109 protein-coding genes, 2 tRNA genes, 2 pseudogenes, 1 riboswitch and 1 other annotated feature (1 of these 115 running past the window's edge) are annotated in these 115,343 nt (G+C 46.5%); of the genes and pseudogenes, 43 read left to right on the plus strand and 70 right to left on the minus strand.

Annotated features, from left to right (window positions below):
* Positions 1-146 precede the first annotated feature (146 nt).
* From ABIC15_RS09405 to ABIC15_RS09420, 4 genes are all read right to left on the minus strand, one after another.
* Positions 147-1,055: a YihY/virulence factor BrkB family protein gene (locus ABIC15_RS09405; protein ID WP_354020559.1), complete on the minus strand. Its 909-nt coding sequence runs from the start codon at positions 1,053-1,055 to the stop codon at positions 147-149.
* An 87-nt stretch (positions 1,056-1,142) separates the two neighbouring features.
* Complete coding sequence (locus ABIC15_RS09410; protein ID WP_012369536.1) at positions 1,143-1,568, minus strand: NUDIX hydrolase; 426 nt, start codon at positions 1,566-1,568, stop codon at positions 1,143-1,145.
* 27 nt (positions 1,569-1,595) lie between these two features.
* Complete coding sequence (locus ABIC15_RS09415) at positions 1,596-2,507, minus strand: guanosine-inosine kinase (protein WP_354020560.1); 912 nt, start codon at positions 2,505-2,507, stop codon at positions 1,596-1,598.
* Between the two features lie 196 nt (positions 2,508-2,703).
* The gene (locus ABIC15_RS09420; RefSeq protein WP_012369534.1) at positions 2,704-3,597 is read right to left on the minus strand and encodes a 1,4-dihydroxy-2-naphthoate polyprenyltransferase; all 894 of its coding nucleotides are present in this window, start codon (positions 3,595-3,597) and stop codon (positions 2,704-2,706) included.
* A gap of 160 nt (positions 3,598-3,757) precedes the next feature.
* Between ABIC15_RS09420 and ABIC15_RS09425 the strand changes: the two genes are divergently transcribed.
* The 6 genes from ABIC15_RS09425 to menC all read left to right on the plus strand — a co-directional run bounded on the left by ABIC15_RS09425 (position 3,758) and on the right by menC (position 10,911).
* Positions 3,758-5,137, plus strand: coding sequence for an isochorismate synthase (locus tag ABIC15_RS09425; RefSeq protein ID WP_354020561.1), 1,380 nt, complete (start codon positions 3,758-3,760; stop codon positions 5,135-5,137).
* The gene (gene menD / locus ABIC15_RS09430) at positions 5,127-6,773 is read left to right on the plus strand and encodes a 2-succinyl-5-enolpyruvyl-6-hydroxy-3-cyclohexene-1-carboxylic-acid synthase (protein ID WP_354020562.1); all 1,647 of its coding nucleotides are present in this window, start codon (positions 5,127-5,129) and stop codon (positions 6,771-6,773) included. The genes ABIC15_RS09425 and menD overlap by 11 nt, the downstream gene beginning before the upstream one ends.
* Complete coding sequence (gene menH / locus ABIC15_RS09435; protein ID WP_012369531.1) at positions 6,770-7,567, plus strand: 2-succinyl-6-hydroxy-2,4-cyclohexadiene-1-carboxylate synthase; 798 nt, start codon at positions 6,770-6,772, stop codon at positions 7,565-7,567. The genes menD and menH overlap by 4 nt, the downstream gene beginning before the upstream one ends.
* On the plus strand, positions 7,564-8,388 hold the full coding sequence (gene menB, locus ABIC15_RS09440) for a 1,4-dihydroxy-2-naphthoyl-CoA synthase (RefSeq protein ID WP_012369530.1): 825 nt from the start codon (positions 7,564-7,566) through the stop codon (positions 8,386-8,388). The genes menH and menB overlap by 4 nt, the downstream gene beginning before the upstream one ends.
* Positions 8,389-8,461: 73 nt before the next feature.
* Complete coding sequence (menE, locus tag ABIC15_RS09445) at positions 8,462-9,835, plus strand: o-succinylbenzoate--CoA ligase (protein ID WP_354020563.1); 1,374 nt, start codon at positions 8,462-8,464, stop codon at positions 9,833-9,835.
* Complete coding sequence (gene menC / locus ABIC15_RS09450; RefSeq protein ID WP_354020564.1) at positions 9,832-10,911, plus strand: o-succinylbenzoate synthase; 1,080 nt, start codon at positions 9,832-9,834, stop codon at positions 10,909-10,911. Before menE ends, menC begins: the two co-directional genes overlap by 4 nt.
* A 77-nt stretch (positions 10,912-10,988) precedes the next feature.
* Here the strand turns inward: menC and map are convergent, their stop codons facing one another.
* The 6 genes from map to ABIC15_RS09480 all read right to left on the minus strand — a co-directional run bounded on the left by map (position 10,989) and on the right by ABIC15_RS09480 (position 17,469).
* On the minus strand, positions 10,989-11,735 hold the full coding sequence (gene map, locus ABIC15_RS09455; protein ID WP_290829809.1) for a type I methionyl aminopeptidase: 747 nt from the start codon (positions 11,733-11,735) through the stop codon (positions 10,989-10,991).
* 14 nt (positions 11,736-11,749) lie between these two features.
* Entirely contained in the window at positions 11,750-12,940 is a 1,191-nt protein-coding gene (locus ABIC15_RS09460; RefSeq protein WP_012369525.1) for an EAL-associated domain-containing protein, read from the minus strand.
* Positions 12,941-13,013: 73 nt separating this feature from the next.
* Positions 13,014-13,280 (minus strand): hypothetical protein, encoded by a 267-nt coding sequence (locus tag ABIC15_RS09465; RefSeq protein ID WP_012369524.1) that lies wholly within the window; start codon positions 13,278-13,280, stop codon positions 13,014-13,016.
* A 126-nt stretch (positions 13,281-13,406) separates the two neighbouring features.
* The gene (gene tnpB / locus ABIC15_RS09470) at positions 13,407-14,579 is read right to left on the minus strand and encodes an IS200/IS605 family element RNA-guided endonuclease TnpB (protein WP_354020637.1); all 1,173 of its coding nucleotides are present in this window, start codon (positions 14,577-14,579) and stop codon (positions 13,407-13,409) included.
* A gap of 104 nt (positions 14,580-14,683) precedes the next feature.
* Positions 14,684-16,276, minus strand: a complete 1,593-nt coding sequence (gene cshA, locus ABIC15_RS09475; RefSeq protein WP_012369523.1) for a degradosome RNA helicase CshA — start codon at positions 16,274-16,276, stop codon at positions 14,684-14,686.
* A 338-nt stretch (positions 16,277-16,614) separates the two neighbouring features.
* Positions 16,615-17,469 carry a S1-like domain-containing RNA-binding protein gene (locus tag ABIC15_RS09480; protein ID WP_214766405.1) on the minus strand — a complete coding sequence of 285 codons (855 nt, stop codon included), beginning with the start codon at positions 17,467-17,469 and terminating at the stop codon, positions 16,615-16,617.
* 213 nt (positions 17,470-17,682) lie between these two features.
* Between ABIC15_RS09480 and ABIC15_RS09485 the strand changes: the two genes are divergently transcribed.
* The 6 genes from ABIC15_RS09485 (at position 17,683) to ABIC15_RS09510 (ending at position 23,180) form a co-directional block, all read left to right on the plus strand.
* A complete protein-coding gene (locus ABIC15_RS09485; protein ID WP_012369521.1) occupies positions 17,683-17,850 on the plus strand; it encodes a hypothetical protein in 168 nt (55 codons plus the stop codon).
* 123 nt (positions 17,851-17,973) lie between these two features.
* Positions 17,974-18,279 (plus strand): hypothetical protein, encoded by a 306-nt coding sequence (locus ABIC15_RS09490; protein WP_012369520.1) that lies wholly within the window; start codon positions 17,974-17,976, stop codon positions 18,277-18,279.
* A gap of 43 nt (positions 18,280-18,322) precedes the next feature.
* Positions 18,323-18,580: a hypothetical protein gene (locus ABIC15_RS09495; protein WP_012369519.1), complete on the plus strand. Its 258-nt coding sequence runs from the start codon at positions 18,323-18,325 to the stop codon at positions 18,578-18,580.
* 77 nt (positions 18,581-18,657) lie between these two features.
* Positions 18,658-19,356 (plus strand): lysophospholipid acyltransferase family protein, encoded by a 699-nt coding sequence (locus ABIC15_RS09500; RefSeq protein ID WP_012369518.1) that lies wholly within the window; start codon positions 18,658-18,660, stop codon positions 19,354-19,356.
* Position 19,357: 1 nt separating this feature from the next.
* Complete coding sequence (locus ABIC15_RS09505) at positions 19,358-21,253, plus strand: ABC-F family ATP-binding cassette domain-containing protein (protein WP_354020565.1); 1,896 nt, start codon at positions 19,358-19,360, stop codon at positions 21,251-21,253.
* Between the two features lie 133 nt (positions 21,254-21,386).
* Positions 21,387-23,180, plus strand: coding sequence for a diguanylate cyclase domain-containing protein (locus ABIC15_RS09510; protein WP_354020566.1), 1,794 nt, complete (start codon positions 21,387-21,389; stop codon positions 23,178-23,180).
* Between the two features lie 60 nt (positions 23,181-23,240).
* Here the strand turns inward: ABIC15_RS09510 and ABIC15_RS09515 are convergent, their stop codons facing one another.
* The 3 genes from ABIC15_RS09515 to ABIC15_RS09525 are packed head-to-tail and all read right to left on the minus strand — an operon-like array spanning position 23,241 to position 25,514.
* Positions 23,241-23,882, minus strand: a complete 642-nt coding sequence (locus ABIC15_RS09515) for a hypothetical protein (protein WP_012369515.1) — start codon at positions 23,880-23,882, stop codon at positions 23,241-23,243.
* On the minus strand, positions 23,879-25,054 hold the full coding sequence (locus ABIC15_RS09520; protein WP_012369514.1) for a DEAD/DEAH box helicase: 1,176 nt from the start codon (positions 25,052-25,054) through the stop codon (positions 23,879-23,881). The genes ABIC15_RS09515 and ABIC15_RS09520 overlap by 4 nt, the downstream gene beginning before the upstream one ends.
* 28 nt (positions 25,055-25,082) lie before the next feature.
* Entirely contained in the window at positions 25,083-25,514 is a 432-nt protein-coding gene (locus tag ABIC15_RS09525) for a hypothetical protein (RefSeq protein WP_214766409.1), read from the minus strand.
* 347 nt (positions 25,515-25,861) lie between these two features.
* Here ABIC15_RS09525 and pflB point away from each other — a divergent pair, with 347 nt between their 5' ends.
* From pflB to abc-f, 3 genes are all read left to right on the plus strand, one after another.
* Positions 25,862-28,111, plus strand: a complete 2,250-nt coding sequence (gene pflB, locus ABIC15_RS09530) for a formate C-acetyltransferase (protein ID WP_041261474.1) — start codon at positions 25,862-25,864, stop codon at positions 28,109-28,111.
* Positions 28,112-28,135: 24 nt separating this feature from the next.
* On the plus strand, positions 28,136-28,858 hold the full coding sequence (gene pflA, locus ABIC15_RS09535) for a pyruvate formate-lyase-activating protein (RefSeq protein WP_354020567.1): 723 nt from the start codon (positions 28,136-28,138) through the stop codon (positions 28,856-28,858).
* A 271-nt stretch (positions 28,859-29,129) separates the two neighbouring features.
* The gene (gene abc-f, locus ABIC15_RS09540) at positions 29,130-30,800 is read left to right on the plus strand and encodes a ribosomal protection-like ABC-F family protein (protein WP_354020568.1); all 1,671 of its coding nucleotides are present in this window, start codon (positions 29,130-29,132) and stop codon (positions 30,798-30,800) included.
* 75 nt (positions 30,801-30,875) lie between these two features.
* Here the strand turns inward: abc-f and rsgA are convergent, their stop codons facing one another.
* On the minus strand, positions 30,876-31,925 hold the full coding sequence (gene rsgA / locus ABIC15_RS09545; protein ID WP_214766415.1) for a ribosome small subunit-dependent GTPase A: 1,050 nt from the start codon (positions 31,923-31,925) through the stop codon (positions 30,876-30,878).
* A gap of 271 nt (positions 31,926-32,196) precedes the next feature.
* Here rsgA and ABIC15_RS09550 point away from each other — a divergent pair, with 271 nt between their 5' ends.
* Genes ABIC15_RS09550 through ABIC15_RS09570 form a run of 5 tightly spaced genes read left to right on the plus strand, consistent with a single transcriptional unit; the run spans position 32,197 to position 35,686 of the window.
* Positions 32,197-32,577 carry a lmo0954 family membrane protein gene (locus ABIC15_RS09550; RefSeq protein WP_012369508.1) on the plus strand — a complete coding sequence of 127 codons (381 nt, stop codon included), beginning with the start codon at positions 32,197-32,199 and terminating at the stop codon, positions 32,575-32,577.
* 58 nt (positions 32,578-32,635) lie between these two features.
* Entirely contained in the window at positions 32,636-33,259 is a 624-nt protein-coding gene (locus tag ABIC15_RS09555) for a PspA/IM30 family protein (protein ID WP_354020569.1), read from the plus strand.
* A 59-nt stretch (positions 33,260-33,318) separates the two neighbouring features.
* On the plus strand, positions 33,319-34,038 hold the full coding sequence (gene liaF / locus ABIC15_RS09560) for a cell wall-active antibiotics response protein LiaF (protein WP_012369506.1): 720 nt from the start codon (positions 33,319-33,321) through the stop codon (positions 34,036-34,038).
* Positions 34,035-35,060 (plus strand): sensor histidine kinase, encoded by a 1,026-nt coding sequence (locus ABIC15_RS09565; RefSeq protein ID WP_214766421.1) that lies wholly within the window; start codon positions 34,035-34,037, stop codon positions 35,058-35,060. Before liaF ends, ABIC15_RS09565 begins: the two co-directional genes overlap by 4 nt.
* Positions 35,057-35,686, plus strand: a complete 630-nt coding sequence (locus tag ABIC15_RS09570) for a response regulator transcription factor (protein ID WP_012369504.1) — start codon at positions 35,057-35,059, stop codon at positions 35,684-35,686. Before ABIC15_RS09565 ends, ABIC15_RS09570 begins: the two co-directional genes overlap by 4 nt.
* 105 nt (positions 35,687-35,791) lie before the next feature.
* Here ABIC15_RS09570 and ABIC15_RS09575 read toward each other — a convergent pair whose 3' ends face one another.
* The 10 genes from ABIC15_RS09575 to ABIC15_RS09625 all read right to left on the minus strand — a co-directional run bounded on the left by ABIC15_RS09575 (position 35,792) and on the right by ABIC15_RS09625 (position 46,818).
* Positions 35,792-37,483 (minus strand): b(o/a)3-type cytochrome-c oxidase subunit 1, encoded by a 1,692-nt coding sequence (locus ABIC15_RS09575; RefSeq protein WP_376778097.1) that lies wholly within the window; start codon positions 37,481-37,483, stop codon positions 35,792-35,794.
* Positions 37,484-37,954, minus strand: coding sequence for a cytochrome c oxidase subunit II (locus tag ABIC15_RS09580; protein ID WP_012369502.1), 471 nt, complete (start codon positions 37,952-37,954; stop codon positions 37,484-37,486).
* A gap of 443 nt (positions 37,955-38,397) precedes the next feature.
* A complete protein-coding gene (locus ABIC15_RS09590) occupies positions 38,398-39,105 on the minus strand; it encodes a Crp/Fnr family transcriptional regulator (protein WP_012369500.1) in 708 nt (235 codons plus the stop codon).
* A gap of 163 nt (positions 39,106-39,268) precedes the next feature.
* Positions 39,269-40,411 carry a CDP-glycerol glycerophosphotransferase family protein gene (locus ABIC15_RS09595; protein WP_354020570.1) on the minus strand — a complete coding sequence of 381 codons (1,143 nt, stop codon included), beginning with the start codon at positions 40,409-40,411 and terminating at the stop codon, positions 39,269-39,271.
* 55 nt (positions 40,412-40,466) lie between these two features.
* Positions 40,467-40,856, minus strand: a complete 390-nt coding sequence (gene tagD, locus ABIC15_RS09600; protein WP_012369498.1) for a glycerol-3-phosphate cytidylyltransferase — start codon at positions 40,854-40,856, stop codon at positions 40,467-40,469.
* Positions 40,853-42,070 carry a CDP-glycerol glycerophosphotransferase family protein gene (locus ABIC15_RS09605; protein ID WP_214850390.1) on the minus strand — a complete coding sequence of 406 codons (1,218 nt, stop codon included), beginning with the start codon at positions 42,068-42,070 and terminating at the stop codon, positions 40,853-40,855. Before ABIC15_RS09605 ends, tagD begins: the two co-directional genes overlap by 4 nt.
* A gap of 68 nt (positions 42,071-42,138) precedes the next feature.
* Entirely contained in the window at positions 42,139-43,521 is a 1,383-nt protein-coding gene (locus ABIC15_RS09610) for an aldehyde dehydrogenase (RefSeq protein WP_012369496.1), read from the minus strand.
* A gap of 102 nt (positions 43,522-43,623) precedes the next feature.
* Positions 43,624-44,331 carry a purine-nucleoside phosphorylase gene (gene deoD, locus ABIC15_RS09615; protein WP_012369495.1) on the minus strand — a complete coding sequence of 236 codons (708 nt, stop codon included), beginning with the start codon at positions 44,329-44,331 and terminating at the stop codon, positions 43,624-43,626.
* A gap of 25 nt (positions 44,332-44,356) precedes the next feature.
* Positions 44,357-45,061 (minus strand): response regulator transcription factor, encoded by a 705-nt coding sequence (locus ABIC15_RS09620; RefSeq protein WP_012369494.1) that lies wholly within the window; start codon positions 45,059-45,061, stop codon positions 44,357-44,359.
* A complete protein-coding gene (locus tag ABIC15_RS09625) occupies positions 45,061-46,818 on the minus strand; it encodes a sensor histidine kinase (RefSeq protein ID WP_012369493.1) in 1,758 nt (585 codons plus the stop codon). Before ABIC15_RS09625 ends, ABIC15_RS09620 begins: the two co-directional genes overlap by 1 nt.
* A gap of 208 nt (positions 46,819-47,026) precedes the next feature.
* Here ABIC15_RS09625 and ABIC15_RS09630 point away from each other — a divergent pair, with 208 nt between their 5' ends.
* Entirely contained in the window at positions 47,027-48,319 is a 1,293-nt protein-coding gene (locus tag ABIC15_RS09630) for an NCS2 family permease (RefSeq protein WP_354020571.1), read from the plus strand.
* A gap of 50 nt (positions 48,320-48,369) precedes the next feature.
* Here ABIC15_RS09630 and ABIC15_RS09635 read toward each other — a convergent pair whose 3' ends face one another.
* A complete protein-coding gene (locus ABIC15_RS09635) occupies positions 48,370-49,656 on the minus strand; it encodes an ABC transporter substrate-binding protein (protein ID WP_354020572.1) in 1,287 nt (428 codons plus the stop codon).
* Positions 49,657-49,846: 190 nt separating this feature from the next.
* Here ABIC15_RS09635 and ABIC15_RS09640 point away from each other — a divergent pair, with 190 nt between their 5' ends.
* Positions 49,847-51,310, plus strand: a complete 1,464-nt coding sequence (locus ABIC15_RS09640) for a potassium/proton antiporter (RefSeq protein WP_012369490.1) — start codon at positions 49,847-49,849, stop codon at positions 51,308-51,310.
* A 40-nt stretch (positions 51,311-51,350) separates the two neighbouring features.
* Here ABIC15_RS09640 and ABIC15_RS09645 read toward each other — a convergent pair whose 3' ends face one another.
* The 5 genes from ABIC15_RS09645 to ABIC15_RS09665 form a co-directional block, all read right to left on the minus strand.
* Positions 51,351-51,944 (minus strand): DedA family protein, encoded by a 594-nt coding sequence (locus ABIC15_RS09645; RefSeq protein WP_012369489.1) that lies wholly within the window; start codon positions 51,942-51,944, stop codon positions 51,351-51,353.
* 17 nt (positions 51,945-51,961) lie between these two features.
* On the minus strand, positions 51,962-52,183 hold the full coding sequence (locus ABIC15_RS09650; RefSeq protein ID WP_012369488.1) for a hypothetical protein: 222 nt from the start codon (positions 52,181-52,183) through the stop codon (positions 51,962-51,964).
* A 175-nt stretch (positions 52,184-52,358) separates the two neighbouring features.
* Positions 52,359-53,333: an aspartate--ammonia ligase gene (gene asnA / locus ABIC15_RS09655; RefSeq protein ID WP_012369487.1), complete on the minus strand. Its 975-nt coding sequence runs from the start codon at positions 53,331-53,333 to the stop codon at positions 52,359-52,361.
* Positions 53,334-53,400: 67 nt separating this feature from the next.
* Positions 53,401-53,660 (minus strand) — a binding site (T-box leader).
* A gap of 142 nt (positions 53,661-53,802) precedes the next feature.
* The gene (locus tag ABIC15_RS09660) at positions 53,803-54,690 is read right to left on the minus strand and encodes a carbohydrate ABC transporter permease (RefSeq protein WP_012369486.1); all 888 of its coding nucleotides are present in this window, start codon (positions 54,688-54,690) and stop codon (positions 53,803-53,805) included.
* A complete protein-coding gene (locus ABIC15_RS09665; RefSeq protein WP_012369485.1) occupies positions 54,687-55,577 on the minus strand; it encodes a carbohydrate ABC transporter permease in 891 nt (296 codons plus the stop codon). Before ABIC15_RS09665 ends, ABIC15_RS09660 begins: the two co-directional genes overlap by 4 nt.
* Positions 55,578-55,744: 167 nt before the next feature.
* Between ABIC15_RS09665 and ABIC15_RS09670 the strand changes: the two genes are divergently transcribed.
* Together ABIC15_RS09670 and ABIC15_RS09675 are read left to right on the plus strand one after the other, a co-directional pair.
* Entirely contained in the window at positions 55,745-57,424 is a 1,680-nt protein-coding gene (locus ABIC15_RS09670; RefSeq protein WP_354020573.1) for a formate--tetrahydrofolate ligase, read from the plus strand.
* A 10-nt stretch (positions 57,425-57,434) separates the two neighbouring features.
* Positions 57,435-58,406 (plus strand): alpha/beta fold hydrolase, encoded by a 972-nt coding sequence (locus ABIC15_RS09675; protein ID WP_114596857.1) that lies wholly within the window; start codon positions 57,435-57,437, stop codon positions 58,404-58,406.
* A gap of 46 nt (positions 58,407-58,452) precedes the next feature.
* Here ABIC15_RS09675 and ABIC15_RS09680 read toward each other — a convergent pair whose 3' ends face one another.
* Together ABIC15_RS09680 and ABIC15_RS09685 are read right to left on the minus strand one after the other, a co-directional pair.
* Positions 58,453-58,872 (minus strand): hypothetical protein, encoded by a 420-nt coding sequence (locus tag ABIC15_RS09680; protein ID WP_012369482.1) that lies wholly within the window; start codon positions 58,870-58,872, stop codon positions 58,453-58,455.
* Complete coding sequence (locus ABIC15_RS09685; protein ID WP_233494594.1) at positions 58,869-59,414, minus strand: imm11 family protein; 546 nt, start codon at positions 59,412-59,414, stop codon at positions 58,869-58,871. The genes ABIC15_RS09680 and ABIC15_RS09685 overlap by 4 nt, the downstream gene beginning before the upstream one ends.
* Before the next feature lie 172 nt (positions 59,415-59,586).
* Here ABIC15_RS09685 and ABIC15_RS09690 point away from each other — a divergent pair.
* Both ABIC15_RS09690 and ABIC15_RS09695 read left to right on the plus strand, forming a co-directional pair.
* A tRNA-Gly gene (locus tag ABIC15_RS09690) sits at positions 59,587-59,660 on the plus strand.
* Positions 59,661-59,830: 170 nt separating this feature from the next.
* Positions 59,831-60,640, plus strand: a complete 810-nt coding sequence (locus ABIC15_RS09695; RefSeq protein WP_012369480.1) for an MBL fold metallo-hydrolase — start codon at positions 59,831-59,833, stop codon at positions 60,638-60,640.
* Between the two features lie 52 nt (positions 60,641-60,692).
* Here ABIC15_RS09695 and argF read toward each other — a convergent pair whose 3' ends face one another.
* From argF to argC, 7 genes are read right to left on the minus strand one after another with little or no spacing between them, the layout of a single operon-like run.
* Complete coding sequence (gene argF, locus ABIC15_RS09700) at positions 60,693-61,631, minus strand: ornithine carbamoyltransferase (RefSeq protein WP_012369479.1); 939 nt, start codon at positions 61,629-61,631, stop codon at positions 60,693-60,695.
* Positions 61,628-64,660: a carbamoyl-phosphate synthase (glutamine-hydrolyzing) large subunit gene (gene carB / locus ABIC15_RS09705; RefSeq protein WP_354020574.1), complete on the minus strand. Its 3,033-nt coding sequence runs from the start codon at positions 64,658-64,660 to the stop codon at positions 61,628-61,630. Before carB ends, argF begins: the two co-directional genes overlap by 4 nt.
* Positions 64,647-65,702, minus strand: coding sequence for a carbamoyl phosphate synthase small subunit (locus ABIC15_RS09710; RefSeq protein WP_354020575.1), 1,056 nt, complete (start codon positions 65,700-65,702; stop codon positions 64,647-64,649). The genes carB and ABIC15_RS09710 overlap by 14 nt, the downstream gene beginning before the upstream one ends.
* Positions 65,699-66,841: an acetylornithine transaminase gene (locus ABIC15_RS09715; protein ID WP_012369476.1), complete on the minus strand. Its 1,143-nt coding sequence runs from the start codon at positions 66,839-66,841 to the stop codon at positions 65,699-65,701. Before ABIC15_RS09715 ends, ABIC15_RS09710 begins: the two co-directional genes overlap by 4 nt.
* The gene (gene argB, locus ABIC15_RS09720; RefSeq protein WP_354020576.1) at positions 66,807-67,580 is read right to left on the minus strand and encodes an acetylglutamate kinase; all 774 of its coding nucleotides are present in this window, start codon (positions 67,578-67,580) and stop codon (positions 66,807-66,809) included. Before argB ends, ABIC15_RS09715 begins: the two co-directional genes overlap by 35 nt.
* On the minus strand, positions 67,577-68,794 hold the full coding sequence (gene argJ / locus ABIC15_RS09725; RefSeq protein WP_354020577.1) for a bifunctional glutamate N-acetyltransferase/amino-acid acetyltransferase ArgJ: 1,218 nt from the start codon (positions 68,792-68,794) through the stop codon (positions 67,577-67,579). The genes argB and argJ overlap by 4 nt, the downstream gene beginning before the upstream one ends.
* Before the next feature lie 14 nt (positions 68,795-68,808).
* On the minus strand, positions 68,809-69,840 hold the full coding sequence (gene argC, locus ABIC15_RS09730; RefSeq protein WP_354020578.1) for an N-acetyl-gamma-glutamyl-phosphate reductase: 1,032 nt from the start codon (positions 69,838-69,840) through the stop codon (positions 68,809-68,811).
* A gap of 502 nt (positions 69,841-70,342) precedes the next feature.
* Between argC and nhaC the strand changes: the two genes are divergently transcribed.
* Together nhaC and ABIC15_RS09740 are read left to right on the plus strand one after the other, a co-directional pair.
* On the plus strand, positions 70,343-71,716 hold the full coding sequence (nhaC, locus tag ABIC15_RS09735) for a Na+/H+ antiporter NhaC (RefSeq protein WP_354020579.1): 1,374 nt from the start codon (positions 70,343-70,345) through the stop codon (positions 71,714-71,716).
* Between the two features lie 257 nt (positions 71,717-71,973).
* The gene (locus tag ABIC15_RS09740; RefSeq protein ID WP_012369470.1) at positions 71,974-72,183 is read left to right on the plus strand and encodes a DUF3006 domain-containing protein; all 210 of its coding nucleotides are present in this window, start codon (positions 71,974-71,976) and stop codon (positions 72,181-72,183) included.
* Between the two features lie 87 nt (positions 72,184-72,270).
* Here the strand turns inward: ABIC15_RS09740 and ABIC15_RS09745 are convergent, their stop codons facing one another.
* From ABIC15_RS09745 to nfsA, 5 genes are all read right to left on the minus strand, one after another.
* Complete coding sequence (locus ABIC15_RS09745; protein ID WP_012369469.1) at positions 72,271-72,720, minus strand: hypothetical protein; 450 nt, start codon at positions 72,718-72,720, stop codon at positions 72,271-72,273.
* A gap of 4 nt (positions 72,721-72,724) precedes the next feature.
* A complete protein-coding gene (locus ABIC15_RS09750) occupies positions 72,725-73,270 on the minus strand; it encodes a TlpA family protein disulfide reductase (protein ID WP_012369468.1) in 546 nt (181 codons plus the stop codon).
* Between the two features lie 177 nt (positions 73,271-73,447).
* The gene (locus ABIC15_RS09755) at positions 73,448-74,158 is read right to left on the minus strand and encodes an SDR family oxidoreductase (protein WP_012369467.1); all 711 of its coding nucleotides are present in this window, start codon (positions 74,156-74,158) and stop codon (positions 73,448-73,450) included.
* Positions 74,159-74,237: 79 nt separating this feature from the next.
* Positions 74,238-75,455 (minus strand): LCP family protein, encoded by a 1,218-nt coding sequence (locus ABIC15_RS09760; RefSeq protein WP_354020580.1) that lies wholly within the window; start codon positions 75,453-75,455, stop codon positions 74,238-74,240.
* Between the two features lie 14 nt (positions 75,456-75,469).
* Positions 75,470-76,216: an oxygen-insensitive NADPH nitroreductase gene (gene nfsA, locus ABIC15_RS09765; protein WP_354020581.1), complete on the minus strand. Its 747-nt coding sequence runs from the start codon at positions 76,214-76,216 to the stop codon at positions 75,470-75,472.
* A gap of 187 nt (positions 76,217-76,403) precedes the next feature.
* Here nfsA and ABIC15_RS09770 point away from each other — a divergent pair, with 187 nt between their 5' ends.
* On the plus strand, positions 76,404-77,315 hold the full coding sequence (locus ABIC15_RS09770) for a hypothetical protein (RefSeq protein WP_318929863.1): 912 nt from the start codon (positions 76,404-76,406) through the stop codon (positions 77,313-77,315).
* Positions 77,316-77,382: 67 nt separating this feature from the next.
* On the opposite strand, the gene ABIC15_RS09775 is transcribed toward ABIC15_RS09770, so the two are convergent.
* Complete coding sequence (locus ABIC15_RS09775; protein WP_012369463.1) at positions 77,383-77,646, minus strand: hypothetical protein; 264 nt, start codon at positions 77,644-77,646, stop codon at positions 77,383-77,385.
* A gap of 110 nt (positions 77,647-77,756) precedes the next feature.
* Here ABIC15_RS09775 and ABIC15_RS09780 point away from each other — a divergent pair, with 110 nt between their 5' ends.
* Positions 77,757-78,599 (plus strand): GNAT family N-acetyltransferase, encoded by an 843-nt coding sequence (locus ABIC15_RS09780; protein ID WP_012369462.1) that lies wholly within the window; start codon positions 77,757-77,759, stop codon positions 78,597-78,599.
* Here ABIC15_RS09780 and ABIC15_RS09785 read toward each other — a convergent pair.
* The 4 genes from ABIC15_RS09785 to ABIC15_RS09800 form a co-directional block, all read right to left on the minus strand.
* Positions 78,588-79,520, minus strand: a complete 933-nt coding sequence (locus ABIC15_RS09785) for a hypothetical protein (RefSeq protein ID WP_354020582.1) — start codon at positions 79,518-79,520, stop codon at positions 78,588-78,590. The genes ABIC15_RS09780 and ABIC15_RS09785 overlap by 12 nt on opposite strands.
* 117 nt (positions 79,521-79,637) lie before the next feature.
* A complete protein-coding gene (locus tag ABIC15_RS09790) occupies positions 79,638-79,997 on the minus strand; it encodes a hypothetical protein (protein WP_290829731.1) in 360 nt (119 codons plus the stop codon).
* A 56-nt stretch (positions 79,998-80,053) separates the two neighbouring features.
* Positions 80,054-80,521, minus strand: a complete 468-nt coding sequence (locus tag ABIC15_RS09795; protein ID WP_354020583.1) for a GNAT family N-acetyltransferase — start codon at positions 80,519-80,521, stop codon at positions 80,054-80,056.
* A 29-nt stretch (positions 80,522-80,550) separates the two neighbouring features.
* Positions 80,551-81,066: a GNAT family N-acetyltransferase gene (locus ABIC15_RS09800; RefSeq protein WP_290829727.1), complete on the minus strand. Its 516-nt coding sequence runs from the start codon at positions 81,064-81,066 to the stop codon at positions 80,551-80,553.
* Positions 81,067-81,326: 260 nt separating this feature from the next.
* On the opposite strand from ABIC15_RS09800, the gene murB reads away from it, so the two are divergent.
* Entirely contained in the window at positions 81,327-82,241 is a 915-nt protein-coding gene (murB, locus tag ABIC15_RS09805) for a UDP-N-acetylmuramate dehydrogenase (protein WP_012369457.1), read from the plus strand.
* A 96-nt stretch (positions 82,242-82,337) separates the two neighbouring features.
* On the opposite strand, the gene ABIC15_RS09810 is transcribed toward murB, so the two are convergent.
* Positions 82,338-83,561, minus strand: a complete 1,224-nt coding sequence (locus ABIC15_RS09810) for an aminopeptidase (RefSeq protein WP_214767320.1) — start codon at positions 83,559-83,561, stop codon at positions 82,338-82,340.
* A gap of 98 nt (positions 83,562-83,659) precedes the next feature.
* Here ABIC15_RS09810 and ABIC15_RS09815 point away from each other — a divergent pair, with 98 nt between their 5' ends.
* Positions 83,660-84,079 carry a DUF1232 domain-containing protein gene (locus tag ABIC15_RS09815; protein WP_148206662.1) on the plus strand — a complete coding sequence of 140 codons (420 nt, stop codon included), beginning with the start codon at positions 83,660-83,662 and terminating at the stop codon, positions 84,077-84,079.
* 78 nt (positions 84,080-84,157) lie between these two features.
* Here ABIC15_RS09815 and ABIC15_RS09820 read toward each other — a convergent pair.
* The 3 genes and pseudogenes from ABIC15_RS09820 to ABIC15_RS09830 form a co-directional block, all read right to left on the minus strand.
* Positions 84,158-85,719: pseudogene (locus ABIC15_RS09820) on the minus strand (IS3 family transposase).
* 118 nt (positions 85,720-85,837) lie between these two features.
* Positions 85,838-86,674 carry a formate/nitrite transporter family protein gene (locus ABIC15_RS09825; RefSeq protein WP_354020584.1) on the minus strand — a complete coding sequence of 279 codons (837 nt, stop codon included), beginning with the start codon at positions 86,672-86,674 and terminating at the stop codon, positions 85,838-85,840.
* A 183-nt stretch (positions 86,675-86,857) separates the two neighbouring features.
* On the minus strand, positions 86,858-87,466 hold the full coding sequence (locus ABIC15_RS09830; protein WP_012369452.1) for a hypothetical protein: 609 nt from the start codon (positions 87,464-87,466) through the stop codon (positions 86,858-86,860).
* Positions 87,467-87,605: 139 nt separating this feature from the next.
* Here ABIC15_RS09830 and ABIC15_RS09835 point away from each other — a divergent pair, with 139 nt between their 5' ends.
* Both ABIC15_RS09835 and ABIC15_RS09840 read left to right on the plus strand, forming a co-directional pair.
* Positions 87,606-88,475, plus strand: coding sequence for a YitT family protein (locus ABIC15_RS09835; protein ID WP_012369451.1), 870 nt, complete (start codon positions 87,606-87,608; stop codon positions 88,473-88,475).
* 163 nt (positions 88,476-88,638) lie between these two features.
* Positions 88,639-89,292 carry a CHASE3 domain-containing protein gene (locus ABIC15_RS09840; RefSeq protein ID WP_354020585.1) on the plus strand — a complete coding sequence of 218 codons (654 nt, stop codon included), beginning with the start codon at positions 88,639-88,641 and terminating at the stop codon, positions 89,290-89,292.
* A 35-nt stretch (positions 89,293-89,327) separates the two neighbouring features.
* Here ABIC15_RS09840 and ABIC15_RS09845 read toward each other — a convergent pair whose 3' ends face one another.
* The 7 genes from ABIC15_RS09845 to ABIC15_RS09875 form a co-directional block, all read right to left on the minus strand.
* Positions 89,328-89,693, minus strand: a complete 366-nt coding sequence (locus ABIC15_RS09845; RefSeq protein WP_214767312.1) for an ArsR/SmtB family transcription factor — start codon at positions 89,691-89,693, stop codon at positions 89,328-89,330.
* Between the two features lie 160 nt (positions 89,694-89,853).
* Positions 89,854-90,297: a hypothetical protein gene (locus tag ABIC15_RS09850; RefSeq protein ID WP_251136039.1), complete on the minus strand. Its 444-nt coding sequence runs from the start codon at positions 90,295-90,297 to the stop codon at positions 89,854-89,856.
* Between the two features lie 14 nt (positions 90,298-90,311).
* Positions 90,312-90,950, minus strand: coding sequence for a thiamine phosphate synthase (thiE, locus tag ABIC15_RS09855; protein ID WP_012369447.1), 639 nt, complete (start codon positions 90,948-90,950; stop codon positions 90,312-90,314).
* Positions 90,940-91,710: a hydroxyethylthiazole kinase gene (thiM, locus tag ABIC15_RS09860; protein WP_012369446.1), complete on the minus strand. Its 771-nt coding sequence runs from the start codon at positions 91,708-91,710 to the stop codon at positions 90,940-90,942. The genes thiE and thiM overlap by 11 nt, the downstream gene beginning before the upstream one ends.
* Positions 91,691-92,500 (minus strand): bifunctional hydroxymethylpyrimidine kinase/phosphomethylpyrimidine kinase, encoded by an 810-nt coding sequence (gene thiD, locus ABIC15_RS09865; protein WP_012369445.1) that lies wholly within the window; start codon positions 92,498-92,500, stop codon positions 91,691-91,693. The genes thiM and thiD overlap by 20 nt, the downstream gene beginning before the upstream one ends.
* Before the next feature lie 117 nt (positions 92,501-92,617).
* Positions 92,618-92,728, minus strand: a riboswitch (TPP riboswitch).
* A gap of 60 nt (positions 92,729-92,788) precedes the next feature.
* Positions 92,789-94,075: a murein hydrolase activator EnvC family protein gene (locus tag ABIC15_RS09870; protein ID WP_354020586.1), complete on the minus strand. Its 1,287-nt coding sequence runs from the start codon at positions 94,073-94,075 to the stop codon at positions 92,789-92,791.
* Positions 94,076-94,283: 208 nt separating this feature from the next.
* The gene (locus ABIC15_RS09875; protein ID WP_354020587.1) at positions 94,284-95,708 is read right to left on the minus strand and encodes a murein hydrolase activator EnvC family protein; all 1,425 of its coding nucleotides are present in this window, start codon (positions 95,706-95,708) and stop codon (positions 94,284-94,286) included.
* A 255-nt stretch (positions 95,709-95,963) separates the two neighbouring features.
* Between ABIC15_RS09875 and ABIC15_RS09880 the strand changes: the two genes are divergently transcribed.
* Complete coding sequence (locus ABIC15_RS09880) at positions 95,964-96,371, plus strand: VOC family protein (RefSeq protein ID WP_012369442.1); 408 nt, start codon at positions 95,964-95,966, stop codon at positions 96,369-96,371.
* A gap of 129 nt (positions 96,372-96,500) precedes the next feature.
* Here the strand turns inward: ABIC15_RS09880 and ABIC15_RS09885 are convergent.
* From ABIC15_RS09885 to ABIC15_RS09915, 7 genes and pseudogenes are all read right to left on the minus strand, one after another.
* Positions 96,501-98,051: pseudogene (locus tag ABIC15_RS09885) on the minus strand (IS1182 family transposase); the annotation flags it as partial.
* Positions 98,052-98,229: 178 nt separating this feature from the next.
* Complete coding sequence (locus ABIC15_RS09890) at positions 98,230-98,742, minus strand: type 1 glutamine amidotransferase domain-containing protein (RefSeq protein ID WP_012369441.1); 513 nt, start codon at positions 98,740-98,742, stop codon at positions 98,230-98,232.
* A 30-nt stretch (positions 98,743-98,772) separates the two neighbouring features.
* Positions 98,773-98,943, minus strand: coding sequence for a hypothetical protein (locus tag ABIC15_RS09895; RefSeq protein ID WP_012369440.1), 171 nt, complete (start codon positions 98,941-98,943; stop codon positions 98,773-98,775).
* A 31-nt stretch (positions 98,944-98,974) separates the two neighbouring features.
* Complete coding sequence (locus ABIC15_RS09900; protein ID WP_012369439.1) at positions 98,975-99,415, minus strand: Ohr family peroxiredoxin; 441 nt, start codon at positions 99,413-99,415, stop codon at positions 98,975-98,977.
* 146 nt (positions 99,416-99,561) lie between these two features.
* A complete protein-coding gene (locus tag ABIC15_RS09905) occupies positions 99,562-100,926 on the minus strand; it encodes a hemolysin family protein (RefSeq protein WP_081432735.1) in 1,365 nt (454 codons plus the stop codon).
* Positions 100,927-101,091: 165 nt separating this feature from the next.
* Positions 101,092-101,574, minus strand: coding sequence for a DUF456 domain-containing protein (locus tag ABIC15_RS09910; protein WP_214767302.1), 483 nt, complete (start codon positions 101,572-101,574; stop codon positions 101,092-101,094).
* A 63-nt stretch (positions 101,575-101,637) separates the two neighbouring features.
* The gene (locus ABIC15_RS09915; RefSeq protein ID WP_354020589.1) at positions 101,638-102,843 is read right to left on the minus strand and encodes a DUF2254 domain-containing protein; all 1,206 of its coding nucleotides are present in this window, start codon (positions 102,841-102,843) and stop codon (positions 101,638-101,640) included.
* A 192-nt stretch (positions 102,844-103,035) separates the two neighbouring features.
* Here ABIC15_RS09915 and ABIC15_RS09920 point away from each other — a divergent pair, with 192 nt between their 5' ends.
* Positions 103,036-104,520 carry an aldehyde dehydrogenase family protein gene (locus tag ABIC15_RS09920; protein ID WP_354020590.1) on the plus strand — a complete coding sequence of 495 codons (1,485 nt, stop codon included), beginning with the start codon at positions 103,036-103,038 and terminating at the stop codon, positions 104,518-104,520.
* A gap of 66 nt (positions 104,521-104,586) precedes the next feature.
* Entirely contained in the window at positions 104,587-104,976 is a 390-nt protein-coding gene (locus tag ABIC15_RS09925; protein ID WP_354020591.1) for a tautomerase family protein, read from the plus strand.
* A 51-nt stretch (positions 104,977-105,027) separates the two neighbouring features.
* Here ABIC15_RS09925 and yidD read toward each other — a convergent pair whose 3' ends face one another.
* Positions 105,028-105,294 carry a membrane protein insertion efficiency factor YidD gene (gene yidD / locus ABIC15_RS09930; protein WP_214767295.1) on the minus strand — a complete coding sequence of 89 codons (267 nt, stop codon included), beginning with the start codon at positions 105,292-105,294 and terminating at the stop codon, positions 105,028-105,030.
* Positions 105,295-105,399: 105 nt separating this feature from the next.
* On the opposite strand from yidD, the gene ABIC15_RS09935 reads away from it, so the two are divergent.
* From ABIC15_RS09935 to ABIC15_RS09950, 4 genes are all read left to right on the plus strand, one after another.
* Complete coding sequence (locus ABIC15_RS09935; RefSeq protein ID WP_354020592.1) at positions 105,400-106,365, plus strand: quinone oxidoreductase family protein; 966 nt, start codon at positions 105,400-105,402, stop codon at positions 106,363-106,365.
* A gap of 191 nt (positions 106,366-106,556) precedes the next feature.
* A complete protein-coding gene (locus ABIC15_RS09940) occupies positions 106,557-108,998 on the plus strand; it encodes a YhgE/Pip family protein (protein WP_354020593.1) in 2,442 nt (813 codons plus the stop codon).
* Complete coding sequence (locus ABIC15_RS09945) at positions 108,985-109,545, plus strand: TetR/AcrR family transcriptional regulator (protein ID WP_354020594.1); 561 nt, start codon at positions 108,985-108,987, stop codon at positions 109,543-109,545. The genes ABIC15_RS09940 and ABIC15_RS09945 overlap by 14 nt, the downstream gene beginning before the upstream one ends.
* Before the next feature lie 78 nt (positions 109,546-109,623).
* The gene (locus tag ABIC15_RS09950; RefSeq protein WP_354020595.1) at positions 109,624-109,902 is read left to right on the plus strand and encodes a hypothetical protein; all 279 of its coding nucleotides are present in this window, start codon (positions 109,624-109,626) and stop codon (positions 109,900-109,902) included.
* Positions 109,903-109,954: 52 nt separating this feature from the next.
* Here the strand turns inward: ABIC15_RS09950 and ABIC15_RS09955 are convergent, their stop codons facing one another.
* Positions 109,955-110,689, minus strand: a complete 735-nt coding sequence (locus ABIC15_RS09955; RefSeq protein ID WP_012369428.1) for a metallophosphoesterase family protein — start codon at positions 110,687-110,689, stop codon at positions 109,955-109,957.
* 338 nt (positions 110,690-111,027) lie between these two features.
* Between ABIC15_RS09955 and ABIC15_RS09960 the strand changes: the two genes are divergently transcribed.
* Positions 111,028-112,050, plus strand: a complete 1,023-nt coding sequence (locus tag ABIC15_RS09960; RefSeq protein ID WP_041261459.1) for a PTS sugar transporter subunit IIC — start codon at positions 111,028-111,030, stop codon at positions 112,048-112,050.
* Positions 112,051-112,142: 92 nt separating this feature from the next.
* Here ABIC15_RS09960 and ABIC15_RS09965 read toward each other — a convergent pair.
* A tRNA-Val gene (locus ABIC15_RS09965) sits at positions 112,143-112,215 on the minus strand.
* Between the two features lie 176 nt (positions 112,216-112,391).
* Here ABIC15_RS09965 and ABIC15_RS09970 point away from each other — a divergent pair.
* Positions 112,392-115,343, plus strand: partial view of an efflux RND transporter permease subunit gene (locus ABIC15_RS09970; protein WP_354020596.1) — the 5' portion only. 153 nt of this gene lie beyond the right edge of the window; only the first 2,952 of its 3,105 coding nucleotides appear in the window; its start codon is at positions 112,392-112,394; its stop codon lies beyond the right edge, outside the window.

Consider the following 115,343-nt stretch of genomic DNA (forward strand, 5'->3'; position numbering starts at 1 on the left):
AAGAAAAATTAGGCTACCTGACACCGAAAAAATACGGTGTACTGGCAGCCTAATCAAGGTGTTTTATATGTGTCTCATATTGCTAGGTCAGTCTAGACAGTAGATGCTTTTTTGGTACGGTCGCTCAAAATACGGGACGATTAAAATCAGCCAAACGTATTGGTCGGAATCGAGTCCAGATCCGCCTGTTCTTTTAATCGTTTTTCTTCCATTTTTTGCGGATCTGCTTTTTTCATGAACCGTTCCCACGAGGCGTTCAGTTCAGATCCGAGTAAAATGATGAGTCCTGTAAAATACAACCACAACAGTACAATGACGACACTTCCGAGTGAACCGTACGTTTGGTTATAGTTCGAAAAATTCGAGACATAAAATCCGAATCCAACCGATAACAGTTGCCACACGATGACACCAAAGACAGCTCCCGGAATGGCTTCCTTAAATGTAATGGGACGTTTCGGCGCAACACGGTAGAAAATCGACAAAATCAGAATCAACAGTACAGTGGAAATGGCATACCGCAATACCGTCAGCAGAATTTTTTGTCCCATATCAATCGGAATGACAAAGTTGGCTAAGTAGCTGATAATCGGACCGCCCAAAACGTTCAAGACGATCAACAGCAACATGCCGATACCGAGAACAATCGTTAAAATCAAGGCGATTCCACGGGCTGCGACGAATCCGCGCGGCGAGAAATCTCCGTACGCATGGTTCGCGGTCGTAATCAGACGATCGACACCTTTTGACGCCGACCAGATGGCAAGAATCGCACCGACGGACAGGAGACCGCCCTGTGGTTCTTTAATGGCCTGGAAAATGACATCAGTAAACGTATTCACCGACCCACCCGGCGCTAAATCACGAATTTGGGATTCAAGCGTCTGTTGATCAATGTCAAAGAATGATAATACTGAAATAACAAAAATGATACCTGGAAAAATGGATAAAAACCAATAATATGCAAGTGTTCCTGCATAATCCGTAATGTTGTGATCGGACATCCGTTGCTTTAGATTCAAGGCTAATCCTTTAGGATCACGTGTATGCGTCATCGTCATCTCTCCTTCATAAAAAAGAGGCAGTCTAGGACCACCTCATTGTCTTACTATACTTTTTCCCTGTTTATTTCAACTAAAACCTCAATTATCCTTGAGCTCGATATTATAGAAACGATCCGTCATCTTAGTCAATTCCTGCACAAGCGATGTCGGACGAATCGGTAAATCGGTTAACGCTTCGCGTTTGATCCACAACGGTGTATACCCGGACGACTCATCTTCGAATTCTTCTCCGGTTCCCGTCCCGAATACACCACCCGTTATTTTTGCCCAGTAATACGGATTTTCCAAGCCGTTAAAGTGAACGTTCGCAGCAACACCTTCAAGTTCTACGTCCACACCAAGCTCTTCATGGGCTTCCCGAATCGCCGTTTCTTCCAGTGTCGCTCCGGCTTCCCGTCCACCGCCGGGGAATACATAATACGTCTCACCCGGTTTATCCCGACGAATCAAGGCAACTTCATCTGCTTCATTAATTAAAATAATCGCACTTCTTTGAATCGGCATTGATTCTCCTCCTCACAAGCTGAGGACTCAACGAAGGGTCTCAAGCATTTCCGGAATCAGTCCGTTTTCCGTCGATGCAATGACTTGTGCGGCAACTTTCATTCCAAGCTGTAGTGCCTCTTCTGCCCGCTTCGATTCCGTCAATTCGGAAAGAACAGCGGAAAAGAATGAATCTCCTGCACCTGTTGAGTCGACTACTTTCACTTTTTTTGTTCCGACATGACCGGAAGTAGCCGTCCGGCGATCGACATAAACAGCACCTAACTCACTCATCGTGACCACGGTGAAAGGGGCTCCTTTTTTCGCCAGTTCGTTCGCTACATGGATTGCGTCTTCTACCGTCACAATCGATAAATCCGATAAAATTTCAGCTTCTTCACGGCTGCAGATGAATCCTGTGAATCCTTGCAACAGATGACGGTTGCGTTCAATGACACTCAAATGTCCACAGACACCATAAAGCGGCAACTCCATTTTGCGGCAGATGTGAATCAATCGTTCAAGCACTGTAACCGATAAATCCAAATCGATTGCGACTGCGTCCACTCCGTCCAGCGCATAGACAGATTGGCGAAGAATGGCTTCTTCAAGGAGTTTGGCGTCCGGTTGTTTGGAAATCGACGTCTGCAAATCTCCTTCATTGTCCATCACTGCAAGCCACATTCCCATTCCATGATCTTCGAGCATCTCTACATGATCGACGTTGGCGCCGTAAGATTTTAACTCTTCAAGTACCCCGACACCAATTTGATCGTTCGTAACCGTCGAGATAAAACGAACATCATTTCCGAGAACAGCTAGATTTTGTGCTACGTTTCGTCCTGTACCACCGTTCGAGAAGGTGATATCCCCGACGTTTTTGGCATCCTTATGCAAAGGCGCAAACGAAGTTCCTTTTATGTCGACGAATACTTTTCCGATTACCACAATTTTATTCATTCCTGTTCCACCTCTAAAAAAATTTCATGAACCCGAAGGATTTTATACGCGTTCTAGGCACATTGCTTCCATTATAGTAAAATTTCAAAACTGTTACAACCAATCAAACCATTGACTATACCAACAAAAAAATCCCGACGAAGGCAGTTTTATCCGTCCATCATTCGGGATTCCGTTCATAAAAACAGTTTTCCGGTCACAAGTTGGCAATCGTCAAACTGATCGCAAGCAATAATCCGAAAATCGTATTGACCTTTCCGGTCTGAGCCATACCCGGCATCAATTCCTGCGGTGGCAGATCACGCCAGAATAATTTTACGGCTTTGATCATCAGCGGAATGCTCAAAAGAGCAAGCAATGCCCACCAGGTGACGTTAAAGGCCAGTACGGCAATCAAAAGTGAGATGATTGCAGCGGCAAAAAAGGCAATCAGGACATAAACGGCTTTTTGATGCCCGACTAAACAGGCGATTGTCTTTCGGCCGTTGACTTTATCATTGTCGAGATCCCGTATGTTATTTGCGAGCAAAATCGAGCCGATTAAAATCGATACCGGAATCGAAATGGCGATCGCTTCCGTCGGAACATACCCGATCTGCAAATAAGCTGAAATCGCGATGATGACATAGCCCATGAAGAAACCGGCGACGATTTCCCCGAATGGTGTGTAGGCGATCGGTAACGGTCCACCCGTATAGATGTAACCAACGAACATCGACACGATGCCGATTAGTAGTAACCACCATGTTGTTTCAAGGCACAAATAGATACCAAGCAAGGCCGAAATACCATACAACGAGAAGGCAAACGCCAAAATCGTTCCCGGTTTAAAACCGTCACGGACAATCGATCCGCCGATGCCCACCGAGTCTTCCGTATCAAGCCCGCGCTTGTAGTCGTAATATTCATTAAATAAGTTCGTCGCAATCTGAATCAGCATCGATGCGATCAACATGGCAAAAAACAGATCCATCCGTAACGATTCGATCCGCGGTGCCACAATGGCCGTTCCTACGACGACAGGTACAAAACTTGCCGTCAGCGTATGTGGTCTTGTCATTCGCCAGTATACAGCGATTGATTTATTCATATAATAAACCCCTTTCCTGTCTAAGTGTATCGGGTTTCGTTTTTTACTGTCAATGCTCAATCCAAGATAGCTTATTCCTTCTTTTTTTCACATAAAAAGTTTACACTGAGAATAAGTGAAACGTATCACAGTATCTTTAGACTAGGGGGCAATGAGCGGTATGGCCTACGCTCAACATGAGCTTAAACAATGTATTGAACGTGCTGTTGGTCATGCGAATGCATATCAACGGTCTATCATCGCCGCGTATTCTTGGAATGTCGAGGCGCAGGATGTTAGCGCGCTGTCATTCGGGACGGAAGAACGCTTTTATTTTACGACACCTGATCGATCGATGCGCGCCATCGGTTTTGGTATTACGCAACAATTAAAAACAGCAGGACAGGACCGGTTTTTACAGATGCAGTCCATGTGGTCAAATTTGAATCGGGATCATGTCGGCACCGATTTATTTGCCTTTTGCGGCTTCTCTTTTTCGGAACTGAAACACACTGAATTTCGTTGGTCTTCTTTTGGGGAAGCTTCAATGACCATTCCGAAGTATCTTTATCTGGAACAAGATGGTCGTACGACGGTAACGGTTTTTGCGTTCGTTGAACCGCAATCTAACGCAGAAAAAATCCTCAATCAGTTGGCTGTCGAATATGCAGAACTGCATACTCCAAAATCCGACCGGTTCGTGACCCGGATTCGACTGACGCGTGACGGAAATGATGCTTTCGAAGCTTCTTTCCATCAAGCGACACAACTCTTAAAAACATCACTCAAAAAAATCGTCTTGGCCCGTGAAGTCGTCTACGAGCTTGATCAACCGATCGACTTGGCCGGACTTGTTCAGGAACTCGAATCATCGCAGCCAGGCAGCTATATCTTCTTCTTTCAACCGACGGCAGACGAAGCTTTCCTTGGTGCGACACCGGAACGATTGATTTTAAAATCCGGTCTTGAACTTAAGACAGCTGCCGTCGCCGGATCTGCTCCTCGACATGCCATCGAGACGACAGATACCGCACTCGGACAGTCGCTGTTACAGGACGACAAAAACCGTCATGAACATGCGATTGTCGTTGATTCAATCGAACAGACACTCCAAGGACTCTCGACGACGATCGACAAACCGGATGAACCGATGTTGCTGAAGAATCGTCACATCCAGCATCTGTACACTCCGATCAACGCTACGCTGTCACCTGAAGTCAGTCTCTTTCAGCTGATTGAAAAACTTCACCCTACACCTGCTCTCGGTGGAGAACCAAAAGAGGAAGCCGTCGCCGCCATCCGCGAAATTGAAACGTTCGAGCGTGGCTGGTACGGTTCTCCCGTCGGTTGGATGGACGGACAGGAAAACGGTGAGTTCATCGTCGCCATCCGCTCCGGTCTGTTTACCGATCGCTCGGCTGTTCTTTATGCCGGTTGTGGACTCGTCGAAGGATCCGTTCTTCACAGTGAACTCGAAGAAACCGAAACGAAACTATCACCGATGCTGCAGGCTCTGTCGCATCTCTGTACGATAGAAAAGGATGATATTTATGTTGAGTAAATGGATGCACGCATTAATCGATAATTTAGTGAAAAGCGGTGTCCGGGATTTCGTCATCAGTCCCGGATCCCGTTCGACACCACTTGCCATCGCTGCCTTTCTTCACCCTTTTAGCCGTACCCACGTCCTCATCGACGAACGGTCGGCTAGTTTTTTTGCCCTTGGTTTGACACGGACGGAGGATGTCTTGCGTCCGGTCGCCCTGATTTGTACGAGTGGAACAGCAGCTACGAATTATTATTCGGCCGTGACGGAAGCCAATATTTTCGAGCTGCCTTTGATCGTATTGACGGCGGATCGCCCCCACGAGTTGCGTGGTGTCGGCGCACCCCAAGCAATCGATCAAGTCGCTCTCTACGGAAAACAGGTCCGCCATGCCTTTGATTTGCCGTTACCGGAAGAGACTGCTCTTCCTTACGTCCAGCACGCGGCGGAACGAGCCGTTCTTCTCGCGCTTTCAGAGCCCGCCGGTCCGGTTCATATCAATATTCCGCTTCGGGAACCATTAATTCCCGAACTGGATCTCTTACAAACGGGTCAGCCTGTCGGACAACTGAATCAACCACAGGCGGAAAATCCTACCGAAAAACTCATTGAAATTTTATCAATCTCGCGTCTTTTGATTGTCATCGGACCTCAAATTTCTCTTGCCGATACACAAATCATTCTGGACTATGCAAACCGTGCACGAATTCCTGTTTTGGCCGATCCGTTGAGTCAAGGCCGCCGTTCTTCCAACGATACGGTTTTCGGCTATTACGATACGTGGTTAAAGGCAACAGCGATTCACGATAAAATCCGCCCGGAACACATTTTACGATTCGGTGCGATGCCGATCTCAAAACCGTATCTGCTTTGGTCAAAAGGAATTCCGACGACAGTTCTCGGCCATCCCGGAAACTGGCGCGATCCCCAGTTGCAGGCTCATTTTTTAAGCGGTCATCCGAGCCAACTGAAAACCGCTCCTGTGACCGTGCATGAAACCTCTTATCTCGAGACCCTGCAACGGGCAGAGAACACCGTACAGACTGTTTTTTCTTCTCTGGATGCCAATCAGCTGACGGAATATAATGTCGTCCGGGCATTAAATGATTTAACAGACGGCAGTCTGTTTGTTTCGAACAGTATGCCGATTCGGGACTTGGATACCTTTTTACCGATGGGGACACCGCTTCGTATTCTTGCCAACCGGGGTGCCAATGGCATTGACGGCATTCTTTCAAGTGCTCTCGGCGCGACCTATGAAGCCGAAAACCGTTATCTGCTTGTCGGTGACCTGGCGTTCTTGCATGATATCAACGGATTGCTGATGGCGCAGACCGTTCCGATTACGATTCTGTTAGTGAATAACACGGGTGGCGGGATTTTCAGTTTTCTGCCGCAACAAAATCTCGATCCGGCGTTGTTCGAACCTTTATTCGGAACAGCACAAGACGTTGATTTCAGTCATCTTGCTGCCGGTTACGGTGTCGAGTATGAACGGATTTCCTCGATTACGCATCTTCATTCGACCCTGCAACAACAAGCGACTGCGACACGGGTCTTGGAAATCGTCACCGATCGTCCGGAGAATGTCCGCCTGCACCGTTTGATTTGGGAGCAGACAAACGAGGCACTGCAGGAGACGTTCCGATGAAACTGCGGCATCAGGAATACCATGTCGAGATCAGCGGAAGCGGTCCGCCGCTTTTGCTGTTGCACGGTTTCACCGGTAGCAGTGCCACATGGGATCTGTTCGGAAGCCGGTTGCAGTCAGACTATACCGTTTACCGGATTGATTTGCTCGGCCACGGCCGTACCGCATCCGCATCTTATCAACGTATGCGCTTGACGGAACAAGTAAAAGATTTAAAAAGTTTGCTTGCGACCCGTGAGGAAGACTGGTCCGTTCTCGGTTATTCGATGGGCGGACGAATCGCGCTTCTGCTTGCTGCGACATCGAAACAGGTAAAGCAGACGATTGCTGTCAGCACGACTCCCGGTCTCCGGTCGGCACATGAGCGACGATTACGCCGTCAAGCCGACCGTCGTCTCGCTGATCGTTTACTGACAGATGGTTTAGCCGATTTCATCGATTATTGGGAGTCGCTCCCGCTGTTTGCAAGCCAACGTCATCTGCCGGTTGAAGTACAAGAATCGATTCGCCGTGGACGCCTTGCCCAATCACCGGAGGGGCTGGCCGCTTCTTTGATCGCTCAAGGAACCGGCAATATGGCTCCGGTCTGGCATTTACTTGACACCTCCTCGATTGATTGGATTGTCGGAAACGACGATGATAAATTTAAAAAAATTGCCATCGAAGCCGCTCCATCGGAAAAAATTCATTTAATTGAAGGTGCATCACATGCCCCACATATCGACCAACCGGAAAAGTTTGTTACAATAGTAGAGAAACTACTCTTAATTAATCAAATGGGGGAATTGAAATGAGATACGTTCCAGAATGGGCAGCTGCCCGTAGCTACGAAGACATCAAGTATGAAAAATGGAATGGGATTGCTAAAATTACAATCAACCGTCCAGAAGTACGGAATGCTTTCCGTCCGAAGACGGTTCACGAATTGATCGATGCTTTTTCACGTGCACGTGACGATCAAAACGTCGGTGTCATCGTCTTAACCGGTGAAGGCGATCTTGCTTTCTGTTCAGGCGGCGACCAAAAAGTTCGCGGACATGGTGGTTATGTCGGTGAGGATGAAATCCCGCGTTTAAATGTCCTTGATTTACAACGTCTGATCCGTGTTATTCCGAAACCGGTCATCGCTATGGTAGCAGGCTATGCAATCGGTGGCGGACATGTTCTTCACCTCGTCTGTGATTTGACGATCGCAGCAGACAATGCCAAATTTGGACAAACTGGTCCTAAAGTTGGTTCGTTTGATGCTGGTTATGGTTCTGGTTACCTCGCTCGCGTCGTTGGTCATAAGAAAGCACGTGAGATCTGGTACCTTTGCCGTCAATACGATGCCCAACAAGCACTTGATATGGGTCTCGTCAATACGGTCGTTCCACTGGCTGATTTGGAGCAAGAAACAATCCAATGGTGTTCTGAAATCCTTCAGCATTCACCAACAGCACTTCGTTTCTTAAAAGCTGCGTTTAATGCCGATTCAGACGGCCTTGCAGGTATTCAACAACTTGCAGGTGACGCCACGTTACTGTATTACACGACAGAGGAAGCAAAAGAAGGCCGTGACGCGTTTAAAGAAAAACGTGATCCTGATTTCGGACAGTTCCCACGATTCCCATAATACAAAAAAGGTTCAATGTCGAAAGACGTTTGAACCTTTTTCTTATCATCATTCAGAAAGGAAGTGACAATCCGTGTATCCTTGGATTTACACGCGTGCCAAAGAACAGCCGGACGATCTTGCCCTCATCACGGACAACGAGCGTCTGACCTGGTCTGCCCTTTATACAAAAGCGCATGAACTCGCCAGTTCCTGGGCTCCCCTGCTGTCACGCGGTGACCGCATCGCTTTATACGGTCCTTCAAGCAGCAGCTACATCATTGCTGTCCATGCGGCTCAATTGCTTGAATTGACGATTGTTCCGATCAATATTCGTCTGAGCCAAGCGGAAGTCCATATGCAACTCCAACAAGCCGATGTCCGATTCGTCATCTCAGATCGTCCGATCGATGCGCCGGTTAAACGGCTGCCGTTTCATGTCGTGAAGCCGGCACCTGATGTTCTCGTCCGGCATATGCCAAAACATTATATTCAGTCGATGTTATTTACAAGCGGTACGACCGGGCGGCCAAAAGCAGTCGAACAGACAATGCTCAATCATTTTTCAAGTGCCATGAATGCGGCCCGCCATACCGGTTCCTATCCGGATGACCGGTTCCTAGTCGTCACGCCGTTATTTCATATGAGCGGTCTCGCCGTCGTTTACCGCTCCGTCATCTATGGTGTTCCGCTTATTCTTGAGCCTCATTTTTCACCGAACAAGACCATTACATGGATCCAGACAGAACACATCACACATATTTCTCTCGTTTCCGTCATGTTGGATCGGTTGCTCGAAGCCGGATTACGACGGTTTGATTTACGCGTTGTTTTGACGGGCGGAGGGCCTGTCCCGTTACCGATTCTGACACGGGCGTTAGACCGCGGCATTCCCGTCATGCAAACATACGGTATGACCGAAACCGCTTCACAAGTGGCGACACTCCTGCCGGAAGAAGCGATCCGGAAAATCGGTTCTGCCGGTAAAGCCATCGCTCCGACGGAAATCCGGATCAATCGGTATCAGGAAATTGAAGTCAAGGGACCGACTGTCATGAACGGATATTTCGCTAATCCGGAAGCGACAGCCGCCGCTTTTACTGCTGACGGTTATTTGAAGACCGGTGATCTCGGACGGATCGATGCCGACGGTTACCTGTATGTATTAGATCGAAGAAGCGACTTGATCATTTCCGGTGGTGAAAATATTTATCCGGCAGAAGTCGAAGCCGCCTTATTATCAATCTCCGGCATCACGGAAGCCGGTGTCGTTGGACGGTTTGATCCGGTCTGGGGGCAGGTACCGGTTGCCTTCATCGTCAGTACACTGTCAGAAACTGATGTCCGGCAAGAAATGGAACGCTTACTGGCCAAATATAAATGTCCCGTCAGCTACTTTTACCGTGATACATTACCGCGCAATGCAAACGGTAAACTGATTCGGCGCCAGCTCAAGGAGTCGCTATGACGACCATTACCCTGCGCAGTGCGGAGCTGTTTGATGTCTATCTGACGTTTCGCCAGCCGATGCAGACCGCCATCTCTATCTTGTCGAAACGACGGACGACCATTTTACGGCTGACCGATCAGGAAGGACGCATCGGCTACGGGGAAGGCGTCGCTTTCGAGACACCTTGGTACACGGCGGAAACGCAGGATTCTCTTCGTGCCTTGTCCCCGCTCCTGTACCGTTTGCTTGCTGCAGCACCTTTATCCTCACCCGCTGCCGTTGCTGCACGCTTTCAGCCGATTAAAGGAAATCAGATGGCAAAAGCCATGTTCGACGGGGCTGTTCATGAATTATTTGCCCAAGCGGAGCAGACCTCTCTTGCCGCTTACCTCGGTGGTGACGAAAACCGGTCGATTCCGTGCGGAAAAGCACTCGGTCGCTCCTCAGCCGAGCAAACGGTGGAAGCAGTAGGTCAAGCATTAAACGATGGATTCGAACGGATTAAGTTGAAACTCGCTCCGACGGATACTGCGGTTTTGGAACAGGTTCGCAAATCTTTTCCGGATGCTCCGTTAATGTTTGATGCCAACGGAAGTTTTCAGGTAGCTGATTTACCGCTCCTTCAAGAGTGGGATACATTTTCGATGCTGATGATGGAACAGCCGTTTCCCGCTGACGACTGGTTAAGTCATCAGCATGCCGCCTCCTTACTGAAGACACCGCTTTGTCTCGATGAATCCATCCAGACGACACAGGATGCTTTACTGATGCGAACATTGCAGGCGGGTCAAATCATCAATATCAAGCCGGCTCGTCTCGGCGGTCTGACAGCAGCGCTCGATGTGCGAAGCATTTCGCCATCGTACTGGTTAGGCGGCATGTTCGAGAGCGGGATTGGACGGCGCCAAACGTTGGCATTCGCCACCTTACCGGGACTTGCTTATCCGATTGATATGTCTGGAACCGATCAGTATTTCATTGAAGATTTACTCGAACAGGACTATATCGTCGAAAACGGGTCTATCCGATATGCTGAACATCCGGTTTCCCGGGAACGGCTCGAACGATTGGCCGTTTCAACAAAAAAACTTTAAAAATAGGAGTATCAAATCCCGTTTTAATCAAGGGACTTGATACTCCTGTTTATTTTCAGCGGTTCATAAATTTAGACTCAATCAACTTTCGTTAAAATCTCATATCCGTCTTTTAAGACGATGACGCTATGTTCAAATTGCGAAACGAGACTTTTATTTGGTGTATATAAGGTCCAGCCGTCTTTCTCGTCTTCCATACAGAACTCGTCGCCGGTCGAGATAAATGTTTCGACGGCAATGACTTGTCCTTCTTTCAACAAATCATTTTCCTCGCGGCTGAAGTAGTTCGAAATCGATTCCGGCTCGCCGTGTAATGTCTTTCCGAGACCATGTCCCGCCAAGTTCCGAATGACGGTAAAGCCGCTTTTCCGTGTCTCGGCATAAATCGCTTTCCCAATCTGATTGACCTTCGTTCCGGCTTTTACTTTCTCCAATCCTTTTTCAAGGGCGGACAACGAAACTTCGACCAACCGGACATCTTCCGGACGACGGGCTTGTCCTGCGATAACCGTTTTGCCGGTATCGGAGTAATAACCATTCTTTACGGCTGAGACGTCAACATTAACAATGTCTCCCTCTTTGATGACGTACGCTCCCGGAATACCATGTGCGGCCACTTCATTTACACTGATACAAGTTGCTCCCGGAAAGTCATACATGACGATCGGTGCCGATTCCGCCCCGTGTTCTTTCAGGATCCGTGCCCCGATCTCGTCTAATTCCTTCGTCGTAATCCCCGGTTTGACGGCATCTGCCATCTCATCGCGTGCAATGGCGACAATCCGTCCGATTTCACGTAATGCATCGTAATCATAATCCAACATTATTCATTTCCTCCTCATTCACTCAATCGTTCTTGATATAAATAGTCTGCTGAAATATCAGCAAATAAGAACATCCCATTATTCAGCGGCATACTGAAAGTCCGTGTCTGCTCCCCGGAACTGAAGTCGACGTACCGGTCCGATAAATAGCCGGTATGCCGTCGTTCCATCGCTACTGTCGTACGGATGAAATACGGCCGGAAACTCCAATTGTATCCTTGATAAAACGAATAACGTTTCCATTCGCCGCTTTTTTTACTGATATTTGATGACTGCTGGAACCCATTGGCATCCGTAATATAGAATCGAATGAACTCCGGCTCCATCTTTTTCGCTAACATTAACAACCAACTGTCGAGGTCTTCCTCCGGCCTGACGGACTGGCAATATTCGTTGAATCGAACGGTCCAGTCCTGTTCGAGTTGAAACAGCCGGTTCATCTGTTCCCGGTCATATTTATAAAACATCGGAACCTCATGCAGCAAAATGTCCATTCCCGGGCACGTCGTCACCCAATCCGGTGTCGTTTCGCCGAGTAGGTTCCCCATGTAATATCGTCCGCCGTGCTGCCAGGCATAGCGCAACTGACCGAGGTGGCTGATGTTTTTGTACAACAGCGGAGCACCCAGCTGATCGCAGAGATGTTCCATCGTCTGCAATAAATGCGGATAACTGGCCGAGACAGTTTTTTTCTCAATCATCGATGCCAAATCGACAATCAGCATGTCCGGTGACATCGAAAATACCCGTTCGAGACTCGTTGCTTCCGCCCGGTCGAGCGCTACCTTCAAACCGGAATTTTGATAATAGGCGACAATCCGGCCGAGGCGGTCAAAATCATCGACCTGAACATCTGTTAATGTCACGTATAACCGGTCTTCCGGGAAATCAATCTGCGCATCACGCAGAATACTTAAAAAATCTTCGCCGCCGTTCTCAAATAACCAGGCCGGGCGACAGCGGACCAGAACAAACGAATGGGCATCCGTCGGTACTTTTTGAAAGGCATGTCGAATGACATGACTCATCACTTCGAGTTGGTATTCGATTGGTACATCATCTTCTTGAAAAAACGGTTTTAACGGTTCTCCCCGGAAATGGGATTGAATTTCATACCCTTCTACTTTAAAAGGCGCCGCTCCGACAATCGGCTGAAACCAAGCTTCAATTTGTTCGGGATGAACAATGACATCTAAGGCATCCATTCTTCTGCCCCCCTTTTCTCTTGTTCCATCTTATCAAAAAAAGAACCCCTCTGTAATCAGAGAGGTCCTGTCTTTAAAATAAGGTCGTATCTTTTCTGACTGCGATGTACAAATAGACACCAAATGTCGCCGTTAAATAGATGATACTCAGCACGCCGTATTGAATACCGGTTGCCCCACCTTTTCCAATCGCCAAGACAAGAAAGATAATCCCGCCAAACAGAAGGGTTGCTAAAGGAATATAACGGAAGTGCCCTTTCGTCGTCCGCTCACTGATCTGTTTTGTCGCGACGACTAGCACAATGAGACAAATAAATGCCAAAGCGTAGATAATATACACAAAATTCCGCCCTCTCTATATCGTTCATTGCTCATTTTAGCACGAGATTTCTTGAACTACCTCCACCTACGCTACGCTAAGAGGTGGAGGATTCCTGAGTTATCCGACCTATCGGTCGAAAAATGATCAGGCTAACCCCGTCGTCCCGACGGTTGAAGAAGCGAAGATACGTTCCGCTTCTCGTTTGAGATTCAGTCCTGCGTTCACGTCCCGGTCGTGGTGGATCCCGCAATTCGGGCATGTCCATTCTCGCAAGCCGAGATGTTTCACGTCTTTGTGTTGATGGCCGCAACTCGAGCAGAGTTGGCTCGATGCGAAGGTCTTTCCGACCTTCACGACGGTTTTGCCATACCAGTCCGCCTTGTATTCCAGCATGCGGAAGAATTCTGACCAGCTGACGTCCGAGATGGCCTTACTCCACTTACGGTTCTTCTGCATGTTCTTCACCTGCAAAGTCTCGATCCCGATGATGTCGTGGTTTTGGACGATCTCGGTCGATACCTTGTGCAGGAAGTCAGTGCGCTTGTTGGTAATCTTCTCGTGGATATGCGCGACCTTCCGCTTCTGCTTCTGATAGTTCTTCGCCTCGGAAAGCTTGACTTTCTTGATCAGGGCGATGCGTTGACGGCGGGAGAGCTTACGCTGTTCGCGCGCCAGTTTCTTCTCAAGCGAACGGAAGTAACGGTCGTTCTGGTAGACCGTGCCGTCCGACAGGATGGCGAAGTTCTTGAGTCCGACGTCGACGCCGACGGATGAACCGGTCTTCGACAGTTCGTGGATCTCCTGCTCGACGAGCAGGGAGACGAAGTATTTCCCTGAAGCGTTACGCCGGATCGTGGCGTTCAAGATACGGCCTGTGATCTGTTTCGAATGGGCGAAACGAACCCATTTCAGCTTCGGAAGTTTGAGCTTGTTTCCGACGATTGACACTTCAGGAAGCTGATTTTTGCCTTGGATGTTGGTCTTGAACGACTGGACGGGATTACGCTTCGACTTGAATCGAGGACGTTCGTTCTGCTTCTTGAAGAAGCGGTCAAACGCATCGGCAAGATGTTTGACGCTGATCTGAACAGATGTGCTATCGACTTCCTTCAACCAGTCGAACTCTTGCTTCAACAAAGGAAGTTCTTTAGAACAAGAACCGTAGGACAGTCCTTTCCCAGTGGTCTTGTACGTTTCCTCCCACTTCGCCAGGAAGTGGTTGAAGACGAAGCGCGAGCACCCGATCGTCTTCGCGATCAGTATTTCCTGCTCTTTCGTGGGGTAGATTCTGAATTTGTAGGCCTTGTGCTTCAACACCATTTTTCACCTCCCTTAAAGGAAATATACCCGAAAGGGAGATGAATCGCCTAATTTTTGATAAAAAAGAACCGACTTGTCTGTGACAAATCGGTTCAAACTTCTTACTTTTCAAAACGTGGTTTACGTCCACCACGGTTGCGATCACTTTCACTGCGGTTACGGCCAGCGTATCCACCTTCACGGCGATCTGATGACGCTGATGAAGAACTACGGTTTCCTTCAGAAGGACGACCGCCTTCACGGCGCTCCCCACCACGTGGGTTGCTGCCACGGTATCCGCCACCACGGTTAGAAGAAGAACCAGAACCTGATCCACCTTTGTTGCCGTAAGGACGACGGTTACCACCGCCACCGTTGCTGCCAAAACGTTTAACACGGATTGGTTCGATTGACGAAATTTGAACTGGCGTTGCATCCGGCTCTTTCGTTAATCCTTTAAGCGCTGCTGCGATTAATTCAACCGCTTCATACTCTTCAAGAAGTTCTTGAGCGAGTGTTGTATACTCTTGTGAGTTTTTCGCTTCTACACGTTTGATCAACTCTTGTGCAGCAAGTTTCAAGTTGCCTTCCAAGATTTCGTCAAGCGTCGGTGCATGACGACGTGACATTTTTTTGTTTGTTACACGTTCGATTGTTTTGATTTGACCAAACTCACGTGGTGTAACGAATGTGATTGCTGATCCTGTTTTACCAGCACGACCTGTACGACCGATACGGTGAACATAGCTCTCCGGATCTTGCGGGACGTCGAAGTTGTAGACGTGTGTAACGCCTGAAATATCAAGTCCACGTGCCGCTACGTCAGTTGCAACAAGGATATCGATTGTTCCTTTTTTGAAGCGACGGATGACTTGGTCACGTTTTGCTTGTGTTAAGTCACCGTGTAAGCCGTCAGCTGTATAACCACGTTGGATTAGACCTTCTGTCATCTCATCGACACGTTTTTTCGTACGACCGAAGATGATCGAGAGTTCCGGAGAATCCGTATCAATCAAGCGGCAAAGGACGTCGAATTTTTGGCTTTCTTTTAATTCGATGAATGATTGGTCGATGTTTTCGACAGTCATTTCTTTTGCTTTTACTTTGATGTGAGTCGGAGTCGTCATGAAACGATCTGCGATTTTACGAATCTGCGGCGGCATTGTCGCAGAGAATAAAAGTGTTTGGCGAGTTGGCGGAAGTGTACCCAAGATTTTTTCGATATCTTCCACGAAGCCCATGTTCAACATTTCATCTGCCTCATCCAAGATAACTGTTTGGACGTGGTCAAGGTTTAATGTTTTACGGTTCATGTGGTCCATTAGACGACCAGGTGTAGCGACGACGATTTGTGGGTTCTTACGAAGCGCACGAATCTGACGGTCGATTTGCTGACCACCGTATACTGGCAATGCATGAACACGTTTTACTTCACCAATGCGGTTAAGCTCTTCTGCTACTTGAATCGCAAGCTCACGAGTCGGTGCAAGGATCAATGCTTGGATATAACGTGATTTTGCGTCAAGACGCTCAATCGTTGGAATACCGAATGCAGCTGTTTTCCCTGTTCCTGTTTGTGCTTGACCGATTAAGTCAACGCCGCTAAGACCGACTGGAATTGTTTCTGCTTGGATTGGAGTTGCTTCTTCAAAGCCCATTTTTAGGACACCTTTGATAAGTGCCTCACTAAGATTTAATTCACGAAATGTTGTCAATGCTAAATACTCTCCTTTGTCATATGAAAAGCGTCTGCCACTAAACAGACGCTACCGTAACGAATACAATCGACTACCTATTATAGCAGAACCTCTTCCTTAAAGATAGGGGCTATTTCTGCGTATAATAATGTTTAGGGAAGTCACCATCATAATCGTTGCCATAAGGGCGAGGGAAAGGCATGATGCCCGGACCGTACAACGCTTGAATTCGCGCCGTTTGCCCCCACTAGTGATGGGGTTTTATTTGGAAATGGTCGCCGGTAAGTACCAGCCGCAACCACCAAAATGATGAATTCCTAACTATTTATTCGAAACGTAGGCTTAAGTTGGTTAACTTATTTCGTTAACCGAATACCCGTTTCATGTTTTTCTATTTTTTTGTCTTTCAACAATCGACCTAAAGCACGTTTGAAGGCAGCCTTACTTAGGCCAAATACCTCATCAATCGTCTCAGGAGGTGTCTTATCACCATACGACATCTGACCACCATGTTCAAGCAGGTGATTCATGATCAAATCCGCATCGATGTCGATTGCCTCGTGAGCACGTGGTCTTGCTGAAAGTAATACTGTACCATCTGGCTTCACATTTGTCACCCGTAATTTCATAACTTCTCCAAGTCGCGGCCACCGTTCCATCTCTTGTTCATGGAGAAAACCAATCGTCTGTTCATTGACCCAGACGTTGACGCCGGGATCCCGCTGAGCAAAGACAAGTCCTTCGACATCCATGTTATTCCACTCTTCCGGTGCCGGTTTTGCCCGTAAGTTAAAATACGCATAGGGAGCCGGATCTCCGAGTAAACGAAGTTTTTGGTCATGTTTGAGACGAATGTAGAGTTGATCTCCTTCTTCCGGCCAAAATGTCCGGCGTTGCGGCAAATCATCAAGAGATACTAACACGTCTTTTTGAATACCGATGTTTGCAAATACGCCTGTATTGTAACGCGTACCGTTAATCGTCGTTTTGACGTAGTCTTCAAACGATGCTTCCGGAATCGTCATCGAAGAAGCGAGACGCCCTTCGTTGTCCTGATAAAGAAAGACTTCCACTTCTTCGTCAAGTTCGAGCTTTTTTGTTTGTTCATTATTATGAAGTAAGATGTCCTCTTCCCCGTTGCTTAAGAAAACACCAAACTCTGCTTCTCGTTCTACTTTTAATGTGACAACCTGTCCTGCGCGTAATGCCATGAGTGGTCATCTCCCTTCTGTTGTTTCCATCTGTTCCTGCGTATCACCTATCATACTATACTCTTTTTCCTCCCCTCTCCGACATGAAGCAAAAGTGACCAAATATGACATTTTTGTGAACGGTTCTGATTTGAGTGATTTTTTTGAAAAAAAGATATATGATAAAACAATAGGAAAAAGAAGGTTTAGTTTAGTTAAATATGGGGGAAAAACATGTTTCATAACATTCAATCGCGTTCTTTCGCAAGACGCTTCACAAAAACATTGGTATTTGCTTTTTTTGCATTCCTCGCAACGATCGGAATCGTTTTTGCAGAAGGTTCGAACAGTACAGACCTGTCTCCGAAGACACCTGCACTTCAACATATTGACACTCCATAAAATCTACACTAAGCGTGTGGATTTTTTTATTTTTCCCGAAGTTTTACAGGACGATACAGGAAATCACGGTTTTGTCACGAATTCTTTAGAAGATGTATATCATCTAAATAAGGAGGGCGTGTCATGTGGTTTTATCTTTTCACGACGTTTACAGGTCTCATCAGTACATATTTGAGTTATACGACCGGCTATTATACAGATTCAATCGGTGTATTCGTTTTTACACTCGCCATCTGCTTATCGCTCTCTTCCTTCAGACAGCTCCTTCGGACATCTCACCAGTCCTATCATGAATATGTGCAGCATCGCCGAGTCAAAAAGCAGTATGAACGGATGAAAAAACGGGAACAGTCGTATCAATTGTCTTACGATCAACGTGAATCCATTCCACCACTTGCATTATCGGCGACAGAACAGCATGATAAATAAAGAACCGCTTTAACTTCGTATGATTAGGAGGAACTGAGTCATTATGAATGAAATTCCCTTATCCAACGGTTGGACCCTTCGTTACTCGCCTGTCATCGACCTGTGGTTAAAAGAAGACGGCGTCCTGCTTGTCGATCACGAAGATAAGGTCCGACTGACATTGATCCTTGACGAGGAGTCGATGGAAATCAAACAGATTGATAATACTAACGCTTCTTTCTCGATTGACCCAACGACCCGTCGTTTGACGTTTGAACTTGGAGAAACCGAAGAAGAGTCGGAACCTCGTTATTGGGAATAATGACGAAGACTGGGTGCGATACCCGGTCTTTTTTTGTACAATAATCATTGAAAGCAAAAAAGGAGTCTGATGCCACTATGTTACGCACAATCATCTGGTTCATTCATTTTGGACTGGTTCTACCCCTTACATTACCGTTTCTTCCGGGGGCAAAACGTCGAACGCACGCTGCACGCTACGCCTATACACAAAAAGTGGCTCATGCCTGGGCAAACTCATTACTCCGGCTTGCCGGAGTCAAGGTCCGGATGACGGGTCAGGAACACATCCCGGCCGATCAACCAGTCGTCTTCATCGCTAATCATCAAGGTAATTTTGATGTTCCGATCCTCCTCGGAAAAATCGACAAACCAAAAGCCTTCATCTCAAAAATTGAAGTGAACAAGATTCCCATTGTGAATGTCTGGATGAATCTGATGGGATGTGTCATGATTGACCGCAAAGATCGCCGACAGTCTCTCAAAGCTATCCGGGCCGGAATCGACACGATTAAAGATGGTCAATCGATGATTATTTTTCCCGAAGGCACACGTTCTAAAGGAGGACCTGTCGCCGAGTTTAAGGCAGGCAGTTTTACACTGGCTACATCGAGCGGAGCATTAGTCGTTCCGATTGCGATTTCAGGAAGCTATCGTGTCATGGAGGAAACCGGACGCATTCGACCGGCGACCGTCGATGTGACGATTTTAAAACCGATCGACCCGACATCCATGTCGCAAAAAGAACTGGTCGTTCTGGTCGAACAACAAATCAAGGAAATTGTAGAAGGAGTCTGACATGTTACTTAAAGTCGATCAACTAAAAAAAGAATTCGCCGATAAAATCGTATTCGAGGATGTCACCTTTTCCGTGAGTCCCGGTGACCGGATCGGAATCATCGGTGTCAACGGTACCGGAAAATCAACGTTGCTTCATATCTTAGCTGGACAAGAAACACCGGACGCCGGTGAGCTTCAACATCCAAATGACTACCGGATCCGCCTGCTTTCGCAGTCAACGGATTATCCGGAAGATCAAACAGTCATGCAGGTTTTGTTATCCGGCAATACCCCCACCATCAATGCGCTTCGTCATTATGAAGTTGCACGGTTGGCTCTTGAGCAAGATCCGGCAAATGAAACGTTACTGACACGGTTCATCAGCGCACAAACAGAAATCGATGCTGCGAACGCCTGGGATACTGAGTCCCGTCTCAAAATGATTTTAAATAAACTCGGCATCACGAATCTTGAAGCTACGATCGGTTCCTTGTCAGGCGGACAACGAAAACGGGTCGGACTGGCTGAAGCGTTGCTCGACGAAGCCGATCTTTTACTCCTCGATGAGCCGACCAACGAACTTGACGCCGAGACGATCACTTGGCTTGAATCGCAAATTAAGGAATACCGCGGGGCGATCTTACTGATCACCCACGATCGTTACTTCTTGAACCGTGTCACGAATCATATGATGGAAATCGCGAACGGTACAGCTTACTTCTATGTTGGCAATTATGAGTCATTCCTCGAGAAACGGGCGGAGCGCCGGGAACGGACAGCCTCGATGGAAGAAAAACGACAAAACATCCTTCGGCGGGAACTCGCCTGGCTGCGCCGCGGGGCGAAAGCACGGACGACCAAACAAAAGGCACGGATTCAACGGGTGGATGCTCTGCAAGAACTGTCTTACGAAGAAGACGAAGCAGCGCTCGAAGTTCAGGTCGGCTCCACCCGACTCGGGAAAAAAGTCATCGAAGCGGTGGATGTCAGTCAGCAATTTGGCGACCGGACGTTGTTCAATGATTTCAGCTGGTTATTTGGCCGGAAGGAACGATACGGAATCGTCGGACGAAACGGGAGTGGAAAATCCACTTTGTTATCAATTCTTGCCAAACGCCTGGAACCGACGAGCGGTGAAGTTATTCACGGCGAAACAGTAAAAGTCGGCTTTTACGGTCAATTCGCAGAATTCAGTCACCCTAACCGCCGGGTCATTCAAGAAGTCGAACGGATCGCCCAAGTCATCACGACCCTGGACGGTCAGGAAATCACGGCAAGTCAGATGCTTGAACAATTTTTGTTTAAACCGGAAGCACAATATAAACCAATCGGTAAATTATCCGGTGGTGAAAAACGACGGTTGAAACTGCTCACGATTTTGATGGATGAACCAAACGTTCTTTTCCTTGACGAGCCGACCAACGATTTGGATACGGAAACGTTATCCGTGTTGGAAGATTATTTGGACTCGTTCCCGGGAACCGTCATCACAGTCAGTCACGACCGCTATTTCCTTGACCGTGTCGTCAACCGGTTATTAGCATTTGAAAACGGTGAAATCGTATCGTACTACGGTCAATACACCGATTATTTAGAGCAACGGGAACTCCCTTCCGTCATCGAGGCACCTATCGTAAAAGACGTGCCGACCGTCGAAGCACCGCCTGCCGAGACACCCAAAAAACTAAGTTATCAGGAACAGCTCGACTGGAAGACGATTGAATCTCAAATCGAGGAAGCGGAACTTCAGGCGGAATCTCTTGAGCAACAACTGGCTTCTTCCGGAAGTGATTTAGGTCAGGTCAACGATCTTTATCAGCAAATCGAACAAGCGAAAGCAAAAATCGATCAGTTGATGGAATACTGGACTTATTTATCCGAAAAAGTCGAGGCATACGAAAACTATAAAAACTAATTTTTTTCTTATTGAATCGTATCCATTCGTCAATACGACGGACGGATACGATTTTTTTTTGATTCACATGAACCGGACAAAAGCAGTGTATGATAAAAAAAGGACAACACACTTCAAGTGAGGAGGCAGTTTCATGCAACGATCCCCCTATTTCATAAAATGGTTTCCGCCGTTGCTGATCATTTCTACGCTGCTCGTAGTGATTTCCTCTGCAAACGAATCGATTCCCAACCTTGTCGTCGAACAAATTCTGCAGTATCTGTCGATGATCTTGATTGCCTTTTTCATTTTAGTCGCCTATAAAAAAGAACAGTTTCTCATCGTTCCTAGACGGAATTTCTGGTTGCTTGCGCTTGGTTCTTTATGTCTATCCGTCATCGGATCCGTCTTAGAAACAATTCATTTGTTCAGTCCGCCCGAAAGTTTTTCCGGATTCTACAGCCTCGCTTTATTTTCCTTGTCTCATTATTTATTTTTGTATGCTATTTTTTACCGGATTGCTTCTAAAAAGAGTTTCGGTCAACACCTTTTGGCTTTTATCGATGCCATCATTTTAGTCATCTTTCTTGCTTTAGTTGCGTTTCATATTCTGAATGAACTGGTCGATCCCGCTGTCAATCCGTTCCCTTATTCGCTTGTCGTCATCATCAATACATCACTCGGTCTGTTCGTGTTCTTTTACTTTTTCTTTATCCAGGACACCCACTGGGTATCCCGGACGACACTATTTTTACTGTTCTTATCGATTTTCATTCGAGGTCTGTATGAAATATCGTCCGTTTATTTTCCGGCATTTACGATGCAGTATCTGGTTTTCTCGCCCATCCTTATCCGTTTGGCTCAGAGCGCAGCGATCCTTTGGCATATTGACCATATCGCTGAAGGGGTTAATAAGTCGCCGATCGTCCAACGTGCTTGGCTCCCGCTGTTATCTTTACCATTATTCCTTCACTATTTCCTGGATGAGGACGGACAAAAACAGGATGTCTTTATCATCTTATTTTTATTGATTGTTCGCCAGATTCTTATCACGCGCCAACATACATCGATCGTTCGTCAACTCGATACCCGAAATGAACAATTGGCGATACGGGTGGATCGACGAACTGAACAAATCAAAGCCAGTGAACAACAAGTCATTCCGCTGTTCATGGGACATCCTGATCCAATCGTTCGCTTTAATCAGAATCAGGAACCGACTTATGCGAATCAGGCTGCTCAACGGATTTTTGGCCTTTCAGACATGACGATTGATGATGTGACGGACGAACTGCACCATGTTCAAACTGCCTTGAAGATAGGGACGAATCATTATCAAAATGAAGCGAATCAACAATTCGAATTAATTCCGATCCCGATTCAGATTGGCGATACTGCCGTTGGCCACTTCTTGATCTTGCATGACGTAACAGAGCGGATGGCACGTCAACAGCAAATCGAATACCATGCCTATCATGACGGTTTAACCCACATCGGCAATCGCCGATCGTTGGAAAAAACGTTTCATGAAAAAACAGTTACCTTGAATTATCTCGCCCTGATTGATTTGGACGGCTTCAAACAAATTAATGACACGTACGGTCATGAAGCCGGAGACTATATTCTGATAGAAGTCGCACGACGTCTTGCCGGAGAATTATCCGCTGACGAATCGGTTTACCGGCTAGGTGGAGACGAATTTGCTCTGCTGACCTCGGCGAAAGATGAAGTTTCTTTAAGAAGACGCTGTAAGATTTTCTTGAATCAGTTGTCGAAACCGTACCAGTATCACGGACAACGGTTACGTGTTTCTGCCAGTGTCGGCGTCGCACGCCACGATTTGGAATCCGATTTAGAACAATGGTTGAAACAGGCGGATTTAGCCATGTATCGTGTGAAGCATCAAGATAAAAACGGCATCGGTGTATATCGTTCCGAAATGGAATAATGATTTCCACTCAAAAAAAACCGTCCCTTCCGAATGAGTACGGAAAGGCCGATTTTTTTGTCATTCCGGGCGTGGGGCGATGTTTCCTTCTTCGATATCGAGCAATAAATCAATTAACTCGGCACAGAATTCAGGATATTGGCGTAACAAGGCATCTTCTCCTACCTCATCCACGAAATCCGCCAAAAGAATCCGGACTTCCGGCACTAATGCTTTGGCGACTTTCATGTAAGCAATTGCAAAACGCCATTTCCCCGAGATATAAAGAAGTTTACCGACCAGTAAATCCCCCGGTTCGACTTCAATTTCTCCTAAATCGGTCTGATAGGTCTGCTTTGACATGATGTCGACGACCCGGTCTTCCTCAACAAGAAACAGAGAAGGCACCGGATCCGCCAACCCTCTTAAAGCACGGTATAAACTCGGTGACATGTCTTCCTTGACCTGTTCTAAAAAACGACCGTGCGGTGTTTTGCCTTGTTCGTCCGTTTCATAGAAAATGGCCCAATCAACGAATAGATCACGGAACAGTTCAGCGTCCTTTAAATACCATCGTCCTTCCGTTGCAATCTCTTCGATGAACGCGACCCAATCCGTACTTCTGGCCGTTGCGGCTTCCTGGTACATCTTTTTTAGTGCCGTATTCATCTCCGCTTCCGATACGGTCGTTGGAAAAGGAATGATCTTTCGCTCGCTTTTCATCGTGTCGGTCCTTTCCGGTGTGGGTTCGCCGGGCGTTTAATGGTTTTTGGTTCAGTTTCTTCCCGTTTCGGAATCACTTCCCCACGGTAAATCTCCATTTCTTCTAGTTCCACACCCATTTGTTTAGTCAATGTCTTCAGGTGTTTCAAATCGTGATCCGTCACAAGAGCAAGGACCATACCGGATGCGTTCCCGCGCCCTGTCCGTCCTGAACGGTGAACGAAATCATCGAAGGATTCGGGTAAATCATAATGAACGACATGCGTGACCGCTTCGATGTCGAGGCCACGGGCGGCAAGCCCCGTCGTGACAAGTAACGGGAACTCTCCGCGTTTATATGAACGAAGCGTCTCCATCCGTTCGCGTTTTCCTTTTTCGGCGTCAAGAATACGGTACTTTAAGGAGAACTTACTCAATTCACCGTTTAACGGTCCGAGGAATGAACGGTTGTTGATGAACGTCAACACTTTCGCTCCCTGCATGTTGGCCAGGCGGCGCAAGTATTCCGGTTTGAGGCGGCGTGACATCTCGATATAACCGAACTTCACTTGCGTACTCATGACACGTTCTACTTTAATCCGTTCCGGCTCGTTCGCAAATAACGTTTTACCCCATTCAGCCGTTCGTTCCGGCAACGTCGCCGAGATGAATGCCAGCTGACGATCACGCAATGCACTGTTGGCAATCCGTGTGGCCGAAGCACTCATTCCGCTCTCATAAATTTGATCGGCTTCATCCAAAACAATCAGTTTCACTTTATGCATCTTCATTTTTTTAGAATCAATCAGTTCGACGAGGCGGCCCGGTGTTCCGACGATGATTTGCGGTTTTTTCTTCAATCGTTCGTGTTGGCGTTTGAGTTCGACACCGCCGATGAAGGCACCGGATTTAATGCCGCTTCCTTGCGAAAACAGTTGAATGACCTGATGAATCTGCATGACCAGTTCACGTGTCGGTGCGGTGATCACGACTTGGATATGCGGTTCATTTTCATCAATCAATTCCAGTGCCGGGATGACATAGGCCAATGTTTTCCCGGTTCCGGTCGGTGCTTCGACCAACACATCTTTTCGTTCGCGTAATAATGGGATTGCCTGTTCTTGAACCGGCATCATTTTTTCGAAGCGGGCGCGTTCCCATGCTTCCGTAATAAAAGGTTTCATAAAGTCCATAACGTGTATTCTCCTACTCTCTTCTGCATCATTCTGTGACATATTCAAATTGATCGGTCGTTTCGTCACGCAGACCACGTAACGTTTGTGTATATTCATTCCCTGCGTCGATGAGCCGGATGTGATAGACCACTTCCTGGTCACTCTTTATTTCTTCCGTCAAAATATCGAACCCTTGAATGACCCGGTCTTGCAGTTCATCCGCCAGTTTCGGAAACTGACGGAGTACCGGATAATCGGACCGGACATCACTCGGACGGCGGATCAGCTTCGCCAAGTATTTTTCGTTGTATCCGATGAAGTCTTCAAAATCAAAGTCATCTTCAAAACGAATCCAAAAGCCGTCTTCCTCAAACTCCGTAATCATACCCGTTCGCGGCGTTCCTTCAGTTGATACCTTTAACGTCACCCAATCACCTGCTCTGTAATCGGCACGGTCTTCCAACATTGAAAAATCCATTTTATGCACCTCCACGGTCTATATTCCCTTTTTCATTGTCAACGATACGTCATAAAAATACAAGATAACCCGGTGTGACTTTTATCACGATTCCAACTGTCTTGTTCAGAACAGGATGAAAATAGTGATACAGATTTGAAAAAACGGCTGAATTTCGACGTTTTCCTGTTTTTCGACCCTCTTCCGACTACTGGTACACATTTGAATAATTCCTTCTATACCAACGTTTTTGAAGTCTCTTACGCTTTCACCGGGATGTAAAACTCTTCCCGCTTTATGTTTGTTACACTATTCACATAAGGGATGTATCTTGCACTGTTCACCTTACAACCAAAGGAGTGTTCATGATGTTACTTGAAAAAACGCCAGCATGGCAACAATTCGAAACAGGCGCGTGGAACAATCAGATTGACGTGGCTGATTTCATTCGCCGCAACCGGACAGAGTACCGGGGAGACGATCAGTTTCTCGCCGGTCCTACCGTTGCTACGGAAACACTGTGGCAACAAATCATGAATTTAACAAGTGAAGAACGTTTACGCGGCGGGGTCTATGCCGTCGATGCCTCGACACCTTCAACGATTCTGTCACACGGTCCGGGGTATCTCAACCGCGAGCTCGAACAAATCGTCGGTCTGCAAACCGACGAACCGTTCAAACGGTCGATTCACCCGAACGGCGGCATCCGGATGGTCAATGATGCCTTAGAAGCTTATGGTTTTCAAGCGGACCCGCTCGTCACCAAAACGTTCAGTGAATACCGGAAAACACATAATCAAGGTGTATTTGATGCCTATACTCCTGAAATGCGTGCCGCCCGTAAAGCCGGGATCATCACCGGTCTTCCCGATGCATATGGACGCGGGCGGATCATCGGTGACTACCGACGGGTTGCCCTGTACGGTACCTCCTTCCTGATTGCACAGCGAAAACAGGATTTACAGGACCGTGGCGGCTTCTTATCGGAATCGATGATTCGCGACCGCGAAGAGATGAACGAACAAATCCGGGCGCTGCAGGAACTGACCGAACTCGGACAACGGTATGACTGTGATTTATCCCGTCCGGCCGAAACCGCCCAGGAAGCGTTCCAGTGGGTGTATCTGGCTTATCTCGCTGCCATTAAAGAGCAAAACGGCGCCGCGATGTCACTCGGCCGCGTCTCGACATTCCTTGACATCTACATTGAACGGGATTTACAGACCGGTCGTTTGACGGAACAAACGGCACAGGAACTCGTCGATCATTTTGTCATGAAACTGCGCATCGTCAAATTCCTCCGGACACCGGATTATAATGATCTATTCTCCGGCGATCCGACCTGGGTCACGGAATCGATCGGCGGAATGAGTGAAGACGGCCGCTCCAACGTCACCAAAAGTTCGTTCCGCTTCCTGCAGACACTCGTCAATCTCGGTCCGGCTCCCGAACCGAATCTGACGGTGCTTTGGTCGACAAAACTGCCGCGCGGATTTAAAGAATTCTGTGCCAAGATGTCGATTCTCTCCAGTTCGATTCAGTACGAGAACGATGATTTGATGCTGCCGGTTTATGGCGATGATTACGGCATCGCGTGTTGTGTTTCCGCCATGAAAATCGGGAAACAGATGCAATTTTTCGGCGCACGGGCGAACCTCGCAAAAGCATTACTCTACACGTTAAACGGCGGTATGGATGAAAAACTCAAAATACAGGTCGCTCCAAAGACCGACTTGATTCTCGATGACGTCCTGGATTATGAGACGGTCATGGCTGCTTACGACCGCCAGCTCGACTGGTTGGCGGAACTTTATGTCAATACACTGAATGTTATTCACTTCATGCATGATAAATACAGTTACGAACGTCTCGAAATGGCATTACACGATCCGGAAATCTTACGGACGATGGCTTGCGGTATTGCCGGTCTGTCTGTCGTCGCTGACAGCCTGTCCGCGATCCGTTACGCTACCGTCTCCCCGATCCGCGATGCGGACGGAATTGCGGTTGATTTTAAAATCGAGGGCGACTTCCCGAAATTCGGCAATAACGATGAACGAGTCGATCAGATGGCCGTTGATCTCGTCAAACTGTTCATGGAAAAAATCCGGAAACATCCGACGTATCGTGATGCTTTACCGACTCAATCTGTCCTGACGATTACTTCGAACGTCGTCTACGGCAAAAAAACCGGTAACACACCGGACGGACGACGGGCCGGTGAACCGTTCGCACCAGGCGCTAATCCGATGCACGGGCGCGATACGAAAGGGGCTGTCGCCGCGTTGACATCCGTCGGCAAATTACCATATGAACATGCACTCGACGGCATCTCTTATACGTTCTCGATTGTCCCGAAAGCCCTCGGGAAAGACGAACCGACACGAATCCGCAACACTGTCGGACTGCTCGACGGCTATATGGGCGGAACTACTTCAAAAGGACATCACTTAAACGTCAACGTCTTTGACCGGGAAACGTTGCTTGACGCGATGGAACATCCGGAACTTTATCCCCAGTTGACCATCCGGGTTTCCGGTTACGCCGTCAACTTCATCAAATTGACCCGCGAACAACAAATCGACGTCATCAACCGGACATTCCACGGTGCACTTTAACGGAACAGAAAGGACGGAATAACCATGACACACGGAACGATTCATTCTGTTGAATCCTGCGGTACGGTCGACGGACCCGGCATTCGCTTTATCGTCTTCACACAAGGCTGTCCTTTACGTTGCCAATACTGCCATAATGCGGATACGTGGGAATTCGGATGCGGTCGTTCCGTCTCGGCAACGGAAATCATTGAAGAAGCGGAAAGTTACCGCTCCTTCTTTGACGCAACAGGCGGCGGTATCACGTTTTCCGGTGGCGAACCCCTCGCCCAGCCGGAGTTCCTTGAAGCCGCACTCCGGGAAGCCAAGCAAAAAGGATTGCATACCGTCATCGATACAGCCGGCTCGGTCGTCCCGAAAAATATTGACCGGATTCTCGATTATACGGATCTCGTATTACTCGACATTAAGCATATCGATGACGCCACCTGCCGGATTTTGACGGGACGGAGTAATGCCAATACCCTTGCCTTCGCCAAACGATTGGCGGAGCGGAACATTCCCGTCTGGATCCGTCACGTCCTCGTGCCCGGTTTGACGATGACGGAGACGTTCCTTCGACAGACCGGCGAATTCATCCGGACACTCGGGAATGTCGAACGGGTCGAAGTCCTGCCTTATCATCAGCTTGGCGTCTACAAATGGGAAGCACTCGGTCTCGACTATCCATTGGCGGATGTTCTGCCGCCGAGTCCGGAAGAAGCTGCAGCTGCACAAACCCTGCTCGATTCTTACTTGTCTTGCTGACGACAAGTTGCTACACTGAACACATAGTCTATGAACAGGAGGTACAATACCGAAATGAAGCATTCACTCGCTACTGTCTAATGATGAAAGAATTCATCACTTTCGCAATGAGTTGCGGATGACTGACGCTACGAGTCTGCTCATTTTCGGTATTTCCGTCATACGGGATATACCTTCTTTGATTTGCACTCCTGCACACCATCCGCTCGCTTTCGGATGGTGTGTTTTCATTTCATCACAATTTGAAATGAACCTCAAAGGAGCTGAACCTATGCCTGCTGAAATCTTATCCATTCATGATCTACGCTTTGACCTTCCCGAACAGACGTTGTTTCAACACATTTCATTTTCGATCCGCCCCGGTGAACATGTTGCTTTGGTCGGTGCCAATGGTGTCGGTAAAACGACACTCTTTCAGCTGATTTTAAAGCAGCTTCAACCGATGGAGGGAAACATCTTCCGCGGCTACACGACGATCGGTCACGTCGCCCAGCATCTCACCTCAAGTGCACCTGCCATCCGGCTCGTCAAACAAGCCGACCGACTCCGGTATCAGGCGCGGGAAGCGGCGCTGCATGCCTCTTCACTTGAAATCTACCAAACGGCACTCGATCTCGATGCGTTTTCTCTTGAGGCGGATGCGGCAAGGGCTTTAAAAGAAGTCCAGTTACCTGAACATGTCTGGCTTCATTCGTTTGACACACTCAGCGGCGGTGAACAGACCCGGATTCAGCTGGCCTGTCTGTTGGTCAAGCAACCCGATTTCATTCTGCTCGATGAACCGACCAATCATTTGGATTCGGAGACGCTTGATTGGTTGATCAACTGGATCAATCAGACAGCGATCACTATTTTGTATGTCTCGCATGAGCGGGCTTTCATCGATGCAACAGCCGATGCTGTCATCGAACTGACACCGCATCAAGCGACACGCTACAAAGGTAATTATCAAGCATATCGTCAGCAAAAAGAACAGGAACGCCTGACCCAGGAACGCGAGTATGAAAAGCAGGAAAAAACACGGAAGGAACTCAAACGGATGATCACCCAGTATCAAAACTGGCATCAACAGGCTGTTGCTCACGCCAGCGAACGGGATCCTTACGCCAAGAAAAAAGCAGCGAAACAAGCCAAGAAATTTAAGGCAAAAGAAAAACAACTCGAACAGACAATCGATCACCGGGTCGCCAAACCGGAACATCCAGCCTCCGTTCATGTGGCATTCGAAGCAGCATCCTTTGCCGCCAAACAACTGTTTATGTTAGACAAAGTCGCTTTTTCGTATGACGGTCGGACGTTATTTAAAAAACTGACCTTTTCCATGCAACAAGGCGACCGGATTGCTGTCATCGGCCGGAACGGATCCGGCAAGACGACCCTGCTCCGGCTGATTCAAGGGGAGCTCGATCCGATGGAAGGAACAATCACGCGCCATCCCGCGCTGACAGTCGGCTACTTTTCACAGGCTCTTTCCAATTTACCGGTTTCCGGTTCCCTGCTCGATGCGTTACTGCAGGAGACGACGATTTCCGAAACCGATGCCCGGACGCTGCTTGCGTGTTTTCTGTTTCGCCGGGATCAGGTGTATAAACCGATTGCTGAAGCCAGCATGGGAGAGCGATGCCGGATTGCTTTCTTACGACTTTACTTTTCCGGTGCCCGTTTGTTGATTTTGGATGAACCGACCAACTATCTTGATTTGACGACCCGTGAACAAATTGAAGCCGCCCTTGACGTCTTTCCGGGTGAACTGTTATTTGTTTCGCATGATCGTTATTTTAATGATCGTCTTTCGAACCGGACTATTACTTTAGATGGGGATGCGAGCGTTCATCCGGTCGGTACGAAACCATTGCGGGAACAGCAGCCCAGTGACATTCAAGCCATTCAACACGATTTAAAGCGTCTTGATGATTTGACGGGAACAATTTATTTTGATTAACAGCTGATTCAATGAAACGAACGACGCCTCTCTGATTTATCAGAAAGGCGTCGTTCGTTTCATTACTACATTCCATCATCGCTTTTGATATTTTAATTTCGTCCGTGCCTGTGCCTGTTTGTGAATCTTCTTCCACTTTTCTTTTTCCTCAGCCTGAAGAACTGCGTTTTGCTTTCGTTCTGCATAGGCAACTTCGCGCTTCAGTTTCAGGAAGCTGCCCCACCGTTCATGTGACAGCGTGCCTTCTGTCAGCGCCGCTTGGACGGCACAGCCCGGTTCTTCGCCATGCTGACAATCCCGGAAACGGCAGGATTCCGCCAGCTCCTCGATATCCGAGAAGGTGGACGTCAATCCGTCCGTTCCGTCCCATAGTCCAAGTTCCCGCATCCCCGGTGTATCAACGAGTAACAATCCGCTCGACAACCGTTTCAGCTCCCGGTGTGTCGTCGTATGCCGGCCCCGTTCATCATCTTCGCGGACACCGCCCGTTTCCATCAACTGTTCTTCCGCCAACGCATTGACGAGCGTTGACTTCCCGACACCGGATGATCCGACGAGAACAATCGTCTCGTTTGGTCGCAATGCTTCACGTAAATCATCTAATCCTTCTCCGGTCAGCGAGTCGACAGCAAAATACGGTGTCCCAAAGGCAACTGCCTCCACCTCGGACAGGAATTCGTCAGCGGACGCTGTCAGACTCTTTTTCGTTAAGACGATCACGGGTGTGGCGCCTGCTTCCCATGCGACCGTCAAATAGCGTTCCAGGCGACGAACGTTAAAATCGTGCCCGAATGCCATGACGAGTAATGCAATATCGACATTCGCGCAAATCACCTGTTCCTCGGTTTCCGTTCCGGCTGCTTTTCTGGAAAATTGCGTACTCCGCGGCAAAACACGTTCGATTCGTCCCTTACCGGCTTCTCGTCCGCTCTGAATCACCCAGTCCCCGACGGCCGGCAGTTCAGCTTTCGTTAACGCTTCAAACCGCAGCTTTCCGGATAATTCACTTAGCGTTTCCCCGTCAGTCGTCATCACACGGTACTGTTTTTGAAAGACTGCCGTTACACGGCCTAACTGTTCATTTGTTCCGGTCTCATACGCCGGTACTTTACCCCATTCGTTCAAATGGTTTCCTCCTCTGATTTAAGGGAGGGAAACCCCTCCCTGTGTTCCGATACGGTTTTCTTTCACGTGGCTGATTGCATACATAAAAACACCACTCCTCTCGTTTCTTATCGCCGTATTTTACCATATCTCATTTTACCGACCTAGCAGAATCGTTAAAGTCAGACTTCCCTACTCCGCCTCAAGTCGGAGACGATTCCGGTCCGAAGGGCGTCGTGCCTCTTCTCTTCTTCCCTTAAGATAAGAGTATCAAGAAAAAGGAGGCTTCATCATGAAGCAATCAAAAGGGAAACAGGTCTTGATGGCACTTGCCGGTCTCGCCCTTCTCGCTGTCGTCATCGGTACATTACCGCATATGATCGGACTCGGGCTCGGTGCACTGCTCGCTTTTTATGCCATCAGTAAGTTTATCCAAACCTCAAATGTTTTTGCGAAAATCGGATTTGGACTGCTCGCAGCAATCGGCATCGGTTTTGCCTTATCGAACATTTGGGCCGTTTTAGGAATCGCCGCCGCACTGGCACTTTACATCGGATACATGCGTATGAAAATGCAACGGGTCGATTTAAACCAACTGTTCGCCCGTCGTCGCAAGACCTCATCGGCACACTTTGAAGCTGACTGGAAAGATCTCGATAAAAACCGTTACTGAGTCATTCCGTGTTATTTAAACATATTACGTAGATTCAACATCCAAGGAGGAATTTTTGATGAAAAATGTATTTGATCAATTAAACGAATTTGCGAATCAGATGATGACAGAAGTCAAGAAAGCAGCGGATCAAGGGGAAGCACCCGCTAAAAAGCTCGTCCGTCACATCCGGACAACCGAATCAGATTTACAAGAAATCGACCGTTTACTCGAACGTCAACGGACATTACTCGCCGAATTAAAACAAAAGCAGGATGAAGCGAAGGAACTTGCGGACAAACGTTTTGCACAGGTCGAAATCGCCAAAGAAGCAGGCGAACAGGAACTGGCAGAACGGGCTGCCATCGAGTCGAAACATTACGGGGAACAATTCTGTTTCTTTGAAGAACTGATCGTTGAAACGAAACGTGAATTGAATCAGCTCGAACGGGAAGCACTGGAATTGAAACTGAAGCTTGAAGACTTGCAAAACAAACGGTATGAATGGATGATGCGGGAAAACGTATCAAATTTAAAATCAAAGATGAACCAGGTGCTAGAACGCGAACCAAATGCTACTATTAAACAAGAACAACATCCATTCACAACAGAAGAACCTGAATCGAATGAAGAGGAAGCTCCGATCGCAGAAGATGATATCGATGCGCGGATCGCCGATCTCGAACGTCGATTCCAAAAATAAGTATTTGGACGAAGGAGGCATTCTTGCCTCCCTTTGTCATGTCAGGAAGGAGATTGCCCGTGCGACGATTAAGTACAAAACAACTAGTCGGCTACGTGTCGATCCTGTTTGCTCTCGGACTATTCTATGATTTGATGACAGGCGCGGGGAATGTATTATTCGGGGTTCTCTTCCCCTTCCTCCTGTACTATGTCGGTATTCATTTCCGAAAAAGAAATCATGAAAAACTGGCCATCCTGTTTTATATCGTCGGTACAATCATCTTAGCCGGTGTCGTTCTTAGTTCAGCAGCAATCGGCTTCGTCATCGCCGGCATCCTGCTGTATCTCGGAATCATTCTCGTGACACGCCATTCTGTCCGGGAATTCTTTTTCTCAAAAATTTCCCCGAGTCTTTATGAAGAGGAAGGGATCAAGATCCAGCCGGCCTATTCGTTTGCGACCCAACAAGAACTTCCGTATGTCTTAAAGGATTTAAGCGAACAGTTCATCGTCCGTGATCTTGAAATCGACTTGACGCATGCGTATGTTCCGGAAGGTGAGACGCTGATCGTCGTCAGCGGTGTCGTCGGCGATGTCCGGATTTTATTGCCTTCCGGTTATGACTACACGCTCGACACATCGATCGGTTTCGGGAGTGTCAAAACCGATGTCCGTCGTATTCCTACTTTCTTCAACCGCCGGATCCAATACCGGGCCCCCGAATATGACGAGGCTGTCCGGAAAGTCCGGATTCATGTCATGCTCGGCATCGGGAATGTGGAGGTGACCTCGATATGAAACGCGATCAATTTCCGCTTGGTGTCATCGCACTTCAGGTGATGACCGGTTTTTTGACGGCCGTGATGACGACGTTATTATTTTTAAGTACACGCCAAGTCAATTGGCATGTACTTTTCGTCCGTCAACAAGACTTTCCTGTTTTCCTGCTGGTCATCGGCTTATCGCTTCTGCTGCCCCTGGCAGTTGGCAGTATCCATTATTTCTTTTTACGGCGTGATTTCAAGAGAGTCACTACGGCCATTATTGAACTGGAGCAGGGAAAAGAAGTGACGATTGTCAACGGTCCCTATTTCCATACGCTGACACGTCTGTCACGCATCGGGAAACGAATTGATGAACAGGTTGAAACCGTTCAAAAAATCAGTACCCGTCCGCAACATATCGAACAAGTCCGTGTTCAGGCCATTACAGAAGAACGCAAGCGCCTTGCCCGTGATTTACACGATTCCGTCTCCCAGCAACTGTATGCCATCTCGATGATGACGACTGCAGCCAAACAGACGATTCTGACGCAACCGGAAACAGCAGCCAAACAAATCGATTTGGTCGAAACGATGGCCCAGACGGCACAGTCAGAAATGCGTTCTTTATTGTTGCAGCTGCGCCCGGTAGAACTGGAAGGGATGACCCTTCAGCAAGGTCTGACTCAATTGCTGGAAGAATTATCGAGAAAGCAGTCAACCGAACTCAGCTGGAAGCTTGAAGCCATTGAACTGCCCCGCCCGATTGAAAACGAATTGTTCCGGATTGTTCAAGAAGGTTTGACCAACGCGTTGCGCCATGCAAAAGCGTCACATATGGACATCGAGTTGCGTCAATTTAATGATACGGTCATCTTAAGCATGAATGATGACGGTGTCGGCTTCGTCGTCGACGAGAAAAAACTGGCTTCTTACGGCATCAACTCAATGCGGGAACGAACGGCTGAGATGGGCGGAACAATCCGCCTTGTCAGTGTTCCGGGACAAGGAACACAAATTGAAGTAAAATTAAGAAAAGATCGGATGGTGCAAGTATGATACGAGTGTTATTAGTCGATGATCACGAAATGGTCCGTGCGGGTGTTTCTGCCTTTTTGTCCACTCAACCGGATATCGAGGTCGTCGCAGAAGCATCGGATGGACAAGCAGGTGCCGAGCTTGCGCTGAAACATCGTCCGGATGTCGTTTTAATGGATTTAGTTATGGAACCGGTGGACGGGGTCGAAGGAACACGGTTGATTCGAAAAGAATGGCCGGAAGCCAAGATCTTAGTCGTCACAAGCTTCTTGGATGATGAAAAAGTCTATCCGGTCATCGAAGCCGGTGCCATGAGTTACGTCTTAAAAACAGCAAGTGCCTTTGAAATTGCGGAAGCGATCCGTAAAACAGCAGACGGTCAATCCGTCATGGCGGCTCAGGTCACCGGCAAGATGATGGAACGATTACGGAAACCGACCAGTCATCTGCATGATGATTTGACGGAACGCGAACAGGAAGTCTTGCAACTGATGGCACGCGGCATGGCGAACCAGGAAATTGCCGATGAGCTGTTCATCTCTTTGAAGACCGTCAAAACCCACGTGTCGAACATCCTGTCGAAGCTCGACGTCGTCGACCGGACGCAAGCTGTCGTTTATGCCTTTAAACACAATATCGTCAAGTGATCTTTAATATTTTTTATACTTAACAGTGCTCTTATACTCGATAAAAATGACCGGGTTCCTCCTGTATCACAAGAGGAACCCGGTCATTTGTTGTTTTTAGTTGGGTCACCAGAGTTTCCAGCCCGGCGCACCCGGCGGCGCATTTTCAATCATATGCCAAATCGGAACCGTATAGGCAAACGCAATTAACGCAAACGTCACGAAAATCCAGAGTTTCCAATTCTCGAAGAATAACGGCGTCTGCATTGCCGCTTCTTCTGTTTCAGCGACAGGAAACTCTTCCGTCCCTTTCGGTGCCCGGAAAGCGAGCTGGAACATCGCAAATAAGAACAGCAGAATCGACAGGAATAAAATCGTTCCGCCGATCGCCATCGCCACATGATAAGGAATCCAGTCGGCGACAAGAGAATCCTTAAAGTAAGCCGCAGGACCGGTCCGTCTCGGGTTACCGAGTAGTCCTGAGATGTGCATCGCTGTCGACATGAACAGCATACCAATCGTCCATAACATCGTTTGAACCAGTCCGATCCGATTGATTTGTTTCGTCAATGTCCGCCCTCTGAGCAACGGAACCAGCCAGTAGGCCGTTCCAAAAAACGTCAGTGCAACGGCCGCTCCGACCGTGATATGAAAATGTCCTGTCACCCACAGTGTGTTATGGACGACGATATTTAATTGATGGGACGCATTGATGACCCCGCCGGCTCCGGCCGGAATGAAAAATAACATCCCGACAAATGGTGCTAAAAAACGGACATCCCGGTACGGCATCTTCTTGATCCAGCCGAACAGTCCGGTTGCACCTTGACGGCGCCCCGCCAGTTCAAACGTCGCAAACATCGAGAATGCTGTCATGAGTGACGGAATGATGACCAAAAATGTGAGAACAACCTGAATGTATTTCCAAAAGGCCGAGATACCCGGCTCCAGCAATTGATGATGAAATCCTACCGGGAAAGAAAACAATAAGAATAGTAAAAAGGACATCCGGGCCAAGGCATCAGAAAAAATCTTTCCGCCGACGATTTTCGGAATGACGGTATACCAGACGATATACGCTGGCAGCAGCCAAAAATACACTAGCGGATGCCCGAAGTACCAAAAGAGTGTCCGGGACAACTCAATTCCGACTTTGTCCGTCCAACCGAGTGACAACGGTAACAGCTGAAATAGAATCGTTGCAGCGACACCGAGTGTCGCAACCACCCACAATAACACTGTCATGATACTCATGTAGGCCTGCAGCGGCGGATGGACACCTTTATGCTCCCGTTTATAATCCGCGTACATCCGGAACATCGCACCTGAAGAGATCCACGTCCCGACAACGAAGATGACGAGTCCGATATAGAACACCGGGTGTGCTTTTAACGGTGCATAAAAGGTATATAAAACCGAAGCTTCTCCTGCAAGGACCATCCATGTGACAAGGACGACACCAAGCATCATGAACCAAAAGCCGACCCAACCGAGACGTCTTGGGAATTCCTCAAAACGACCAAACGATTGTCCTAAAAAGGAAAATAATAATCCGAAAATAAATAAGGTCGTAAACACAATCGCCAGCATTAATCCGTGAGCAGTCAACAATTCGTAATAACCGATGCCTGCAATTTCCGGGATGACACCTGTCCGGACGAGGGTTTGCAACAACCCGCACAATCCACCGATCAGCAACGCCACCAGCGAAAAGCTGACATGGGCAAAGGCCAGTTTAGCTTCCTTCAATCCAATGGCTGTAGCGGGAAGACCACGCTCCATCTCAAACTCCTTTAACTTCTTGGAAATGGCATTCATTTACTCCACCACCTTAATTTTTGTTGACATCATATGATGACCGCTTCCGCAATATTCATTACAGACAATCAAATAGTCTCCGGCTTTTTTAAAGGTGTATTCAATCGAATTGATATGACCGGGTACGACCATCATATTGACGTTCGTCTTGACGATTTCAAAGCCGTGAACGACATCTTTTGATGTCACGAGAAAATCCACTGTCGCTCCTTTTTTGATGACCATGTCCTGCGGAGTAAACTGAAATGCTTGTGATACCATGACCGCTTCATAGCGGTTGTCGTCAATTTTTTTTAAGCCCGGTTTATCAAATGGTTTGGTCTGATCCACTTGAGTCGGATCAATCAACGTAGCATCGGACGGTGGTTGATTGCCGGAGGCGAAAGCAGAAATACCGATGATGACTAAAAAAACGGCTAACATCACACAGCCAAACACCAACCAAATTTTCTCCAAACGATGAATGTGCATTGTCTTTCCTCCTTATCTCGAACTAAATAATAGAAAAATCGATCCCCACATCCCGATGATGACTGAAGCAACAATAAAGACGGCGACGATCGTTCCTGATAAATTCGGCTCTGGTTTACTGCTCATAATGTCCGGCTCCCTTCTCATTTCAACTTGATGTCTTGTCTTTATTCTAGAAAAGACAGATCCATCGAGAACGTGATAAATGTCACACCATTTGTGACGATTTCGCGCTTTCTCTTCTAAAAACACACATAAAGTTCACATATTAGTGCAGAAACGAAAAAGGAATCGACTCAAACAGGAATCACCCGTTCTTTTCCGCTCTATCCTGTAAGAGTCGCGTCAAAAGAGTGATTCCTGTGTATACGAAAAAAGGCGGCAGAATTGTCATCTGCCATCCTTTTTGTCGGAGAGACTGACTCAGTCCCTCGGTTCATTTATTAAATCCGGCACACCCCTACCGGGCATCCTTCACAATGACACAAATCTCTTAAATAGTTCGCATCATGGACGATGATTTTGGTTGTCGTCGATGAAATGACCTTGTCTTTTTTCCACTGGGAAAACATACGATTGACCGTTTCACGTGGTGCCCCGATCAACTGACCGAGTTCGCTGTCGGACGGTCGTTTGGATATGACGTAATCTTCCCCGACTTGTTTCCCATGCATGGCAATCAAACGAAGTAAGGTCGAAGCCAGTGCCCCTTGTTTCCCAAACAATAACAAGTCACGCAATTTCGTTTCGGACTGCTTCCGCATCAAGGCTTGCCAGCGCATGATTTCCAAGGCAAACACACCATCCTGCTTCATCAATTCCTCAAGCTTACTTTTCGAAATGACACCCAGTATACTGTCTTCCATCGTTTCAATGCTATAAGAACTGGGAAATGCTTCACCGACATCAAACTCACCGAACAAATCTCCTTTAAAGTATAAAAACATCATTAAAGGACTGCCTTTTTTCGTCAGTTTCGATAGTTTGACACCACCCTGCTTCACGTAAAACAACTTATCGTTTAACTCACCTTCCCAACAAACGATGGAATCCTTTTTAAACGTCACCTCTGTCATGAAGTCTTCCAGTATCATTCGTGTTTCTGCCGATAAGACAAACGTATTGGCTTCAGTCGTTCCGCAAGCAAGCATTTCGCATTCTCCTTTCCTGATTCCTTCTGTCCTTAGTATAAAACATCACAGTTCAAAAAAACGTTTTTTCAAAAGATTGTCAAACATTGTTCACTTTTTCACAAAAAAAAGATAGATAAAAAAATGACCTCTGTTTGTTTAAAAACGGAGGTCATTTTTAGCTTCAGCGTACTTTTCGATAATAATGATCGACAATCCGGCGCGTTGCTTGACCAGGTTGTTCCGTATACCAGATCGTTTTGAATTGTTCCATCGCCATTCGACTTTCCTGCAATGATACATCCGAATTAATCCAGTTCAACATGATCTCAAACTGATCGGTGCAAGTGACCGGTAACGGATCCGGATAGGAATCGATGATACCGGGAATTTGCCGATACGTGTCGATGTCCGGTGTATACAGAACGGTCGGAACACCGAGCAGACAACTTTCAAAAGGAATCGAGGAATAATCGGTTACCAATACGTCGGTAATTAGTAAGTAATCATTGATTGAATATTCATCTGTCACGAAATGGACATGCGCTTTTTGATGCGTGAACATGGAACGGACCGTCGGATGTAATTTGACGAGAATCGTCCATCCTTGATCAGTCAATTGTTCGAGTTGACGAACCGTCTGTCCTTCCATCCCATTATATTCCCGGTAAGTCGGTGCATATAATAGAATACGCCGCTTCGGTTTGACATAGATGTCGGAAAGTTGTTTTTTTACGGTCTGATGTTGCTCGTTAAACCAATAATCCGTCCGGGGAACACCCAATGTTTTAAAAACTGTCCGGGGAAGATCGTGCGGTGCCATGAATTGTTTCGCACATGCTTCTCCAGGTACGATGAAATCCCCATAACGTTGATACACCCGTTTGAAACGTCGCAGGACATGTTTCGGCACCATCAAACTCCTCGATGACATCAGTCCGAATTTTTTTAGCGTTCCTGCAGCATGCCATAACTGAATCCGTTTTGTCCCCTGACGGATCGGAGCGACACTGTATTCACCGATATAGTTATCGATGAATAGGTGTTTCGATGTCGCGAGAAGATAAGCCAGTCGAATAAAACGCAGTCTGCGGTAAGGCAAAGCATATTCTGCCGACCAGGCTTCCGGATTTTTCACAAATTTTTTATCATACACCAGATACCTTTTCTCTTTCGGGAATTCCGTGAGGAGCGCATCATTAATCGGTTTCACGTTATCACCGTAAGTGACCCAAAAGAGCGTTACCGGTCTCAGAGGTAACAAGCAGAAGATTCGATAGAAAATCCGAAAAAGCAGCAAATAGATTTGCACGATACTCTCTCTCACGTTACTCCCCCCTTTCCATGAAGAAAGACCGCACGCGAGGTGTGGTCTTTTTTCATCAACCTTTTCCTAACTCCGTTTTAATCTGGCTTGTCGAAATGCCTTCCGTCCGGCTAAGGTAAACGACTTCACAATATTCTTTCAAGAAGTCGAATTCGCCGGCCCAGTCGTCACCCATGACGAATGTATCGATTTGGTGCTCTTGTACATCCGTGATTTTTTGATCCCAGTTATTTTCGGCAATGACTTCGTCCACGTAGCGAATCGATTCCAAAATCAATTTGCGGTTTTCGAAACTGTGATATGACTCTTTGTGTTTTAAGCGATTGAACTCGTCCGTAGAAATCGCAACTACTAAATAATCGCCCATTTCCTTTGCCCGTTTGAGGATGTTGATATGTCCCCAGTGCAGTAAATCAAATGTGCCGTACGTGATGACTTTTTTCATGATGATTCTCCTTTATGCTGATTGCTGACAGGTTGTAACAGACGTTGATAGGCTTGTACAGACGCGGTTCCGTCATCCCACTGGCAAAATTTCTTTTCAAATGCGTCAAATGCCGGACCGTATCGATCGCTCCATTCGTGCAACCGGTCAATCTCTTCAAATAGCCGTGATTGCTGTAAAACAAGCGGACCCGGGGCTTCCTGCTCAAAGTCAAAATAAAATCCGCGCAGTTGATCCCGGTAGTGTTCTAAGTCATACGTGTAAAAAATCATTGGTCGTTTCAGATGGGCATAGTCAAACATGACGGATGAATAATCCGTGACCATGGCATCTGCCGCAATGTACAGTTCTGAAATATCCGGATAATCCGAAGCATTACGGACAGAAGGATAACCCGCCGTATCGACTTGATCCGCTACCAAATAATGCATCCGGATCAATAACGTATATTCAGTACCAAATTGTTTCTCAAACTGCTCCAGCGAAAACGGCAGCTTAAAGGAATAAGACCCTTTCGCCACGTACTCATTGTCTCGCCATGTCGGCGCATACAAAATGATTTTCTTCGTCCGGTCGATGTTGTAACGGGAATAGACCCGTTCGCGTATTTCCGGATGCCGTTTCGTCTCGTAAAACAAATCATTCCGCGGATAACCGATTTCGAGCAATTCACCGGAAAAATCAAATGCCCGTCGAAAAATCCGACTCGAATAAGCATTCGGTGAAATCAACAGATCCCATTTGGATGCTTCACGTGCAAAGTCCCGCTTGTAGCGTTCGGTCGTCGTATCGGCCATCTGTACATCATCCATGTCGAGCGCCAGTTTTTTAAGCGGCGTCCCGTGCCACGTTTGTAAGTAGATGGTCCCTTTACGTTTGAACAACCAGGAAGGAAGCCTGCTGTTCGAAACCCAGACCCGCGACGTGGCGAGCAGATAAATCCAACGAATCGTCATCCGATTAACGGTCCGAACACTTGGATCATCGAAGACACGGTGTCGATCTTTACTGAAGATCAATTCATATTCCGGATGGTCTTTTTTCAGCGCTTCGTAGATCGAACGTGGATTGTCACTGTATTGTTTCCCTAAAAAGCTTTCAAACAGGAAACGATTTGGATGAACCGGTAAACACGCAAATACCCGCATCACGAGATGCAATCCCGTTTCGACCAGCTTCGTTCTCTTAATCCACTGACGTAATTGACGTTTCAAAACTTATACCCCTTAATTTAACAAAAAATTTACTTTTATAGAATTTCATATAAATCAAACCTCAACCATCATAACAAAAAGCGCATCCATTTGGAATCAGTATTTGAACGCATATAACGGAATGGTAAATCAAACTTCGTCGTATTGTGCACCAGCCCTTTTCGATGGCTGAACGTTTCGAAACTGTATTTGCCGTGATATCCGCCGATTCCACTGGCACCGACACCGCCAAACGGTAAATTATGCTGTGCGACATGCATGAGTGTATCGTTCACGCATCCGCCGCCAAAGGAAATCCGGTTCAAGACACGTTCCTTCACGAATTCATTTTCTGTAAACAGATAAAGGGCCAACGGTTTGTCACGATCCGTGACAAAGGTGATGACATCTTCGATTTCGTCATATACGAGCACCGGTAAAATCGGACCAAAGATTTCTTCCTGCATCAATTTCGAATCAAGAGGAACGTTCGTCATAACGGTCGGAGCCATTTTTCTTGTTTCCGGATCGACTTGTCCGCCGAATTCGATGTTTCCTTGCTCGAGATATCCTGTCAATCGTTCCAAGTGACCGTCCGAAACGATTTTGACATAGGACCCCACGCCGACTCCATTGCCATACTGGGAGAACGCCTCTTCTTCAATCAAACGAAGAAATGTTTCCTGGACGTCCCGATGAACAAAAACATAGTCCGGAGCGATACATGTTTGCCCGGCATTTAACCATTTTCCCCAGGCAATCCGTTTGGCCGCGAGTCTTAAATCTGCATCCTTGTGGATAATCGTCGGAGACTTGCCGCCCAGTTCAAGCGTGACCGGCGTCAAATGTTTGGCAGCTGCTTGATGAACGATTTTACCGACACGAGTCGAGCCGGTAAAGAAGATATAATCAAACTTCTCTTCCAACACAGCTGTACTTACTTCCGCGTCGCCTTCGATCACGACACCAAAACGCTCATGAAACGCCGTCTCAAACACTTCCCGCAACACACGCGAGACGTTTGGTGTCAATTCCGAAGGTTTTAGAACAACGGTATTCCCAGCTGCAATCGCACCTACGACAGGGGCAAGGGCCAGTTGGAAAGGATAATTCCAAGGTGCGATGACGAGCACGTTTCCGTAAGGCTCAAAACGGATTTCGCTTTTTGATCCGAAATGCAACAACGGCGTTTTGACTCGCCGTGGTTTTGCAAGACGGCGCAATTGTTTTTCCATCCGATTGATTTCGCCGTAGACAAAACCGATTTCTGTCGTAAACGCGTCTTGACGTCCTTTATTCAAGTCGACTTTCAAGGCATCGTAAATGGCTTCTTCATGTGTTTCAATTGCTTGTTTCAAGAACGTCAACATACTTAAACGAAAAGCAATGCTTCGTGTCGCGCCTGTCTTAAAGAAACCCCGTTGTACTTCAATCTGGCGTGCTACATCCAATCCCGTTGTCGTCAATCCCATCCTTAAATCCCCCTTGTGAGCTCATTCATTTCTACCTTCTCATTCTACCATAGCTGTCAGGGCAAATAAAAAAAAGCGGAGAGTCTTTTCTCCGCCTTTCGTTTACAGTTGGATTGCTGTTTCAAGTGCGACTTTCATCATGTCGTTAAACGTCGTTTGACGTTCTTCTGCTGTTGTCTCTTCACCCGTCAACAAGTGATCGGAAATCGTCAAGATCGTCAAGGCGTTGACTTTATGTTTGGCCGCAAGTGTGTAGAGGCCTGCCGCTTCCATCTCGATTGCGAGGCAACCGAAGTCCGCCCATTTTTTGAAATGGTGGAAATCATCTTGATAAAATTGATCTGTCGTAAAGATTTGACCCACTTTTGCGTCGATTCCGTGCTCTTTCGCTGTCATATACGCTTTGTGCAATAAGTCAAACGATGCTGTCGGCGCGTAATCGAGTCCGTTGAAGCGGACGCGGTTTTGTGCCATATCGTGTGATGCACTCATGGCGATGACGACGTCGCGCACTTTGACGTCCGGTGTAATTCCGCCGGCAGTACCGACACGAATCAGGTTTTTTGCGCCGTATGATTGAACGAGTTCATTGGCGTAAATCGACATCGAAGGAACGCCCATACCAGTTCCTTGGACCGAAACTTTTTTACCTTTATACGTTCCTGTAAAACCATACATTCCGCGGACTTCGTTATAAAGAACGACATCCTCTAAAAATGTATCGGCAATATATTTTGCACGAAGTGGATCTCCTGGAAGTAATACGGTTTCTGCAATCTGACCTTCTGCTGCGTTAATGTGTACGCTCATGTACGATTCCTCCTCTAAATAGTGACTAAACCGACAACAACTCTCGGAACTCATTCGGAGTCATTCCGAATTGCTTTTTAAAGACTTTCCGAAAATATTTATCATCATGGTATCCGACTTCAAGCGCAATCTCGTAAATCCGGGCATCCGTCTCACCCAGCAATTCTTTTGCCCGATTTAAACGGATGGTTTGAATATAATCCGATAGATTAACGGAAAAACGCTGTTTGAATCGTCTTGAAATGTATTCTCGACTTAGATAAAAGCGTTCACTCATGAGTTGAAGCGTTAGTTCTTCCGCATAATGTGTCGAAATGTATTTTGCAATTTGATCAATCGCTTCGCCTTGTTCTTGAACAGGACCGATCAATTCCATCGCGCGCCCGAGAGCATCATTCAAAATATCAGGATCAATCGGCTTAAGTAAGTAATCAAACGATTGGTGCAAAATCGCCCGACGCATATACGTATAATCATCATACCCTGTCAATACAATCGTGACGACCTTTGGATGATGATTTTTTGTCCATTCGAGTAAACTTAGTCCGTCGAGTCCGGGCATTTCGACATCCGTCAACATCAAATCGATTTTTTCCTGTTCCAAGAAACGTTTGGCAGTGACCCCGTCATCCGCTTCAAAGATATTACCAATCTGCCAGGTATCCCATTCTCCAAGCAATTTCACCGCGTCGCGCACATGTTTTTCGTCGTCTACGATCAATACATTCATCATAGTTCCTCCTGTTCAACGGGAATTCGAATGACGATTCTAAAACCACCTTCAGCCGGAGACTGCAGGATCATGCTGGCTTCTTCTCCATAAAAGATTAATAGACGTTCGTAGATGTTGTGAAGACCGATCCCGGACGTTTGACGGTCTTCCGGTCGGCGGTGCATCCGCATCGTTTGATCAATACTTTCTAGTTTTGCTGCTTCCATGACTGAACCGCTGTTTTCGACTTGAATGATGAGTTGGTCACCATCGCTTCTGACTTTATAGGCGAGGTAATTTTCCGTCGCATCTGCCTGTTGATTAAACGCATGCTTAAAATAATTTTCAGCAAAGGGTTGTAAAATCATTTTCGGGATCTCAATCGAATTCATGTGCCACGGCACATCGACGATATAACGGAACCGATCCGGAAAACGTTGCTGCTGAAGACGCATGTAGGATTGAAGATGATCGACTTCCTGCTTCAGCGTGACAATCGTCTGTTCATTATTCATGGAATAACGCATCATCTGCGACAATCCTGTAATCGAACGATATGCGATTTTCCGGTCACCCTGTAATGTAGTCGTTCCGATCGATTGCAAGGCATTAAACAAGAAATGAGGATTTAATTGAGATTGTAAAGCCCGCAATTCGTTTGTCCGGTTTTCAAGTGCCAGACGGTATTCCCGTTTGATCAGCCGGTCGATTCGTTGAATCATCCGCTGGAATTGCCGATTCAGCAACCCAATCTCATCGTTGGTCGTCGCAACGAATTGTGCCGATAAATCACCCTGTTCGACACGCCAAACGTTTGCTGTCAGCTGTTTGATCGGCTTCGTGATTTTAAGGGCTGCAAGACTGGCCGCGATAATCATCAAGACTAACGAGCCGATTCCGATCAAAATTAAAATCAGCGCTGTTTCATTGGCACCTTTGACGACCGATGCATATGGGGTCGTCTTGATCAGTGTAATGGGAACTCCTTGTGTTGTCGTTTTGGCATACACGATAAAGGAGTCTCCGACGCGCATGCTCCCACTCTTGCCCGTCAATCGGTCATTCGTGACCGGAAGTTCTTTGCCTGTTTTCGCAATCAGTTGGTTTCCATTCAACAACCAAAGCGATTCACCGGGAAAATTTTCGAACAGCTTCAATTGTTGTTCAAAGACACTCGTCGGAATGTCGACTGAAAGAAAACCGAGCGGTTCATCCGTTTCCACCCGATTGATCCGGTAACGGAAGCTGACGATTTCTTTCTCATCCAAAATCATCGTATGTGTATTATAGGCGGCAATCTGATGTGCCGGATCAATCAGCCATCCGTTTTTTTGTTTCATCAAACGAAAATAATCGGTCTCCTGCAGCCAATCAAACTTTCCCCGGCTTGATGTTTTCATGTTATAGACCGAGTACTCCGAATTTCCTTTTAAGATGACAAAATGAAGCTGCTCAATGTCTTGTCTTGATAAAAAAAGTCCGAGCAACGCCCGTGAAATCACACCTTCCGATTCACTGAGCTCGGCATCTGCACCGACGTTCATAATATTGAGTAAGGAGCGATTGGCATACAAACTTGTCGGCAACCGTCTTACATCTTCCATATAATGACTGATTTGGTTGCTTCCTCTTTTCAAACCGCTCAAGCTCGAACGTTCCGCCTGCTCGATGTTCTGGTGGCGCACATAGAGATAAGAAGCTGATGTAGCAAGCGTCGTCGGAATCAGAATTGCTAAGACGACAAGTCGGATCAAACGTGTTCGGATGCTCTTCATCGCCGTCTCCTCCATCCTTTTTCTTCTAATAAGTAGTATAGCATAGCTGTATCCGCTTACATGTATGTCTTTTATTTGTTTATACCCGTTGTCATTTACTCCAATTTAGATTAACCGAAAAACAATACTTGATTCCGAATGAATATTGATATAACATCGTTAATGTTCGTTTTTAACAAACTTTTGAGATTAAGGTGGTCTTTGACTCATGTTTAAACTTTCAGCACACGATACAACGGTCAAACGTGAAATTCAAGCTGGTTTTATTACGTTCATCACGATGGCCTATATTCTTTTCGTCAACCCGACTATTTTATCGGAAGCAGGCATTCCGCAGGATCAAGCTTTCTCGGCAACGATCGTCGCTACTTTGATCGGGACATTGTTGATGGGCTTTTATGCCAACCTGCCGATTGCGGTGGCACCGGGAATGGGCTTAAACGCTTATTTCACTTATACGCTCGTCATCGGCGAAAAAATTCCTTACCAAACAGCTTTATCCGTCGTTTTTGTCGCCGGAATCATCTTCCTTTTGTTATCCTTGTCTCCTTTACGGACGAAATTAATCGAAGTCATTCCAACTACGATTAAGTTAGCTATCACCGGAGGAATCGGTTTATTCATTGCTTCCCTCGGTTTAAAGATGTCCGGTATTCTTGTGGCCGATCCGGCTACCTTGATTACAATCGGCTCTTTGACGTCACCGGAAGCCCTGATTACGCTGGTCGGATTACTCGTAGCCGCCATTCTGACGGTGAAATGTGTTCCGGGTGGTCTATTGTATGCGATGGTCCTGTCCGGAGTACTCGCTTTCTTAACAGGTGAATTGACGTTCTCAAAAACCTTGATTGCTTTGCCGACTTTACCGGAAGGAATTCTTGTCGCGAATCCGCTCTCTGCGGTTCAAGACGTCATTCAATATGGTCTATTCAGTGGTGTCCTTTCGTTTGTCCTCGTCACGATGTTTGATACGACCGGAACAATGGTCGCAGTCGGCGAACAGGCCGGACTGATCGAAGAAGACGGTTCTCTTAAGAACAGCGAACGTGCTCTGTTGTCTGATTCAACGGCAATGATTGTCGGATCGATGTTTGGAACCAGTCCAACGACGGCTTACGTCGAATCTGCTTCCGGTGTCGCAGCCGGTGGACGAACCGGATTGACATCCGTCACGGTCGGCATCTTATTTGCGCTCTCGGCAGTGTTCGGTCCAATCGTTCAATCGATTTCAAGTGTTCCTGCTATTACAGCACCTGCATTACTCCTGGTCGGTGCCTTGATGCTTCAAAATATTAAACAAATCCAGTGGGAAGATTTCAGCGAAGCCTTTACAGCGTTCATGATCATCATCATCATGCCGCTGTCCGGCAGTATCGCAACAGGGATCGCCTTCGGATTCATCATCTATCCGATTATGAAAGCTGTCCAAAAGCAACGCGTTCACTTTTTGATTTATCTGTTCGCTGTTCTCTTCTTCATTCAATTGTTTTTCTTACATTAAATAATAAAAAAACGTGTTGATTCCATTTATTGGAAACAACACGTTTTTTATTATTTCTTCATTTTTTGCCAAGTCTTCGTAAAGTCTTGTAACATCTCTTCTGATGTTTTTTGTTTTCCTACGTATGCCTGCATGATGGCACCAAATTCGTTGACAGCACCGTCCGGATATTTAAACCAGTTCCATGAGATGGTTTTATCTTCTTTAGAGTACTTGATGATATCGTCAGCAAGTGGTCCAAGATCGGCTGCTTCGATTGATTTGAACGCCGGGATAAACTTGAATTTGTTGACCATATAATCTTTTCCTGTATCAGATGTCGCCATCCACTCGAGGAACTTTTTACCTTCTTCTTTATTTTTCGAGTTTTTGTTGACGACCCAGTTATTCGGTACGCCGACCGGAAGTCGATCCATTTTTTCTTTGTCATCATTGATCGGCATCGGAATGAAGCCCATCTCGATATCCGGATTGACATCCGTAATCAATTGTTGCGCCCAGTTTCCTTGTTGGATCATTGCTGTTTTTCCTTCAGCAAACTGTGAAACTTGTGTATTGTAATCTGTCGTCAACGGATTTTTGTTTCCGTACTCGATCGTTAAATCAAACAGATTCATGAACTCTTTAAATTGTTTATTGTCTTCGAACTTCCCTTTGCCGGAATTCAGATCGGCGATGAACTGATCCGGATCATCCTGTTGGCCCATCGGGATATTCATCAAGTGATTTCCAAGAATCCACCACTCGCCGTATCCGATCGAGAATGGTGTCACGCCGTCCGCTTTCAGCTTCTTGGACGCTTCTGTTAATTCTGTTAACGTTTTCGGCAACTCTGTAATACCGGCTTTCTTGAAGATTTCTTTGTTGTAAATGAAACCGTAACCTTCCAAGTTCATCGGCATACCATACAGTTTCCCGTCAATTGTCATCGGTTCTTTTGATAGGTCTGTTAAATCACTGACCCACTTTTCATCCGAAAGATCTTCCAGCTTATCTTGCCATGTTTTCGCTTCTGTAAATCCACCGTTGTTGAAAACATCCGGTTCGTTACCCGAAGCAAACTGAGATTTCAAGGCGGCGCCATAATCCGATCCGCCGCCGACTGTTTGAACGACGACTTTTACGCCCGTTTCTTTTTCATACGCCTTTGCCATCTTTTCCATGTCTTTTGCGATTTCAGCTTTAAATTGGAATACGTTGAGGGTCTTCCCGTCCTTAGAAGAGCCACTGTCCTTTGAGTCATCACTATTGAGTGTTCCACCGCCACCACATGCTGCAAGTGCTACGACCATTGCGGTCGTCATAACTGGTAGTGCTGCCCATTTACGTTTACGCATTCGGATACCTCCCTGATTTTCGAGTTGATACTCGTGCTACGCTTTTACAATAAATGAAAACGCTTGCAATAAAAACGGATAATTTTGTCCGGTGCGGTGGAAAATATTGAACAATCGTTATCCGACAAAAAAACTCGGGATTAGTGTATGATGAAAGTAGTTATGATATTCCATGAAGGAGTCTGATGCAATGTCCCTACAGTTCACGATTTTATTAATTGGCTTATTGTTGTTTACAGCAGTCTGGACGACGAAATTGTCGAGTCGTCTCAATATTCCGGCTCTCCTGATTTTCATTGCCCTTGGCATGATTGCCGGCAGTGACATTACCGGGTTCATCCGGTTTGATGATGCCGAGCTGGCACAGTTACTCGGTACGGTGGCGCTGATCATCATCTTATTCGAGGGAGGTCTTCAAACGGCTTGGAAAGAAGTTAAGACCGAACTCTCACCCTCTCTGTCACTTGCCACGTTTGGTGTCTTCATTGCGACGACAATCGTTGCCGTGGCGTCCCACTACATTCTCGGCTTCAGCTGGGCTAATGCTTTTCTCCTTGGTGCCATTGTCGGATCAACGGATGCTGCCGCGATTTTTTCAGTACTCAGCGGGCAATCCGTCCGGCGAAAAGTCGGTTCAACGTTAGAACTCGAATCCGGGACCAATGATCCGATGGCTGTTTTTTTGACAGTCTTCTTCCTGGAATTCGTGACGAATCCAAAAGAGGCTTCACTCGTTTCCGGCTTAACTTCGTTAGTCTGGGAAATGGTGATCGGTCTACTGCTCGGTCTGTTCATCGGCTGGATTGCTTCGACACTACTTAACCGGATTGATCTCAGTTCCTCGAGCTTTTATCCGATTCTTTTAATGTCGTTCGCCTTTCTTTCGTTCGGTATTGCCGATACGATTCATGCCAGTGGTTTCTTAGCCGTCTATGTGACCGCCATCTACATCAGCAATCATGAATTGGTTTACCGTCAGACGCTTGTCCGTTTTACGATGAGTATGGCGCACTTGGCCCAAATCGGGATGTTTATCGTGCTCGGATTACTCGTCTTCCCGAAGCAGTTGCTTGATCCGCAGGTGATTCTATCCTCGATTGCCCTTGCATTGATTTTAATCTTCATCGCCCGCCCGGTGTCGGTCTGGCTCAGTCTGCTTCCCTTTAAATATTCTTGGCAGGAAAAAGTGTTTGTTTCCTTCGCCGGTTTAAAAGGAGCAGTTCCGATCATTCTTGCGACGTATCCGCTTGTCGCCGGCATCGACAACGCCGGAATGATTTTTAATATCGTCTTTTTCACCGTTCTGTTATCGACGTTAATTCAAGGGAGCATGCTGACGTTCCTCGCCGATCGCCTTCATTTGAACGACACGGGTTCTTCCGCCATTCAAACGGTTATCGAGTTCATGTCGATTGGGAAACCGAATGCGGAAATCATCGAATTGACGATTCCGAATTCCCATCCATTCGTCGGGAAAGCCATCATGGATATTGATCTTCCGCAGGAATTTTTAATCACGGCAATCATCCGGGACGACCAAATCGTGACACCTCGTGGAGACACGCTTTTTGAAGGTCGGGATCAGTTGCTTCTATTAACTCCGAAACACCGGATTAAAACGCTCAAACGATTTTTATTCCCTAAAACTCCATGAAAAAAGGGCTGACTTAAATAGTCAGTCCCTTTTTGTATTCTTAACGCTTCGATTTCAAGCGGCGATACATGATGTAGCCGATGATTCCAACGACAATGATGCCGAGAATCCACCATAATTCCTGTTCAAGCCCCTTCAGCATGGACTCTGCCCGTTCCACCCCAAACTTCTCTCCCAGCCAAACATAAAAAAACGAAACCGGGAACAAACCAATGCTCGAGGCGAGGACGTATCGTTTGAACGACAAGTTAAACAGACCACACGGAATCGAGACGACCGAACGGACGACCGGGAAGAAACGACCGAACAAGGCAGACCATGAACCGTATTTCGATACGATTCGTTCTCCCTGAATGATTTCCCGTTCCTTGATCATCAACCATTTTCCGTAGCGAACCAAAATCGGACGTCCGGCGTAACGACCGAGAAAGTAAAATAGCGTCGCGCCCATCAGACTGCCGATGAAACCGATTAGGACAGCTGCCGTCCAACTGATCGTTCCGTTTGAAACATACAGACCGAGTAACGGCAAACCGACTTCAGCCGGAATTAATTCCGTCCCGAGTCCAAGAATCATAATTCCTAAAAACAGCCAGAGATTCGACTCTCCGGCTGAGAATAACCATTCCAGCATCCAACCACTCCTCTAAATCAGCCTCGTGCAGGACGAAGAAGATAATAAATGATGACGACGAGCGTCGTCCAGACTCCTGTAAAAATCCCGATGATTCCGACGATAAAGAAGCCCAGTGCCATCATTGATCCTGTACGCTTGTAATCACGCCACATCGTCCGCAATCCTTTGATGTTAAACCAAAGGAACGCGACGAACAGCAAGGCAAACACTAATCCTGTAATAAGTATCGCTGACATGTCTTCACCTCTCTCTTATTAGTTCATATGCCCATTATAACGTGTTTTCACACGTCTTTCCTCAGTCTGAGGTCGGATGAACTTATTTTGACACATAGAAAAACCGTACTGCCATCCATAAAGTCATGGTCAGCAGTACGGTTTGTCATTATATCTATCAGTACATCACTCGTTCTTACAGCAGGTGCACACCTTGCTCACGGTACGACGCGCGTGTTTCTTCCGACCAGACCGACGCCTGAACTTCACCGATGTGACGTTTCTTCAAGAGGAACATCGCCATCCGGGATTGTCCGATTCCGCCGCCGATTGTCAGTGGAAGTGTTTCTGCCAGTACCCCTTGATGGAACGGGAAATCGAGTTTCGCATGCTCGCCTGTCGTCTCGATTTGTGCGAGTAACGTTTCACGGTCGACACGAATGCCCATCGATGAAAGTTCAAATGCACCGATTTCCGGATGATGGACTAGAATATCGCCGTTGAGTGTCCAGTCATCGTAGTCAGCCGCTCGGCCGTCATGTTTTTCTCCGGACGCTAAGGCTCCACCGATTTGCATCAAGAAGACAGCCCCGTATTCTTTAGTCACTTCCGTCTCACGCTCTTTCGTCGAAAGCGTCGGGTACGCATCTTCCAGTTCCTGTGTCGTCATGAAATGGATCGTTTCCGGTAAGATCGCTTCAATCGCGAGCTGTTCTTCGACTTCACGTTCCACTTGACGAATCGATGCGTAAATCGCTTGCACCGTTTTCTGCAAGTAGTCGATTGTCCGCTCTTCTTTTGAAATCACACGTTCCCAGTCCCACTGATCGACATGGATCGAATGCGTTTCATCCAATACTTCGTCGCGGCGGATGGCATGCATCAATGTGTACAAGCCTTCGCCTTTTGCGAATCCGTATGTGTGGAGTGCCTGGCGTTTCCACTTCGCAAGCGATTGAACGATTTCGAGTTCTGCCTGATGATCAATCGCATCAAAGCGGATGACGCGTTCAGTTCCGTTCAGGTGATCGTTGACTCCGAGTGTGCTTTCGACGAATAACGGTGCTTCGACGCGTGTCAATCCGAGTTGGGCTGAGAATTGCTCCTCAAAGCGTTTTTTTACAAGTGTGATAGCTTCCTGTGTCTGTTTCATCGATACGAGTGTTGTCATGGTAATCTTCCTCCTCAATTGTGTGTTTGAAAAAGAAGCCATAAAAAAGAGCCCTTCTCTCCCAAGAATATGGGACGAAAGACTCGGTTCCGCGGTACCACCCATGTTAACAGCTCAGCTGCTCACTCAAAAGACTGATGATCAATTATCATCTCAATCTTCGGCCATATGATAACGGACAGGCAACTCCGGCTACGCCTACTGACTTCAGTGTTCGGGTAGCGACTCCGGGATGTTCTTCGCAACTTGTTTCCGACTGGGCTCTCACCGCCCCCAGCTCGCTAATCCGGTTTTACAAGATGTTACTCTTCCCTTCAACGTCGTTGTTACAATTGAATTGAGAACATCGTACACCATCCGGCAAGTATTTGAAAAGCCTTTTTTTCAAAAAAAAATAAAATAATCTGACTAATCAGATTAACCAATCAAAACAAAAACGTTCCCGCAGAAGCGAGAACGCGCTTACATATCACTTGATGGAACCACTCGTAATTCCTTGAATAATTTGCTTTTGCATGGCGAAGAAGAACAGTAACAACGGAATGATCCCAAGAATCAGTCCAGCTAACGCCAAATCCCATTGCTTTGTATATTGGCCGAAGAAATAGAATGTCGCAAGCGGAATCGTCCGCAGTTCGACATCACGTAACATCAGCGATGGTAACAAGAAATCATTCCAAATCCATAGTGTGTTCAGGATGACAATCGTTACCGTGATCGGTTTAAGCAACGGGAAGACGATCCGCCAAAAGACACCCCACTGCGAACAACCGTCGATAATGGCTGCCTCTTCAATCTCTTCCGGAATCGATTTCATGAATCCATGATACAAGAAAATCGATAGACCGGAACCAAAGCCGAGATACATTAAAATCAGACCCCAATAACTGTTTTGCAGTCCGAGATCCCCTGACAGTTTCGACAATGGAATCATAATCGACTGGAATGGAATGATCATCGCGGCGACAAACAGGAAAAAGATAATCGTCGACAGACGGCTTTTGGTCCGAACGAGTTTCCAGGCGGCCATCGAACAGAAAATCACGATGACGGCGTTGGCACCGACCGTGATGATGACGGAGTTCAGGAACACTTTCCCGAAATTCATCGCTTCCCAGGCATTCGTATAGTTTTCCGTAATCCATTCTTTCGGAAGACCCGATGTATTCGTAAAGATATCCCCTTGCGTCTTAAACGAGTTCGAAATGACATAATAAAACGGAATCATATACAACAAACCCATCAACAAAGCGGCAATCTCCACGGTTCCGAGTCGTACGGAATAACGGCCGCGCTTTTTCGGTGCCGGTTGCTCCGGCTTGAGCTCCGGTTTCGGTAAAGGTTGTGCGGTACTCATGCTTCCACCTCCCGTTTTTTCGTCAAGTACACTTGGGTGACGGTAATCGCGGCAACGACCACAAAGAAAATGATGGCTTTGGCGGAACCGAGACCCAGATTATTGTTTGTGAATGACTCTTTATAGATGTTCAGCGCCAGCATTTCCGTTGATTTAAACGGACCGCCGTTCGTGAGCGATAAGTTCGTATCAAATAGTTTGAAGGACCAGGAAATCGTCAGGAACAGACAGATCGTGACCGACGGCATGATCAGCGGAATCGTAATGTTCCGTAACGTCGACAGGCGGTTGGCTCCGTCAATTTTGGCTGCTTCGATCAGTTCCTGCGGGACATTTTGCAAGGCCGCAATATAGATGACCATGATATATCCCCCGCCTTGCCAAATCGAAACGATGACAATACCCCAGAAACCGGTTCGAGCGTCACCAAGCCAAGGAAGTTCGAATAAACTCCAACCTGTCAGTTCTCCAATCGAAGCAAATCCTTTAACGTAAATGAACTGCCAGACGAATCCGAGAATCAATCCGCCGATTAAGTTCGGCATGAAGAAAATCGTCCGTAAGAAATTTCGAGTCCGAATATTTTGCGTGAGTAAAAACGCTAAGATAAATCCAACCAGATTCGTTAAAACCACGGCTACGACGGTGTATTTCGTCGTCAGCCAGAAGGACTGTTGGAACTGTTCGTCCACCGTGAACAGCCGGACATAGTTGTCAAACCCAATCCAATTTAACTCACCGGTAATTCCGTTCCAATCCGTGAATGAATACATGACACCATTAAAAAAAGGTACGAGAACGATTACTGCGAACACCAAAAAGACGGGTCCGACAAACATCCAAAATTCAAGTCCGCGCTTTACTTTTTTCTTATTGCTTACTGCCATTGCTCATCCCTCCTCTATCCCTAGACTACGCAACTTTCCATAAAATGAAAACGCAACCATTTGACCCATTGGGTGGAATATATTGAACGATTATTTGGCGTGTCCGTTTCAGATAAGCTACTATTAAGGAAATATAGAGAAACTCATCTTGAGAGGAAGATTACGCCATGGAAAAAACGATTCGTTCTGATTTAGAAATTGCCCAGCAAACCATCCTACGCCCCATCTCCGAAATCGCCGAACATATCGGATTAACTGACGCGGATTATGACACGTACGGAAAATACAAAGCAAAGTTGACAGACGGACTGGTGAAACGATTGGCGACGAAAGCAGATGGAAAACTGATTCTTGTCACGGCAATCAATCCGACGGCTGCCGGAGAAGGAAAATCGACAGTCACGGTCGGACTGGGTCAAGCGTTACACCGACTCAATCATAAGACGATGATTTGCTTGCGCGAACCGTCACTCGGACCAACGATGGGATTAAAAGGCGGAGCATGCGGCGGCGGATACAGCCAGGTCTTGCCGATGGAAGAAATCAACCTTCATTTTACAGGTGATATGCACGCCATCACTTCAGCCCACAACACAATCAGTGCCCTGCTCGATAATCATCTTCATCAAGGCAACGACTTACGGATTGATCCGCGTCGCATCACGTGGAAACGTGTCCTTGATCTGAATGACCGCGCCTTGCGACAAATCACGATTGGACTCGGCGGACCGGCCCACGGCGTTCCGCGTCAGGACGGGTTTGATATCACGGTCGCTTCGGAAATCATGGCTGTTCTCTGCTTAGCGGATTCCATCACGGATTTAGAGGAACGCATCAGCCGAATTGTCGTTGCCTATTCGTACGACCAACAGCCGGTGACAGTCAAGGATATCAAAGCTTCCGGTGCTGCGACATTACTCTTAAAAGAAGCCTTCCGCCCAAATCTTGTCCAGACGGTCGAAGGCACACCGGCTCTAATCCATGGTGGTCCGTTCGCAAATATTGCCCACGGTTGTAACTCACTGATTGCGACACGTACTGCCTTGAAGCTGAGTGATTATGTCGTCACGGAAGCCGGATTCGGAGCAGATCTCGGAGCTGAAAAATTCTTTAACATTAAATCCAGGATCGGCAATCTGCATCCGGATGCGGTTGTCGTCGTTGCGACTGTCCGTGCGTTGAAAATGCATGGCGGGGTTGCAAAGGATCAATTGGCGGAAGAAAATTTATCCGCTTTGGTCGAAGGACTGGCTTTACTCGAGAAGCACGTTGAAACAATGGATTTGTTCGGCGTGCCGGCCGTTGTAGCCTTGAATCGTTTCGCAAGCGATACCGATACGGAACGCGAGACGGTGCTCGAATGGTGCCGCGAACGCAAGATCCGCGTCGCTGAAAGCGAAGTCTTCAGCCAAGGGGGCGCCGGTGGAGAAGCACTGGCGGAGCAGGTCTTTGAGGCTTTGGAGGAAGAGAGTCAGTTTACTCCGCTTTATCCGGCCGAACTGCCGCTGACACAAAAAATCGAACGGATTGCCAAACGAGTGTATGGTGCAGCAGATGTGCATTTCGAAGAAAAGGCATTACGTGAGCTTGAGCGTTGCACCGAACAGGGACTCGGCCATCTGCCGATCTGTATGGCAAAAACACCTTTCTCATTGACGGATGATCCAAGCAAGTACGGACGTGTCGAAGGATTTACGATTACTGTCCGTGAAATCAAACCATCCGTCGGTGCGGGGTTCATCGTCGCCTTGACCGGGAATGTATTAACCATGCCGGGTTTACCGAAAATACCGGCTGCCAATAAGATGGGAATTTCTGAAGACGGAACGATATACGGACTTTCTTAATCAGGGAAGGATGATAGATGTGACAATCGACCATACACACTGGATTGCATCAGACGGTTACACGACAACGATGCATCTGTTAGAAGCTAATGCTCCGAAAGGGGTCGTCATTGTTTTTCACGGAATGATGGAGCACGGTGCGCGCTACCAAGAGTTTGCCGAGTTCCTTTATGCCCACCACTACCATACGATCATTCCGGATGTACGTTGTTTTGGCGCACGTGCACAACAACTGGATTCTCTTGGGCATTTGGAGCCAAATCATGGTTTTGCGCAATTGATGCAGGATGCTGAAGAACTGGTTTACGATATCAAAGAGCGTTATCCCGATTTACCGATTTTCGTGTTTGGTCACAGTTTCGGTTCACTCATTTCAAGACGCCTTGGCCAAACACTCGGTCACGAGTTGGCAGGAGTCATTGCAAGCGGTCCTCCGACGGACAATGGTTTACTCGGCACCGTCAGTCAAAAAATTGTCGGACGACTGATCGAACAAACTTCTTCTCACCATCCGGCAGAAGGACTCAGTAAGCTGATTTTCGGACGGTATAACTTACGTTTCTTCCCGGCACTCTCTTCGAATGCCTGGTTATCCTCCGATCCTCAATCGGTCTTACGTTATGATGAAGATCCGTTATCGGGGCAAACCGTCACACTCGGCTTTTTTAACGAATTACTGTCGGCAACCAAATCCGTCAACTCATTGGCTTATCTGTATCAACATCCGCGTCATTTACCGTTGCTGCTGATAGCCGGCGAAGATGACCCGGTCGCTTTCGACGGCAAAGGAATCCACGCCCTGTTTGATGCCTATAACCGGGTTCGTGTCGAAGGGGTGCAACTCACGGTCTACCGTGGATTGCGGCATGAATTATTCCACGAGTTTGAGCGAATCCGTGTTTTTGCGGATATCGCAGGTTGGCTGAACAAGCAGATCGGCTCACATCCGCTTTCTTCACTGCGGAAACAAGGACATCAATAATGAACAAAAGCGAGGTGCGCTCAATTGAGGGCACCTCGCTTTTGTATTAGTGAATCCAGTTCAATGATAAGATCATCGCTTCAATTTCTTCCAATTCCAGTGACTCGCGATCTGCAGAATACGTTAATAGAACAAGTCGTTCCCCGTCTGAATATGCATAAATCCGGATGAAGACCTCTTCTTCTTTCCCGTCTACAGCAAGAAGTGCTTCTTTGGAAGAATTCCGACGTGCTTCAAGTGGTCCAGTCAGTTCAATACCAAACTCTTCCACCAATAAGTTGATTTCCTGTTCTGCCGCTTCAAAAGGTGTCAGTTCTTCTGTATCCGACTCGTAGATGGATAACTGTAACGTCCCCATCGCATTTTCTTCCGTCGAATAAAAACTAACAAATGTTTCTTCTTCTTGATATTCAAACGTTTTTGGATATTGCAGTGTAATCCAATTATCGACCGTGTACTGTTTCATATAATTTCCTCCATTCGATTTATCTCGTCAAAATGTATGCCTGTCACGGCTAGTTGCTGGAAACACCGTGCTAGCGTATCCGAGAGGAAAATACGTTCCGTACGTTCATCCCGCAAGATGTGGTGGGGACCAAGCGATGTACTGACGATTCGCTCCGTCATGAAGTAGACTTGTTTTTTCCGAAGCGTGCGGAAAATCTCCGTCTTATGTAGATGTTCCACCCGTCTTACCGCTAGAATATTGATGAGATAGTAATTGATGAGTCCCGTTCGTGTCTTCAGCTGGACACGGAGACATTGGACGGAAAACGGTGTCAGCCGCTCCAATATCTGTTTCATCCGTTCAGATACTAATGGGATCTTCAATTCGTTCGGAAGCACGTCCGGTAGCATATCTGCATCCTGTTCGATTGAAAAGGCAAGTAGGCTTGCGTTCAGAAACCACTCTCCTGTCGTGAAGCGATAACGATCGATTTGATGGTGACATGTCGCCATCCATCCTTTTCCCATCAGCTGTTCGCTCCAAACTCGAACTTTGTTCACCAGTCATTCGCTCCTCTTTCCATCTTCAGCCACTCACTCTCGTTACAGGAAGCTTATGTAAACGATTTAGCTCTTATTATTGTACACATAAAATCAAAAGAATTACCTTTTTTCATAAAAGTTATGGAAATAAACGCTTTGCTATGCTACTATATTTCATGTAGCAACTCTTGCGGGTGTAGTTTAGTGGTAAAACCTCAGCCTTCCAAGCTGATGATGAGAGTTCGATTCTCTTCACCCGCTCCAATTTATGACATAACATAGGTCACGACACATAGGTCAATGACTTTTATGCCTTCGAGGGCAGACGGCTTGCAACTTGCAAGTCGTCTTTTTTGTTGTCTCCAGGATAGATTTCCCCTGCTTTCGGGTATAGTTCGATATAAAACGTTACATCCTAAAAGAGGAGGACTCTCATGATTCAAATGAAGATGCCCGGCGTCATGGTGTACCAAAGTACATTAATGAAAACGACCTCGACTTTGATTGAGACTCCCGATTGTCTGATCGTCGTTGATCCGGGTTGGTTACCGGACGAGATCGCAACGATCCGCCGTGATGTGGAAATCATCCGGCACGATCGGCCTCTCTATATCGTGTATACGCATGCTCATTTTGATCATATTCTAGGAGCTTACGCTTTTAAAGATGCAATTGCGATTGCTTCCCGTCGTTTCGTGGATGTCGACCGGACAGCAGCGCTTGAAGAAGTGCAGAACTTTAATGACGAGTACTACATCGAGTCTCCCGTTCTGTTTCCGGATATCACACATGTCATCGAAGAATCCGAAACGACGTTGACGATCGGTAAAACCAAACTGATTTTTTTCCTGACTCCCGGTCATGAATCAACCCATTTGTCTTTTGTCGTCATGCCGCTTCATCTCCTTGTCTGTGGTGACTATGCCTCCGACGTCGAAATTCCGTTGATTGAACATGATTCGAGTGAATACTTAACGACCCTTGAATTACTCGAATCCTTTATTTATGAATATGAGGTAAAGTTACTTATTCCGGGACATGGTCATATTTGTGACGTTCGCACGGAAATGATTGAGCGGCTTCATTTGAGTTACGACTACATCTTGGCCTTACGTGCACACAAAGAGTCGGACTGGTCGCCGTCGTGGCAACGCACGTCCTTCATGGGACGTCTGCACGAAAAAAATAAACGCCAGATTACGAAAGAACAGACCGAGCAACTCGCCCGGCGGCAATACGATTAAAACAAAAAGACAGGCTGTTGTTTCCACAAAGGAACAGAGCCTGTCTTTTCTGTTAATCCATTACTCCAATCAGTTCAATCATTAAAGCTTTTTGCGCATGAAGGCGGTTTTCCGCCTGATCAAATACAAGGGAGTGACTGCCGTCAATGACTTCCGCTGTCACTTCTTCCCCGCGGTGCGCCGGAAGACAATGCAGGAAAATCACATCCGTTGCTGCTGACGACAACAACGTTTGATTCACTTGATAGCCTTCGAATGCCTTGAGACGTGCTTCCGACTCCTCTTCCTGACCCATACTGGCGAATACATCACTGTAAATGACATCAGCACCGGCAACCGCTTGAACAGGATCCGTATATTGTTCAATCTGTCCTCCGGATTGTTGTGCCAGCATCTTCGCCTGGTCAATAATCGTTTGATCCGGTGCATAAGCAGCCGGACTACAAATTCGAACGGTCATTCCACTTAACGCGCCGCCTAAAAGCAACGAGTGCGTCATGTTGTTTCCGTCCCCGATATAAGCCAATATCTTTCCTTTACGTTGACCAAAATGCTCCTCGATCGTCAATAAATCTGCCAAGACCTGACACGGATGATGGAGGTCCGTCAATCCGTTAATGATCGGAATCGTTCCGTGCGCTGCCAACGTCTCGACCGTTTCATGTGCAAACGTCCGGATCATCAAGGCGTCGACATAACGGCTCATGACTTGAATCGTATCGCTGAGGGACTCTCCGCGACCAATCTGCATATCCGATCCGTTTAAGACGACCGGATATCCTCCCAATTCGACGACACCGACCTCAAAAGAAATCCGTGTCCGCGTCGATGCTTTTTCAAACAGCAACGCGACTTTTTTTCCGGCAAGTGTTTGGGCATATGTCGCTGGAGAAGCTTTAACATCTTTCGCCAGTTCCAATAGATCGGTCAGTCCTTCTGCTGTCAGTTCTTCCAGTGTCAGCAAATGCTTTAATCGTTGTGTAGTCGTCATTGGATTCGCTCCTTTTGTGTCGTCCATTCGGATAATGGCTTAACGGTACACATCGGTATCGTTTGGACGGATTCGAAGTATTGGGCAAGATGTTCTTCAGTAATGACAATCGCTCCTTGGGCCAGCGCTTTTTCCCGTTGTTCCCGTTCTGATTCTGATTTCGAGAAGAACACAAGACACGTATCAAACTCGGTATCCGGCTGAACTGCCGCTCCTTCTGACCACGCGTCTGTTCCCGCTCCACAGATTCGAAGCGTTCGCTTGGCCATCGCTGTTTTCGTCGTCTGGTCGAAGACGAACCGTTCTTTGGCAAGTCCCGCTTCCGTCCACTGCAATGTTTCCCCGGTCGAACGCATGACAGGACCTGTCATCGGATCGACACCACGCAGCTTCAGCGTTGAGAATACCGGTGTCTTGACCGCATGGAACGGTAACGTCAACCGGTTTGCCGGCAAGGCTTCAACCTTCATCCCGATGGCGGCTTGAACCGCCCACTCGAGCAACGGTTGTCCCGTCACCTTTGAGACAATCGGCAAGGTACGCGAAGCCCGTGGATTAATTTCGAGAACATAGACGGTTTGATCTTTTACGACGAACTGGATGTTGAAGGCACCTTGGTAATCCAGATGTTGACCGATTGTTTGCGCAATCTGTTCGATTTCATCCTGTAAGCTTGCCGGAGCTGAGACAGGCGGCAAAATCATCGTGGAGTCGCCGGAGTGAACACCGGCGGCTTCGATTTGTTCCATGATGACCGGTACGTAGGTCGTCGTCTTGTCTGAAATACAATCGACTTCGAACTCGTGTCCTTCGATATAGGCATCCACCAAAATCGGAAACACCATTTCCGGCAATAGTTTTTCTAAATCGGTTGCTGTCGTTAACCGGTGCATTCCTTTCCCACCAATGACGTACGATGGACGGATCATCAGCGGATACCCCAGTTCCTTGACGATTGCCGTCAATTCTTCCTCGTTCGACACTTCCTGACCCGGTATACGGTCAATCTGAAGTCGATCCAAGAATTGATAAAAACGATCACGGTCTTCCATTTCGTCAATCGTGTCGGCTGTCGTTCCTAAGAGCTGGTATCCTAACTCTTCGAGTTCTGCAGCAAGCGTAATGGCTGTCTGTCCACCAAACTGGACAAGCACCTGCCGGCATTGTTCTGCTTCCAGTACATGAACAACATCTTCAATCGTCAGCGGTTCAACGTAAAGACGGTCCGCCACTTCAAAGTCGGTCGAGACGGTTTCTGGGTTGTTGTTGATCATGATGGTTTCATAACCGGCTTTCTGTAAAGCACGAACAGCATGAACCGAACAATAATCGAATTCAATTCCCTGTCCGATCCGGATCGGTCCGGCGCCGAGAACGGCAACCTTTTTCCGACTGGACGGAGTCACTTCCGTTCGGCCGGACCAACTGCCGTAAAAGTACGGTGTCAGACTTGAAAATTCCGCCCCACACGTATCAATCATTTGAAAACTTGGTTGAATTAAAAAAGTATTCCGTTGCTGTTGCACGACTTCAAGTGGAACGTCGGTAATCTGTGCAATCTGCTGGTCTGTAAATCCGAAACCTTTTGCCTGTTGAAGCGATTCTTTGGATTCCAAATCCAATGATTCCTGCATCAAAATCAATGTCTCGAGCGTCGTGAGGAACAGAGACTGGATCTGCGTTTTTTCAGCCAATTCTTCGTGCGTCGCCGCTTTTCGATCGAGCAATGCCAGCATGGCCAATAACCGGCGATCCGTGATTTGATTGACTTCCTGCCACAAGACCTCCGTATCGGCCTGCTTCATCCAATTCGGATATAACGGCGCTTGTTCGATTCCGGCACCCCGCCATGCTTTTTGCAAGGCTTCCTCGAGTGTCTTGCCCATTGCCATGCTCTCTCCGGTCGCCTTCATCTGTGTACCGAGCGACCGGTCACTTCCCGGGAAAAGATCAAACGGGAAACAGGGCACTTTAGCCGTGACATAATCCAGGACAGGTTCGAAACTGGCCATCGTTTCCTTTGTCACCGGATTGATGCAGTCATCAAGACGCTCACCGAGCGCAAGACGGGTCGCTAATTTTGCAATCGGATATCCCGTCGCCTTGGAGGCTAAAGCAGAAGACCGACTGACGCGGGGATTGACCTCAATGACATAGTAGGTCTGTTCTGTCGGATGGATTGCAAATTGGATATTACAGCCACCGACGACACCGAGCGCAGAAACGATTTCCCGCGATGCCGTCCGTAAGATTTGATTCATTTTATCAGAGATCGACTGGATCGGTGCAAAGACGACCGAATCTCCCGTGTGCACGCCGACCGGGTCGATATTTTCCATATTGCAGACGATGATTGTCGTATCAAAGGCATCCCGCATCACCTCGTACTCGACTTCCTTATAACCAGCAATGCTGGCTTCGACGAGACATTGTGAAATCGGACTGGCCTGAAGTCCATTCGCCGCAAGTTTACGGGCTTCTTCTTTTGTTTGAGCAATCCCGCCACCGGTTCCACCGAGCGTAAACGCCGGACGGACAACAAGCGGGACGCCCGCTTTTTCCATGAACCCTTCCAGTTCCTCCAACGTCTCGATCGTCTGACTGATCGGGAGCGGTTGATCCAGTTCCAGCATCCGCTGTTTAAATCGTTCACGGTCTTCCCCGTCTCGGATCGTTTCAAGGGATGTCCCGAGCAGTTTGACTTGATACTGATCCAGTACTCCTGCTTCTTCGAGCGATAGTGCCAGGTTCAAGGCGGTTTGGCCGCCGACTGTTGCCAGTAAATGGGTCGGGCGTTCACGTTTGATAATGGCCGTCGCTTTTTCAAGCGTCATTGCTTCGATATAGATATGGTCCGCTGTTGAGGGATCCGTCATGATCGTAGCCGGATTCGAATTCATCAACATGACCTCGCATCCCGCTTCCCGAAGTGTCTGACATGCCTGTGTACCCGAGTAATCAAATTCCGCTGCTTGACCAATCACGATTGGGCCTGATCCGATGACCAGGACTTTTTTAACTTCCTGCATATGCTACCTCCTGCTTTAAGATGCCCGCTACGAATTGATCAAATATCACCATCGCTTCCAGTGGACCGGGATGAGCTTCCGGGTGAAACTGAACCGTCAAAATAGGATGCGTCGGATGAAGCAGTCCTTCAATCGAGCCGTCATTGATATGTTCATAAGCGACGTTCAGTTCAGAATTTTGCACGCTGTCCGCTTGAACGACATAACCATGATTTTGTGATGTCATGAAGACACGTCCGGTTTTCAACTGACGGACCGGATGATTTGCCCCACGGTGACCATGGTGTTGCTTTTCGATTCGACATCCGAAGGCCTTGGCAATCAGTTGATGCCCCATGCAGATGCCAAGCGTCGGATAGGCAAGTGCCAGTTTCTTGATTTCTGGAATCAAGTGATCGAGTTGGCTCGGATCTCCGGGTCCATTCGAAAAAAGTAACCCGTCAGGCTTTAATTCATCGATGACTGTTTTCGGTGTATCGAACGGCACGACCGTCACTTTCATCTGACGCTCCTGCAAGGCTTCAATCATCGATTTTTTCACCCCGTAATCGAGACACACGATATGTCCGGCCTCGTAATCGGTTGGATAAACCTCCGGCTGTTTGATCGAGACGGTGGCAATCAAGTTCGACTGTTCCTGAACAGATGATGTCCCGCATGTGAGGATACCGATCTGATCCCCCTGATTGCGTAAATGATGGACCAATGCCCGTGTATCGACTTGTGTTAAAACTGGGATATCCGATGCTGCCAACCAATCCGCCAAGTCTGACCGTAATCCGTTGTTCGCTAAGGTCTGAACGACTACACCGGATACTTGAATCTGACGGCTTTCTGAATCCTGTTCTGAAATTCCGTATTGTCCAATGAGCGGGTAGGTAAAAACGATGATTTGTCCCCGGTAGGAAGGATCGGTCAATACTTCTTGATAACCGGTCATTCCCGTGAAAAATACAACTTCTCCTTGAACGGACGAGGAACCAATCAATTCACCTGGATATACATGTCCATCCGCTAATGTTAATGCCCCTGTTCCTTTCACATCATGACCTCCTGTTGACATACTGTTTTGATTTTTCCGACCGCGAGATCAAGCTCCTGTTCCGTGACGCACAATGAAGGTAACAACCGAATGACATTCGGTCCCGCGCTGACGACGAGCATTCCGGCTTGTTGCAACGCTGTAATCAGGGATGAAACCGGTTCATGAAATTCAATTCCGATCATTAGTCCGCGTCCCCGCACATCAACGACCATCGTCTCCGGTAATTGCTTCAGTTGTTGCATCAAATAAAGTCCTTTTTGTTGAACTTGTTTCATTTGTTGCTCGTTTAGCAAGACGTCCAGTGTCGCTTCTGCCGCTGCCATTGCCAACGGATTCCCTCCGAACGTCGATCCGTGGGTACCCGGTGTGAAAACAGCCGTTGCTTCCGGTGTTGTGATGATGGCTCCGACCGGGAATCCGCTTCCGAGACCTTTTGCCACGGTAATGATATCCGGCTTTAGCGGCGTCTGTTCAAAAGCGAAACGGGATCCGGTTCTTCCGATTCCTGTCTGGACTTCATCGATGACTACCTTCACATCATACTGTCGAGCTTTCTCCATCAACGCTTCCAACCAGGCATTTTCCGCTACGATGACACCGCCTTCTCCCTGAATCACTTCAAGCCAAACGGCAGCCGTCTGATTCGTAATCATTTCAAGACTGTCAAAATCGTTAAAGGTCAGATGCTTGAAATCCGGAACCATTTCTCCAAAACCGGCTTTAATCTTGTCTTGACCCGTTGCTCCCATCATGGCAAAGGTTCTTCCATGAAACGACTGACTGAACGTCAGGATTTCTTTTTTCTGTGTCCATTTCCGAATCAGCTTAAATGCCCCTTCATTCGCTTCCGTCCCGCTGTTACAAAAAAACACATGGCTCAAATGACTGTTTTCCGTCAACATCGCGGCAACACGTTCCTGTTTACTGCTCATGAATAAATTAGACGTATGCCATAATTTTTGAAGTTGTTCTTGTAACGCCTGTTCCACATGCGGGTGTCGATGACCGGTGTTGCAGACGGCAATTCCCATCACGAAATCCAGATAGTTTTTGCCTGCTTTGTCTTGTACGAACGATCCGTTCCCTGCGACCAATTCAATGTCATGACGTAAATACGTCGGTAGTAAAGCGCTCATTGGTTTCCTCCTTGATCCGTGTCCCTTGGCTCGTCACGTCGTGTCCGGAACGAATCTTGACCTGATGTATCCCTTGTCGGACCGCTTCGATGACGGCTTCGACTTTCGGAATCATTCCTCCGTTGATTTCCGTTGATTCGATTCCCTCCTCCAGTTCCGCGACCGTCACCTCTGACTGGAAGATGCCATTCAGCCGGACACCAGATACATCCGTCAGTAGTTCGAATTCATCGACAGCGAGTCCTTTCGCTACAGCAATCGCACAGGTGTCCCCATTACAATTCAACGTCCCTTCCGTCCCTGTAATCAGGGAGGTGACGACAGGAAGGAATCCCGATGCCATCAATGTCGTAAATAACTTCGGATTAATCTGTGTCACTTCTCCGACTGCTCCGAACGCCGGTTGCTGCTCCCCCCGAATACTGGCTCCGTCAATTCCCGTCAAGCCGATTGCCGGCAGCCCGTTTTCATTCAGTTCATAGACGATTTTTGATTGCACTTCTCCTCCAAGCACCCGTTCCGCTCCCAGCAGAACCTGCTCTGTCGTCACCCGGATCCCGTTGTTGAATTCCGCTTTAATATTCATGTCCCGGCAATAAGCCGATAAAGCCGGTCCACCACCGTGGAGGATGATCAATTCATTTTTCTCGGCAAGCCACTGACCCCATTCTTCGTAATAACGCGGGTCCAGCTGTTCGAAGACACTTCCGCCCAGTTTGATCAATTTACGTTTCGTCATGTCCGGTAACTCGCATTGATTTTGATATAGTCATACGTCAAGTCACAACCGAAAGCATGACCGCTGGCAGGTCCTTGATTTAAATTCACTTCGATTTCCACAACATCTTGCGCCAGTTCACGGGAAGCCAACGATTCGTCGAATAAAATCGGCATGCTGTGACGCAGAACCCACTGGGAACCGATCCGGATATCAATTTGTCCGACATCAATCGGTTCATCGATACTGCCGACCGCTGCGATGATCCGGCCCCAGTTCGCATCTTCACCGAAAATCGCTGTTTTCACGAGGGAAGACCCTACAATCTGTTTGGCAATTTTCCGGGCAGTCCATTCGTTCGCCGTACCATGGACGTTGACTTCAATCAGCTTCGTCGCCCCTTCTCCGTCACGTGCAATTTGTTTCGCTAAATCTTGACATACTTCCTCGACCGCTTGTTGGAACTGCTCGATTTCGTCCGTCTCCGGTTGAAGCGGCTGTGTTTGTGCGGCTCCACTTGCAAGAATCATCACCATGTCATTCGTCGAACTGTCACCGTCGACGGTGATACAGTTAAACGTCCGGTTGACCGCAGACTTCAAGATGTCCTGTAGTAACGGTGAAGGAATTGAGGCATCCGTCGTTAAAAAACCAAGCATCGTCGCCATATTCGGATGAATCATGCCCGAACCTTTGGCCACTCCGCAGACCGAAACCAACTCGCCGTCTAACCAGATTTGACGTCCGGCCGTCTTCGTACCGGTATCGGTCGTTAAAATAGCCAGGGCAAAATCATCGGCTTGTTCTTCACCTTCATCCGGCTGTAGCTGTTCAATTCCTTGAAGTAACGTATCGATTGCGAGCGGCTGTCCAATGATGCCGGTCGAAGCGATGACGACATGTTCCTGTGCCAATTGAAACTGATCGGCAATGGCTTGTTGGGAAGCATAGGCATGTTCGAGTCCGAGCTGACCTGTACAGGCATTGGCATTCCCGCTGTTGACTAAAACGGCATGGACTTTTCCACCCGATTTCGCTATCGCCTCTTTCGTTACAGTAATCGGTGCAGCCTGGACCTGATTGGTCGTGTAGACAGCTGCCGCATCGGCACCCGCTTCACATAATAAAAGAGCTAAATCTTTCCGTTTGCGTCTGAGCCCGACATGAACTCCCGTCGCCTTGAATCCTTTTGGTGTCGTCACGGTCAATGGTGATGTCAGTTGTATATTTAACATATTCATGGTCCCCTCTATATAAAGAATGGCTGTTGTGTCAGACCTAGTGTTTCTGGATATCCGCCAATGACATTGGCATTTTGAATCGCTTGTCCTGCTGCGCCTTTTTGCATGTTATCCAGCACGGATACGACCGTCAGTCTTCCCGTACGTGTATCCAGATAGACCGAAATGTCACAATAGTTGCTTCCGGCTGCCGATTTGATTTCTGGATCCGTTTGTCCGACACGGATAAAGGATTCCTGCTTATATTTTTCAATGAACCATGTCCGCCACTCGGCTTCTGTTTTTTCAACGAGGGGCTGCAACGTCATCGTCGCCATGATGCCACGGTTGAGTGGCACGAGATACGTCGCAAGTGATACGGTAATCTGTTGTCCGGTGATATCTTCAGCAATCGATTCGATTTCCGGAATATGTTGATGTTGGTTCATTTTGTACAATCGGACATTTTCGCTTGATCGAACGTGGTGTGTTTGTTCCGTCAATGTTTTTCCTGCTCCCGATAAGCCGGAGCTCGCATGAATGATGATTTGCGACGGATCAATCACCCGCTCTTCTAATAACGGTAATAATCCGAGTAAGACAGCCGTAGCATAACAACCCGGATTGGCAATCAAACGACTGTCCTTGATTTGCTCCCGCTTCCATTCCGTCAGTCCGTAGGTTGCTTTTTTTTGGAGAACCGCATCGACGCTTTCATGGGGATACCATTTTTCATACAATGATTTTTCAAGACGCAAGTCTCCGCTCAAATCGATGACCGTTCCTTTCCAGTCATCCAGCTGTTTCAGATATTTCGTGGAAATTCCGCTCGGCGTCGCTAAAAATAAAAGATCTGTTTCCACCGCTTCAATTTGTTCCAGTGAAAATGCTGTCAGTACAGGAAATTGTTTATTATTCATAAAACTGTATAAATCATTCATTTCCTGATTGGTTTGCGAATCGCTGATCAATGAGACGATTTCCAAATGAGGATGTAATTCAATCAGGCGTATCAGCTCAATCGCAGCATATCCGGTCGCACCTACAATCGTACATTTCATCGTCGAAACCCCTTTGCCCTTAAATGATAACTCGATTTAAACATATGTATATTTATACTGTCAAATGAATTTTTATTTATTTTTAATATAAAAAAAAGGCTTTGATCAATGACATCTCAATAGATGTGACTGATCAAAGCCTTTTTTTACCTGAAATGAAATTATCTTTTTTCCGCCCGTTGAGCAACCATGTGATCAATCCCGTAAACGCTGGCTCCCATTAATGCAATGACCACGACAAAAATTGCAGTAAACATATGTATCTCCTCCTGTTCACAAAATCGACATCTCTTATTTCCTATTGTGCAAGATTTCTGCCGAAAAAGAAAGCGTTTACGACAAATTTTCGTCACATTCTCTATTTATCCTGTCATTTAGAACGGAATCCAGATAGTTGACGAATGAATTCATATCCTTTAACATAACAACTGTTCTTCATTTTACTTTCGTACGTAAAAGCAAACAAGCATAAACGCAACATAGAATTTAAGGAGGTGGAAGCATGCGTATGTCTTTTCGTGAATCCGCAGCTGTCCTAGGAATTAGTATCATTATCTTATTATCCGTTATATTCGGTGCTAAAGCCGAACCGCATCTCGCTATCTTATCCAGTTTGATTTTTGTCGTCGCCTATGCCGCTGTCCGCGGCTTCCGTTATGAACAACTGGAACAACATATGATTAACGGAATTCGTGAAGCCATCAAACCGATCTTAATCATGTTGCTTGTCGGTATGACGATTGCCGTCTGGATGATGAGCGGAGCTGTTCCGACACTCCTTTACTACGGACTGGAAACACTTTCTGCAACATGGTTCGCACCAAGTGCTTTAATCATTACGATGATCGTTTCGACGTTTACCGGGAGTTCCTTTACAACAATCGGAACGGTCGGTGTTGCTTTGATGGGAATCGCAGTCGCACTTGGTGTTAATCCGGCCCTTGCCGCCGGTGCCATCATCAGCGGTGCCTGTTTCGGAGATAAGATGTCCCCTTTATCCGATACAACAAATTTTGCACCTGGAATCATCAATGTCTCGGTCTTTGATCATATTCGTTTTATGATGGGCACAACAATTCCTGCCATTACAATCACATTCATTCTGTTCTTTATCCTCGGACGGGGAGACGGTTCGATTGATTCACAAACTATCGGCTCCACCCAACAGGAATTGACGCGTCTGTTTAATCTCTCGCCATGGACACTGCTGTCACCGTTACTCGTAATGATTCTTGCATTACGTAAAACACCCGTCGTTCCGACTCTGATTGTCGGCGTCCTGAGCGGTCTCCTGTTGACTGGATTAACACAAGGCAACTGGAATATCGGACAATGGATGAGCGTCATCCAAAACGGATTAAAGATTGAAACAGCCAATGACACGGTTGCAAGTATCGTCAGCAAAGGTGGTCTCCAGTCGATGATGTGGTCCGTTTCACTTGTCATGCTTGCCCTAGCTTTCGGTGGTGTCCTTCGTGGAATTGGCGTCATCGATGTCATTATCGAAAACACGGTTTCAAAATTAAAACGGGACGGCAGCATCATCTCATCGGCTGCACTCGCTTCAATCGGCGTCAACTTCATGGCCGGTGAACAATACTTGTCTATCCTGTTACCCGGTCAAGCGTTTAAACAGATCTTTAAAGACCGTTCGATTGATCCGCGTTTTCTCTCACGGGCTCTCGAAGACGGTGGAACTCTTGTGAATCCGTTGATTCCTTGGGGTGTATCCGGTGCGTTCTTCGCCTCGACACTCGGTGTCCCAGTTACTGCGTATGTTCCATTCGCCTTTTTCTTGTTACTGTCGCCTTTCTTCACTTTCGTTTTTGCCTTTACCCGCCCTACCAAACAAGCTGCAAAAGATTTGGCAGCTTAATCGACGGATTTCCTGAAGCAGAACTGAACAATCAGTTCTGTTTTTTTCTTGAAGATTACTTGAAAATATATTTCTTTTCACTTTGTTTGACAAATATTGTACAGAATTCAGCAATTACAAATAAACATGTGTAAATTCAAAAGGAAATGGGAATATACCAAACATAAGATTAAAAAATTACAGCGAATTATAAAAAGAGAAACTTGCACCTGATCCTAAGGATGCGTTCGATGTAATTTTGTAGGAGGAGTTCGATTATGATCAAACGTGGCACACTGGAACGGCTTGATGGAAAATATGCTGTTCTTCTCTGGGAGAATGGTTCAAGTTTCATCCCACGCCGCTATTTGCCTACTGAAGCAAGGCTTGGTGATACAATATTATTCGACGGATCTAATTATTCAATTGATGCAACTAACTCTACCCAGTCTTCCTTTCAAACGTTTTCGTTTCGGCAAATGGGTTGACACTTAAAAAGCCATCTGACCGCTTAAAATGACTAGCAGACACGTTGTCTCGAATAGTCGTTTCTTGCGACAGATGGCTTTTGTCTGTTAACGAATCTGGAGCGTCTGTTCAGCGCAGCTTGGACAGGGCGTTTGGGTGAGCTCATCCAAAGAAAGTCGAACCAAAACAGAATTATCTTGTTCACAGCGATGGACCGGTTCAATGATTGCCCCTTTCAAAAACAAGGCGCACCAAAACCGAGTGGAGATTTGCTGACAGGTCGGACACTGAAAGACATCATATTGATGCGGTACCCATCCGTCTTCAATCTCCTCAATATGGGCATGGTACGTCCGAATCAACTCGGCCCGTATCCGGTCATCAATTTTTTGGCGACTGACGAGCGGCTCTTGATACGGTGGAACAAATAAAAAAGGCAATGCTGATGCGTAACTTTCCATCCCATACGTCAACACCGACGGAAATCCTTTCCACTCTTCCTGCTGACCGATTTCAATGATTTGACGATACGTACATACCGCACAATATAATTCCATCCGGTTATCCTCCGATCTTCCGCACCATCTCTTTCAACATCTCTTGCGTAACGGGTCCGACATGTTTTCCGACAATCGTCCCTGTTTGATCAATAATGTAAGTCGCCGGCATCGCCACTAACTGATACGTTTTTTCCGATTGTCCTTTCGTATCATAAAGTACCGAGTACGTAATCGGTGTTTTTTTCAAAAACTGTTTTACATCACTCAACCGTCTTTCCGCAGTCGTCACGTTGATACCGTACACCGGGATTGATGTCGATTTGGCAAAGGCATTTAATTCCGGTATTTCCTGCTGACAAGGGGGGCACCAGGTTGCCCAAAAATTAATGACGATGAGCTGATCCGTTAAATCAGACAAATGAATCATTCGACCGTCTTGTTCTATTTCGAGGTCAGGCGCTTTCATTCCTGTTTCAAGTCCACCCTCTGCTTGTTGTTTTGCTTTCATTTGTTGTTGGTCCTGTTTCGTCTGATAGGCGCTGTAACTTGTATAGGCAATTCCCGAAATGATGATTGCTGCCATCAGATACACTACATATTTTTTCACTGATCTCGTCACTCCTCTATGTATGTAGTGTAGCAGAATCGCCCGCTTGATTTGTGACAAAAAAGGCAGACTGGTGCTGACTTTTTTTCCGCTCGGATGAAATATATTTGACGTACAAAAAAACAGGAGTCGGATGTTCTCCAACTCCTGTCAACGATTTTCACATCGTTTCGTTCATTAATTATAACGCGGCAATTGTTTTTTGACCTGACGGTTATCTTTAACGCTGCCAACCGCCTCATCTCCGCCAAGTGCTTCGTTTAATGTCGTTTTACCTTCTTTGACTTCCAGTCGGCGATTAAAGAGCGCCCGATTGTCGACGGCAGCGACGAGGATAGAGGCAACATCTGTTTCGGAAATCGTGGCTTCCTTGACATCCTTCAAGTCTTCATCGGCCTCAATCAATCCGCGTCCTTCTCCGTCAACGATGTTAACCGGACAAATGATCGTATATGTGAGTCCACTATGTTCAATCTGTTCTTCGGCTGCATTTTTGGCAGCGTAGAACGGATACATCTCTTTTTTAAATTGGTTCGGACGATCAGCACCATAGGCACTGAGGAGGACGAAATGACGAACACGCGCCTTTTTCGCAGCATCAATCGTTTTTAAAGCAACCGTCCGGTCCAGTAACTCGATTTCAGTCGGTTCCCCGTCAACACCGGCTGTCGCTGCACAAATGACAGCGTCTTGACCGGAAACACCCTGTTCGATGACTTTTTCGAGTTCTGTTTCGATATCGACATAGTGCGCTTTAACACCAAGTTTTTCAAATCGTTCCACTAAATGCTGATGGCGGACGATAACCGTGACTTGATGACCTTTAGCGAGCGACTTGACGACACGAGCTCCGATTGTACCTGATGCACCTACAACTAATACTTTCATATGATAGGTCCCTCCTCGATAGTTTAGTCACCTTTACTAATTTCCACTGTTCGAGAAAGAACAAACCCGTTTTGAAAAATTAATCGTTTTTTAATGTCCCATAAAACGTCGTGTCGAGTTTCGCACGCAAGTCCTTCAATTCTTTTTCCTTAGGGAAGTCATAGAAAATACCATTCATCCGCTCACTGACACCTTCGACTTCAAGGTGTTCCCGTTTCGAGAACAACGCGAGCGATAGCCCCGCCGTCATCATCTGACGGACGCTGACATCGAGATTCATTTCTTCCTTCATATACCGGTGTGCGCCGGGAATACTCGACCATCCCGTCGGTTTCATCAAATGTGTCGCCACGGCTTGGATGACTTCCGACTGTCGGTTTGCCCGTGCCACGTCTGTATCCGTTTTACGGTGACGGGAATAGGCTAACGCCATTGCCCCATCCATGTGATATTCTTTTCCTTTTTGGAACGAATACTGATTGGCTTTTCCACTCGCATCTTGTTCCGAGAACGTTCCTGTCGACACTAAATCGACTCCTCCGATTTCATCAATCAATCCGATGAAGCTGTCAAATGAAATGACGATTTTACTGTCAATGTCTTGATCGAGAAGTCCGCTGACTGCACTGCTCGTACAATCTTCGCCGCCGTATGCAAAGGCATGGGTGATCTTATCCTTTTTGCCGTTTTCACAGGCAATCGGCGTATACGTATCACGAGGAATCGACGTCAATTGAATCGTCCGTGAGAGCGGTACGAATTGCATGACGGACAGTGAATCTGATCTCGAACCGCGTAATGATTCTCCCGGCCGGGCGTCACTTCCGATCAGAAGAAACGTAAACGGTTGTGAACTAAAAAGAACGGCTGCAATCAGGACGAGTAATAATAAACCGAACAGCTTTGACTTGAAGCGACGTTTCTTTTTCGGAACAGGCTGTTTTTTCAACCGCTGTTCAGCTTCTGCTTCACGCACCGGCTCTTTCGTTCTGTTGCTCCTTGAAGCACGACGTTGGCTGAAACGATTCAAGGCCATACTCGCCAGTCTTGTTCCTGAACGCACGATGATTCCGGCTCCGGCCTGCAAGCGCTTTGCAGATGGTCTTGATACCTCTTTCCGGGCAGGCGTTCTTTCCGACGGCTCATCTAAATACCGTTGACTGGCAGATCGTTCGCTTTCATGATTTTGATCCATGGATTCGCGGGATACTTTCCCCTGATCCATCTTCTCTGATTCACGCAATTCTTCCTGACGTCTGCGCTCTAAACGGGAACGTCCTGAATGAAATTCTTCCATAAGTTACCTCCGTATCAATCTCGGGCTAAGTGTTTTTCCTGTAAAAAGTCACGCATATATGTCCGTTTCGGCTCCCTCATCGAAGCAGCCATCTGATAGATCCATCCTTCCGTCCGGCGTCCATCTGTTCGTTCTCCATAATACGTAGACGTTTCTTCTTCATATTGCGACAACAATTCACGCATCGTGTCGTCATTAGTATACGTATTCCGGTGGAAGACCGCATCCATCGGAAGGCGGGGTTTTTTCCCCGGCTGTTGGTCGGGAATACCGACTGCGACTCCAAATAACGGAACGACATGATCCGGAAAGCCCAACAGTTCACTCACTTTGGCAGCATCATTTCGTAATGAACCGATATAGACGGTGCCGTATCCTAACGATTCCGCTGCAATGACTAGATTTTGGGCGGCTAAACCGGCATCGACCGCACCGACAATCAAGGCTTCCGTCGTTTCGACCGTCCGGTCCACGGAACCGGATGCGATTTCCGCTGCCAGGATGTGTTTATGATAGTCGATACAAAAAACGAAAAAGTAACTGTTCTCAGCGACGTAAGATTGACCGCTCGCTACATCGACCAGTTGTCGTTTCAGTGCTTCGTCCTCCACACCGATGATGGCATAGGCCTGCTGATAAGAAGACGTAGAGGCAGACTGGGCCGAACGGACGAGCGTTTCGACTGTCTCTTGATCTAATTGATGAGGCTTGAATTTACGGATAGACCGGTGGTTAAGTAAATGTTCGATTGTTTCATTCATGAATAATCGCTCCCTTTTTGTTAATGATTCTCTTAACGATAGGCAAACCTTTCCGGAAGTGCAAATGTTAGCTACCCGTGTTCCAAAACAATCATTTTTGAATTCCATGCACTGCCGATTACTTCTTAAAAAAATCGGGAAAAGGATAGAACTACTATTGTGTCTTTTTTGTCGAAGGAGGGCGATCATGAGAATTCGTAAACTGCGTCTTTTACTTGAACAATATGGCGATACGACCCTTCGCGACATCATCGTAGAAATCTATCGTCAACTTCCGAAACAAGTCATCGAAGAAAAAGATCTTGATTTGATGTTATCCCAGTTTGCGAAGTATAAAGGATTACAGAAAGAACAGGATCAACCGACTGTCGAACAGGCGATCGAGCAAACAGAACAATTCATTCAACTCGCATATGATTTACAGTACTTGGAGCCGAATGAGCTGGTCTCCGTCCGCGAACAAAAAAATTGGTACGTGACGGCAAAACGCCTGCTGAAACATTTGCGCCATTATATCGGTCGAAAAAATGGCACACGGGTTGCTTTTGAGGAATTCTTTTTTTTACTTTCTTCAGCCGCCGGAGAAGAACCGCTCTTTTTAAGTAACGATCCCTTCCGATTGATTAAGGTCACACAAGTCGAACTGTTCGAAGAACTGGTCGGTTATTACAAACTGGACGCATCGGATCAGACTTGGATGCAACGCGCCATCTATACTGCCGTCAAGGTACCGATCGATGTCGACACGGAACGCAGTGACCTCTTCCTCGCCGTCCTCACACATTGTACGGACGTCAATGAACGGGAGGCTTATGTTGCCTTATTAAACACGCATGCCAAAAAACTCCGGGCGAAAGTTCGTGTCGATGCGGACATGCTGGTCTTGTATCAAGAAATCCGTTTTGCCGAACTGCATGCCCTGATCGCTTTACGTGAACTCGAACGTGCTGAAACGATGTTGTTTACGGAATATATTCCTTATTTCTCACATCGTTCGACGCCCTTCCGGTATTATCTTAGTTTACTTGAACAAGCCGGATTAAAGGATGAACATGATCGGATTGAACGGGTCGGACGACGTAAACATATTCACTTTTAAGCTGAAATCCCTGCAAAAAAAGACGAAACGTTCTTCGGCAAGTCCCGAGAACTGATCGTCTTTTTCTTTAATCTGTCGCATTTACGATTCCTAATCCAACTGTCGCAAGCAAAGCAATGCAGGCGAATAAAAAAGCCATATCGTTTGGAGAGTCGAATCCGTCATATGTCGGTTCCTTTTGATCCGTGATAATCTCATCCATCGTCCCGTAACTGCCGTATGTGGTAGATTGCCGGACTGTCGTTTCTTTTTTTTCAATTTCCTGTGCGTGAACAGGATTCATACCGATCAGGATCAAAAAAAGACCTGTCGCCATCAGTAGTCTCGTCATCTCATCACCACCTGATTATTTACCTTTAATTTCAATTTAATACATTAAAATACCATATTTTTTGTTATACTAAATGCACTGGCTTTCATTTTTTCTGAAAGGACGTGCACGTGTTGAACATTTTATCGTACGACCAATTATCTCATCCACAACGGCGTTTGGTCCATCGCTTACTCCGTACCACTCCGTCTTCCCCGTCATCATTTTCCTACCCACCGATCGAACACCAGCAATGGACGATTTGGCATGAAGATCATGTCCAGGCAACTCTCGGATTTCATGTTTTCGAACATACCGTTCAACTTTTAAATGCTTCCTATACCGATCTACAGGCGTTTCAAATTCTCGCTCACCATGTCCATTTGCAGGCACTCTCGTTTTCTCCCCGTCATATCGATGTCCAAATCATACCGCCGAACGACTTTGGATTCATCACGACCTGGAACGCTTTAGGGTACTCTTTGTCCTGTGAACAATTTCGGCTGATTGGTCTGACGCGTGGCCGACCCGTCTCCGTTCAATTTAAACCACTTTCCTTGCGCAACCGTCAATTGTTCTTGACGATTCGCAATGACGCAATCCGTTATTCCGACTTTCTTTTCCCTTATGATGCTATCCATCTCGATTATTTAGTCGATCAAGGTGTCCTGCCCTACCTCGTCTACGACAAGAACACTGTTGTTGGAACCCTTCTGATTGAACAGCATAAGCAGGTCGTCCGCCTTTTGGAAATCACGTGTTTACCCCAATTAAAAAACCAGGGATACGGGCGCCGGATTCTCGATACGTTCCAAATGAAATTACATAAGAAAAATATCTTATCTTTTGAAGTGTATTGTTTTTCGACCCATCAAGAAGCTCTTCGCCTGTATCAACCGACAACTTTTTGTGATATTCAAATTTTTTCGAATTGGCACCGTTATTCCTGTGAACCGGTTTCGTTAACTACGTAACCGTTGAACGATTTCCGAGTATTCGCTGAGTATATATTGATCATCCAACGTATTGAAATCGATACCCGCCTGTCGCTTTAAATGGTCGCCGATGACAAATAAATTTTCGTAATAATCCGTTCCCATACTTGTTGCAAGACCCGGTTGATGATTATGAAATGCCAATAAGGCATCCTTTAGAATTTCTTCCTGATTTTGTTCCATCAAAACAGCGTCTAGCATCTTCGGGAATTGTTCCGTCTGACGACCGACGATCGCATAAAAAAGCGGAAAATGTTTGGCATATCGAAATGTTGTAACATACCGGGTGTTCTCAATGATGGATTGCAGGCTTTCAAACTTCGCTCGTTGGAGCCGTTCTGCCAGACCGACTGTCGCCGGATGTTGAAACAACGGAAGACTCTGTTCATCCGGTGCCTGCTCATGCGTCAACAACAACACGATGTCCAGGGTATTGATTTCATCCGTTTCAAGAAAACGGTCACTCCGTTGCAATGTCGTTGTGTAGTTTAGGTCCAACCCCGAATCGACGGCAAGTTGAAACAAGACGTGGTCATAGACTGTATACAAGCCTACAGGAAAAGATAACGGCTGTCTGACAAGCGACCGGTGACCTTCGACTGTGATAAGTTGATTCAGATCGAGACCGGATGCAAGCAACTGTCGAAACAGCAGCGCGCCCTGCTCGATTTCCGTCAATTTCATCAGTAAACGGTCCATCTCAATCAACGGCTGTTTCGTCTCAAGAGCTAACGCGAGATGTTTGTCCGATTGAAGCGCGACGGCCCGTCCGACAAAATTCAAAGCTTGCCGCTCCTGTGCTGTCAGCAATTGATTATATGTTTGAAAGGCTTCGTTCTCAAGTGTAAGAAAAGCATTCAGCGCCGGAGCGATGGCTTCGTTTTTAACAAATCTTTTCATAAATTATTGTCCCCCTGCATGATGTCTCTCTTCGTAGTGTACGCAATATTGAATCGTCTTGAAAGGCTCAAAAAAAATCTTGGCAGCTTCTTTATGGAGAAAGAAGCACCAAGATTTTTATTTTTTACTTAACTGGAGATGTGAATTCCGGAATGCTTCATCCTGTTTTCCGGTTTTTTCAACACTGGTTCCAACCGAGCCGCTGTATTCAATCTGTTGTTTAGGCTGAATGAATTCATAAGTAATTGCCGGTTCACCGCGCAAACGTACTTTAATCACTTGACGATGTTGAATGGAAAAAGAAGCCTTCACTTCCAGTAGTGACGTTTTATCGATGTTGTGCTGTGTCTGCAACATCTTCGCCAACTGTTCTTCTGCACTGCGTTGACTACTTTGAAGTTCAGCGTAGGAAATTCCGACCGCAAACGACAATACGCCAATCAAACTTAACGCGAGAATGACCAGTACTTTTTTCAATGACTGACTCACCTCCAGACAAAGTTCTTCCTGCTTTCTTCATCGGTTCGTCCGTCCTATTCCTGAAGTCTTTTTGAATCTTCCACCAAGTTCATTTGCATGTCTAGATGAGGAATTCCGTCCTCTAAATAGACGTCGGACGTTTCTTTAAAACCAAATGAACCGTAAAACTGTTTCAAATGTGCCTGAGCCTGGAGGTCAATCAATGATTCCCCCTGCTTCTCGATGTGAGTAATCGCTTCGTTCAACAGTTTTCTTGCTACGCCGTTTGACCGGTAATCCGTTTGGACCGCTACCCGACCGATTGCAACGGTGCCTGACGACTTCCTCGGCAAAATGCGCAGGCAACCAATCAAACGTTCGCCGTCATATGCGAGACCATGCAGGGCATCTTGATCACGGTTATCGAGTTCCGGGTACGGACAATTCTGCTCCACGACAAATATATCTGTTCTTAATTTCAATAATTGATACAAGCTTGTATTATCCAACTCATTGAACCCCATCCACTTTGTCTGATACATACCTGATTCGCTCCTCTTGGCTTCTAAATTCAACCTCTGAACAATCGGGACAACCGGCAGGAATAGATAACGACCGGAATTCCGTTGAACAACGTGTCTTTTTCCCATTGTAACCCATTCGCCCGCGCAACATTTTGCGAAGAATGATTTTCCGGATGAATGATGGAAATGAGACGGTCATGTCCCCGCTCGAATGCTTCGCGCATCAGTCGTTTGGCTGCTTCCCGGCCATATCCCACTTTCCAATGAATCGGCGTCAACCAGTAGCCGACTTCGAGTTCCTCGATTCCATCGACTGTTTGTAAAAGCAGTCCGGCAAATCCAATCGGTTCATTCGTCTCTTTTTTGATTAACAATAAAAATCCGGTTTGCCGCTCATCCTTGTAGCGATCCAGTTGACGCTCAAACCAACTCCGCGCCTCATCCTCGTCTAAGACGACACCGCCGTTGATGTAACGCATGACCTGCTCATTTTGAACAAGGGTTTTATAAAACGTAAAATCCTCTTCTACGAACGGTCGCATTTCCAGTCGTTCACTTTCCATTTAAATCCCCTCTTTCCGGATGACAGTCGTTTCTTTAATTTTCCCTTTTTTACTTTTATTCATTCACAATCCGCTCATTTTTTATAAAAAGAAAACAACATCTACATGTTGATTCGATTACATTCTTCACGAACAGCTTGCTTTTTATCTGTCAACTCTGTATTTTGGGAACAGTATGCTAAACATCAATCACGGAATTAGTGTAAAATATATTTTGAGCGTTTTTTGGCTGAATGGAATTTATGAAAAAGGACTGAGACATGATGACTGAGCAATTATTAGCTGGATTATATGAAGGTATTGCAAAAGAAGCTGTTTTAATTAATGAACCCTTAAAAAACCATACGTACACCAAGATGGGTGGACTGGCAGATTTATTCCTCATCCCGTCGACATACGAAGAAACTGCATTCGCTGTCCGGTATGCCTATGAACATGACCTCCCGTTGACGATGCTTGGAAACGGTTCGAATCTCGTTGTCCGCGACGGCGGTATCCGCGGCATCGTTTTATCCTTTGAAAAATTAACGGATATTTCGGTTGAAGGACATGAACTGATCGCGCAGAGCGGTGCGGCCATCATCCAGGCTTCACGTATCGCCTACGACCACGCCTTAAGCGGTCTTGAGTTTGCCTGCGGTATCCCGGGAACGATTGGCGGCGCACTCATCATGAATGCCGGTGCCTATGGCGGAGAAGTAAAAGACTGCCTCCACAGTGCAACGGTCTTGACACGTAAAGGTGAGCTGTTAAACATCTCACACGAAGAACTTGAGCTCGGGTACCGGACAAGCTGTTTTTCGAAAAAAGAGTACATCATTCTCGAAGGACGTTTTTCATTAACAGAAGGCGACCCTGCTTTAATCAAGGAAATGATGGACGATCTGACGCATAAACGTGAGACGAAACAACCTCTCGAGTATCCTTCATGCGGGAGTGTCTTCAAACGTCCGGAAGGATATTTTGCCGGTAAACTGATTCAAGACAGCGGCTTGCAAGGTGCACGAATCGGTGGCGCGGAAGTGTCACAAAAACACGCTGGTTTCATTGTCAATATCAAGGATGCCACAGCGACCGACTACATCTCGCTCATCCGCCACGTTCAGGAAACCGTCCAGGAAAAGTTCGGTATCTTACTGGAGCCGGAAGTAAAAATCATCGGCGAAGAAGCTTGATTCCTGTTCATCCCATCGAACTAAACAAGGGAGCACCGCGGCATGTTAATTCTGCCCGGGTGCTCCCTTGTTTTTCTTTCCGTCAAAATTCCTGCATTAGATTGCCCAGTTTCCGTCACGCATCAATGGTTCGCGTGTCCCGTCAGACAACTCACCGTCAATCGACATCTGACCTGAACCGATCATGAAATCGACGTGTGTCATTGAATCGTTTGCGCCTTGTGCCGCCAATTCTTCATTTGATAAACTCGGACCGTTTTCGAGACATGTTGAATACGCACGACCGATTGCCAAGTGACACGAAGCATTTTCGTCAAATAACGTATTGTAGAACAAGATACCCGAATCTGAAATCGGTGAGTGGTGAGGTACGAGGGCCACTTCTCCGAGATAACGGGCGCCTTCATCCAATGAGATGAGTTCATCAAGCGCTGCCTGCCCCTGTTTTGCCTCGGCTTTGACGATTTTTCCGTCTTCAAACCATAATGTGAATTCATCAATCAGATTCCCGCTGTAGCTGAGCGGTTTCGTGCTCGAAACATGACCGTTGACGCCTGTTTTCTTCGGTAACGTAAATACTTCTTCCGTCGGCAGATTGGCGATGAAGTCAACACCATCCGCGTTTGGTCCGCCGCCACCTAACCAGACGTGACGCTCCGGCAGTTCAATCGTCAGTTCCGTTCCGGGTGCTGAATAATGCAACTTGTTGTATTTCTTTTCTGTCAGGAAGGTTGCTTTCGTCCGCAGGTTCGCATCATGTTGCTCCCACGCCGCGACCGGATTGTCCTGATCGACACGTGTCGCCTTCAAGATAGCTTCCCACAGGTCTTCTACAGCGTGTTCCGAGTCCGGGAATACCTTTGCCGCCCAGGCATCTGACGGCGCGGCAATGACGCACCAGCTGACGTTATCACTCATGACGAACTTACGCCAATTCGCCAACGCCACCCCTGCAGCTTTATTCGCCCGGGCAATCCGGCTGGATTCGACGCCGTTCAATAGGTCAGGATCTTCACTGACAACGGACAGGAAGGCTGTTTTTTCTTCTGCCAACTGATCAAACCGGGCTTTCAGCCAATCCGGGAACGCATCAAATGAATCTTCCGGTGCGTCGAAGTAACGGATTTTCGTCATTTCATCATCTGACCACTGGACGTAGACATTCGAAGCGCCCACTTCGTAGGCAACACGTGTGATTTCACGGACTAGCGGTGCATTTTCAATCCCCGCCCGAATTTCGAGTTGCTGACCGGCTTGCAGGTTAATTCCTGTACGTACCGCAAGTGCGGCATATTTTTTTAATTGTTCTTGAGTCGGCATTATGTAATCCCCTTTCAACTATTACTCTTATTTTCACGAAATAGTTGCAATTTTGCAAGAAATAAGGTGAAACTAGAGATACAGAAGGAGTGTTGATGATGGAATTTACACCAGGCGATTTTAAATCCGCTTACACCTATTTTCACCGCCAAGCGTTAAACGCGGTCGGAAATGCAAAAGCGCAAGAAGACTTATTGATTCAAGGGGAACTCGGATTAGCCCGATTGACGACAGATCTTGCCTCTGAGGACGGCTCGGATGTCGAACGCGAAGCAGAACTTGTTCTTTACTTCCAGCTCAAGCAGTTGCTCGAGATGTTACGTGCTTTGTACAACAAACGTTTCGAAATGCAACCAGAACAGGAACAACTTTTATTGACGGCCGTTTTGTACTTCACGTCTCCGGTTGATGCCCTGCCCGATGAAAATATTTTAGGCCTGTTCGATGATGCTCAAATCGTCGAAGCCATTTATGAAGAACTAGCAGCAGATGTCGATCGTTTTCAACATCTCGAATAATGACAGACATCAAAAAAGAAGGATCCGATTTTTTGAACTGCTCCCCGTCAAGTAGACAGGATAAATAATAAAAATCTTTTAAACGGCTTGAGCTCTGTATTCTAATGGAGCCAAGCCGTTTAATCGTTGTTGATACCGTTCTTCATTGTAGAAATGAATATACTTCTGGATTGCAAGTTGGAGTTCGTCGAACTCCGTAAACTTATGTAGATAATAACTTTCGCACTTCAACGCTCCCCAAAAGGACTCCATCGGACCGTTATCAATACATTTACCAACCCGAGACATACTTTGTGTGATACCCGCCACGCGTGTCATGTGACGAAACGTATGCGAAGTATATTGAAATCCTCGATCACTATGAAGTAAGGGACGGCTTCCGGGTGCGCCTTTCAAGGCGAGTTCGAGTGTATCGAACACAAGCTGATTATTGTTTGAGTGCCCAAGAACGAAGGCACGGATAGATCCATCATGTAGGTCTAGAATAGCGCTCAAATACGCCTTCTGAGAGGCGCCATACTTCAATTCCGTGACATCCGTTAACCATTTTTGATTCGGTCCTGCCGCGTTGAAATCACGGTTCAGAATGTTCTCTGCGGTCTGTTGAGGACGATTACGAATGTACAAAGGACGTTTCCGGCGTATGACGCAATGAATACGAGCGACATGCATCAGACGACGGACACGCTTCGCGTTAACGTTTCTTCCGAAACGGCGTTTTAAGTTTAATGTCATTCGTCGATAGCCATAGATTCCGTTCACCGCAAGGTGAATCTCGTTCATCTCTTCGATGATTTTCATGTTCTCCGTCTCACGTGCTTTCGGCATATCTATCCGACGTAACCACTTGTAGTAGGCAGCGCGCGAGACACAAGCGAGGTGGCATAGGGCAATGATTGGATAACCAAATTGCTCTACCGATGATTGGATGGCTTCATATTTATCTTGAAGTCGAATTTGATTTAACGTGACCTCCTCTCGATCTCCTCTAACTTTTTTAAGAAATCGTTCTCCATACGTAGACGCTCATTTTCTCGCTCGAGTCGTTTCAGCTCCAGCGCGAAACGTTCTGTATCCGTCAATTCTTCTACTGGCTTCTGACGACCGCGACGGTCTATCAGTGAGTCGATTCCATCCTTCTCGAACTTTCTTACCCAACTATAGATTTATTGGTACGAGACCCGATGGGTCTCCATGATGCGTTGATAGTCTTTTCCGTTTTGTATACAGTCCATAACTGCCTGGACACGCTCTTCGAATGTAGTGGTTCTACCTCTAGTCATAATGGATCGCTCCTTCAATGGTTTCCCTTGAGTACTATGACTAGTATACTTCTCGATCCACTTCGCAAGTACGCTTATATTCGAAATATCAAACCGTACCGAAGCGCTAGTGAGCGATTCTTCTTGGTCGAGTACTGCGCGCACAGCTTTCATCTTTAGGTCTTCGGGATAGCGGGTCCACTTTGATCGACTCCGAAGTGCGGAGGGACCGCCCGTACGATATTTTGCTCTCCATCTATTCAAGGTTGTGACTGAAAGCTCGAAGAGCGAGGCGATCGACTTGATTGAGTCGATTCCGTCCTCACACATCTGAATGATGTGTAGTTTTTGATCCATCGAAAATCTAGATGTAGCCATAGAAAAAGCTCCCTTCAAAGTAGACAGTTTTTGTTATTTCAACTGTCTACTTTTTGGGGAGCATATCATTTCATCGAATCCTTCTTTTTTGTTTTTATAACGACGTCCTTAACGATTTTTAAGCTTTTTGTTTGGAAGCGATGTTGATTGTCTCTGCCTGTTCGTTTGACTGTTCTACTTCCAGCTTTGATTTATTAAGCCATGTGTAAACCATCCCCATGAACAATGCTCCGCCGATGATGTTTCCAAGCAATGCCGGAACCAGGTTATGGATCGCACCGGCAAAGGAAATCGCTTCCGGATGCGGAACGACTAAAGCCAGTGAGAACAAGGCCATGTTGGCAATGACGTGATCAAAACCGGAGGCAAAGAACACAGCAACTAAAATCATCATCATCATGATTTGTGCCAGTTCGTTTTTCATATTTTTCGGAATGAAAATCGCTAGACAGACCATCCAGTTACAGAAGATGGCTCGTGTGAAGATCTCCCATGTCGTATGATGAATTTTCGTTTCGGAAACAGCAAACAACCAGTTCTCCATTCCGAGCTCCTGGATAATTCCTGTCTGTGAAAAGAGTAAGGCGAAGGCAAGTCCACCAAGACCGTTTCCGATAAAACATAGTGTCCATACTTTCAATGTATCCATTTTCGAAGTAAAACCACGCATGGTCGACGTCGTGAAGTACATGGTGTTTCCGGTAAACAATTCTGCTCCGCCGTAGACGATCAAGACGAGTGCGACACCGAATGTCAATCCACCGACAAGCGTCGTAACCGGTGATTCATTTAAATATAAACCGTTGATTGCTTTGAGTGTAAATATGATGGCAAAACCAATGAATACTCCAGCTAACATCGCTCGAACCAAATATTCCAGCGGACGCATCCGTAGCATTTGTGTCGATTTGACAGCTTTTTTTCTTAACCCTTCTAATGCTTCTACTTCATTCATTGTAGAAACCCCGCTTTCTTTTGTTCAAAACTTCACAATGTCTGTTCATTTATTATCATACTTCCATCTTATAAGATGTTCAAGTCATGAATAGACACTATTTAACGTTTTATTAAAAGAGCAGGATGTAAACGATACCATTGTGTCAAGTTTGTGAAAAGTGCCTTTTCTTGGTGAATACAACTAGTTTGAAGGAAGGATTTGCAACGCATCCTCAAATTTTTTAAAGAATACCGACCGTCTGGATTCGACCAGTACATAGTCTTCGACAACGACGCGGTTAAATCTGGTTGCGGAAGAAGTAGCCCGTTCAATATCCCGCGGTGTATAGTCTTCAATCCGTTGTCGGTCCGTCTCAAACGTGACGTCAGAAACTGTGTCGGTGTAACGGATTTGAAGTTCAGATAAATCAGAGACACTTAAAAAAAGTGCTAATGTATGATGCATGATCAGCTTGGATAATCGGCTCTCGAGAAAAGAAGTGCCAGCAGACCGGATTGTCTTTTCATTACTGCCTGTCCAGTCCGCCTGTTCTTTTCCGGCCGGTTCGTATGTCATCTTCACGGACGTCCCCTCTATCGATACAGCAGTCAACGCTTCGGAAAATGGCAACTGCTTAACTAGCTCTTCAATCGCAGCCGTATTGGAAACCGATATCCCGACATGACGCGCAATCACCTGACCATCCTTAAAACGCTCTTCTTCCGGTGGCTGCTGTAAATTCAGAACAAACCATGATCCTGCCGATAATCCGAGTCCAATGCAGAGAATGACCAGTATGATTTTTTTCAAAAAAATGGTCTCCTTTCTGAAAAACAAATGGTTTGATTGTTCTTTTTTCAAAACAGGGGTTGAATTAATCCTCATATCAGCGTACTCTTGCAGGCAGATACTTTATGGAGGAGGAGCATGAGATTACTCATCAATCAACATGAAAACTAAACAGCCCGCAAAGAAAAAACGTACAGAGAAAATCGGTTTCCTCTTGATCGGGACGTTGCTGTACTCGTTGTACATCAGTCTTCTCTTATCGCCGAATGATATCGGATCCGGCGGAATCATGGGAATCACACTTATTGTTCAGGAATTATTCCACACGCCAATCGGCTTGACACAACTGGTCTTGAATATTCCACTTTTTTTACTAGGATTTCGTTTTTTGAGAAAACGTTTTATGTTTTTATCCGGTCTCATCGTCTTGGCTTCATCATTCCTGATTGACTGGATTCCGACTCAAATCGTTCCGGAATCTTTAAATGATCCACTGGTCGCTTCCATTTTTGCCGGACTTGTCTCCGGTTTGGCAATGGCTTTAATCTTCTTTGGCGGCGCCTCGACTGGCGGTCTTGATATTCTTGGAAAGTTCTTTTATACCCGCTTCCACAATTGGCCGCTTCCGCGTATTTTTTTAATGCAGGATTTAGTCATCTATGTACTTGTCTGGTTCGTGTTTGATTTAAAACATGTCATGTATGCTTTAATCATGAGTTTCGTTCGAGCAAAAGCACTTCAGACAGTATACAGTTTTTACTCTGCTTCTAAACAATGTATCATCATTTGTGAAAAAGCCGATGAAATCAATGATGTCATTACAAAAGAACTTGGGCGCGGTGTAACGATTCTCGATGCCCGCGGCGGATATTCGAAACGAACGAAAAAGATGGTCTATGTCGTTGTTCAGAACAATGAAATTCTTAAGCTTCAGGAAATTGTTTCCTCCGTCGAATCAAATGCCTTTGTTACATTTTCTGAAATTCACACGGTCTTCGGTAACTATAAAGAGCATTCCTATTCTTTTTAATAGCCTTAATTCTGTCGCCGCTACACTCGTTGTAGCGGTTTTTTTGTGTATAATACGCAAATCCAAAGAAAATGTTCCACATTTTTCTGAAGAATCCTTCACTTTTTGGGAAATAGTGGTTAAGCTAATGACATTACGTTTTGTAAAAAAAAGGACGGATTGTATGAATCAATTATGGCGTCACCGCATCATCCTTATTCTAGTCGTCAGCCTGTTTGCCTCGATCCCCCTCCTCTACGCTCTCAGCGGGTATCGTACGATTTCGAAGCTGACGGCAGAGATGCATACACAGGACATTCCAATGATTAAACAAGTGGACCAACTGATAGAGCATAATCGCGACCGGGCGAATGCTGTTCGGGGACTGCTATTATACGAAGATGATCGTTACATCGAACAATACTATTTTTCCACCTCTAAAGTTCATGATTTACGGCGATTACTGAATTCCTCCAATCAGACCCCCGGGGCAGTAAAAGATTTATTGTCACGCAACAATACGTGGGAAGAAGAGATTCAAGAGGTGTTTACCGTCTACGAAACAGATCATCCGCAACGTGCGAAAAAGTTGGCGAAACAAACGACTCAAACGACTCAAACGACTCAAACAATTCTTGAAGATCTGTCGCAGATCAAAGACAAATTATATCGTGATCTGGAGCAAAAACTGGAATTGACTACTGAAATGACGGCAGAATATAAACGGATGTGCTTCAGCTTATCCATTTTAGCTTTTTTGTTAATCGCAACGACCATTATTTTATTTCACCGGTCCAAACCAATTCTCGAAAACAAAACAAACACGTACCGTCCGTAAGAACGATGCGTGTTTGTTTTTGTGATGGAGCAGACTTATGAGGACGCTTTCCCCTCGTTTACATGCTCCATGGCCAGATGGACGAGCGATGAGACATGGTGATCGTCCAACGAGTAGTAGACGACCTTACCTTCTTTTCTATATTTCACCAAACCTTGTTTCAGCAAGGTGCGGAGATGGTGAGAAGCTGTTGCAATCGAGCAATCTACCGAAGCCGAGACATCACAGACGCAAAGTTCCTCTTCTACCGTTAAGGCGTAAGCAATCCGCAGACGCGTGGCATCTGACAGGACTTTGAATAACTTTCCGATATCTGTCGTCGGAATCGTATCGACGACTTGCTCAATCTCTTGCGCACGTACCTGATCAATCGCAATCGTTTCACAACGTGGTGCATCCACAGTCATCACCTCTTTCCCTTTAATTCCACCATCGTTTCAAATGAATTGCAAGGAAATCACTCCAAGACTCCAACGACTGACTCCTTTAAATCCGGTAACTGAATATCGAAAAACAAAACAGGTCTGCTTCCCGTTCATCCAAAGCGGAAAGCAGACCTGTTCATTTGTCACGGTTTCGTCTTGAGACGGCATAAAAGAACCAACCGCCCAAAAAATTTCCGATATCCCATACGATACGATTGGAATCGACGGCACGTACACCGATATCAATCACACCTGTACTTTTCAAACGCTCCTGGTAACGTTTCCGTAAAAAACGGGGTAACGGAAGCGGCAGCAGCATCCGGTAAAAAATGTCCAGATGTGTGTGTCCCCAGATTTCCGTTGCGATGGAACTCGTTTGAATGAGTAAGGAACGTTTATACTGTTGCTGGTATTTATTCTTTAATAAGACCGCCAGTTGATAGGAATAACGATTCGGGAAAGGAAATAGAGCTGCCCCTAAATGATATTTCCCGCGATTTTCGACTCGAATGATTTGCGGTTCGATTTTATATCGAATCCATCGTCCTCGAAATCGAACAGACTGCCATTTCACGACCATCACCTCTAGAAGGATTATACCCTGTCTGAAACGCTCTGACGCACTTGTTCGACGGTCTGTTTAAACTTTTTCGTCGTTCGTTCAATTTCCGGATTGGCAAACAAAGCGGACACCACGGCATATCCATCTACGAGAGAATCAAGTAACGATACATTTGTTTCGCTAATTCCACCGATGCCTACTAACGGGATGCGAACGGCTTTCCTGATTTGCTCTAATGTCACACGTGACATGAATGTCGCATCTTGTTTCGTCGCCGTCGGAAAAAGTGACCCGACTCCTAAATAATCTGCACCGTCCTGCTCTGCTGCCACAGCCTGTTCGACCGTTGAAACGGAAACACCGATCGTCGCCGTCGGTAACAATCGACGTGCTTCCGTTAAAGGAATATCATCTTGACCGATATGCAGGCCCGCTTCGACTAATAAAGCGATATCGATCCGGTCATTGATAATCAACGGAATATTATAACTGGCAGTCAGATCCTTCAGTACAACGGCTGATTCGAGAAAATTCTTACCCGACATCTCTTTTTCCCGTAATTGAACAATCGTTGCACCGCCCTTAATCGTTGCTTCGACAGCATCCTCCAAGGGAAGATGCGGATGCAGACGTCTATCCGTCACTGCATAAATCAAGTATTCACTGTCCATTCATCTGCACCTCCGGCAAACTTTCCTCTGTCATCAGACTGACCGCATCAAACAATCCGGTCCGAAAACTGCCGATACCAGGACGATTTCCGGCCGTTTCCCCTGCTTTTCCCATGGCGTACGTCCCAAATACAGCTGCGTCGAAACGACCGTATCCTGCTCCCAGAAACGTCGCAATTAAGGAAGCGGTCATACATCCTGTTCCTGTCACTTGACCGAGTCGTTTTGTCCCGACATCCAGATGATGTTGACGGACTCCATCCGTCACAAAATCAACCGGTCCGGTGACGACGATGACTTGTTTCGTCTGGGAAGCGAAGGCGTGAACACTTTGAAGATCGAGTGATTCCCCTTCCGCTACATCGACCCCTTTCGTTCGAGCGGCCTGTCCGAGCAACGTCTTGATTTCCGAAGCGTTTCCTTTGATGACCGTAAAGGTGATCTCCTCCATCAGTTGTTTCATAAAATCCGTTCTTAATGTCGTGGCTCCCGCGCCCACCGGATCCAAAATGACCGGTTTCCCCAGTCGGTTAGCTGTTTTTCCTGCTAAAAGCTGTGCTTTGCGCATGTCCGGATTGATGGTTCCTGTATTAATCACGACGGCGTCTGCAAGACCAACCATCTCTTCGACTTCGAGCAGGTCCTCTGCCATGACAGGAGATCCCCCAAGCGCAAGTGTCATATTGGCACAATCATTGATCGTGACAGTATTCGTTAAATGATGAATCAACGGTTTTTTATCATGGATGCGTCGTAACATGTGTATCCCTCCAAAGTTCATGAAAATGATGTGTCGGTCCAATTCCGTGTCCAAGAGCAAAACCGTGACGAATCGCTTCGGTCACATAACGTTTCGCATAACGGATGCTGTCTTCCAGTGAATGACCAAGAGCCAGATTGCCGGCGATGGCAGCGGACAACGTACAGCCTGTCCCATGCGTATGGCGGGACGCTATCCGTTCTTGTTCAAAGACGACATATCGTTCGTCCGTATATAAAAGATCAGTGGCGTCTTGTCCTTCCAAATGCCCGCCCTTGAGCAACACAGCTCCTGCCCGACGTTCAGTCAGCTTTACCGCTGCTTGCTTCATATCCGCAAGTGAGTGGACCGTTCCGCCGATCATCCGCTCGATTTCAGGAATATTCGGTGTCACAAGAGTCGCAAGTGGTAACAGCTGTTCAAGTAATGCCTGTTCCGCATTCGGTTGTAACAAAGCATGGCCGCCTTTTGCGACCATGACGGGGTCAAGAACAATCGGCAGAGAATACTTTTCCAGTTGTCGGGCAATCACTTGAATCGTATCCTGATTAGAAACCATTCCGATCTTGACGGCATCGACACGGATATCTGAAAAAATCGAGGTTAACTGCGCTTCCACAAGCTCGGGAGAGACGTCTTCAACCGCTTGAACACCCAGTGTATTTTGTGCCGTGATCGCCGTGATGACACTCATTCCATATACGCCGAGTGCTGAAAATGTTTTTAAATCTGCCTGAATTCCCGCTCCGCCTCCGGAGTCGGATCCGGCGATTGTCAATACGTGTTTCATTCCAATTCCTCACTTTCCTGTGAGCAAATAAGGAGAAAACGGACAACAAAAAGCGCCGTCCGCTGTAAAAAAGCAGACGACGCCATGAATAACCAGGTTGACCGGCTAAAGTACTCATGTCTTCGATCTCAACTTTCCTACGCTGGTATTATCCAGTTCAGGTGACAGGGTCGAAAACAGAGTGGTTTTCCTCTCAGCCGGACTCCTCCAGCTCCCCTAGTTGCTCGTAATTTAAATTCTTTTTCACTGTATCACAGCACCATCAAAAAAACGAGCCGAAGCTCGTTTTTACAAGTATCCAAGTGGGTTAACCGTGTTAGCAGGTCCTGACGCGCTATATTGATATCCACCAATATGCAGTTCAAAGTGCAAATGCGGTCCTGTCGAATTACCCGTACTCCCAAGAGTACCAAGCGTTTGACCTTGAGTGACCGTTTGACCTGCTGAAACCGATAACGAATTCATATGACCGTACACCGTTGTATACACTTGACCGTCAAGGAAATGGGAAATCATGACGTGATTCCCGTAAGGTCCGCCGCTTCCGGCCGTAATGACTGTTCCGGAAGCCGCCGCACGAATTGGCGATCCGACAGGTCCGCTGAAATCGACACCGTTATGGAAAGTATAACCGTTCGCTCCACTGGCCGGTCCGAATCCTTGTGAGACACCACCCGAAGCCGGACGAACAAACTTCGCCGATCCGGTCGGTCCACTGCTGACAGGAGTCGGAACAACCGTTGATTCACTTGATTCATGCTTTGATTTTGCTGCTTCTTTTGCTGCTTTTGCTGCTTTTTCCGCTGCTGCCTTTTCGGCCGCCGCTTTTTCTGCGGCGGCTTTCGCTGCTGCTTTTGCTGCCGCAATCGCTCTTTCTTGAGCTTCTAAAGTCGCCTGTAATTCTTTGGCACTCAACAGTTTTGTCGTAAACTTCGTCTTCCCTTTACGTAATTTTTTCAGGGTTGCGCTCCGTTCTTTCATCTGTTGTTTTAATTGTTTCTTTTGAATGAGCAATGATTTTTTTTCTTGAACACGCTCTTCTTTTTTAGTGATGAGGTTCTTTTTCATTTCCGCCAGCTTTTCCTGTGTTTCCAAATAAGCAGAAATCATTTTATCATCTTGTTCGGCGATTTTTTTACCGGCCATGACACGGCTGAATAAATCCCCCAGGTCTTTCGAACCAAAAATGACTTCTTCCCATTTGATCGAATTACCGTCGTTTTCTTGAAGTACACGTAACCGGTCTCCGAGCAACTCTTCTTGACGTGTGAGCATGATTTCATAGCGGACGATTTCCGCTTCCAGATCTTCAATCTGAAGGTTTAGTTGTTTAATCTGCTTATTTTTTTCGGAAATCCGGAAAATATTTTCATTAATCGCTACATCAATTTTATTGATTTCGCGTTGTTCCGCCGATATTTTGGCTTCTTGATTTTTAATGGCTTTTTCCAATCGACGCTGTTCTGTCGCATTTTGAGATTTCTTTTCTTTAATCGTTGCAGCATGACCAGAAGTCGGCGCAGTTGATACGAGCAACACTCCTAACAATACCGTTGACAACAATTTTTTTAACATGTCTCATTTCCTCACTTATGTATGATTTCTTATTTGAAAAGTAGTTAATTCAAAGTATTTATGTCTGAGATTGATTATAGCATCGTAATAGTTTCAGTAAAATTTCATTTATGTTTCAAGTGAAAGCGTTTTTTTGTAATATAACATTTTTCATTTTGATCAAGACACACAAAAAAAGCGATTGCCATAGCAATCGCTTTTTCCGTAATTATAACATCGACATTGGATTTACAGAATTCGCCGGTCCTGAAGCACTGTAGCTGTAACCACCTACATGAATTTCAAAGTGTAAGTGCGGGCCTGTTGAATTCCCTGTGCTGCCAAGGGCACCGATTTGTTGTCCTTGACTGACACGTTGTCCAGCATGTGCATTTAATGAACTCATATGCGCGTAAACCGTTGTATATGTTTTTCCATTTAATTGGTGTGCGATCATGACATGATTACCGTACGGACCACCACTTGATGCAGTGATAACCGTTCCTGTTGCTGCTGCAACAATCGGCGTACCGACCGGCGCTCCGAAATCAATTCCATTGTGGAAAGAATAACCGTTCGAACCGCTTGCTGAACCATATCCTTGTGTGATTGATCCACTTGTCGGATGAATAAACATAGAAGAAGATGATGGAGCAGGTGTTGGTGCTGCCGGTTCCGGTGTTGGTGCCGGTGCTGCTTTCGGCACAGTCACAGATGGCGTAGATTGTTTCGTCGACGTAGCAGGTGTTGACGATTTTTGTTCCGCTTTGGCTGCTGCTTTAGCAGCGGCTGCTTCTGCCGCCTGTTGTTCAGCTGCTGCTTGTGCTGCCTGTGCTTCTGCACGTGCTTTTGCTTCACGTGCCGCTTGCGCTTGACGCTCTTTTTCGATTCGTGCTTCACGTTCGCGAGCTGCTTTTTCAGCTGCAATTGCTTGCTCTTGCGCGATCAAAATTTGTTGTACTTCTTTTGCATCCATCAACTGAGTTTCAAATTTCTTTTTCTGTTTCCGGAGTTCTTTTAAGCGTTTGTTACGTTCTTTGAGCTGTTGCTCAAGTTCCGCTTGTTGACGTTTCAACTCTTGTTTCTCCGTCACAAGTTTTGCTTTTTTATCTTTTAATTCTTGTTGAGCAGCTGCTAATTTTTTTTGTGTGTTTTGATAATCGGTAATCATTTTATCATCTTGTTGTGAGATGGATTTCCCCGCTAAAACGCGGCTGACCAGATCCCCGACATCTTTTGATCCAAAAATGACTTCTTCCCATTTAATGGAGTTCCCATCATTTTCTTGCATGACACGAAGACGGTCACCAAGCAGTTTTTCTTGGCGTTTTAATTTCGCTTTGTACTTTTCGATCTGCTTTCCAAGTTCAACGATTTCTGCTTCAGTTGCTTTGATCTGACGGTCTTTTGTTTCAACTGCAAACATTTTTTCGTTTAATGCTTCGTCCAAGCGGTTAACTTCTTGCTGAGTCTTGGAAATTTTTTGTCCTTCTTGATTAACGGACGATTCTAAGTTTTTTTGTGTTTTGGCATTTTCTTGTTGCTTCTGTTCGTTTTTAGCTTTTTGTTCACTTAAGTCATCTGCTGCTACGAAGTGAGGAGTCGATGAAAGAATAAGTGCCGAAACGATGAGCGACGCGAACGTTTTTTTCATGTAGTATTCCCTCTTTTTCTGTGTAGTTTATATAAGTAATCGAATGATGATATTTAAATTTAGTAATACTTTTTAAAAATTATAAGAACGTTTTTGATTATAGCATTCATTTTCCTTGTATTATATTTCAGTGAGATGTCATTTTGGATAAGTTCTCTTTTCGCTCCTATCCAGACACCCCAACCGGATCTTCTTCATTGCGTGTTGGAAAAGAGTTTGACACACTATGACTATCGAAGTAAAGGAGGAACTGTTATGTATTTAGATCATACCGGCATCGCTGTTCGGGATATGCAGGAAGCGATTACGTTTTATACGACCGTTTTAGGAGGAACGTTAATTCGTGAGTACAGCAATCCGACACCGGGGGTTGCGTCTAATATTGCTGTCATTGAATTTGAAGATGCGCATATTGAATTGTTGACTCCTACAAGTCCGGAAAGTCCGATTGCCCGCTTTTTAAAACAACGGGGAAAAGGCGTTCATCATATTGCCTATCGTGTTGATGATTTGGACCAAGCCATTTTGGAAGCAAAACAACGGGGAATTACATTTTTAGAGGACACCTACCGTCAAACTCCGCTCGGCCGACGATTAATCTATATGGACCCCCGTCATTCGCATGGGGTCATTACGGAACTTTGTGATTATCCGGAAAACTAAAAAATGAGGCTGGGACATAACTAGCTGGCTTTTAAAGAAAATAAGGGATTGCCATCGTCACGATGGCAATCCCTTATTTTTTTTCATCACCTCTTGTTAAAATGCCCCTCGGGCAATACTTTGGGTGAGCCACTTTCTCAGATTTACTGCCATAAGGATGAAGCCCAGCTCACGTTTCACCTTTGCTTTTCCTCTTACGGAAAAACGAGTGAAACGCAAATTAGCCTTCAGATTCCCAAAAACTGGTTCTACGTCTATCTTACGTTTCGCGTAGATTTTCCCGGTTTTTTGATCTGAAAGCAGGTCCTTTACCTGTTCCTTTTGCTCTTCCCACGAAACGTTTACTCGGACTTGGCGATGACGACCCTTCTCTGCCTTGGTACAGAGGGATCGAAGCGGGCAGTCATCACAACTCTCACTTTCGTACACCTTGAAATCGCGGGTAAAACCATATCGATCCGTTCTCTTAGACATGTAACGGAACGTCACGTTCTGCCCGTTCGGGCATACAAAGTGATCGGTCGTTTCATCGTAGGACCAGTTGACGAGATTAAAAGGATCATCACGCCATTTTCGCGTCTTCTCTTTTTGAAACATCGTATAGGGAACGAGCGGAATGCGCCCTCGGCGCATCAGAATCTCCTGATAATTTTCTTGGCTTCCATAGCCGGCGTCCGCAACGATATGTTTCGGTAAAGTAAGATACGAGGAAACCTCATCTAAAAATGGGATTAACGTGCGGGCATCGGTCGGATTGGGATAGACATCATAAGCGAGGGTATATTGACCTTCGGTCGCAATCTGCACGTTGTACCCCGGCTTGAGTTGTCCATTTTGCATATGATCTTCCTTCATCCGCATAAATGTCGCATCCGTATCCGTTTTCGAATAGCTGTTCCGTCCATCGAACGTTTCCTTTTGGACGGCATACTTCCTTTTTCTTTCCACGAACTCAGCGAACTTTTTTCGGAAAAGATGGGGTTGCTTTCGTTCGGAACGAAGCCGTTTTCTCTCCTGCGTATCTGAACTTGCCTCGATTTCTTGATTGATAGAAGCGATTCGTTCCTCCAAAACATCACCGATGTGCTCGAGTTCAGGAAGGGTCAGTTCGTCTGGACTTTCTCGTTCAATCTCCGGTAAGATTTCTTGTGCGACGAGTTCTTCATAGAGAAGATTAGACTTTTCAACGAGCGACACACTATATCGCTCGACGGATTTTCGCCAGACGAACGTATATCGATTCGCATTCGCTTCTAGTTTCGTACCATCAATGAAGATCGCTTCTTCCTTAATTTCTCCCATCTCGACGAGATGGCAACGGAAGGTGACGAACGCCTGCTTAAGGATAGGTGTGACTGCCGGGTGCACTCGAAAGCGATTGATAGTACGATAGCTCGGTTCATTCCCTTGAGCGAGCCACATCATACGCAGGCTGTCTTGAAGGAGTCCTTCGATCTTCCGACCAGAGAAGACCGATTGCGTATAGGCGCATAAAATGATCTTCATCATCATGCGTGGATGATAGGCGGGGCAGCCTGTCGTTCGAGTAAAAGGTTCAAAGGCATCGTCGGGAATGGACTCGACAAGATGATGAACGGCGAATGCGATATCGTTTTCTTGAAGACGAATTTCTAAATCTAAAGGCAGAACCAGCTGGTTCATGGTATAATTTTTAAACATAAGGACACCTCCGATAGTTATGGTTTGGTCACTTTAACTTTATCAGAGGCAGTCCTTATTTGTTTACTTAAAATCGGTTTTTCATCATAGAAGAAGGCCCTCGAAACGAAAAACGTTTCGAGGGCCTTCTCATTTATAAAACTGAGTTATGTCCCAGCCTCATTTTCACTTTAAGCAGTTATCCTAATTTAGCTAGCATTTCGCGATTAAATGCCGGAATATCATCCGGTTGACGGCTCGACACGAAGTTGTCATCGACGACTACTTCCTTGTCTTCATACGACACTCCCGCATTCTCTAAATCGATTCGAATCGATTTATATCCTGTCATTTTGCGTCCCTTGACGATTTTCGCGTTAATCATCAATTGTGGACCGTGACAGATTGAGAAGATTGGCTTTTTAGATGTATCAAACTCTTCCGTAAATGTGACGAAACGATCGTCTTCACGGAGTAAGTCCGGAGAAAAACCGCCTGGAATCAATAGTGCGTCAAAGTCTGAAGAAGATGTTTCATCAATCGTTACATCGACTGTTACTTTTGCTTCTTCTTGTTTCCCGACGAGTTCTGCACCTTTTTCTGTTCCGATGACTGTTACTTCATGACCCGCTTCTTTTAACGCATCGACAGGACCTGTAAACTCGACATCTTCAAAATGATCAGCAAGCACGACTGCTACTTTTTTACCCATTGTTGCTCATCCCCCAAATTAAAGTTTTTGTTACTTGTCCATTCCCCGGTCTCGCGGTGAAACCGGATCGTCCGGCATCTCGTCTTTTCCTTTTAATACTTCTTCCTGTTGTTCGGGTGAAAGCTCACGTTCCTTGTCCGTCAAACGTTTTCGTTCGTCTTCAAACTGTTCGTTTGGTCGTTCCGTTTCTTTTGGAGCCATCTGCTTCCCCTCCTTCAACGAGGATAAAATTTTAGTTGTCTAAAGAATCCACGACTTTTACTGACAAATCCACATCGATGTTGCCACGTGTTGCTTTTGAATACGGGCAGAACTGATGCGTTTTTTCCAGCAAGTCCTGTGCTTCTTCTTCTGTTACGCCAACTACTTCGACAACAAGTTTAGCAGCAATTTTGACGCCGCCTGCTTCTTCGTCTTCAAGTAAGCTGACTTCAGAATTCGTACGTGTCTCAACACGTTTTTTATCTTGGCGAGCCATCAGGTTGAATGCCCCGTCAAAGCATGCAGCGTATCCTGCTGCGAATAATTGTTCTGGATTTGAAGTAGGAATATCTTCTTTGCCTTTCGTACCTGGCATGACAAGATCTAAATTAATTACGTTATCGTCAGAGGCGACCTTTCCATCGCGTCCCCCTACTGCAGTTGCACGTGAAGTAAGAATTGTTTTCGTCATGAATAAGAACCCCTTTATCCGCTAATTTTAGTAGCTTGTTTCGGCCACATAGACTGTATTACCACTGTCTCGACAAGAATAAACAATGAAAGGTGTTCTTTTTCACAAAAAAAGACTACACCGAAGTGTAGTCTTCCGTCTTACATTCAAACGATTTCTTCCGTCACCGGTTCTTTTTCCGGCAACTGTAGATAAATCGATTTAACTTGATGATTGTCGACTTCCATGACTTTGACCGTATGGTTTTTATAACGGAATTCCTGACCGCTCGATACTTCCGTATCCTGTGCCATGACCCAGCCGCCAATTGTATCAATGTCTTCTTCTTCAATTCCGAGATTAAACCGTTCGTTCAAGTCGTCAATCAAGACACGACCTGAAATCCGGTACAAGCGCTCATGAATCTGTTCGATGTCCGCTTTTTCATCTTTATCAAACTCATCGCGAATTTCACCGACGATTTCCTCCAGGATATCTTCCATCGTGATGACGCCGGCTGTTCCACCGTACTCATCGATGACAAGCGCCATCGGTGTACGTTCGACCTGCATCTTCAGCATCGCGTCTTGTAACGGAGAATATTCCGATACAATCGGCAGGTTGTGCACATAAAAGCTCAGTGCTTTCCCTTTGTTCGCCATATGATCCGTGAACAATTGTTTCGCATTGATAAATCCTAAGATTTTATCTTTGTCGCCTTCTTCTGCAACCGGATACCGGGTGAACTGGTATTCTTCAACAAGGGCAATGATGTCCTCCATCGATGCATCGTTTGAGATCGTAATCAGATCCGTCCGCGGCAACATGATATCTTTCGCGATCCGTTCATCAAACGAAAAGATGTTTTGCATGTACGACAACTCAGTTTGATTGATTTCACCGCTTTTGTAGCTTTGTGTCATGATGATTTTGATTTCTTCTTCCGAGTGAGCGTCTTCATGACCAACGGGTTCGACACCAAACAGGCGCAAGAAGACCCGTGCTGAGCCGTTGAGCAGCCAAATGACGGGTTTCATTACTTTCCCGAACCAATAAAGCGGAGGGGCAAGCAACATCGTAATGGCTTCCGTTTTTTGAATCGCCAGTGATTTCGGTGCCAGTTCTCCGAGGACGACGTGTAAAAATGTCACGACGGAAAAGGCTAACGTAAAGGAAACGACCGTCGAGACGGATTCCGGAAGTGCAATCTCCTTGAATACCATCGCGAGAATCGCACCGACCGTCGATTCGCCTAACCAACCCAGTCCAAGGGCCGTCACGGTAATCCCGAGCTGACAGGCAGATAAATAATAATCCAGGTTGTCTAATAATTTTTTCGCCGTCTTCGCGGTTTTACTGCCTTCTGTAATCAATTGATCGATTCGGGACATTCTCATTTTGACAACTGAAAATTCTGCTGCGACAAAAAAAGCGGTCAGCACAATTAAAAGTGCAATAATCAAAAGCCGAATGATAATCGTTGTTGTATCGAATGTCTCCACTGCGTGTGTACTGTCCAATCGTTTCCCCAAACTAAGGGGATTCACCTCCATTTAAATTAAGCCGATCAGCTTCTCATCGGTCTTCTCCACCAAAAAGAAGCTTGTTTTTAATGAACAAGCTTCTCTACTTTTTCATATTCATACTATAACGGAACTCTCGGAAAATGTGTACTTGCAGATAATCTTTCTTTTCCCTTACACGACATACAGGATGAATACGACAATCATTAACAGCATGGCGATCCCTTTTAATAAGGCACTCGACAGAATGCCCAACACAGTACCGATTCCGATTGAAACAGAATCCTTCCATGTTTTCTTACTGATGATTTTTTCCGTTAAAATCGCAAAGACGAACGGGAAAATCAACAATCCAATCCCAGGCAGGATAAAGGGACCGGCAATCAAACCGACGGTCGTCGCGATTTTTGCGGCCTGTGAACCGCCGCGTCGATCAACGGTATAAGAGCTGACCAAATAATCTAACGTAAATAACAGGATAACGAAGATAGCTTGAATGACCCAGAAACTGACGGTCAACTCGGTAAAACCGAATCCAAATCCATAAATCAAAAATCCAATGATGAGTAACGGTGCACTTGGAATGACAGGATAGACAAGTCCTGCGAACGCAGCCAAAAAACAGACTGCAATCAAACTCCATAATATGATAGTCATGCCAATCTCCTACTTTCTGCTGTTCTTTCTTCTCTTGATTACGTTAAAAAGCTGCGACTGGTTTCATGAAAGTGCCCTTTTTTGAGCCTGCTCCAAATGTTGACGGTCCCAGTCGTTTAATGCCGACCAGTCGACCTCCGAGCAGACAAATGGAATGAACCGGTCAATGCTCGCTCTATGTTCCGGTAAAGCATTCCGTTTCATGATTTCAAGTGACTCAAGCATCGTCGAAAGGACTGAAATATCCTCTTCGCCGTAATGCCGCAGTTGATAAAACGTCAAGTACAACAGTTCAGAAAACGCGAGCCGCTTGACTGTCACCGACCCTTCCCCGTTGACCAGGAGATTACCGTCCGGAAGCATGGTGTACCGTCTGAATAAATCACCGATTTGCCGCATCGCATGGCGTGCTGTATTCGGGTCATTGATACCGGGTGAAATCGCCCGAAGTGCCACCTCAGACAGCTTTTGAATCACAAACGCAAAATCTTGTTCTGCCGAACGCGTTGGGCCGACAAGAATTCCTTGTTCCACGTTCTCTTTTTCGGCACTGCCGATCCGTTGTCCTTGCGTGACGTAACTTCCGATCGTCACCTCAATCGCGACGCGTTCACCTGACTTCATCAGTAATTCATAATCAATTGCCTGTAAATAACCGGTTTGCAGAGCGGTAAGTCCGAATGAATACGTCGACCGGTTTTCCGGCACCAATTGATACTGACCTCCGTTTATCGCTTCCACATGCTCTTCAATCAGCGTACAGCCTTCTTCATGTAAACGATCGAGTAGCGTCGTGACCCGAATCGATTGACTGACGATATGCACGAATGCGACAAAGGCAATGACCGCGATTAACACAACGATGACGGCGACGGCAGAAGCGACGACACTATCTTTCAATGACGGTCGCATGAAGAACAACATCGTAATCGAATACGTGACGGTTCCGATAAAAATCCCGAAAATATGTTGAACTTGTCGATTTTCAATAAAGTTCGGTAAGGTACGGGGAGAAAATTGTGAGGAATAGGTTGTCAGGACGACCAAAATCGTCGAGAACGTAAATGTCATCATCGTTAATAATCCGGTAAAGACTGCACTGTGAATGATCTGAGCCAAACCGAGTGTTGTTTTCCAGTCATTCGGAAACAGTTCTTTTGCATACAAATCCACCATCAGAACAACCGCCGTCAACACTGCTCCGCCTACCCCATAAAGGAGCGGCCACCACCAATTCGTTTCCCGGTAAACCAATTTCAGCTTTTGCACATTCCATCCACTCCACTCTAATATATCGATATATTTTTAATTCCTGTTTCTTCATCTAGTAAAACGTCCTCAGGCATCTTTATTAAAATCCGCCGAGTCAATTCACTTTGTGAAAGTGTCGGTTTGTGTTTTACTTCTTCACATAACGTGAATAACTTAAGTGTTATCAAAACGAATTGGAGATGAAAAGCTATGTCAGAGCATACTGAATCAACACTCAACACAGATTTCACTAAAATTTTCATTAACGGTCAGTGGCGCAAAGGCGCAAGTGACAGCAATATGACAAATACGAATCCTTTCACGGGCGAAACGCTGTTTGAGATTTCAGCAGCTAACAACGATGACTTGGATGATGCTTACCAATCTGCCAAAGTCGCCCAAAAAGAGTGGGCAAAAGTGCCGGCACTGAAACGCCAAGGATTGATTGAAGAATTTTTAAAAGTCATGTACGAAGAAAAAGAAACAATCGTCAATTGGCTGATTAAGGAGTCCGGCAGTACACGCATTAAAGCTGAAGGCGAGTTCCTTGCCTCTGTCTTGATCGTCAAAGAAGCTGCTACTTTCCCATTACGGATGCACGGCGAAATTCGTCCGTCTGTCGTACCGGGCAAAGAAAACCGGATTTACCGGAAAGCGCTTGGTGTCATCGGCGTCATCAGCCCATGGAACTTCCCGTTCCACCTTGCTGTCCGTTCAATCGCAACAGCTATCGCTATCGGGAACGCGGTCGTCGTCAAACCGGCAACTGATACACCGGTTTCAGGCGGTTTGATTTTCGCCAGTCTTTTTGAAAAAGCCGGCTTACCAAAAGGTGTTTTAAACGTCATCGTCGGTCGCGGATCAGAAATCGGCGACTCCATCGTCGAGCATCCGGTTCCACGTTTGATTTCATTCACGGGTTCTACTGAAGTCGGCCGTCACATCGGTGAACTTGCAGGAAAACACTTGAAAAAGACAGCGCTTGAACTCGGCGGAAACAATGTATTCGTCGTACTGGACGATGCTGATCTTGATCGTGCCGTCGAATCAGCGGTTTACAGCAAGTTCTATCACCAAGGTCAAATTTGTATGTCGACGAACCGGATTTTGGTTGCTCAATCCATTCATGATGAATTCGTTGAAAAATACGTTGCGCGTGTCAAAGAACTTCAATTTGGTGATCCATCAAACGGACGCACACAAGTCGGACCGTTGATCAACCAATCGCAAGTCGACCGCATCATGGAAGAAATCGAAAAAACTAAAGCAGCGGGTGCAACAGTCCTTGTCGGCGGTGAAGCAGACGGAAACGTCATCGCTCCTACGGTCGTAACAGGCGTTACAAACGATATGCCGCTTGCTAAAAACGAAATCTTCGGACCAGTCGCTGTCATCATTCCATTTAAAGACGACGCAGAGGCACTTGAACTCGCCAACTCACTTCCTTACGGATTAAGCGGTGCTGTTCACGGTTCTTCAATTGAACGCGCAACAGAATTTGCACTTCAAGTCGAAACAGGCATGATTCACATCAATGATCAATCCGTCAACGATGAGCCGCATATGCCGTTCGGCGGCGAAAAAGACTCAGGTCTCGGCCGCTTCAACGGAGAATGGGTCCTTGAAGAATTCTCGACTGTGCAGTGGTTGTCTGTCATGCACGAACGCCGTCAGTACAAACCATTCTTTGAATAAGATAAGCTTAAATATGAAGTACGGGGTTTCCCGTACTTCTACATATAGATAGAAAGGAAGATGACTATGCCATTACTGCGTTTTGATGTCATTGAAGGGCGCTCGGATGAAGAACTGAAACTTTTACTCGATACTGCCCATGAGGCGATGCTGGAAGCTTTTGACGTACCGGAACGGGATCGTTATCAAATCGTTCATACGCATAAAGCGAACGAAATGATCATTGAGGATACCCGACTCGGGTTGACACGTTCCAATCAAGTCGTCGTTATCAGCGTGACAAGTAAAACACGGACAGAGGAGAAAAAGCAGGCACTCTATCGTTTACTGGCTGAACGGTTGGAAGCTGTATGTGGACTCTCGCCTGCTGATCTGATGGTCTCAATCGTCGAGAATGATGCAGCTGACTGGAGTTTCGGTTTAGGAAAAGCACAATTTTTAACCGGTGATCTGTAACATTCAAAAAAAGAGTCTGAACTCGTTTAACGAGCTCAGACTCTTTTTGAATTACTTTTGATGTTCTGCCGGGTTTTCCCGTTGTAACGGCGCTTTCCAGTCAAATGTCTCCGGTACAAAGTCGAGTCCGCCCGGATGGAACGGTTGGCAACGTAACAAACGACGGGTCGTCAAATAACCGCCCCTTAAGGCACCGTGTTTCTCGATTGCTTCTTTTCCGTAATGCGAGCAGGTCGGATAAAATCGGCAGGTCGCTGGTTTCATCGGTGAAATCACTTTTTGATAAAAATGAATCCCACCGAGCAGAATTTGTTTCATATAGTGTCACCTTCTTTTTCCTTACTCTAACGCATATGAAAAGGATTTTCTGCTTAAGTGAATTATACTACCTTTGACAACTACTAAAAAGGACGTGTATTTACTATGCGAGCTCTCACATTTCGTACCTTCGGAGATTCAAGTGTACTGCATTACGAAGAACACCCGACTCCTGAAATCCAGTCGAATGAAGTATTAATTGAAATGAAGGCTATCGGATTAAACTTTGCCGACATCTACCGCCGGAAAGGCAATTATCATTTGGAAGGCACGCCGCCTTACCTGCTCGGTTACGAGGGTTCAGGCATCATTACACAAATCGGTGCTGCTGTGACTGATCTTCAAGTCGGGCAACGTGTCGCCTTTGCCGACGTCCCGAACGCGAATGCCGAATTCGTTGCCGCACCCATCGATAAAGTGATTCCTTTACCGGATTTTGTTTCGTACGAAACAGCCGCTTCCGTTCTATTACAAGGTTTGACTGCGCACTACCTGACACGGGACAGCTATACCATCCGGCCGAAAGATTTGGTATTGGTCCACGCAGCAGCCGGTGGCGTCGGTCAATTGTTGACACAGATTGTCCGATTACACGGAGCCATTCCGATTGGTTTAACGTCATCGATGGAAAAGGCGGATATCGCTAAACAAGCCGGTGCCGAACATGTCTTTTTATATTCGGATAACTGGGTCGAACAGATTTTAACACTGACGGATCAGCGTGGCGTCGATGTCGTCTACGAATCGGTCGGATCGACGTTGATGAACAGTTTCGAAGTGACGAAAATCCATGGAACAGTCGTCTTTTACGGCATGGCCGGCGGTGATCCGGTTTCTGTCGACCCACGGTTCCTGATGGATACTTCGAAAACACTGACCGGCGGTGATTTATGGAACGTCCTGACGACTCGTGAAGAACGTATCCGTCGGGCCGGAGAATTGTTCAGTTGGTTGGAATCCGGTCAACTGCAAATCGCTTCTCCGACTACCTTCTCCCTCTCGGACGGACAACGGGCTCATGATTACTTGGAAAGCCGTCAGAGCACCTTAAAAATCTTATTACTCCCTTAATCTGAAATGCACTCTTCCTTCATTAGGTTGGGTGTTTTTTCGTCTGGAATGATTACAAAAGAGAAACAATTCTTTTTCTCAGCAATTCATCGACTTAAGTAGTTGCTTTCCTTCATAAAAAGGCGTAAAGTAAATTTCATCAAAACCAGAAACTTAAATTAGTTTTTAGTTTCAAGAAGGAGATTTGATTTATGTTTCGTTCAGAATGGAAAAAATTAAAAAGCCCGATGATGATCATCGTGATTCTTGCACTTATCCTCGTCCCGTTTCTTTATAACTCGATCTTTTTATCTGCTTTTTGGGATCCGTATGGTAAGACAGAAAACATTAAGGTCGCAGTCGTCAATGAAGACAAGGCGACGAAGTTCGAAGGAGAAAAAATTGATATCGGAAATCAGTTCGTCAAAAAACTGAAAAAAAATGATGACTTTGACTGGCAGTATCTCTCACGTAAAGATGCGGCTAAAAAGCTTCGCGCCGGTGATATTTACATGACAGTCGTCATCCCAAAGAAGTTTTCTCATAATGCGACTACTTTACTCGACGATCATCCGAAAAAAATTGAGTTGGAATATTATCTGAATCCAGCCAAAAACTATTCCGGTACGCAGATTTCCAGCGCTGCCGCTAAGCAATTGAACGAAAAAATCCGGAAATCCGTCACGAAACAATACAGCAGTGCGATTTTCGGATCCCTTAAAAAAATTGCCAAAGGACTAGAAGATGCATCCGAAGGTTCAGCCAAACTGGAAGATGGCGCGAAGAAAACGACAGATGGCGCAAAAACACTGACGACGAATCTCAGTAAACTAACGAGTGGGACAAATGAGTTGTCCACGAATTTAACAAAAGCCGCGGACGGTTCCGTCCAGCTTACAAGCGGTCTCAACACGTTAAGCGGTGGAACAAAAACACTGGCAGAGAAGTCCGGTGAATTATCGAGCGGCCTCAATCAACTCGATGACAACAGCGGAAAGTTAATGAAAGGTTCAGCCGATCTACAGGCCGGATCGACAAAACTCCGCCAAGGTCTCGAAAGTTCAGCTGCCGGATCCACAAAACTTCGTCAAGGTCTCGAAAGTTCAGCTGCCGGATCGACGGAACTCCGTCAAGGTCTCGAAACAGCTTCGGCCGGTGCGTCGAAGCTCGACAACAACCTGCCGGAGTTCACAGCCGGTCTCGATCAACTGAACGCCCGGGCTCAAGAAGCCAATGCCTCGCTGGTAGCAGTCAACGATGCGGCGGATACGTTAAAACAAGAGTTAAGTACTCGTCGTGAAGCACTTGAAGAAAATGTCGCGAGTATCAAGGCAGTCATTGCTTCATCTGAAACTTTAACGGAAGAAGAAAAAGGTGCTTTGCTTCAATCCATCGCAACGATGGAACAAAACGTTCAAAATTTAGCACAGCAAGAATCGACACTTGATGCAAGCCTCGCTAAAGCGAATGATGCAACAGAAAAAATTAATCAGCTTGCGGTTGGTGGTCAAAGTATTGCTTCTGCCGTCTCGCAACTCGATGGTGGGCTCGCACAACTGCTTGACGGTTCAAAACGATTGGAACAAGGACAAACCCAACTACTTGCTGGTTCAAAACAATTAGAGCAAGGACAAACTCAACTACTTGCCGGTGCAAAAAGTCTCGAACAAGGACAAGGCACGCTCACGCAAGGTTTGACGGCCTATACAGACGGCGTGCATAAAGCAGCTGTCGGAAGCACCCAATTAACGGCTGGTGCCCAGCAACTGGCAACCGGTGCGAACGATGCCAGTACAGCATCCGGTCAATTGACTTCTGGTCTCGGTCAGCTGTCAGACGGTGCCGTCGCCATTTCTTCCGGTGCCGGTCAACTGACGGATGGCGCTTCACGCTTGGCAGATGGAAACTCGAAACTTGCCGATGGTGCCAACACATTGAAAACCGAACTCGGTAAAGGCGCGAAAGATGCGACTGTCAAACCATCCAACGCCCGGGACAACATGCTCGCTGAACCGGTTGTCTTAAAAGAACATGATTATTCGACCGTCAACAACTACGGATCAGGTCTTGCGGCTTACATCCTCAGCATCGCCTTGTTTGCCGGTGCCTTGATGTTCTCTTCTGTTTACCAGATCCGTCCTGAACATGGTGAGACATTAACGTGGCGGTTCCTCATCGGAAAACTGTCGATCATCTTACCGATTGGTGCGTTACAAGGGATTGCGGCTTCCGTCGCCATTATTTATGTACTTGATGCCGATGTTGCAAGCACCCCTGCACTGTATGGTTTCGCTGCTTTGACAGGGATGACGTTCATCACACTACTCTTTACGTTAACCATGCTCTTTGGTCGGGTCGGACAATTCAGCGCCTTCCTACTGTTGTTACTGCAAATTGGCGGCAGCGGCGGAACATTCCCGGTCGAAATGACACCAAGCTTTTTCCAATCGATTCACCGCTTCCTGCCGATGACATATTCAGTCACAGGTTTCCGTGAGGCACTTGGAATCGGCGTTACTGACACACTCATCACAAACGTACAAATCCTTGGTTTGATTCTGTTTTCTGCACTTGTTATCAGCTTCGCTGGTGCTTTAGGCGGAAAACGAATCTTACTCTCAACGAAAGCGAGAAAACGCCATGACACTGTCTGATAAAGAACATCTCATTTTAGATGCGGCGATGGCCTGCTTTTCAGAACTCGGATATAAAGGAACGACTATCGAACGGGTTGCCAAACGGGCTCATGTCGGAAAACCAACCGTCTATCAATTGTTTGAAAGTAAACTTGATTTGTTTGAATCCCTCGTCACACGGGTGTTGCAGGAGATGAAGGCAGAAGCGGAAAATGCCTATACGACGACAGCTTCGGTCGAAGAAAATAAACAGGCGATGATTGATGCCATTGTCAATCATCAACAGCAGCATCTGTTTATCTTACAAATCACACAAGAAACCCAGACACTGAAACTTCAGGAGATGTCGGAGCTACGGATTCGAATCGAGCAGCATATCGTCGAATATATAAAGAATCTGCTGGAAACACGGTTGGAACTTGAAAAACGTTCTCCGGCCGTTCCGGTCGAAGTAACTGCGTTCTTACTGTTCAAGACGTATATTGCCTTGATTTCTGAATGGCCGCTGATTGGGAAACCGCTTGAATTAAAAACAATCAGTCAAGCGATGTTAAAATTGTTATAATGAAAACAGCCTCTCGATGAATGGAGAGGCTGTTTTTGCGTGATCGATCCTTACTCGTACTTGAATGGAGTGTTTTATTTGTCCCAGCTTTTACTGTCCAATTTTCTGTTCACGTTAGCTTTGCTGGTCTACGTCATTGTATCGCTCGTTGATATGTGGAAATCGTACACCCGCACCAGCTCCAAAACAGATTTTCTGTTTTTCATTTTAACATTGATCACCTTATTTATCGGATTTCTTGTATCCCCTTTCCTCGGGCTTGCCTTTCAATGGAAACGAAGCCGGACGAAACGGATCATCGGGATTTTACTTATCGCCGTCCCTTTAATGCTCGTTCTTGTAAGCCGTTTTTTATAATCACATGTGTCATCCATCGAACGATCCGTGCTTATTCAAGCGGATCGTTTTTTCATGTTCTTCCGCCTAAAAACAGTTTACGCAACAGTTCTTTTTCCGGCATCGGTGCCGCATTAAACGCTTCAAGGTACGGTCGGTCATCGTACTTCACTTCAATGACATTCACGTTCCACTCTCCGCTGTTCAGTTCGACTACCGCAAATGGTGCTACAGCTTCCGGCTGACAGCCTAGCGCCCCCGGATTCAGGTAAGTTATCCCCATCGCCCGGACCAACTGTTTCGGATGATGATGCCCAAAGCAAATCAGACTCGCCTGCTCGCCTTTAAAGAGCTCGGGCAGGGATTGTTCTGTTCCGTCCACCGTATCTGCCAACGGTTCCTCTCCAATCGCTTTTGTTTCATCCAGATACGCATAATGTGTAAACAATGCTTCCTGTTCCGAAAATGTTTTTCGGACGGTTCTTGGGAGCTGCTCCAAAAAACGTTGATTGTCCGGTGTTAACTGATCGGCAATCCATTGATGATGTTTTTTCGCATGACGGTAACTATCCGGATATTTTTGACCATGGATCAACGCAAGGACATTTTCGTCATGATTTCCGCTGATGGTCGTCATGTGTGGTGTCGATCGCACAATTTCGATGACTTCATTCGTTTGTGGTCCGATGCCAATCAAATCTCCGAGACAGAAAATTTCTGAGACATCTGCTTCTTCCGTTATTCTTTTTAAAACTGCTTCTAATGCCGTTGCATTGCCGTGAATATCCGTAATGACTGCAAATTTCATGAAACCGCCTCCAATGTTCAACTTATGCCATTCTTATCTTTCCCCTGATTTTAAGTTCAAAAATCACGAAAAATAAATTGTCAGAAAATATTGATTATTCATCTTACCCGTGTTAGGCTTAGAAAAATTCACGGAGAGGGGAATACACTTTATGTATGTAAACCACATTACTGGCCGACTGATTATTCTATGCTCGAGGGACTGAAACCTTTTCCGCTGATTTTCGGAATTGATTTTGGGCCCTCCTTTCGATGCATCGAATGAGGCGCCCGCAGGAATACTGGCGCCTATCCGATACCGGATAGGTTTTTTTCATGGCAAAGCGAAATAGAGAGAGGATGAGTGAGTTGAAAGAATATGCGATGGATCGAATGGTGAAAGTATCTGCCGGGATGGCAAATGCCGTGTTAGTGACGTTAGGGGTAGGATTATTGATTGAGACGTTCGGAAATCTCTTACATATTGAAATGTTACTGACAATCGGCGGCGTCGCCAAAGTCTTACTCGCCCCCGCACTCGGAGCCGGAATTGCTTATCAGCTTGGCGGAAACACCTTAGTCTTATTCAGTGCGATGATTGCCGCGACGATTGGCGGAGCCGCACTTCAACCGACGGATGCCGGTCTTGTCCTCGTACCGGGTCAACCAATCAGTGCGTTACTCGCAGCTGCTGTGGCCGTCTTCGTCGGAAAACGGATGACAGGGAAAACAAAATTCGACATGATGGTCATCCCGGTCAGTGCTGTTCTCGCCGGCGGTTTTACCGGTCTTGGTGCCGCTGCCGTCACAACACCTCTCCTCACACGATTCAGCGCAATGGTTACTGCGTCCGTCGAGTCTTCACCGATTGCAACATCGCTTGTTATTGCTCTTATCTTTAGTGTCTTATTGATGTCACCCGCTTCATCGGCTGCACTCGCAATCGCCCTTCAACTCGACCCGGTCGCCAGTGCCGCTGCTTTAATCGGTTGTTCAGCTCAGTTTGTCGGATTTACATTGATGGCATATCGTCAAACAGATCCCGGCGGTTTGATTGCTTCGTTCTTCGTCACACCAAAGGTTCAGTTTCCGAACATCGTTAAGAATCCAAGACTTGTCGTCGCTCCGTTCCTGGCCGCGATGATCTCGGCACCCATCGCCACACTTGTTCTTTCACTTGAAGTCCCTTATGAACTTGCGGGTCTCGGATTAAATTCAATGATTGCCCCACTCAACATCTTCGTTAATCAGGGTTTTAATGCGTTCCTGATCTTTTTTGCAACCGGCGTCGTCCTTCCCGGTGTCTTGACGCTCGTCTTTTACCGCATGACGACGATGGCCGGTTGGACAAAGATGGGCGACCTTCGATTAGAAATTCAATAGGTGCTCACGTTGCTGTTCCCTCATATAATGAAGGAACAGCTTTTTTACATGAAAAAACTCCCGTTCATCGTGTGATGAACGGGAGCTCGGTATGATTCTGACTGGGCTCGAACCAGCGACCTCTACCCTGTCAAGGTAGCGCTCTCCCAGCTGAGCTACAGAATCATGATCGTGTGTCCTGGGTATATGTTTATTATAGCAACATATTGAAAACTGTAAAGACTTTTCTCTGATTTTTTTTATTATATTTTTTCTTTCTGCTCTACAGTTCAAAGTTGCAGGGTTTCGTTTCGTCCTCTACTATGTAAATAAGCACATATAAAATAAAGGAGGGGTAACTGTTGAATTTTTTAACAAGGTTTAGTTTAAAGAACTCTGTCGCTGTATTTATTATTGCTATTTTATTAGTTTTGGGCGGCGTATATTCGTTTTCTCAGCTTAAAGTGGATCAATTTCCTGAAATTGAATTTCCTCAAATTTCAGTAGAAGCTGTGTATCCAGGCGCATCTCCGGATGATGTCGATAAACAGGTCGTCTCAAAACTCGAGACAGCACTGAAAGGGATCGAGGGCTCGACAAAAATCACGAGCTCTGCTTATGAAAGTATCGGGATCATCAATATCGAATTCCCATTTGATACCGATATGGACAAGGTCGAACAACAAATCGATGCTGCGATCCAGGATGCTAACCTTCCGGAAGAAGCGACAACGAAGTTAAACCGCTTCTCATTTGGATCGTTCCCAATCTACAACATTTCCTTCTTTAGTAAAGACGGAAAAGAGATTGAGTCCCTTCTAAAAAATGAAATCGAACCGGAACTGAATAAAATTCCGGGCATCAACAGTGTTTCTGTTGGTGGTTACAAAGATGATTTAGTCCAGATTACTGTCGACAACAAAAAGGCAACAGCGGCCGGTTTATCGTTATCAAGCATTAAAGAACAAATCAATGCCAAATATGTTTCCTTCCCGTCTGGTCAGCTCGCAGAAGGTGATTCGAAGATTCCGATCCGGGTCGAAGAAAAACTGGAAAACTTGGATAAATTAAAAAATCTTCAATTGACGTCAAGTGTTGCTTCCGGTGCTGCTTCCGGCGGCCAGGGTCAACCTGCCCAATCAGGACCCCCGGCTGGTGCTACCGGCGAAACGGGTGCTCCGACAGAACAAGCGGAACCGGTTCGTCTTTCAGACATCGCTACCATTAAAGCTGTCTCGAAGCAAAGTGAAAAAACACGTTATGATTTAAAAGATTCTCTCTCGATGGCCATTACGAAAAAACAGGATGCTAATACGGTTGAAATCGCCGATGGTGTCACAAAAATCTTAAACAAATACGATGACCAAATCGATTATACGATCGGGATTGATTCTGCAAAAGATATTGAAGAATCTGTTGCAACACTAGTAAAAGAAGGATTGCTCGGTGCGCTGTTTGCTTCACTCGCCGTTCTGCTGTTCTTACGTAATATCCGGGCGACGATCATTGCAATCGTCTCGATTCCGTTGTCGCTTTTGATTGCAGCCATTTTCTTGAACTGGCAGGATATTTCACTGAACATCATGACACTCGGTGGGATGGCCGTCGCTGTTGGTCGGGTCGTCGATGACAGTATCGTCGTCATCGAAAATATCTTCCGGCGGGTCCGCAAGTCGGATGGCGGGATGACGGATGAAGTCATTGAACAATCGACAAAAGAAATCTTGAAGGCCATCACGTCTTCGACGCTTACGACCGTCGTCGTCTTCTTGCCGATCGGCTTTGTCGGCGGTATTACCGGTAAATTCTTCTTACCGTTCGCCTTAACCATCATCTTCTCGTTACTCGCTTCCCTACTTGTCGCGATTACAATTGTACCGATCTTAGCGAAGTTCGCCTTTAAAAAGGTACCGGCGGAAGAAAAAGAAGGCGTCTTACAACGGTGGTACGGCACACTGATTGAAAAATCATTGTCGCATAAAGCGATCATCTTAGTTGTTTCCTTCTTGTTACTCGGTGGTTCGCTTGCCATCGTACCGCAACTCGGCTTTACGTTCATTCCGAATGAAGCTTCAAAAACATTGACTGCTTCACTGGAGCTTCCTGCTGCAACGTCGCTTGAGAAAACAAGTGATGTTTCGCTGAACATGGAAAAAATGTTTGATCAGGAAAACGCCATTGCTGATGTCACGACATCCGTCGGAGCACGTGACTTCACGACCGGATTGCGACTTGACAACAAAGCCAGCTACTTCTTGAATTTAAAAGACGGGGCTGATGTCGAAAAAACGATCAAATCCCTCGAAACCAAAATGGATGATATCGCAAAAGAAGATGGTGTCGACGTCAAAATCAGCGTTGCTGAACTGTCGACAGGTGGTCCCCCATCCAATAATAATGTAGATGTTGATTTGTTCTCGACTGATTTAGAAGCGCTCCAAAAAGCAGCTAAACTGGTGGAAGACAATATGAACAAAAACAATGATTTGAAATATGTTACGAATAACTTTAGCGAGAAACAAAAACAATTCCTTGTCGAAATTGATTCTGAAAAAGCCAGTGATCGTGGTTTATCCGGCTTCCAGATTCTTGGTACGGTCAACGACCAGACTAAACCTGTCACGGTCGGTACACTGAACCTTGATGACAAAGATCAGGACGTCCAATTGTCTTACAAGGAAGACTTGACGTCGAAAGAAGATCTTGAAAATGTCCAGCTCTTCTCGGCTGCCGGTCCTGTCGCCTTAAAAGATGTCGCAACCGTCAATGAAGTCGATACCTTCACATCGATTCAAAAACTGGACGGTAAAGTCTATGCCCGCGTTTCGGGTCAAGTCAAAGGCGATAACGTCCAAACGGTCTCCAGTGACGTCAAAGCTGCTGTCGAAAAAATTGACTTGCCGGACGGCGTTTCCTTAACAAGTGGCGGCGGAAATGATGATACGGTTGAAATCTTCCAATCTCTCGGAATTGCCATCGTCGTTGCCATCGGTCTCGTTTACTTGACGATGTTAATCACGTTCGGAAAAGCACGGATTCCGTTCATCATCTTGTCATCGCTCATTTTCGTTCCGATCGGTTCGCTCGTTACACTGTTCCTAGCTAACGAACCATTGTCTGTCAGTGTTATGATCGGATTCCTCATGCTGATCGGAATCGTCACGACCAACGCGATTGTGCTTGTTGACCGGATTGGTCAGAACATCACACGTGGACTTCCGGTTCGGGAATCCTTGATTGAAGCCGGTAAGACACGACTTCGTCCCATCCTGATGACGGCATTCGCTACTATCATGGCGCTTGTCCCGCTCGCG

This window comes from Exiguobacterium sp. PvP048 (genome assembly GCF_040549175.1).
GTDB classification, from domain to species: domain Bacteria; phylum Bacillota; class Bacilli; order Exiguobacteriales; family Exiguobacteriaceae; genus Exiguobacterium_A; species Exiguobacterium_A artemiae.

Bases quoted from the DNA above. Each gene is read 5' to 3' on its own strand.
- ABIC15_RS09910 (WP_214767302.1), bottom strand. From the start codon at position 101,574: ATGACTATCATATTATGGAGTTTGATTGCAGTCTGTTTTTTGGCTGCG.
- menC (WP_354020564.1), top strand. From the start codon at position 9,832: ATGACGACCATTACCCTGCGCAGTGCGGAGCTGTTTGATGTCTATCTG.
- ABIC15_RS09570 (WP_012369504.1), top strand. From the start codon at position 35,057: ATGATACGAGTGTTATTAGTCGATGATCACGAAATGGTCCGTGCGGGT.
- ABIC15_RS09575 (WP_376778097.1), bottom strand. From the start codon at position 37,483: ATGAATGCCATTTCCAAGAAGTTAAAGGAGTTTGAGATGGAGCGTGGT.
- menD (WP_354020562.1), top strand. From the start codon at position 5,127: ATGTTGAGTAAATGGATGCACGCATTAATCGATAATTTAGTGAAAAGC.
- ABIC15_RS09660 (WP_012369486.1), bottom strand. From the start codon at position 54,690: ATGAGTACCGCACAACCTTTACCGAAACCGGAGCTCAAGCCGGAGCAA.
- ABIC15_RS09800 (WP_290829727.1), bottom strand. From the start codon at position 81,066: ATGGAAAGTGAACGACTGGAAATGCGACCGTTCGTAGAAGAGGATTTT.
- menB (WP_012369530.1), top strand. From the start codon at position 7,564: ATGAGATACGTTCCAGAATGGGCAGCTGCCCGTAGCTACGAAGACATC.
- ABIC15_RS09760 (WP_354020580.1), bottom strand. From the start codon at position 75,455: ATGGAAGAATTTCATTCAGGACGTTCCCGTTTAGAGCGCAGACGTCAG.
- ABIC15_RS09630 (WP_354020571.1), top strand. From the start codon at position 47,027: ATGTTTAAACTTTCAGCACACGATACAACGGTCAAACGTGAAATTCAA.
- nfsA (WP_354020581.1), bottom strand. From the start codon at position 76,216: ATGAATGAAACAATCGAACATTTACTTAACCACCGGTCTATCCGTAAA.
- ABIC15_RS09555 (WP_354020569.1), top strand. From the start codon at position 32,636: ATGAAAAATGTATTTGATCAATTAAACGAATTTGCGAATCAGATGATG.
- ABIC15_RS09945 (WP_354020594.1), top strand. From the start codon at position 108,985: ATGACACTGTCTGATAAAGAACATCTCATTTTAGATGCGGCGATGGCC.
- ABIC15_RS09610 (WP_012369496.1), bottom strand. From the start codon at position 43,521: ATGGGATTGACGACAACGGGATTGGATGTAGCACGCCAGATTGAAGTA.
- argF (WP_012369479.1), bottom strand. From the start codon at position 61,631: ATGACGACTACACAACGATTAAAGCATTTGCTGACACTGGAAGAACTG.
- nhaC (WP_354020579.1), top strand. From the start codon at position 70,343: ATGCGTATGTCTTTTCGTGAATCCGCAGCTGTCCTAGGAATTAGTATC.
- ABIC15_RS09460 (WP_012369525.1), bottom strand. From the start codon at position 12,940: ATGGATGCCTTAGATGTCATTGTTCATCCCGAACAAATTGAAGCTTGG.
- ABIC15_RS09870 (WP_354020586.1), bottom strand. From the start codon at position 94,075: ATGTTAAAAAAATTGTTGTCAACGGTATTGTTAGGAGTGTTGCTCGTA.
- ABIC15_RS09420 (WP_012369534.1), bottom strand. From the start codon at position 3,597: ATGAATAAATCAATCGCTGTATACTGGCGAATGACAAGACCACATACG.
- ABIC15_RS09715 (WP_012369476.1), bottom strand. From the start codon at position 66,841: ATGAGCGCTTTACTACCGACGTATTTACGTCATGACATTGAATTGGTC.
- ABIC15_RS09935 (WP_354020592.1), top strand. From the start codon at position 105,400: ATGCGAGCTCTCACATTTCGTACCTTCGGAGATTCAAGTGTACTGCAT.
- ABIC15_RS09510 (WP_354020566.1), top strand. From the start codon at position 21,387: ATGCAACGATCCCCCTATTTCATAAAATGGTTTCCGCCGTTGCTGATC.
- thiE (WP_012369447.1), bottom strand. From the start codon at position 90,950: ATGGACAGTGAATACTTGATTTATGCAGTGACGGATAGACGTCTGCAT.
- ABIC15_RS09410 (WP_012369536.1), bottom strand. From the start codon at position 1,568: ATGCCGATTCAAAGAAGTGCGATTATTTTAATTAATGAAGCAGATGAA.
- ABIC15_RS09645 (WP_012369489.1), bottom strand. From the start codon at position 51,944: ATGCTGGAATGGTTATTCTCAGCCGGAGAGTCGAATCTCTGGCTGTTT.
- pflB (WP_041261474.1), top strand. From the start codon at position 25,862: ATGTTACTTGAAAAAACGCCAGCATGGCAACAATTCGAAACAGGCGCG.
- abc-f (WP_354020568.1), top strand. From the start codon at position 29,130: ATGCCTGCTGAAATCTTATCCATTCATGATCTACGCTTTGACCTTCCC.
- ABIC15_RS09785 (WP_354020582.1), bottom strand. From the start codon at position 79,520: ATGAAAAGATTTGTTAAAAACGAAGCCATCGCTCCGGCGCTGAATGCT.
- ABIC15_RS09895 (WP_012369440.1), bottom strand. From the start codon at position 98,943: ATGGCTCCAAAAGAAACGGAACGACCAAACGAACAGTTTGAAGACGAA.
- argJ (WP_354020577.1), bottom strand. From the start codon at position 68,794: ATGTTAAATATACAACTGACATCACCATTGACCGTGACGACACCAAAA.
- ABIC15_RS09490 (WP_012369520.1), top strand. From the start codon at position 17,974: ATGTGGTTTTATCTTTTCACGACGTTTACAGGTCTCATCAGTACATAT.
- carB (WP_354020574.1), bottom strand. From the start codon at position 64,660: ATGCAGGAAGTTAAAAAAGTCCTGGTCATCGGATCAGGCCCAATCGTG.
- ABIC15_RS09415 (WP_354020560.1), bottom strand. From the start codon at position 2,507: ATGAATAAAATTGTGGTAATCGGAAAAGTATTCGTCGACATAAAAGGA.
- yidD (WP_214767295.1), bottom strand. From the start codon at position 105,294: ATGAAACAAATTCTGCTCGGTGGGATTCATTTTTATCAAAAAGTGATT.
- asnA (WP_012369487.1), bottom strand. From the start codon at position 53,333: ATGACAACACTCGTATCGATGAAACAGACACAGGAAGCTATCACACTT.
- ABIC15_RS09525 (WP_214766409.1), bottom strand. From the start codon at position 25,514: ATGGATTTTTCAATGTTGGAAGACCGTGCCGATTACAGAGCAGGTGAT.
- ABIC15_RS09495 (WP_012369519.1), top strand. From the start codon at position 18,323: ATGAATGAAATTCCCTTATCCAACGGTTGGACCCTTCGTTACTCGCCT.
- ABIC15_RS09755 (WP_012369467.1), bottom strand. From the start codon at position 74,158: ATGAAAGTATTAGTTGTAGGTGCATCAGGTACAATCGGAGCTCGTGTC.
- ABIC15_RS09500 (WP_012369518.1), top strand. From the start codon at position 18,658: ATGTTACGCACAATCATCTGGTTCATTCATTTTGGACTGGTTCTACCC.
- menH (WP_012369531.1), top strand. From the start codon at position 6,770: ATGAAACTGCGGCATCAGGAATACCATGTCGAGATCAGCGGAAGCGGT.
- ABIC15_RS09625 (WP_012369493.1), bottom strand. From the start codon at position 46,818: ATGAAGAGCATCCGAACACGTTTGATCCGACTTGTCGTCTTAGCAATT.
- ABIC15_RS09955 (WP_012369428.1), bottom strand. From the start codon at position 110,689: ATGAAATTTGCAGTCATTACGGATATTCACGGCAATGCAACGGCATTA.
- ABIC15_RS09650 (WP_012369488.1), bottom strand. From the start codon at position 52,183: ATGTCAGCGATACTTATTACAGGATTAGTGTTTGCCTTGCTGTTCGTC.
- ABIC15_RS09665 (WP_012369485.1), bottom strand. From the start codon at position 55,577: ATGGCAGTAAGCAATAAGAAAAAAGTAAAGCGCGGACTTGAATTTTGG.
- ABIC15_RS09635 (WP_354020572.1), bottom strand. From the start codon at position 49,656: ATGCGTAAACGTAAATGGGCAGCACTACCAGTTATGACGACCGCAATG.
- ABIC15_RS09920 (WP_354020590.1), top strand. From the start codon at position 103,036: ATGTCAGAGCATACTGAATCAACACTCAACACAGATTTCACTAAAATT.
- ABIC15_RS09835 (WP_012369451.1), top strand. From the start codon at position 87,606: ATGAAAACTAAACAGCCCGCAAAGAAAAAACGTACAGAGAAAATCGGT.
- ABIC15_RS09675 (WP_114596857.1), top strand. From the start codon at position 57,435: ATGATAGATGTGACAATCGACCATACACACTGGATTGCATCAGACGGT.
- ABIC15_RS09425 (WP_354020561.1), top strand. From the start codon at position 3,758: ATGGCCTACGCTCAACATGAGCTTAAACAATGTATTGAACGTGCTGTT.
- ABIC15_RS09485 (WP_012369521.1), top strand. From the start codon at position 17,683: ATGTTTCATAACATTCAATCGCGTTCTTTCGCAAGACGCTTCACAAAA.
- ABIC15_RS09840 (WP_354020585.1), top strand. From the start codon at position 88,639: ATGAATCAATTATGGCGTCACCGCATCATCCTTATTCTAGTCGTCAGC.
- ABIC15_RS09590 (WP_012369500.1), bottom strand. From the start codon at position 39,105: ATGCTTGCTTGCGGAACGACTGAAGCCAATACGTTTGTCTTATCGGCA.
- ABIC15_RS09620 (WP_012369494.1), bottom strand. From the start codon at position 45,061: ATGAATGTATTGATCGTAGACGACGAAAAACATGTGCGCGACGCGGTG.
- ABIC15_RS09770 (WP_318929863.1), top strand. From the start codon at position 76,404: ATGAGAATTCGTAAACTGCGTCTTTTACTTGAACAATATGGCGATACG.
- argC (WP_354020578.1), bottom strand. From the start codon at position 69,840: ATGAAATGTACGATTGTAGGTGCGACCGGATATGCTGCGATTGAGCTG.
- ABIC15_RS09875 (WP_354020587.1), bottom strand. From the start codon at position 95,708: ATGAAAAAAACGTTCGCGTCGCTCATCGTTTCGGCACTTATTCTTTCA.
- argB (WP_354020576.1), bottom strand. From the start codon at position 67,580: ATGACGAAACGTAAATTGATCAAACTGGGCGGAAGTGTCTTCGAACAG.
- ABIC15_RS09740 (WP_012369470.1), top strand. From the start codon at position 71,974: ATGATCAAACGTGGCACACTGGAACGGCTTGATGGAAAATATGCTGTT.
- ABIC15_RS09550 (WP_012369508.1), top strand. From the start codon at position 32,197: ATGAAGCAATCAAAAGGGAAACAGGTCTTGATGGCACTTGCCGGTCTC.
- ABIC15_RS09695 (WP_012369480.1), top strand. From the start codon at position 59,831: ATGATTCAAATGAAGATGCCCGGCGTCATGGTGTACCAAAGTACATTA.
- ABIC15_RS09515 (WP_012369515.1), bottom strand. From the start codon at position 23,882: ATGAAAAGCGAGCGAAAGATCATTCCTTTTCCAACGACCGTATCGGAA.
- ABIC15_RS09925 (WP_354020591.1), top strand. From the start codon at position 104,587: ATGCCATTACTGCGTTTTGATGTCATTGAAGGGCGCTCGGATGAAGAA.
- ABIC15_RS09880 (WP_012369442.1), top strand. From the start codon at position 95,964: ATGTATTTAGATCATACCGGCATCGCTGTTCGGGATATGCAGGAAGCG.
- ABIC15_RS09565 (WP_214766421.1), top strand. From the start codon at position 34,035: ATGAAACGCGATCAATTTCCGCTTGGTGTCATCGCACTTCAGGTGATG.
- thiM (WP_012369446.1), bottom strand. From the start codon at position 91,710: ATGTTACGACGCATCCATGATAAAAAACCGTTGATTCATCATTTAACG.
- ABIC15_RS09815 (WP_148206662.1), top strand. From the start codon at position 83,660: ATGGAATTTACACCAGGCGATTTTAAATCCGCTTACACCTATTTTCAC.
- ABIC15_RS09405 (WP_354020559.1), bottom strand. From the start codon at position 1,055: ATGACGCATACACGTGATCCTAAAGGATTAGCCTTGAATCTAAAGCAA.
- ABIC15_RS09640 (WP_012369490.1), top strand. From the start codon at position 49,847: ATGTCCCTACAGTTCACGATTTTATTAATTGGCTTATTGTTGTTTACA.
- ABIC15_RS09580 (WP_012369502.1), bottom strand. From the start codon at position 37,954: ATGCACATTCATCGTTTGGAGAAAATTTGGTTGGTGTTTGGCTGTGTG.
- ABIC15_RS09745 (WP_012369469.1), bottom strand. From the start codon at position 72,720: ATGGAATTATATTGTGCGGTATGTACGTATCGTCAAATCATTGAAATC.
- ABIC15_RS09670 (WP_354020573.1), top strand. From the start codon at position 55,745: ATGGAAAAAACGATTCGTTCTGATTTAGAAATTGCCCAGCAAACCATC.
- ABIC15_RS09775 (WP_012369463.1), bottom strand. From the start codon at position 77,646: ATGACGAGACTACTGATGGCGACAGGTCTTTTTTTGATCCTGATCGGT.
- map (WP_290829809.1), bottom strand. From the start codon at position 11,735: ATGTTGGATTATGATTACGATGCATTACGTGAAATCGGACGGATTGTC.
- tagD (WP_012369498.1), bottom strand. From the start codon at position 40,856: ATGAAAAAAGTCATCACGTACGGCACATTTGATTTACTGCACTGGGGA.
- ABIC15_RS09850 (WP_251136039.1), bottom strand. From the start codon at position 90,297: ATGGTCGTGAAATGGCAGTCTGTTCGATTTCGAGGACGATGGATTCGA.
- ABIC15_RS09900 (WP_012369439.1), bottom strand. From the start codon at position 99,415: ATGACGAAAACAATTCTTACTTCACGTGCAACTGCAGTAGGGGGACGC.
- murB (WP_012369457.1), top strand. From the start codon at position 81,327: ATGATGACTGAGCAATTATTAGCTGGATTATATGAAGGTATTGCAAAA.
- ABIC15_RS09795 (WP_354020583.1), bottom strand. From the start codon at position 80,521: ATGTATCAGACAAAGTGGATGGGGTTCAATGAGTTGGATAATACAAGC.
- ABIC15_RS09505 (WP_354020565.1), top strand. From the start codon at position 19,358: ATGTTACTTAAAGTCGATCAACTAAAAAAAGAATTCGCCGATAAAATC.
- thiD (WP_012369445.1), bottom strand. From the start codon at position 92,500: ATGAAACACGTATTGACAATCGCCGGATCCGACTCCGGAGGCGGAGCG.
- ABIC15_RS09940 (WP_354020593.1), top strand. From the start codon at position 106,557: ATGTTTCGTTCAGAATGGAAAAAATTAAAAAGCCCGATGATGATCATC.
- ABIC15_RS09960 (WP_041261459.1), top strand. From the start codon at position 111,028: ATGAGTGAGTTGAAAGAATATGCGATGGATCGAATGGTGAAAGTATCT.
- ABIC15_RS09680 (WP_012369482.1), bottom strand. From the start codon at position 58,872: ATGAAACAGTACACGGTCGATAATTGGATTACACTGCAATATCCAAAA.
- ABIC15_RS09520 (WP_012369514.1), bottom strand. From the start codon at position 25,054: ATGGACTTTATGAAACCTTTTATTACGGAAGCATGGGAACGCGCCCGC.
- ABIC15_RS09810 (WP_214767320.1), bottom strand. From the start codon at position 83,561: ATGCCGACTCAAGAACAATTAAAAAAATATGCCGCACTTGCGGTACGT.
- ABIC15_RS09825 (WP_354020584.1), bottom strand. From the start codon at position 86,674: ATGAATGAAGTAGAAGCATTAGAAGGGTTAAGAAAAAAAGCTGTCAAA.
- ABIC15_RS09890 (WP_012369441.1), bottom strand. From the start codon at position 98,742: ATGGGTAAAAAAGTAGCAGTCGTGCTTGCTGATCATTTTGAAGATGTC.
- ABIC15_RS09480 (WP_214766405.1), bottom strand. From the start codon at position 17,469: ATGGCATTACGCGCAGGACAGGTTGTCACATTAAAAGTAGAACGAGAA.
- deoD (WP_012369495.1), bottom strand. From the start codon at position 44,331: ATGAGCGTACACATTAACGCAGCAGAAGGTCAGATTGCAGAAACCGTA.
- pflA (WP_354020567.1), top strand. From the start codon at position 28,136: ATGACACACGGAACGATTCATTCTGTTGAATCCTGCGGTACGGTCGAC.